The organism is Ornithinimicrobium sediminis (genome assembly GCF_021272345.1).
GTDB lineage: Bacteria > Actinomycetota > Actinomycetes > Actinomycetales > Dermatophilaceae > Ornithinicoccus > Ornithinicoccus sediminis_B.
Genome location: NZ_JAJSDQ010000001.1, coordinates 401,991 through 516,239, shown reverse-complemented (window position 1 = coordinate 516,239; position 114,249 = coordinate 401,991). Strand labels below are relative to the sequence as shown.

104 protein-coding genes and 3 tRNA genes (2 of these 107 running past the window's edge) are annotated in these 114,249 nt (G+C 72.0%); 68 read left to right on the top strand and 39 right to left on the bottom strand.

Annotated features, from left to right (window positions below; translation table 11 throughout):
• Positions 1–736, top strand: partial view of a PH domain-containing protein gene (locus LVO85_RS02310; RefSeq protein ID WP_232745779.1) — the final stretch only. 797 nt of this gene lie to the left of the window's left edge; only the last 736 of its 1,533 coding nucleotides appear in the window; its start codon lies off the left edge, out of view; the stop codon is at positions 734–736.
• 220 nt (positions 737–956) lie between these two features.
• On the top strand, positions 957–1,274 hold the full coding sequence (locus LVO85_RS02305) for a tetratricopeptide repeat protein (protein WP_232745778.1): 318 nt from the start codon (positions 957–959) through the stop codon (positions 1,272–1,274).
• A 252-nt stretch (positions 1,275–1,526) separates the two neighbouring features.
• On the opposite strand, the gene LVO85_RS02300 is transcribed toward LVO85_RS02305, so the two are convergent.
• Positions 1,527–3,128: a dolichyl-phosphate-mannose--protein mannosyltransferase gene (locus LVO85_RS02300; RefSeq protein WP_232745777.1), complete on the bottom strand. Its 1,602-nt coding sequence runs from the start codon at positions 3,126–3,128 to the stop codon at positions 1,527–1,529.
• Positions 3,129–3,180: 52 nt separating this feature from the next.
• On the opposite strand from LVO85_RS02300, the gene LVO85_RS02295 reads away from it, so the two are divergent.
• The 4 genes from LVO85_RS02295 (at position 3,181) to rsmI (ending at position 7,658) form a co-directional block, all read left to right on the top strand.
• Positions 3,181–3,876 carry a succinate dehydrogenase cytochrome b subunit gene (locus tag LVO85_RS02295; RefSeq protein WP_232745776.1) on the top strand — a complete coding sequence of 232 codons (696 nt, stop codon included), beginning with the start codon at positions 3,181–3,183 and terminating at the stop codon, positions 3,874–3,876.
• Positions 3,877–3,915: 39 nt separating this feature from the next.
• The gene (locus LVO85_RS02290) at positions 3,916–5,904 is read left to right on the top strand and encodes a fumarate reductase/succinate dehydrogenase flavoprotein subunit (RefSeq protein ID WP_232745775.1); all 1,989 of its coding nucleotides are present in this window, start codon (positions 3,916–3,918) and stop codon (positions 5,902–5,904) included.
• Positions 5,901–6,644 (top strand): succinate dehydrogenase/fumarate reductase iron-sulfur subunit, encoded by a 744-nt coding sequence (locus LVO85_RS02285; RefSeq protein WP_232745774.1) that lies wholly within the window; start codon positions 5,901–5,903, stop codon positions 6,642–6,644. The genes LVO85_RS02290 and LVO85_RS02285 overlap by 4 nt, the downstream gene beginning before the upstream one ends.
• A gap of 168 nt (positions 6,645–6,812) precedes the next feature.
• Entirely contained in the window at positions 6,813–7,658 is an 846-nt protein-coding gene (gene rsmI, locus LVO85_RS02280; protein WP_232745773.1) for a 16S rRNA (cytidine(1402)-2'-O)-methyltransferase, read from the top strand.
• An 89-nt stretch (positions 7,659–7,747) separates the two neighbouring features.
• Here rsmI and LVO85_RS02275 read toward each other — a convergent pair whose 3' ends face one another.
• A complete protein-coding gene (locus tag LVO85_RS02275) occupies positions 7,748–8,362 on the bottom strand; it encodes a DUF4126 domain-containing protein (RefSeq protein WP_232745772.1) in 615 nt (204 codons plus the stop codon).
• A 192-nt stretch (positions 8,363–8,554) separates the two neighbouring features.
• Here LVO85_RS02275 and LVO85_RS02270 point away from each other — a divergent pair, with 192 nt between their 5' ends.
• The 3 genes from LVO85_RS02270 to LVO85_RS02260 all read left to right on the top strand — a co-directional run bounded on the left by LVO85_RS02270 (position 8,555) and on the right by LVO85_RS02260 (position 11,536).
• Complete coding sequence (locus tag LVO85_RS02270) at positions 8,555–8,785, top strand: hypothetical protein (protein WP_232745771.1); 231 nt, start codon at positions 8,555–8,557, stop codon at positions 8,783–8,785.
• Between the two features lie 85 nt (positions 8,786–8,870).
• Positions 8,871–10,694 carry a methionine--tRNA ligase gene (gene metG, locus LVO85_RS02265; RefSeq protein ID WP_232745770.1) on the top strand — a complete coding sequence of 608 codons (1,824 nt, stop codon included), beginning with the start codon at positions 8,871–8,873 and terminating at the stop codon, positions 10,692–10,694.
• Positions 10,691–11,536, top strand: coding sequence for a TatD family hydrolase (locus LVO85_RS02260; protein WP_232745769.1), 846 nt, complete (start codon positions 10,691–10,693; stop codon positions 11,534–11,536). The genes metG and LVO85_RS02260 overlap by 4 nt, the downstream gene beginning before the upstream one ends.
• Here LVO85_RS02260 and LVO85_RS02255 read toward each other — a convergent pair whose 3' ends face one another.
• The 3 genes from LVO85_RS02255 to LVO85_RS02245 are packed head-to-tail and all read right to left on the bottom strand — an operon-like array spanning position 11,537 to position 14,735.
• Complete coding sequence (locus LVO85_RS02255; RefSeq protein WP_232745768.1) at positions 11,537–13,189, bottom strand: ABC transporter permease; 1,653 nt, start codon at positions 13,187–13,189, stop codon at positions 11,537–11,539.
• The gene (locus tag LVO85_RS02250) at positions 13,189–14,085 is read right to left on the bottom strand and encodes an ABC transporter ATP-binding protein (protein ID WP_232745767.1); all 897 of its coding nucleotides are present in this window, start codon (positions 14,083–14,085) and stop codon (positions 13,189–13,191) included. Before LVO85_RS02250 ends, LVO85_RS02255 begins: the two co-directional genes overlap by 1 nt.
• Entirely contained in the window at positions 14,082–14,735 is a 654-nt protein-coding gene (locus LVO85_RS02245; RefSeq protein ID WP_232745766.1) for a TetR/AcrR family transcriptional regulator, read from the bottom strand. Before LVO85_RS02245 ends, LVO85_RS02250 begins: the two co-directional genes overlap by 4 nt.
• Before the next feature lie 108 nt (positions 14,736–14,843).
• Between LVO85_RS02245 and rsmA the strand changes: the two genes are divergently transcribed.
• The 4 genes from rsmA to LVO85_RS02225 all read left to right on the top strand — a co-directional run bounded on the left by rsmA (position 14,844) and on the right by LVO85_RS02225 (position 19,736).
• The gene (gene rsmA / locus LVO85_RS02240; RefSeq protein WP_232745765.1) at positions 14,844–15,704 is read left to right on the top strand and encodes a 16S rRNA (adenine(1518)-N(6)/adenine(1519)-N(6))-dimethyltransferase RsmA; all 861 of its coding nucleotides are present in this window, start codon (positions 14,844–14,846) and stop codon (positions 15,702–15,704) included.
• 43 nt (positions 15,705–15,747) lie between these two features.
• Positions 15,748–16,713 carry a 4-(cytidine 5'-diphospho)-2-C-methyl-D-erythritol kinase gene (locus LVO85_RS02235; protein ID WP_232745764.1) on the top strand — a complete coding sequence of 322 codons (966 nt, stop codon included), beginning with the start codon at positions 15,748–15,750 and terminating at the stop codon, positions 16,711–16,713.
• Entirely contained in the window at positions 16,713–18,533 is a 1,821-nt protein-coding gene (locus LVO85_RS02230; RefSeq protein ID WP_232745763.1) for an ABC-F family ATP-binding cassette domain-containing protein, read from the top strand. The genes LVO85_RS02235 and LVO85_RS02230 overlap by 1 nt, the downstream gene beginning before the upstream one ends.
• 282 nt (positions 18,534–18,815) lie before the next feature.
• Positions 18,816–19,736: a hypothetical protein gene (locus tag LVO85_RS02225; protein WP_232745762.1), complete on the top strand. Its 921-nt coding sequence runs from the start codon at positions 18,816–18,818 to the stop codon at positions 19,734–19,736.
• Positions 19,737–19,742: 6 nt separating this feature from the next.
• Here LVO85_RS02225 and LVO85_RS02220 read toward each other — a convergent pair whose 3' ends face one another.
• Positions 19,743–20,264, bottom strand: a complete 522-nt coding sequence (locus LVO85_RS02220) for a MarR family winged helix-turn-helix transcriptional regulator (RefSeq protein ID WP_232745761.1) — start codon at positions 20,262–20,264, stop codon at positions 19,743–19,745.
• A 179-nt stretch (positions 20,265–20,443) separates the two neighbouring features.
• Positions 20,444–21,049: a TetR/AcrR family transcriptional regulator gene (locus LVO85_RS02215; RefSeq protein ID WP_232746176.1), complete on the bottom strand. Its 606-nt coding sequence runs from the start codon at positions 21,047–21,049 to the stop codon at positions 20,444–20,446.
• A 155-nt stretch (positions 21,050–21,204) separates the two neighbouring features.
• Here LVO85_RS02215 and LVO85_RS02210 point away from each other — a divergent pair.
• The 5 genes from LVO85_RS02210 to pth all read left to right on the top strand — a co-directional run bounded on the left by LVO85_RS02210 (position 21,205) and on the right by pth (position 25,428).
• Positions 21,205–21,283 (top strand) — tRNA-Gln (locus tag LVO85_RS02210).
• A 37-nt stretch (positions 21,284–21,320) separates the two neighbouring features.
• Positions 21,321–22,796, top strand: a complete 1,476-nt coding sequence (glmU, locus tag LVO85_RS02205; protein WP_332875397.1) for a bifunctional UDP-N-acetylglucosamine diphosphorylase/glucosamine-1-phosphate N-acetyltransferase GlmU — start codon at positions 21,321–21,323, stop codon at positions 22,794–22,796.
• Positions 22,793–23,776, top strand: coding sequence for a ribose-phosphate diphosphokinase (locus LVO85_RS02200; protein WP_232745760.1), 984 nt, complete (start codon positions 22,793–22,795; stop codon positions 23,774–23,776). Before glmU ends, LVO85_RS02200 begins: the two co-directional genes overlap by 4 nt.
• Positions 23,777–24,091: 315 nt before the next feature.
• Positions 24,092–24,769: a 50S ribosomal protein L25/general stress protein Ctc gene (locus LVO85_RS02195; protein ID WP_232745759.1), complete on the top strand. Its 678-nt coding sequence runs from the start codon at positions 24,092–24,094 to the stop codon at positions 24,767–24,769.
• A gap of 68 nt (positions 24,770–24,837) precedes the next feature.
• The gene (gene pth, locus LVO85_RS02190; protein ID WP_232745758.1) at positions 24,838–25,428 is read left to right on the top strand and encodes an aminoacyl-tRNA hydrolase; all 591 of its coding nucleotides are present in this window, start codon (positions 24,838–24,840) and stop codon (positions 25,426–25,428) included.
• Positions 25,429–25,619: 191 nt separating this feature from the next.
• Here the strand turns inward: pth and LVO85_RS02185 are convergent, their stop codons facing one another.
• Both LVO85_RS02185 and LVO85_RS02180 read right to left on the bottom strand, forming a co-directional pair.
• Positions 25,620–26,342: a PspA/IM30 family protein gene (locus LVO85_RS02185; RefSeq protein WP_232745757.1), complete on the bottom strand. Its 723-nt coding sequence runs from the start codon at positions 26,340–26,342 to the stop codon at positions 25,620–25,622.
• Positions 26,343–26,432: 90 nt separating this feature from the next.
• Positions 26,433–28,502, bottom strand: coding sequence for a TPM domain-containing protein (locus tag LVO85_RS02180; RefSeq protein WP_232745756.1), 2,070 nt, complete (start codon positions 28,500–28,502; stop codon positions 26,433–26,435).
• 109 nt (positions 28,503–28,611) lie between these two features.
• On the opposite strand from LVO85_RS02180, the gene mfd reads away from it, so the two are divergent.
• From mfd to LVO85_RS02135, 9 genes are all read left to right on the top strand, one after another.
• Positions 28,612–32,199, top strand: a complete 3,588-nt coding sequence (mfd, locus tag LVO85_RS02175; RefSeq protein WP_232745755.1) for a transcription-repair coupling factor — start codon at positions 28,612–28,614, stop codon at positions 32,197–32,199.
• A gap of 27 nt (positions 32,200–32,226) precedes the next feature.
• Positions 32,227–32,754, top strand: a complete 528-nt coding sequence (locus LVO85_RS02170; protein ID WP_232745754.1) for a hypothetical protein — start codon at positions 32,227–32,229, stop codon at positions 32,752–32,754.
• Complete coding sequence (locus LVO85_RS02165) at positions 32,733–33,734, top strand: MazG family protein (RefSeq protein WP_232745753.1); 1,002 nt, start codon at positions 32,733–32,735, stop codon at positions 33,732–33,734. The genes LVO85_RS02170 and LVO85_RS02165 overlap by 22 nt, the downstream gene beginning before the upstream one ends.
• A gap of 96 nt (positions 33,735–33,830) precedes the next feature.
• Positions 33,831–35,111: a phosphopyruvate hydratase gene (gene eno, locus LVO85_RS02160; protein WP_232745752.1), complete on the top strand. Its 1,281-nt coding sequence runs from the start codon at positions 33,831–33,833 to the stop codon at positions 35,109–35,111.
• A 28-nt stretch (positions 35,112–35,139) separates the two neighbouring features.
• On the top strand, positions 35,140–35,712 hold the full coding sequence (locus tag LVO85_RS02155; RefSeq protein ID WP_232745751.1) for an FtsB family cell division protein: 573 nt from the start codon (positions 35,140–35,142) through the stop codon (positions 35,710–35,712).
• The gene (locus tag LVO85_RS02150; RefSeq protein WP_232745750.1) at positions 35,699–36,226 is read left to right on the top strand and encodes a DUF501 domain-containing protein; all 528 of its coding nucleotides are present in this window, start codon (positions 35,699–35,701) and stop codon (positions 36,224–36,226) included. The genes LVO85_RS02155 and LVO85_RS02150 overlap by 14 nt, the downstream gene beginning before the upstream one ends.
• A complete protein-coding gene (locus LVO85_RS02145; RefSeq protein WP_232745749.1) occupies positions 36,223–37,179 on the top strand; it encodes a Ppx/GppA phosphatase family protein in 957 nt (318 codons plus the stop codon). The genes LVO85_RS02150 and LVO85_RS02145 overlap by 4 nt, the downstream gene beginning before the upstream one ends.
• A gap of 4 nt (positions 37,180–37,183) precedes the next feature.
• Positions 37,184–38,011, top strand: a complete 828-nt coding sequence (locus tag LVO85_RS02140) for a uracil-DNA glycosylase (RefSeq protein ID WP_332875396.1) — start codon at positions 37,184–37,186, stop codon at positions 38,009–38,011.
• A 45-nt stretch (positions 38,012–38,056) separates the two neighbouring features.
• Positions 38,057–38,130 (top strand) — tRNA-Leu (locus LVO85_RS02135).
• Positions 38,131–38,133: 3 nt separating this feature from the next.
• Here LVO85_RS02135 and LVO85_RS02130 read toward each other — a convergent pair.
• Both LVO85_RS02130 and LVO85_RS02125 read right to left on the bottom strand, forming a co-directional pair.
• The gene (locus LVO85_RS02130) at positions 38,134–39,534 is read right to left on the bottom strand and encodes a UTP--glucose-1-phosphate uridylyltransferase (RefSeq protein ID WP_232745748.1); all 1,401 of its coding nucleotides are present in this window, start codon (positions 39,532–39,534) and stop codon (positions 38,134–38,136) included.
• 37 nt (positions 39,535–39,571) lie between these two features.
• Positions 39,572–42,070, bottom strand: a complete 2,499-nt coding sequence (locus LVO85_RS02125) for a M14 family zinc carboxypeptidase (protein ID WP_232745747.1) — start codon at positions 42,068–42,070, stop codon at positions 39,572–39,574.
• Between the two features lie 213 nt (positions 42,071–42,283).
• On the opposite strand from LVO85_RS02125, the gene LVO85_RS02120 reads away from it, so the two are divergent.
• Positions 42,284–43,162 carry a Bax inhibitor-1/YccA family protein gene (locus LVO85_RS02120; protein ID WP_232746173.1) on the top strand — a complete coding sequence of 293 codons (879 nt, stop codon included), beginning with the start codon at positions 42,284–42,286 and terminating at the stop codon, positions 43,160–43,162.
• A 1-nt stretch (position 43,163) separates the two neighbouring features.
• Positions 43,164–43,487 carry a hypothetical protein gene (locus LVO85_RS02115; protein ID WP_232745746.1) on the top strand — a complete coding sequence of 108 codons (324 nt, stop codon included), beginning with the start codon at positions 43,164–43,166 and terminating at the stop codon, positions 43,485–43,487.
• Positions 43,488–43,704: 217 nt separating this feature from the next.
• On the opposite strand, the gene LVO85_RS02110 is transcribed toward LVO85_RS02115, so the two are convergent.
• On the bottom strand, positions 43,705–44,928 hold the full coding sequence (locus LVO85_RS02110; RefSeq protein ID WP_232745745.1) for an acetyl-CoA C-acetyltransferase: 1,224 nt from the start codon (positions 44,926–44,928) through the stop codon (positions 43,705–43,707).
• 136 nt (positions 44,929–45,064) lie between these two features.
• Between LVO85_RS02110 and ald the strand changes: the two genes are divergently transcribed.
• Positions 45,065–46,192, top strand: coding sequence for an alanine dehydrogenase (ald, locus tag LVO85_RS02105; RefSeq protein WP_232745744.1), 1,128 nt, complete (start codon positions 45,065–45,067; stop codon positions 46,190–46,192).
• Here the strand turns inward: ald and LVO85_RS02100 are convergent.
• From LVO85_RS02100 to LVO85_RS02085, 4 genes are read right to left on the bottom strand one after another with little or no spacing between them, the layout of a single operon-like run.
• The gene (locus LVO85_RS02100) at positions 46,183–47,238 is read right to left on the bottom strand and encodes an SGNH/GDSL hydrolase family protein (protein WP_232745743.1); all 1,056 of its coding nucleotides are present in this window, start codon (positions 47,236–47,238) and stop codon (positions 46,183–46,185) included. The genes ald and LVO85_RS02100 overlap by 10 nt on opposite strands.
• Positions 47,239–47,271: 33 nt before the next feature.
• Positions 47,272–48,267, bottom strand: a complete 996-nt coding sequence (locus LVO85_RS02095) for an NAD-dependent epimerase/dehydratase family protein (RefSeq protein ID WP_232745742.1) — start codon at positions 48,265–48,267, stop codon at positions 47,272–47,274.
• The gene (locus LVO85_RS02090) at positions 48,267–50,843 is read right to left on the bottom strand and encodes an alpha/beta fold hydrolase (protein ID WP_232745741.1); all 2,577 of its coding nucleotides are present in this window, start codon (positions 50,841–50,843) and stop codon (positions 48,267–48,269) included. The genes LVO85_RS02095 and LVO85_RS02090 overlap by 1 nt, the downstream gene beginning before the upstream one ends.
• Positions 50,840–51,862: a 3-oxoacyl-ACP synthase III gene (locus LVO85_RS02085; RefSeq protein ID WP_232745740.1), complete on the bottom strand. Its 1,023-nt coding sequence runs from the start codon at positions 51,860–51,862 to the stop codon at positions 50,840–50,842. Before LVO85_RS02085 ends, LVO85_RS02090 begins: the two co-directional genes overlap by 4 nt.
• Before the next feature lie 128 nt (positions 51,863–51,990).
• On the opposite strand from LVO85_RS02085, the gene LVO85_RS02080 reads away from it, so the two are divergent.
• Positions 51,991–52,833: a hypothetical protein gene (locus LVO85_RS02080; protein WP_232745739.1), complete on the top strand. Its 843-nt coding sequence runs from the start codon at positions 51,991–51,993 to the stop codon at positions 52,831–52,833.
• A gap of 82 nt (positions 52,834–52,915) precedes the next feature.
• Here LVO85_RS02080 and msrA read toward each other — a convergent pair whose 3' ends face one another.
• The gene (gene msrA, locus LVO85_RS02075; RefSeq protein ID WP_232745738.1) at positions 52,916–53,590 is read right to left on the bottom strand and encodes a peptide-methionine (S)-S-oxide reductase MsrA; all 675 of its coding nucleotides are present in this window, start codon (positions 53,588–53,590) and stop codon (positions 52,916–52,918) included.
• An 89-nt stretch (positions 53,591–53,679) separates the two neighbouring features.
• Between msrA and LVO85_RS02070 the strand changes: the two genes are divergently transcribed.
• From LVO85_RS02070 to ilvA, 3 genes are read left to right on the top strand one after another with little or no spacing between them, the layout of a single operon-like run.
• Positions 53,680–54,021, top strand: coding sequence for a hypothetical protein (locus LVO85_RS02070; RefSeq protein WP_232745737.1), 342 nt, complete (start codon positions 53,680–53,682; stop codon positions 54,019–54,021).
• Complete coding sequence (locus LVO85_RS02065; RefSeq protein ID WP_232745736.1) at positions 54,003–55,355, top strand: glutamate mutase L; 1,353 nt, start codon at positions 54,003–54,005, stop codon at positions 55,353–55,355. The genes LVO85_RS02070 and LVO85_RS02065 overlap by 19 nt, the downstream gene beginning before the upstream one ends.
• A gap of 49 nt (positions 55,356–55,404) precedes the next feature.
• Positions 55,405–56,625 (top strand): threonine ammonia-lyase, encoded by a 1,221-nt coding sequence (gene ilvA, locus LVO85_RS02060; RefSeq protein WP_232745735.1) that lies wholly within the window; start codon positions 55,405–55,407, stop codon positions 56,623–56,625.
• A 117-nt stretch (positions 56,626–56,742) separates the two neighbouring features.
• Here the strand turns inward: ilvA and greA are convergent, their stop codons facing one another.
• Positions 56,743–57,240, bottom strand: a complete 498-nt coding sequence (greA, locus tag LVO85_RS02055) for a transcription elongation factor GreA (RefSeq protein WP_232745734.1) — start codon at positions 57,238–57,240, stop codon at positions 56,743–56,745.
• A 209-nt stretch (positions 57,241–57,449) separates the two neighbouring features.
• Positions 57,450–57,833 (bottom strand): DUF4307 domain-containing protein, encoded by a 384-nt coding sequence (locus LVO85_RS02050; protein WP_232745733.1) that lies wholly within the window; start codon positions 57,831–57,833, stop codon positions 57,450–57,452.
• Between the two features lie 73 nt (positions 57,834–57,906).
• Here LVO85_RS02050 and mca point away from each other — a divergent pair, with 73 nt between their 5' ends.
• Entirely contained in the window at positions 57,907–58,959 is a 1,053-nt protein-coding gene (gene mca, locus LVO85_RS02045) for a mycothiol conjugate amidase Mca (protein ID WP_232745732.1), read from the top strand.
• Positions 58,956–59,210 carry a hypothetical protein gene (locus tag LVO85_RS02040; protein WP_232745731.1) on the top strand — a complete coding sequence of 85 codons (255 nt, stop codon included), beginning with the start codon at positions 58,956–58,958 and terminating at the stop codon, positions 59,208–59,210. The genes mca and LVO85_RS02040 overlap by 4 nt, the downstream gene beginning before the upstream one ends.
• On the opposite strand, the gene trhA is transcribed toward LVO85_RS02040, so the two are convergent.
• The gene (gene trhA, locus LVO85_RS02035) at positions 59,191–59,937 is read right to left on the bottom strand and encodes a PAQR family membrane homeostasis protein TrhA (protein WP_232745730.1); all 747 of its coding nucleotides are present in this window, start codon (positions 59,935–59,937) and stop codon (positions 59,191–59,193) included. The genes LVO85_RS02040 and trhA overlap by 20 nt on opposite strands.
• 113 nt (positions 59,938–60,050) lie before the next feature.
• Between trhA and LVO85_RS02030 the strand changes: the two genes are divergently transcribed.
• The 4 genes from LVO85_RS02030 (at position 60,051) to LVO85_RS02015 (ending at position 64,540) form a co-directional block, all read left to right on the top strand.
• A complete protein-coding gene (locus tag LVO85_RS02030) occupies positions 60,051–60,815 on the top strand; it encodes an isoprenyl transferase (RefSeq protein WP_232745729.1) in 765 nt (254 codons plus the stop codon).
• A gap of 282 nt (positions 60,816–61,097) precedes the next feature.
• Positions 61,098–62,501, top strand: coding sequence for a PhoH family protein (locus tag LVO85_RS02025; protein ID WP_408637661.1), 1,404 nt, complete (start codon positions 61,098–61,100; stop codon positions 62,499–62,501).
• 220 nt (positions 62,502–62,721) lie between these two features.
• Positions 62,722–63,660 carry an aggregation-promoting factor C-terminal-like domain-containing protein gene (locus tag LVO85_RS02020; protein WP_232745728.1) on the top strand — a complete coding sequence of 313 codons (939 nt, stop codon included), beginning with the start codon at positions 62,722–62,724 and terminating at the stop codon, positions 63,658–63,660.
• 70 nt (positions 63,661–63,730) lie between these two features.
• Positions 63,731–64,540 (top strand): DUF1206 domain-containing protein, encoded by an 810-nt coding sequence (locus tag LVO85_RS02015; protein ID WP_232745727.1) that lies wholly within the window; start codon positions 63,731–63,733, stop codon positions 64,538–64,540.
• 7 nt (positions 64,541–64,547) lie between these two features.
• Here LVO85_RS02015 and LVO85_RS02010 read toward each other — a convergent pair whose 3' ends face one another.
• Together LVO85_RS02010 and coaA are read right to left on the bottom strand one after the other, a co-directional pair.
• Positions 64,548–65,954: a class II fumarate hydratase gene (locus LVO85_RS02010; RefSeq protein ID WP_232745726.1), complete on the bottom strand. Its 1,407-nt coding sequence runs from the start codon at positions 65,952–65,954 to the stop codon at positions 64,548–64,550.
• A gap of 51 nt (positions 65,955–66,005) precedes the next feature.
• Entirely contained in the window at positions 66,006–66,959 is a 954-nt protein-coding gene (coaA, locus tag LVO85_RS02005) for a type I pantothenate kinase (protein ID WP_232745725.1), read from the bottom strand.
• A gap of 90 nt (positions 66,960–67,049) precedes the next feature.
• On the opposite strand from coaA, the gene glmS reads away from it, so the two are divergent.
• From glmS to LVO85_RS01990, 3 genes are read left to right on the top strand one after another with little or no spacing between them, the layout of a single operon-like run.
• Positions 67,050–68,909, top strand: a complete 1,860-nt coding sequence (gene glmS, locus LVO85_RS02000; protein ID WP_232745724.1) for a glutamine--fructose-6-phosphate transaminase (isomerizing) — start codon at positions 67,050–67,052, stop codon at positions 68,907–68,909.
• A gap of 28 nt (positions 68,910–68,937) precedes the next feature.
• Positions 68,938–69,288, top strand: coding sequence for a holo-ACP synthase (locus LVO85_RS01995; protein WP_232745723.1), 351 nt, complete (start codon positions 68,938–68,940; stop codon positions 69,286–69,288).
• 7 nt (positions 69,289–69,295) lie between these two features.
• On the top strand, positions 69,296–70,771 hold the full coding sequence (locus LVO85_RS01990) for a bifunctional ADP-dependent NAD(P)H-hydrate dehydratase/NAD(P)H-hydrate epimerase (RefSeq protein ID WP_232745722.1): 1,476 nt from the start codon (positions 69,296–69,298) through the stop codon (positions 70,769–70,771).
• A 51-nt stretch (positions 70,772–70,822) separates the two neighbouring features.
• Here the strand turns inward: LVO85_RS01990 and LVO85_RS01985 are convergent, their stop codons facing one another.
• Together LVO85_RS01985 and leuA are read right to left on the bottom strand one after the other, a co-directional pair.
• On the bottom strand, positions 70,823–71,875 hold the full coding sequence (locus LVO85_RS01985; RefSeq protein WP_232745721.1) for a TerC family protein: 1,053 nt from the start codon (positions 71,873–71,875) through the stop codon (positions 70,823–70,825).
• A gap of 174 nt (positions 71,876–72,049) precedes the next feature.
• Entirely contained in the window at positions 72,050–73,723 is a 1,674-nt protein-coding gene (leuA, locus tag LVO85_RS01980) for a 2-isopropylmalate synthase (protein ID WP_232746171.1), read from the bottom strand.
• Positions 73,724–74,032: 309 nt separating this feature from the next.
• On the opposite strand from leuA, the gene LVO85_RS01975 reads away from it, so the two are divergent.
• Complete coding sequence (locus tag LVO85_RS01975; protein WP_232745720.1) at positions 74,033–74,962, top strand: DUF559 domain-containing protein; 930 nt, start codon at positions 74,033–74,035, stop codon at positions 74,960–74,962.
• Positions 74,963–75,014: 52 nt separating this feature from the next.
• Here LVO85_RS01975 and leuD read toward each other — a convergent pair whose 3' ends face one another.
• Both leuD and leuC read right to left on the bottom strand, forming a co-directional pair.
• Positions 75,015–75,608, bottom strand: a complete 594-nt coding sequence (gene leuD / locus LVO85_RS01970; protein ID WP_232745719.1) for a 3-isopropylmalate dehydratase small subunit — start codon at positions 75,606–75,608, stop codon at positions 75,015–75,017.
• Positions 75,608–77,029 (bottom strand): 3-isopropylmalate dehydratase large subunit, encoded by a 1,422-nt coding sequence (gene leuC / locus LVO85_RS01965; RefSeq protein ID WP_232745718.1) that lies wholly within the window; start codon positions 77,027–77,029, stop codon positions 75,608–75,610. Before leuC ends, leuD begins: the two co-directional genes overlap by 1 nt.
• An 82-nt stretch (positions 77,030–77,111) precedes the next feature.
• Between leuC and LVO85_RS01960 the strand changes: the two genes are divergently transcribed.
• From LVO85_RS01960 to LVO85_RS01940, 5 genes are read left to right on the top strand one after another with little or no spacing between them, the layout of a single operon-like run.
• Positions 77,112–78,248, top strand: a complete 1,137-nt coding sequence (locus LVO85_RS01960) for a 3-isopropylmalate dehydrogenase (RefSeq protein WP_232745717.1) — start codon at positions 77,112–77,114, stop codon at positions 78,246–78,248.
• Positions 78,241–79,428 carry an alanine racemase gene (gene alr / locus LVO85_RS01955; RefSeq protein WP_232745716.1) on the top strand — a complete coding sequence of 396 codons (1,188 nt, stop codon included), beginning with the start codon at positions 78,241–78,243 and terminating at the stop codon, positions 79,426–79,428. The genes LVO85_RS01960 and alr overlap by 8 nt, the downstream gene beginning before the upstream one ends.
• A 12-nt stretch (positions 79,429–79,440) precedes the next feature.
• A complete protein-coding gene (locus LVO85_RS01950) occupies positions 79,441–80,469 on the top strand; it encodes an alpha/beta fold hydrolase (protein WP_232745715.1) in 1,029 nt (342 codons plus the stop codon).
• Positions 80,470–80,474: 5 nt separating this feature from the next.
• Positions 80,475–80,942 carry a tRNA (adenosine(37)-N6)-threonylcarbamoyltransferase complex ATPase subunit type 1 TsaE gene (gene tsaE / locus LVO85_RS01945; protein ID WP_232746170.1) on the top strand — a complete coding sequence of 156 codons (468 nt, stop codon included), beginning with the start codon at positions 80,475–80,477 and terminating at the stop codon, positions 80,940–80,942.
• 25 nt (positions 80,943–80,967) lie between these two features.
• Positions 80,968–81,588 carry an arsenate reductase/protein-tyrosine-phosphatase family protein gene (locus tag LVO85_RS01940; RefSeq protein ID WP_232745714.1) on the top strand — a complete coding sequence of 207 codons (621 nt, stop codon included), beginning with the start codon at positions 80,968–80,970 and terminating at the stop codon, positions 81,586–81,588.
• Here LVO85_RS01940 and LVO85_RS01935 read toward each other — a convergent pair.
• Genes LVO85_RS01935 through LVO85_RS01920 form a run of 4 tightly spaced genes read right to left on the bottom strand, consistent with a single transcriptional unit; the run spans position 81,530 to position 84,631 of the window.
• The gene (locus tag LVO85_RS01935) at positions 81,530–81,889 is read right to left on the bottom strand and encodes a S24/S26 family peptidase (protein ID WP_332875394.1); all 360 of its coding nucleotides are present in this window, start codon (positions 81,887–81,889) and stop codon (positions 81,530–81,532) included. The genes LVO85_RS01940 and LVO85_RS01935 overlap by 59 nt on opposite strands.
• A gap of 50 nt (positions 81,890–81,939) precedes the next feature.
• Positions 81,940–82,752, bottom strand: coding sequence for an amino acid ABC transporter ATP-binding protein (locus tag LVO85_RS01930; protein WP_332875393.1), 813 nt, complete (start codon positions 82,750–82,752; stop codon positions 81,940–81,942).
• A complete protein-coding gene (locus LVO85_RS01925) occupies positions 82,749–83,711 on the bottom strand; it encodes an amino acid ABC transporter permease (protein WP_232745712.1) in 963 nt (320 codons plus the stop codon). Before LVO85_RS01925 ends, LVO85_RS01930 begins: the two co-directional genes overlap by 4 nt.
• Entirely contained in the window at positions 83,708–84,631 is a 924-nt protein-coding gene (locus tag LVO85_RS01920; RefSeq protein WP_232745711.1) for an ABC transporter substrate-binding protein, read from the bottom strand. Before LVO85_RS01920 ends, LVO85_RS01925 begins: the two co-directional genes overlap by 4 nt.
• A gap of 171 nt (positions 84,632–84,802) precedes the next feature.
• On the opposite strand from LVO85_RS01920, the gene LVO85_RS01915 reads away from it, so the two are divergent.
• Together LVO85_RS01915 and pheA are read left to right on the top strand one after the other, a co-directional pair.
• Positions 84,803–86,296: a sugar transferase gene (locus tag LVO85_RS01915; protein ID WP_232745710.1), complete on the top strand. Its 1,494-nt coding sequence runs from the start codon at positions 84,803–84,805 to the stop codon at positions 86,294–86,296.
• A 35-nt stretch (positions 86,297–86,331) separates the two neighbouring features.
• Entirely contained in the window at positions 86,332–87,264 is a 933-nt protein-coding gene (pheA, locus tag LVO85_RS01910; protein WP_232745709.1) for a prephenate dehydratase, read from the top strand.
• A 1-nt stretch (position 87,265) separates the two neighbouring features.
• On the opposite strand, the gene LVO85_RS01905 is transcribed toward pheA, so the two are convergent.
• From LVO85_RS01905 to LVO85_RS01870, 8 genes are all read right to left on the bottom strand, one after another.
• On the bottom strand, positions 87,266–87,898 hold the full coding sequence (locus tag LVO85_RS01905) for a GDSL-type esterase/lipase family protein (protein WP_232746168.1): 633 nt from the start codon (positions 87,896–87,898) through the stop codon (positions 87,266–87,268).
• A 55-nt stretch (positions 87,899–87,953) separates the two neighbouring features.
• Complete coding sequence (locus tag LVO85_RS01900) at positions 87,954–88,124, bottom strand: DUF6104 family protein (RefSeq protein ID WP_232745708.1); 171 nt, start codon at positions 88,122–88,124, stop codon at positions 87,954–87,956.
• Between the two features lie 38 nt (positions 88,125–88,162).
• Positions 88,163–89,209 carry a GNAT family N-acetyltransferase gene (locus tag LVO85_RS01895; RefSeq protein WP_232745707.1) on the bottom strand — a complete coding sequence of 349 codons (1,047 nt, stop codon included), beginning with the start codon at positions 89,207–89,209 and terminating at the stop codon, positions 88,163–88,165.
• A 9-nt stretch (positions 89,210–89,218) separates the two neighbouring features.
• On the bottom strand, positions 89,219–93,040 hold the full coding sequence (locus tag LVO85_RS01890; protein ID WP_232745706.1) for a multifunctional oxoglutarate decarboxylase/oxoglutarate dehydrogenase thiamine pyrophosphate-binding subunit/dihydrolipoyllysine-residue succinyltransferase subunit: 3,822 nt from the start codon (positions 93,038–93,040) through the stop codon (positions 89,219–89,221).
• Between the two features lie 92 nt (positions 93,041–93,132).
• Positions 93,133–93,960 (bottom strand): ABC transporter permease, encoded by an 828-nt coding sequence (locus LVO85_RS01885; protein ID WP_232745705.1) that lies wholly within the window; start codon positions 93,958–93,960, stop codon positions 93,133–93,135.
• Positions 93,957–94,937 (bottom strand): ABC transporter ATP-binding protein, encoded by a 981-nt coding sequence (locus LVO85_RS01880; RefSeq protein ID WP_232745704.1) that lies wholly within the window; start codon positions 94,935–94,937, stop codon positions 93,957–93,959. Before LVO85_RS01880 ends, LVO85_RS01885 begins: the two co-directional genes overlap by 4 nt.
• A 106-nt stretch (positions 94,938–95,043) precedes the next feature.
• On the bottom strand, positions 95,044–95,562 hold the full coding sequence (locus tag LVO85_RS01875; protein ID WP_232745703.1) for a hypothetical protein: 519 nt from the start codon (positions 95,560–95,562) through the stop codon (positions 95,044–95,046).
• Between the two features lie 84 nt (positions 95,563–95,646).
• Positions 95,647–95,718, bottom strand: a tRNA-Arg gene (locus tag LVO85_RS01870).
• 79 nt (positions 95,719–95,797) lie between these two features.
• Here LVO85_RS01870 and LVO85_RS01865 point away from each other — a divergent pair.
• The 7 genes from LVO85_RS01865 to prmC all read left to right on the top strand — a co-directional run bounded on the left by LVO85_RS01865 (position 95,798) and on the right by prmC (position 104,815).
• The gene (locus LVO85_RS01865; protein ID WP_232745702.1) at positions 95,798–97,444 is read left to right on the top strand and encodes an arginine--tRNA ligase; all 1,647 of its coding nucleotides are present in this window, start codon (positions 95,798–95,800) and stop codon (positions 97,442–97,444) included.
• Positions 97,445–97,470: 26 nt separating this feature from the next.
• Complete coding sequence (locus LVO85_RS01860; RefSeq protein ID WP_232745701.1) at positions 97,471–98,463, top strand: homoserine dehydrogenase; 993 nt, start codon at positions 97,471–97,473, stop codon at positions 98,461–98,463.
• Between the two features lie 299 nt (positions 98,464–98,762).
• The gene (gene rho / locus LVO85_RS01855; protein WP_332875392.1) at positions 98,763–100,748 is read left to right on the top strand and encodes a transcription termination factor Rho; all 1,986 of its coding nucleotides are present in this window, start codon (positions 98,763–98,765) and stop codon (positions 100,746–100,748) included.
• A 173-nt stretch (positions 100,749–100,921) separates the two neighbouring features.
• Positions 100,922–102,427 (top strand): CoA-acylating methylmalonate-semialdehyde dehydrogenase, encoded by a 1,506-nt coding sequence (locus LVO85_RS01850; protein WP_232745700.1) that lies wholly within the window; start codon positions 100,922–100,924, stop codon positions 102,425–102,427.
• 118 nt (positions 102,428–102,545) lie between these two features.
• Positions 102,546–102,761: a 50S ribosomal protein L31 gene (gene rpmE, locus LVO85_RS01845; RefSeq protein WP_232745699.1), complete on the top strand. Its 216-nt coding sequence runs from the start codon at positions 102,546–102,548 to the stop codon at positions 102,759–102,761.
• A 93-nt stretch (positions 102,762–102,854) separates the two neighbouring features.
• A complete protein-coding gene (gene prfA, locus LVO85_RS01840) occupies positions 102,855–103,940 on the top strand; it encodes a peptide chain release factor 1 (protein ID WP_232745698.1) in 1,086 nt (361 codons plus the stop codon).
• A gap of 20 nt (positions 103,941–103,960) precedes the next feature.
• Positions 103,961–104,815 carry a peptide chain release factor N(5)-glutamine methyltransferase gene (prmC, locus tag LVO85_RS01835; protein WP_232745697.1) on the top strand — a complete coding sequence of 285 codons (855 nt, stop codon included), beginning with the start codon at positions 103,961–103,963 and terminating at the stop codon, positions 104,813–104,815.
• Positions 104,816–105,096: 281 nt separating this feature from the next.
• Here the strand turns inward: prmC and LVO85_RS01830 are convergent, their stop codons facing one another.
• Complete coding sequence (locus LVO85_RS01830; protein ID WP_232745696.1) at positions 105,097–105,786, bottom strand: pentapeptide repeat-containing protein; 690 nt, start codon at positions 105,784–105,786, stop codon at positions 105,097–105,099.
• A 46-nt stretch (positions 105,787–105,832) separates the two neighbouring features.
• Between LVO85_RS01830 and LVO85_RS01825 the strand changes: the two genes are divergently transcribed.
• The 10 genes from LVO85_RS01825 to atpA form a co-directional block, all read left to right on the top strand.
• Entirely contained in the window at positions 105,833–106,627 is a 795-nt protein-coding gene (locus tag LVO85_RS01825) for an L-threonylcarbamoyladenylate synthase (RefSeq protein WP_232745695.1), read from the top strand.
• An 84-nt stretch (positions 106,628–106,711) separates the two neighbouring features.
• Entirely contained in the window at positions 106,712–108,004 is a 1,293-nt protein-coding gene (locus LVO85_RS01820; protein WP_232745694.1) for a serine hydroxymethyltransferase, read from the top strand.
• A 33-nt stretch (positions 108,005–108,037) separates the two neighbouring features.
• Positions 108,038–109,144 (top strand): glycosyltransferase family 4 protein, encoded by a 1,107-nt coding sequence (locus tag LVO85_RS01815; protein WP_232745693.1) that lies wholly within the window; start codon positions 108,038–108,040, stop codon positions 109,142–109,144.
• A gap of 133 nt (positions 109,145–109,277) precedes the next feature.
• Positions 109,278–109,658, top strand: a complete 381-nt coding sequence (locus tag LVO85_RS01810; protein WP_232745692.1) for a hypothetical protein — start codon at positions 109,278–109,280, stop codon at positions 109,656–109,658.
• A gap of 19 nt (positions 109,659–109,677) precedes the next feature.
• On the top strand, positions 109,678–109,953 hold the full coding sequence (locus LVO85_RS01805) for an AtpZ/AtpI family protein (RefSeq protein ID WP_232745691.1): 276 nt from the start codon (positions 109,678–109,680) through the stop codon (positions 109,951–109,953).
• 69 nt (positions 109,954–110,022) lie between these two features.
• Positions 110,023–110,835: a F0F1 ATP synthase subunit A gene (gene atpB, locus LVO85_RS01800; RefSeq protein ID WP_232745690.1), complete on the top strand. Its 813-nt coding sequence runs from the start codon at positions 110,023–110,025 to the stop codon at positions 110,833–110,835.
• Between the two features lie 80 nt (positions 110,836–110,915).
• Positions 110,916–111,122 carry an ATP synthase F0 subunit C gene (locus LVO85_RS01795; RefSeq protein ID WP_232745689.1) on the top strand — a complete coding sequence of 69 codons (207 nt, stop codon included), beginning with the start codon at positions 110,916–110,918 and terminating at the stop codon, positions 111,120–111,122.
• Positions 111,123–111,177: 55 nt separating this feature from the next.
• Complete coding sequence (locus LVO85_RS01790; RefSeq protein ID WP_408637660.1) at positions 111,178–111,780, top strand: F0F1 ATP synthase subunit B; 603 nt, start codon at positions 111,178–111,180, stop codon at positions 111,778–111,780.
• Complete coding sequence (locus LVO85_RS01785; protein ID WP_232745688.1) at positions 111,780–112,589, top strand: F0F1 ATP synthase subunit delta; 810 nt, start codon at positions 111,780–111,782, stop codon at positions 112,587–112,589. The genes LVO85_RS01790 and LVO85_RS01785 overlap by 1 nt, the downstream gene beginning before the upstream one ends.
• Positions 112,590–112,659: 70 nt before the next feature.
• Positions 112,660–114,249, top strand: the 5' portion of a protein-coding gene (gene atpA, locus LVO85_RS01780) for a F0F1 ATP synthase subunit alpha (protein ID WP_232745687.1). The gene runs 48 nt beyond the window's last position; 1,590 of the gene's 1,638 nt are visible here — the first part of the coding sequence; the start codon lies at positions 112,660–112,662; its stop codon lies beyond the right edge, outside the window.

The window sequence follows — 114,249 nt, the reverse complement described above, 5'->3', positions numbered from 1 at the left end:
CGTCGTGCAGTGGTGGAACCTGCGGTTGACCCGGATGCCCGAAGGGGCACTGCGGCTGCAGCGGGGGCTGTTCACCACGAGGTCGACGACCATCGAGGAGGCCAAGGTGCGCGGCGTCGCGATGCGCGAGACCTTCCTGCTGCGGCTCGTCGGGGGAGCCGAGCTGATGACACTGTCGACCGGGGTCGGTGCCGACGGCACCACCAAGGTGCTCCCGCCCTCCCCGCGCCAGGTGGTCGTGGACGTGGGCCACACCGTCCTGACGGAGGACGGCCCGCTCACCATGCCGATGACGTCGCACGGGCACTACGCCTGGCTGCGGTTGCAGTACCGCGCCCAGATCCTGCCCGCGCTCCTCGCAGCCGGGACCGCCGCCGCCGTGGCCTGGCTGGACTGGGCGTGGTGGCTGCTGCCCGTGGTGTGGGCCGGGGCGGCGCTGCTGGGTGTGCTCGTGGCCCGGGAGGCGTACCGCAACCTCGGGCACGGGCTCACCGAGGCGCACCTGGTGAGCCAGCACGGAGCCCTGCTGCGGGACCGTGAGGTGCTGGAGCGGGCCGGCATCATCGGCTGGGTGGTGCGGCAGACCCTGCTGCAGCGCCGTCGAGGCCTCGCGACGCTGGTGGCGACGACCGCCGCAGGCCCGGAGTCGGTGCGCATCCACGACGTGCCGTATGCCGATGCGCTCACCCTGGCCGGTCGGGCCACCCCCGAGGTCTTCGTCGACGTGCGCGGCTGAGCACCACGGCACACCGCCGTCTCAGGGCTGCAGGTCGGGGCGGACGTCGGCATGGCCCACGGCCTGCTGCTGCCAGGCCTGCCCGACCTCCCTGAGCGGGAGCACACGGTGCGCCACCCGGCTGCTGTGAACCGCAGGCGACGTGAGCGTCGAGTGGGCGCTGTGGCAGTCGCGGCCCACCGGGAAGTCCGTGCCGACCCTGCGGGTTGACACTGGGGTGATGGACCACGACGACGACGCCGACCGCTACGACAGGGCCACCCTCGCCTTCGAGACGAAGGACTACCGCCTGGCCGCGCAGCTGCTGGAGCCGCTGGCACGCGAGCTGCCCCACCACGCCGAGGTGCAGCTGCTCCTGGCGCGCTCCTACTACCACTCCGCCCAGCTGGGACGTGCCGAGACGCTGCTGCGGGTCATCGTCGACCGCTGGCCGGACGACGCCTACGCACACCTGGTGCTCGCCCGCACGCTGCAGCGGGCCGGCCGCGCGGAGGAGGGACGGACCCACCTGATGCTCGCCGAGGCGATGGGCCTCTAGCGTTGCGAGGGAGTTTCCACCCCCGCGGAACGCGTTGCGAGGGAGTCTGCACGCGCGGTAGGCCACGGCGACAGCGACCCGGGTGCCGATGCTGCTCCGGGCCCGGGTAGGTGCAACCCCTGGCAACGCTCTGCGCGGTGTGCCACACTCCCTGGCAACGGGTGGTGAGGGGCGCAAAACCCCTGGCAACGCTCCTTGCAGCGTGGAAACTCCCTGGCAACGCGTGCTGCCACACCCCTGGCGACGTGGCGGTCAGGTCCAGAAGTCGAACCAGAGACGCCAGGTCCACTCCTCACGCGGGATGACCTGGGCGGTGTGCACGGGGTAGTACCAGAAGAACATCAGCACCGCGGCGACCGTGTAGGCCACGACCGCCACGGCCCCCCATCGGCGACGGCGGGGAGAGGCGTCCGGGGCGCCCAGCACCAGCGCCATGCAGGTCACCACCACCAGCACCAGCCACGGCACGAACGCGACGGCGTAGAAGGAGTAGATGGTGCGGGTCTGGTAGAGGAACCAGGGCAGCCACCCGGCGACGATGCCGGTCAGCGCCGCCCCCGCGCGCCAGTCGCGGCCGAAGAGCCAGAGGAACAGCACGACCACCAGCCCGGCGGTCGCCCCCCACCAGACGAAGAGGTTGCCCAGGGAGGCGATGTAGCTCACGCAGGCCTCGGCCTCGCATCCCTGCTCACCGCGCTCGGGCCACTGGGAGTAGAACAGCGTCGGCCGCCCCTGCACCGTCCAGGACCAGGGGCTGGAGGACCAGGCGTGCTCGTTCTGCAGGCCGGTGTGGAAGCTCAGCACCTCCTGGTGGTAGCTCCACAGCGAGCGCAGGCTGTCCGGCACGAGCCCGCCCGGCCCGGTCGCCGGGTTGTCCTGCGCCCACTGCCGCTTGTAGCCGCCGTCGGTGACGAACCACCCGGTCCAGGACGCGAGGTAGGTCACCAGGGCCACCGGCACCATCAGCAGGAACGCCGGTATGCCGTCGCGCACCAGGGTGCCGACCCACCAGCGCCGCACGCCGGCGGCGCGGCGGGCCCCCAGGTCCCACAGCACCGTCATGAGCCCGAAGACGGCGAGGAAGAACAGGCCCGACCACTTCGTGCCGACGGCCAGGCCCAGGCTGACCCCGGCCGCCAGGCGCCACCACCGCAGGCCCAGCGGCGGGCCGAGCGGCATACGGTCCCGTTGCGCCGCTGACAGCCGGCCCCAGCGGTGCGCGAGACGGCGCCGACCGTCCTGCCGGTCGCGGACCAGGGCCCAGAAGGCGACCAGCACCCACCACATGACGAAGATGTCGAGCAGGCCTGTGCGCGAGTGCACGAAGTGGTGGCCGTCGACGGCGAGCAGGGTGGCCGCGGCGGTGGCCAGCGCGGCGTTGTGCCAGAGGTGCCAGGCGACGCGGCCCAGCAGCAGGATGGACAGCGTGCCGACGACGGCTGCCGCGACCCGCCACCCGAAGGAGGACTCGAGCCCGAACACCCACTCGCCGGCCCCGATCATCCACTTGCCGACCGGGGGATGGACGACCAGGTCCGGGTCGGGCCCCCAGATGTCGCCGGTGCCGTTGGTGAAGAGCTCGTTGGGCTCCTCGAGGTCGTCCCGCACCTCCCGCTCGTGCCCGTAGAGGACGAGCGACCAGCCCTGCTTGACGTAGTAGGTCTCGTCGAAGACCAGGGTGTCGGGGTGCCCCAGCCGGTAGAACCGCAGCGCTCCGCCGACGACCATGGCCACCAGGGGCCCCCACCATGCCCACCGTGCCTGGCGCGGGTCCGGGGCCGCCCCGAGCAGCCGCGCCGCCAGCGAGGGCTCGGCCCGAGGGGGGCGGGTCGCGGTCGTGGTCACCCGGGACATGCTAGGCAACCTGTCTGCTCGGCAGCCGAACCCCGCCTGTACCATCGGGAACGTGGCCACTTCAACTATCTCCACGGGGGAGCGCAGAGGTGCGAGCAGCATCCTGCTGAAGTCGGTGATGGCGATCACCGGCCTGATCTTCGTCGGGTTCATCCTCGCGCACATGTACGGCAACCTGATGATCTTCGCCGGTGAGGAGGCGTTCGACGAGTACGCCGAGCACCTGCGTGAGCTCCTGACCCCGATGCTGCCCTACGGCGGTGCGCTGTGGATCCTGCGCATCGTGCTGCTGGCCAGCCTCGTCGGGCACGCCTACGCCGCCTTCGCCCTCTGGTCGCGGGCGGGCAAGGCCCGCAAGAGCAGGTATGCCGTCTCGGGCGTCGCGAAGTCGCTGTTCGTGTCCAAGGCGATGCGATGGGGCGGGGTGGCCCTGCTGCTCTTCCTGGTCTTCCACATCCTGCACTTCACGACGAACACCATCCAGATCAACGGGGACTTCGACAGCCCCGCAGCGCGTCTGGTCTCCAGCTTCGAGGTCTGGTGGGCGGTCGGCATCTACACCCTCGCGGTGCTCGCCCTCGGCATGCACCTGCTGCACGGCGTCTGGGGGGCGGGCATGACGCTGGGGCTGAACACGAGCATCGCCGCCGCCGAACGTCTGCGGATCGCTGCGGTGCTCATCGCCGTGGTCACGGTGGTCGGCTTCCTGCTGCCGCCCTTCGCGATCCTCTTCGGCATCATCCCCTGACCTGACGACCCTGCCGCACGAGCCCTGGGAGAACACGCGATGACCGAGACCCTGCCCGCCACCGAGGCGCCTGCCGACGGCCTGATCAACGGGCTCTACCGCGAGGGCATGCCGATCGCCGACAGCGTGGCGCCGTCCGGGCCGATCGCCGACCGCTGGGCGCTGCGCCAGTTCGAGGCCAAGCTCGTCAACCCGGCCAACCGGCGCAAGCTCAGCGTGATCATCGTCGGCACCGGGCTGGCCGGGGCCGCGGCGGGGGCGACCCTGGGTGAGGCGGGCTACCAGGTGAAGTCCTTCTGCTACCAGGACAGCCCGCGACGGGCGCACTCGATCGCCGCGCAGGGCGGCATCAACGCCGCCAAGAACTACAAGGGTGACGGCGACTCGGCATACCGGCTGTTCTACGACACGGTCAAGGGCGGCGACTACCGCTCCCGCGAGTCCAACGTCTACCGCCTGGCCGAGGTCAGCACCTCGATCATCGACCAGTGCGTCGCCCAGGGGGTGCCCTTCGCCCGCGAGTACGGAGGCATGCTCGACAACCGCTCGTTCGGCGGCGTGCAGGTCTCGCGAACCTTCTACGCCCGCGGACAGACCGGCCAGCAGCTGCTGATCGGCGCCTACCAGGCGCTGGAGCGGCAGATCGCGGCCGGCAGCGTGCAGATGTACTCCCGCCACGAGATGCTCGAGCTGGTGATGGTGGAGGGCGTGGCGCGCGGCATCATCGCCCGCGACATGGTGACCGGCGAGATCGAGACGCACCTGGCCGACGCGGTCGTGCTGGCCACCGGTGGCTACGGCAACGTGTTCTACCTGTCCACCAACGCGATGGGCTGCAACGTCACCGCCAACTGGCGGGCGCACCGCAAGGGCGCCTACTTCGCCAACCCCTGCTACACGCAGATCCACCCGACGTGCATCCCGGTGTCGGGGGAGTACCAGTCCAAGCTCACCCTGATGAGCGAGTCGCTGCGCAACGACGGACGCATCTGGGTGCCCAAGCGTGCCGAGGACGGCAGCAAGGACCCCCGGGAGATCCCCGAGGAGGACCGCGACTACTACCTGGAGCGGATCTACCCGGCCTTCGGCAACCTGGTGCCCCGCGACATCGCCTCGCGCGCCGCCAAGAACGTCTGCGACGAGGGCCGCGGCGTCGGTCCCGGCGGGCTGGGGGTCTACCTCGACTTCGCCGACTCCATCGAGCGCCTGGGCAAGTCGGCGGTCGAGAGCAAGTACGGCAACCTGTTCGACATGTACCAGCGGATCACGGGGGAGAACCCGTACGAGCTGCCGATGCGCATCTACCCTGCGGTGCACTACACGATGGGCGGCCTGTGGGTCGACTACGACCTGCAGTCCAACATCCCCGGGCTCTTCGTGGCCGGCGAGGCCAACTTCTCCGACCACGGGGCCAACCGGCTGGGTGCCTCCGCCCTCATGCAGGGCCTGGCCGACGGCTACTTCGTGCTGCCCAACACCATCCGCAACTACCTCGCCGAAGGGCCCTACCCCAAGATCGAGGAGAACGACCCCGCGGTCGTCGAGGCCCGCGAGCAGGTGCAGCAGCGCATCGACCACTTCCTGTCGGTCAACGGCACCCGCAGCGTGGACAGCTACCACAAGGCGCTCGGCAAGATCATGTGGGACAAGTGCGGCATGGAGCGCAGCGAGGAGGGCCTCAAGGAGGCCATCGCCGAGATCCGGGAGCTGCGCGCCGACTTCTGGCAGAACGTCCGGGTGCTCGGCTCCGCCGACACCATCAACCAGTCGCTGGAGAAGGCCGGCCGGGTGGCCGACTTCATCGAGCTCGGTGAGCTGATGTGCGTGGACGCCCTGCACCGCCGCGAGTCGTGCGGAGGCCACTTCCGGGTGGAGTCGCAGACCGAGGACGGCGAGGCCCTGCGCAAGGACGACGAGTTCGCGTATGTCGCGGCCTGGGAGTCCGGTGGTGAGGACGGTGCGCCCATCCTGCACAAGGAAGACCTCGTGTACGAGTTCGTCGAGATGAAGCAACGGAGTTACAAGTGAAGCTCACGCTCAAGATCTGGCGCCAGGGCGGTCCGTCCGCCGACGGCGAGATGGTCACCTACCCCATCGAGGGCGTGTCCGAGGACATGTCCTTCCTCGAGATGCTCGACGTACTCAACGAGGAGCTCATCGCCAAGGGCGAGGAGCCGGTCGCGTTCGACAGCGACTGCCGTGAGGGCATCTGCGGGATGTGCGGGCTGGTCATCAACGGCCAGGCCCACGGCCCGGAGGTGACCACCACCTGCCAGCTGCACATGCGCTCGTTCTCCGACGGCGACGAGATCAGCATCGAGCCGTGGCGCGCCGAGGCCTTCCCGGTGCTCAAGGACCTGTGTGTCGACCGCACCTCCTTCGACCGCATCATCCAGGCCGGCGGCTACATCTCCGCCAACACCGGAGCCGCCCCCGATGCCGCCGCGACCCTGGTGCCCAAGGACGACGCCGACCGGGCGTTCATGGGTGCGGAGTGCATCGGCTGCGGTGCGTGCGTCGCGGCCTGTCCCAACGCCTCCGGCATGCTCTTCATGGGCGCCAAGGTCACCCACCTGGGCGAGCTGCCGCAGGGCCAGCCGGAGCGCTACGCACGCGTGGTGTCGATGGTCGACCAGCACGACGCCGAGGGCTTCGGTGGCTGCACCAACCTCGGTGAGTGCTCGCGGGCCTGCCCCAAGGGCATCCCGCTCAACGTCATCTCGCAGATGAACCGGGACCTGCAGCGCGCCAAGCTCGGCAAGCACTGACCCGTTGCCAGGGGTTCTCCGGCCCGAGCATCGCGTTGCCAGGGGTTTTCCCGCCCACGCATCGCGTTGCCAGGGGTTCTCCGGCCACCGGCCCCCGGTTGCCAGGGAGATCGCGACCGCGGTGACCGGGACTGCCGGACCCAGGGCCGCTCGACGAGAGGTGCACCCGTGACCACGGACAGCGCACGGCTGGTGCTCGCGGCCACCCCCATCGGTGACGTCCGCGACGCCTCGCCGCGGCTCCTCGAGGCGCTCCGGTCGGCACCGGTCGTCGCGGCCGAGGACACCCGTCGCCTGCGCGGGCTCTGCGACCGCCTCGGCATCGCCACGACCGGACGTGTCGTCAGCTACCACGAGCACAACGAGGCCACCCGCACCACCGACCTCCTCGCCGAGCTCACCGACGGCCAGGACGTCCTGCTGGTCACCGACGCCGGCATGCCCTCGGTCTCCGACCCCGGCTACCGGCTGGTGACCGAGGCCGTGCGCCACGGCATACGCGTCACGTGCGTGCCGGGGCCGAGCGCGGTGCTCATGGCGCTGGCCGTCTCCGGCCTGCCGGTCGACCGCTTCTGCTTCGAGGGCTTCCTGCCGCGCAAGGCGGGCGAGCGCGAGCGGGCCGTGGCGGCGCTGGCGGCCGAGCCGCGCACGATGGTCTTCTTCGAGGCCCCGCACCGGCTGGCCGCGATGCTGCAGGCGCTCGGCAAGGGCCTGGGGGCGGACAGGCCCGCCGCCGTATGCCGTGAGCTCACCAAGACCTACGAGGAGGTCCGGCGCGGTGGGCTGGCCGAGCTGGCCGAGTGGGCCTCCGGAGGCGTGCGCGGTGAGGTCACCGTCGTGGTCTCCGGCGCGGTGCCGACCACGGCCGGCGACGTCGACCTGGCGGCTGCCGTGCGCGGCATCCAGCAGCGGGTGACCGACGGTGAGCGGCTCAAGGACGTGTGCCGCGAGGTCTCCGCGGCCACCGGCCTGTCCACCAAGCAGCTCTACGACGCGGTGCTGGCCGCGCGCTGAGTCGACCGGGGCGTTTACCGTCACTCACAGGGGTGCGGATGTGGTCACCCGTGACCAGAGCTGCACACCCGTCGAGAGGTGCGTCGCAGCTAGGAGTAGTACCCCGACTGGAACATGGCGGTGTCCCGTGTCTGCTTGCGTCTGCGGGCGTTGCGCCATAGGACGAAGGCCATCCACACCAGGAAGAGCAGCACGAAGACGACCAGGACCGGCAGGAAGATGGCGACCAGGCTCAGGCCCACCGAGGCGGTGTCCTCCGCGGCCGAGACCACCGGTGCGCCCAGGCCCATGGTGGTGCCGTTGACGAGAGGCCGGGCCACCGCCTTGCCGGTGTGCACGATGCCGGCGGTCACGATGCCGAGCACCACGCCCACCCACGGGTTCTCCTGGAAGAACGTCGAGCCCTGCTCGAGGTCCTCCGCAGCCTGGGTGGCGGCGAAGATGAGGCCGCCGGTGGCCGGCCGGATGAACGTGCCCACGGCGTCGTTGATGTGGTCGATCACCGCGATCTTGTCGAGCACCACCTCGCTGACCAGCAGCACCGAGGCGACACCGATCGCCCACGGCGACTCGATCCAGGCGAACTGCTCCGGCAGCGCGACGTAGTCGGTGTAGCGGGCCAGCAGCGCCACGATGAGGAACGGGATGTAGGCGTTGAGCCCGGCGGCGGCGGACAGGCCGGCACCGGTCAGAGCAGCGAGCATGCGTCCCGACCTCCCTTCCTCACACGCGTGACACCCGGGCAGGCACCCGACAACAAGTGAACCACGCACACCCTCGGACGCAGGAGGCCCCACGGAGGTTCCGCCCGCGGGGCCGCGGCACCCGTGGCCGTCATGGTGCAGAGTGGTCCGTGTCGTCGGCGACCGGCGCCGAGGGTGAGAGGGGATGTGTCCATGGCACGCATGCACCGCACGGACGCCGAGGACGACGCCCCGCGACCCCGCCCGCGACATGACCCGAGCCGGAACAAGTCACACCTCATGTCGCTGGCCGACCAGGTGGACCGCACCGGCGGACCGCCGTTCCCTCGGATGCTGCGCACCCCCCTCGGCGCCCTGCTCGCGTTCGTCCTGGTCGTGGTCGTCGTGGCGCTGGTCTTCGCGCTCGCCGGCGGTCCCGTCTGAGCGTGGCCCGAGCCCGCGCCCACGGCATACGGCTACGGCCGCCGGCGGCACGGCGGCGCCCGCGCCGCAACTAGACTGCGGCCTCATGACCCATGTCCTGTCTGCTGTCGCCTGGCCGTATGCCAACGGCCCGCGCCACCTCGGCCATGTGGCCGGGTTCGGTGTGCCCTCCGACGTGTTCAGCAGGTACATGCGGATGGCCGGGCACGACGTCCTCATGGTCTCCGGCACCGACGAGCACGGCACGCCGATCCTGGTCGCCGCCGACAAGGAGGGCGTCAGCGCCCGCGAGCTCGCCGACACCAACAACCGGATGATCGTGCAGGACCTGGTCGACCTCGGGGTCTCCTACGACCTGTTCACCCGCACCACGACGGCCAACCACTACGAGGTCGTCCAGCAGATGTTCCTGGCCGTCCACGCCAACGGCTACATGGTCGAGCAGACCACGCCGGCCGCGATCAGCCCCTCGACGGGCCGCACGCTGCCGGACCGCTACATCGAGGGCACCTGCCCCATCTGCGGGTACGCCGAGGCGCGCGGTGACCAGTGCGACCACTGCGGCAACCAGCTCGACCCGACCGAGCTGAAGGACCCGCGCAGCCGCATCAACGGCGAGACCCCCGACTTCGTGCAGACCCAGCACTTCTTCCTCGACCTGCCGGCCCTGGCGCAGGCGCTGGGGGAGTGGCTGGACGACCGCGAGGCCTCGGGCCTGTGGCGGCCCAACGTCATCCGCTTCTCCAAGAACATCCTCGACGACATCAAGCCGCGCGCCATGAGCCGTGACATCGACTGGGGCATCCCGGTGCCGCTCGAGGGCTGGCGCGACCAGCCGACCAAGCGGCTCTACGTGTGGTTCGACGCCGTCATCGGCTACCTCTCGGCCTCGGTCGAGTGGGCCCGGCGACAGGGTGAGCCCGACCGCTGGCGCGAGTGGTGGAACGACCCGCAGGCCCTGACCTACTACTTCATGGGCAAGGACAACATCACCTTCCACTCCCAGATCTGGCCCGCCGAGCTGCTCGCGCACAACGGGCAGGGCGAGCGCGGCGGTGAGCCGGGTCCGTTCGGTGAGCTCAACCTGCCGACCGAGGTCGTGTCCTCGGAGTTCCTCACCATGGAGGGCAGGCAGTTCTCCTCCAGCCGTGGGGTCGTGATCTTCGTGCACGACGTGCTGGAGCGCTACCAGGTGGACGCGCTGCGCTACTTCCTCTCGGCAGCGGCCCCGGAGCAGGCCGACTCCGACTTCTCCTGGCCGGAGTTCGTCAAGCGCACCAACACCGAGCTCGTCGCGGGCTGGGGCAACCTGGTCAACCGCACGGCCTCAATGATCGCCAGGAACTTCGGGGAGGTGCCGGCCGCCGCAGCGCTCGCACCGGTCGACGAGGCACTGCTGACGCAGGTCCGGGAGGGCTTCGACACCGTTGGCGGCCTCATCGCCCGGCACCGGCAGAAGGCGGCGCTCGCCGAGGCCATGCGGCTGGTCGGCGAGGCCAACGCCTACGTCTCGACGACGGAGCCGTTCAAGCTGAAAGGGGAGCAGCAGCGCGAGCGCCTCGGCACGGTGCTGCACGTGCTGGCCCAGACGGTCGTCGACCTCAACACCCTGCTGTCGCCCTTCCTGCCGCACTCCTCCAACGCGGTGCATGCCGCGCTCGGCGGCGAGGGCACCTTCATGCCGATGCCGCACGTGGAGGAGGTCAGCGACCTCGACGAGCCGCAGCGGGCGACCTACCCGGTCATCACCGGTGACTACTCCGCGATGCCGCGCTGGGAGCACCGCCCGGTCACCGTGGGAGCACCGGTCGCCAAGCCGACGCCGATCTTCACCAAGCTGGACCCCTCGGTGGTCGACGAGGAGCGCCGCCGGCTGGGGCTGCCCGTGGAGGAGACCACGACCGTATGACGCAGGCCCGGTCCCCGCAGCGGCCGCCGGCTCCCGACCGGCTGCCCATCGCCGTGGTCGACAACCACTGCCACCTGGACATCGGCCGGGAGGGGGCGCCCGCGCCCTCGGTGCAGGAGGCGCTCACGCTGGCGGCCGCCGTCGGGGTGGACCGTCTGGTGCAGATCGGGTGCGACCGGACCAGCGCGGCCTGGACCGTGGGCGTCGTGCGCGAGCACTCCCGGGTGCTCGGTGGCGTGGCCGTGCACCCCAACGAGGCACCCCGGCACGCAGCGGCCGGGGAGCTGGAGCAGGTCTGGGCCGAGATCGAGCAGCACGCCGCGGAGCCGCGCATCCGGGTCATCGGAGAGACCGGGCTCGACTACTACCGGACGGGCCCGGAGGGCGTGGGGGCCCAGCAGGAGTCCTTCCGCTGGCACATCGACCTGGCCAAGCGCACCGGCAAGGCGCTGCAGATCCACGACCGCGACGCCCACGAGGACGTCATGCGCATCCTCGCCGAGGAGGGGGCGCCGGAGCGGGTCGTCATGCACTGCTACTCCGGCGACATGCAGATGGCCCGGGAGTGCGTGCGCCGCGGCTACTACCTCTCCTTCGCCGGCACCGTGACCTTCAAGAACGCCCGTGAGCTGCGCAACGCGCTCGCGGTCACCCCGCTGGAGCACCTGCTCGTCGAGACCGACGCTCCCTACCTCACGCCCTCGCCGCATCGCGGCCGGGTCAACGCCCCCTACCTGGTGCCGCTCACAGTGCGGGCGATGGCCGACACGCTCAACGTCTCGGTGCCGGCGCTGTGCCGGGCACTGTCCGACAACAGCGAGCGGGTCTACGGCCCCTGGTGATCAGCCGCGCAGGCCCCGGCGCTCGAACGCCGGCACCGCCAGCGCGACGAGCGCGAGGAAGATCGCGAGCAGCACGGCCGCGTCGCCCCAGGCCATCCCCGAGCCGAGCGGGTCGCTGCCCAGGAAGTAGTGGAAGGGCGAGAGGGCGGCCCAGTCGGCATACGACTCCGCCAGCGGCAGGAACGACTGCAGCATGTAGGCCACCAGCGCGACCCCCACGGCCGTGCTGACCGCCCAGCGCACCCGGCCGGTGGCGGCACTGACCAGCAGCGCAACCGCGCCGAAGACCAGGCCCAGGAGCGTGGCCAGCAACGAGATCGCGGCCAGGTTGACCAGGGACACGTCGAGCCCGGCCAGCACGATGCCGGCTGCGGTGCCCAGGAAGGTCAGCAGGCCCACGACGGCGGCCAGGGCGACCATGGCGGCGGCCTTGCCGAGCACGATGCTGCTGCGGCGCACCGGGCTGGCCAGCAGCAGCTCCATCGTGCCGGCCTCCTCCTCCCCGGCCAGGGCCTTGGCCCCGACCGTGCCGGTCACCGCGATGAGGGCGATGGGCATCATGATCGAGAAGACCTCGCCCTGCAGGAAGCCGGCCGGGGTCGACATGTCCACGCCGCCGATCATGGCGATCAGCGCGTCGGGGAGCTGCTCGAAGAGCTCGCTCATGCCGTCGGGCAGCAGGGTGAACAGCAGCGCCTCGAGCAGCCCCAGGCCCGCGATCGAGGCGCCGACCACGAGGGTGAGCCCCTGGTGGTCCGATGCCGTCTTGACCGGGATCGAGGAGACCCGGGCCTGCCCGCCGATGCGGTCGGCCAGGGCCGCGGTCCGGGGGTTGTCCCGCAGCCGGTCGAGCAGCGTCACGGACGTGACGGTGCTGCGCAGGTCGCGGCGGTTGACCCCGACGACGGAGGCGACGGCCAGGGCGACGGTCAGCCCGAGCAGCACCGCCAGGTGCCCGGCGTCGACCCCGTTGACCTCCGGTGCCGAGGAGCTGAAGTACCACCACGGGAAGAGCTGCGCGACGGCCCGGCCGCCGTCGATCATCGGCAGGAACGACGTGGCCAGCCACGACAGCGCCATGAACCCCCCGGCGCCTCCGGCTGCGACCGACGGTCGACCGGTCCAGGCGCCGAGGGCGACGGCGAGCATGCCCCAGAAGAGCGAGTTGGCCCACAGGTGCACGACGAGCGCGCCCACCTGCACCCCGGTGACGTCGATGTCCAGAGCCGTCGGCACGATGAGCCCGGCGACCCACAGCAGCAGCGCCCCCACCGTGGTGAGCACCACCAGAGCGGCCATCTTGGAGAGCAGCACCTGGGTGCGGCTGCGCGGGTTGGCCAGCAGCAGCCCGATGGTGCCGTCACGCTCCTCGCCGGCGATCGACGCCGAGCCGGCAGCGATCGCCAGGCCCCCGATGGTCAGGGCCCCCATGAGGTTGTACATCGCACCGTAGGCGATGCCCCCGACGCCCGTGCCGAGCTGGGAGATGCCGGCGGCGTCCAGGATCGCCTCGGGCAGCTCGTAGTAGAAGGACAGGTCGATCTCGGCATACACCGCCATCGCCAGCGCCAGCATCAGGCCGAGCGCCACGGCCGCGACCAGCATGCCCACGATGCGGTCGCGCACCGTGAAGGTGAAGACCGACAGTCCCATCACACACCTGCCTCGCGGTAGTAGGCCAGGAAGATCTCCTCCAGGTCGGCCTCCTCGCTGGAGATGTCGACGAGGTGGTGGCGCGTGGTGGCGATGGCCAGCAGCTCGTCCATGTTGCCGTCGAAGCTGAGGTGCACGGCGTTGTCGAAGGCCTCGACGTCGCGGGCCCCCCGCAGGTGCGAGAACTCCTCGGCCGGGACCGGCGTGTCGAAGACGAGCTCGATGCGGCGGATGGCCTTTGAGCGCAGGTCGTGCACCCGCTCCACGTCGATGAGGCGGCCGGCGCGGATGATGCCCACCCGGTCGGCCACACGCTGCACCTCCGACAGGGTGTGGCTGGACAGGAAGACGGTCCGGCCCTCCTGCGCGACCTCGCGGACCATGGCCTGGAACTCCTGCTGCACGAGGGGGTCGATGCCGGTGGACGGCTCGTCCATGATGATGACCTGCGGGCGGTTCATGAACGCCTGGATGATGCCGATCTTCTGCCGGTTGCCGCTGGAGTAGTCGCTGACCTTCTTCGACAGGTCGGCGTCGAGACGCTGCGCCAGCTGGTCGACGTAGCCCCAGTCGACCCCGCCGCGCAGGTTGGCGAAGTAGGTGAGCGTGTCCTTGCCGGTGAGCCGGGGGTACATCGCCAGGTCGCCGGGCAGGTAGCCGATGTGGCGCCGGATCTCGACGGCGTCGCGGTGGCTGTCCAGGCCGACGACGGTCGCGCTGCCGCGGGTCGGCCTGATGAGGTCGAGCACGGTGCGGATCATGGTGGTCTTGCCGGCTCCGTTGGGCCCCAGGAAGCCGAAGACCTCCCCGGCATGGACCTCCAGGTCGAGGTCGACGAGCGCCTCGACGTCGCCGAAGCTCTTGCTGAGGCCGGAGGTGGTGATGGCTGCGGTCATGGCTGCGTTCCTTCGGACGGGGACGCGGTGGAGAACGCGTCGCGGATGCGGCTGTCGGTGAACAGCCCGTCGGTGTAGAGGTCGAGCAGGGGTGGGCCGATGGCGAGCATCGCCTCGACCTGGTCGTCCATCCCCAGCACCCGCTCCAGGTGGTGACGGAGCAGGGTCTGCGCCAGCCCCGCGTTGAGCAGTGCGGCGGCGCGCGCCTCAGGGTGCCCGGTGGGACGGATCAGCCCGGCGTCCTCTCCGGCCTGCAGGTAGACCAGGGCGTCCTGGTACAGCCGGTCGTAGAGGTGCCGACCGACCTCCGCGTCCTCGGTGAGCGCCCGGGCGAGGTAGGACATGGCCGGGGCGAACTCCTCGGCGTTGGCCCGCATGCTCAGCTCGTCGGGGGTGAGCTGCCCGGTCATGGTGGCGAACTTGCCCTCGCGGATCTGGGTGACGAGGTGCTCCTCGACCGACTGGCGCAGCCCCTCCTTGGAGCCGAAGTGGTGCAGCACCAGGGGTGCCGAGACCCCGGCCCGGTCGGCGATGGCGCGCACCGTGGTCGCCCGGAAGCCGACCTCACCGAACAGATGCAGGGCGGCGTCGCGGATCCGGGCCCGGGCCGTGCGGTCCGGGGAGGGGTCGACGACCTGCGCTGAACTCATGTTCAACATGCTAAACGTGTGTTCAGTCCGGGCGCAAGGGGCTGTCGCGCACCTCACACCCCAGCAACCGGGACCGGGTGCGGCCCGGCATCTGGCAGGCTGGCGGCTGTGCCCGACCACACCGCCGACGCCCTGCTCGGACCTGCGGAGATCCGCGAGCTCGCCACCCGCCTCGGTCTCCGTCCCACCAAGCAGTGGGGGCAGAACTTCGTCATCGACGCCAACACCGTGCGCCGCATCGTGCGGGCCGCCGACGTCGGGCCTGACGACGTCGTGGTCGAGGTCGGGCCGGGGCTGGGCTCCCTCACGCTCGGCCTGCTGCAGGTCGCCCGGCACGTCACCGCACTGGAGATCGACCCCACGCTGGCGGCCGAGCTGCCCACGACGGTGCGCACCCACGCCCCGCAGGTCGCCGACCGCCTGAGCGTGCTGCATACCGACGCCCTGCGGCTGCAGGCGCTGCCCGACCCGCAGCCGACCGCCCTGGTGGCCAACCTGCCCTACAACGTCGCCGTGCCGGTCGTGCTGCACCTGCTCCAGCTGCTGCCCACCCTGGACACGGTGCTCGTCATGGTGCAGTGGGAGGTCGCCGAGCGGCTGGCCGCCGGGCCGGGGTCACGCACCTACGGCGTGCCCAGCGTCAAGGCCGCCTGGTATGCCGAGGTCTCCATGGCGGGCCGCATCGGCCGCACCGTCTTCTGGCCGGCACCCAACGTCGACTCCGGGCTCGTGCGCATGGTGCGGCGGGAGCCGCCGCCCACCGTCGCGACCCGGGAGGAGGTCTTCGCGGTGGTGGACGCCGCCTTCGCGCAGCGGCGCAAGACGCTCCGGGCGGCGCTGGCCGGGTGGGCCGGCGGCGCCCCGAGAGCCGAGGCTGTCCTCCGGGCGGCGGGGGTCGACCCCTCCCTGCGCGGCGAGCGCCTGCGGGTCGAGGACTTCGCCGCCATCGCGGCAGCCGCCCGGGACTGAGGTCGGTGAGACTCCGGGGCCAGGTCACCCTAGGGTTGGAGCCATGACAGCCGTTGATCCAGCCCTGCGGGTCACCGTCCGCGTGCCCGGCAAGATCAACCTGGAGCTGTCCGTGGGGCCGCGTCGCGAGGACGGCTACCACGAGCTGGTGACCGTCTTCCAGGCCGTGAGCGTCTACGACCGGGTGATGGTGCAGGCCGCCGACGAGTGGTCGGTGCGCGCCGTGGGGCCGTATGCCGACCGGGTGCCCGACACGGAGGACAACCTCGCCCTGCGGGCGGCCCGGCTGCTCGCCGACCGTGCCGTCGAGATGGCCGGTGCCGGCACCCGGCCGGGCCCGGTGGCCCTGACGGTCGAGAAGAAGATCCCCGTCGCGGCCGGCATGGCCGGCGGCAGCGCCGACGCGGCCGCCGCGCTGGTCGGGTGTGCCGAGCTGTGGGACCTCGGCGTGCTGCGCGACGACCTGGAGCCGCTGGCGGCCGAGCTCGGCGCCGACGTGCCCTTCCTGCTGCACGGCGGCACCGCGGTCGGCTCCGGCCGGGGCGACGACATCTCCCCCGTGCTCTCCCGTGGCGAGGTGCACTGGGTGCTGTGGGTGACCACGGGGGACGGGCTGGCCACGCCCGCCGTCTTCGCCGAGTTCGACCGGCTGCACGAGGGCCAGGAGCTCGACCTGCCCTCGCTGTCGCCGCAGCTGGTCTCTGCGCTGCGCCGGATGGACCCTGACGCCATCGGCACCGCCCTGCGCAACGACCTGCAGCCCGCCGCGCTGTCCCTGCGCCCCGACCTGCAGGAGGTGCTCGACGCCGGCCTCGACCTGGGGGCCCGCGGGGCACTGGTCTCCGGGTCAGGCCCGACCGTGGCCTTCCTCGTCGGCTCCCAGGCCGAGGCGCTCGACCTGTCCATGGGCCTGGCGGCCCGGGGCCCGGCCGGTGACATCCTGCGCGTCACCGGCCCTGTCGGCGGGGCCGCCGTCGTGGACAGCCGCGGCGCGCGGCTGAGGCTCTGATGGCCCCACTGGTCGCCCTGCACGGCGCCACCATCGTCGCCGGCACGCAGGTGCTGCTGGACGACGTCTCGGTCGGCATCTCCGGAGGGGAGCGCATCGGCGTGGTCGGCCGCAACGGCGGCGGCAAGTCCACCCTCCTGCGCGTGTTCGTCGGCACCCGGACCCTGGACTCCGGGCGGGTGGTGCGCACCGGTGGGGTGACGGTCGGCATGCTCGGGCAGACCGACGACCTCGACCCGGTCGCCACCGTCGGGCAGCTGGTGCTCGGCGACCTGGCCGAGCACGAGTGGGCCGGTGACGCGCGCGTGCGCGAGATCCTCGACGGCCTCCTGGGCGACCTGGACGCCTCGGCGCTGGGCGGCTGGGACGCCCCGGTCGGGCCGATGTCCGGCGGGGAGCGACGCCGCCTGGCGCTGGCTGCACTCCTGGTCGCCGACCCCGACCTGCTCCTGCTCGACGAGCCCACCAACCACCTGGACGTCGAGGGGGTGGCCTGGCTCGCCGCATACCTCGCCGACCGCAGGCCACGGCCCGACAACGGGCTGCTGGTGGTCACCCACGACCGGTGGTTCCTCGACGCCGTGAGCACCCGCACCTGGGAGGTCGAGGACGGCGACGTGCACACCTACGAGGGCGGCTACGCGGCCTACGTGCTGGCCAAGGCCGAGCGCAGCCGCATCTCGGCGGTCACCGAGGAGCGGCGCGCCAACCTGCTGCGCAAGGAGCTCGCGTGGCTGCGGCGCGGGCCGCCGGCGCGCACCAGCAAGCCGAAGTTCCGCATCGACGCCGCCAACGAGCTGATCGCCGGTGAGCCCCCGGCACGCGACCAGGTCGAGCTCGTGCGCTTCGCGACGACCCGGCTCGGCAAGGACGTGCTCGACCTGCTCGACGCCACCGTGCGGCTGGGGGAGCGGACCCTGCTCGACCGGGTCACCTGGCGGCTCGGGCCCGGTGACCGGTACGGCATCGTCGGTGTCAACGGTGCCGGCAAGTCCACCCTGCTGCGGGTGCTGCTCGGCCGCCTGCCGCTGGACGGCGGCACGCTCAGGACCGGCAAGACCGTGCGGATGGCCATGCTCAGCCAGGAGCTGCGCGAGCTCGACCGTGTGCAGGGCCGGACCGTCATCGACGCCATCACCGAGGTGCGCGCGTTCACGATGCTCGGCGGCAAGGAGGTGTCCGCCTCGCAGCTGGCGACCCGGCTCGGGTTCACCGGCGGCCGGCAGCAGTCGCGGGTGGGCGACCTCTCCGGCGGCGAGCGGCGGCGTCTGCAGTTCCTGCGTCTGCTCATGGACGAGCCGAACGTGCTGCTGCTCGACGAGCCGACCAACGACCTGGACATCGACACCCTGACCGCGATGGAGGACGTCCTCGACGGCTGGGCCGGCACCCTCCTCGTGGTCTCGCACGACCGCTACCTGCTGGAGCGCATGACCGACCGGCAGGTGGCCCTGCTCGGTGACGGGTCCCTGCGCGACCTGCCGGGTGGCGTGGAGCAGTACCTGCAGCTGCGGCGCGAGATCCGTGAGCGCTCCTCGGGTATGCCGTCCGCCCGCGCCGTGGCGAGCGCCGGTGCTGTGGGCGCACCGGCCGGGCCCTCGGCGGCCGAGCTGCGGGAGGCGCGCAAGACCGTGGCCAGGGTGGAGCGGTCGCTGGCCCGGCTCGCCGACCGCGAGGCGCGGCTGCACGACGACATGGTGGCCGCAGCCACCGACGCCGAGGCCATGGTGCGGCTCAGCAGGGAGCTGGAGGCGCTGCACGCCGAGCAGGAGGCATTGGAGGCCGAGTGGCTCGAGGCCGCCGAGCGGGCCGACGCCTGACCTCGCCCGAGGCCTGACCTCCCCCCGACGCCTGACCCCTCAGCCGACCAGGCTCCTCCCCTCGGGTTCGCCTCGCCAGCTCCCGCCCGCCGGGGTCCGGTGCCGCCTTGTCCGACCGGTGCTGCGCTGCAGGGCAGCACCGGTCAGACTGCACAGCACTGAACAGTGCTGAACAGTGCTGCTCAGGACCCCGCCGGTCCCCAGGCCCGGGGGCCGGCTCCGGCGGCTGCGGTTGTCCACAGGGGTGCCCCACGCCGTCCGACGGCGTGCCACGGTGAGCCGATGCGCCAGCAGCTCGCGAGCCTGACGGCAGGGTCCGGAGGCGTGTTCCTCCGCGCCGACGCCCTCGTCACCGACCACACCGACGACGACATCCGTGCCTGGGCCCGGTCGGGGGAGGTGCGTCGCCTGCGCCGGGGCGTCTTCGCCGTCGGCGCCGAGCCCGGTTTCGCAGCAGACCGGATGCTCGAGCAGGCCGCCGGCCTCGCCCGGCTGCACGGTGACGACATCGCCCTGAGCCACCACACTGCTCTCGTCCTGCAGGGCGTCGCTGTGCACGAGGTGCCGTTCTCCGAGGTCTGGTCTGTGCGGGTCGGCGGTGCTGTCCAGTCCGGGCCGGGACTCCGTGTGGTCCGTCCCCGCACGGCTCCCACCCTCGTGCGGGTCGGCGGCATCCAGGCGGTGACCTCTGCGCGGGCCGTGCTCCAGGTGGCGGGCAGCTTCGGCGCAGCCGCGGGCATCGTGTCCGCGGACTCGGCGGTGGACAAGGACCTGGTCACGGCCGATGACCTGGCGCAGGAGCTCGGCCGGCTCGGGCGCAGGCCGGGCGCTGCTGCGGCACGGGCCACGGTCGACCGGTGTCGTCGAGGCGCGCAGTCGCCGGGGGAGACCCTGTTGCGCCTCTTCGCCGAGGACCTCGGCCATGAGGTCGAGCTGCAGTTCCCGGTCGCGGAGCCGAGCCGGCAGCCCTTCGCCTTCACGGACCTGCGCATCGTGGGCACGCGCAGCCTCTGGGAGTTCGACGGGCTCAGGAAGTATGCCGGGGCGGCCGGGGCAGCGGCCCTGGCCGCCGAGAAGGTGCGCGAGGACCGCATCCGCCGGCTCGGCTGGGGCCTGGAGAGGGTGGTGTGGGTGGACTTCAGGCGTCCCGAGCAGCTGGCGGACCGCATCACGCAGGCCGCGCGGCGGCACCGCATACGGTGAGGCTGCCTACGGGGCGGGGTCCTCGAACGGCGCGACCAGGTGCCGCAGTGCTGTGACCAGTGCGGCGCGGTCTGCCTCGGAGATGGGGTCGAGGAAGGCGCGCTCGTGCTCGACGAGGCCCGCCAGCGCAGCGTCGACCAGGCCGCGGCCCTCGTCGGTCAGGCCCACCAGGACGGCCCGCCGGTCGGTGCTGGAGGCCGACCGGTCGACCAGGCCGCGGGCCGCCAGCCGGTCCACCCGGTTGGTCATCGTGCCGCTGGTCACCAACGTCTGGCGCAGCAGCTCACCCGGAGTGAGCCGGTAGGGCGGACCCGACCTGCGCAGCGCCGACAGGACGTCGAACTCCCAGGGCTCCAGCCCGTGTGCCGCGAAGGCGCTGCGTCGGGCACGGTCGAGATGCCGGGCCAGCCGGGTGACCCGGGAGAGCACCTCCAGCGGTGAGACGTCGAGGTCGGGCCGCTCGCGGCGCCACGCGGCGACGATGCGGTCGACCTCGTCCCCGGAGCCATGCTCGTGCGCCTGAGCCATGCCACCCAGCGTAGTCCCGTCAAGAATCTTGGCGTCAAGATGTCTCCCGTGGCGTGCTGTCTGACGGGTGCTGTCCTCTCTGAGGGATGCTGCCCTGCAGCGCAGCCCCCCTCAGACACGGCAGCACCGGACTGCGCACACCGTGGAGCGGACCGCTCAGGCAGCCGCCGAGGCGCCCCTCAGGGCTTGGGCACGGAGCGCAGGGTCGGCTTGGGCTCCATGCCGGCCAGGCCGTTCCACGCCAGGTTGACCAGGTGGGCGGCCACGTCGTTCTTCTTGAACTTGCGCGAGTCGAGCCACCAGCCGCCGGGGATGGCCACCATGCCGACCAGCATCTGGGCATACAGCGGAGCCATCTTCGGGTCGAGCTTGCGGCGCTTGAACTCCGCGGCCAGGATGTGCTCGACCTGCGTGGCGACGTCGCTGATAAGGCTGGCGAACGTGCCGGTCGACTGCCCGGGCGGGCTGTCCCGCACCAGGATCCGGAAACCGTCGGTGGAGGTCTCGATGTAGTCGAGCAGGGCCAGGGCAGCGCGCTCCAGCAGCGCCCGCGAGTGGCCGTCGCCGGTCAGTGCCGTGGTGACCGCGGACAGCAGGGCCTGGATCTCGCGGTCCACGACCACGGCATACAGCCCCTCCTTGCCCCCGAAGTGCTCGTAGATCACCGGCTTGGAGACACCTGCGGTCTGCGCGATCTCCTCCACGCTGGTGCCCTCGAAGCCGCGCTCGGCGAAGAGCCGCCGCCCCACGTCGATCAGCTGCTCCCGCCGCTGCGGTCCGGTCATCCGGGAGCGTGCGGCGCCGGCCTTGCTCGTTGGGGTGGTCACGCCCCCATCATGTCAACACCCTGGGCCGACGCCCCGCGCCGCCGTGGCGGGGTGCCTTGGGGTGCCGTGTCCGCTGGCCTACCCTGGGGAGGTTCCCGGCGCCGCCGGGGCGTTCCCCGGTTGCTCTGCTGGCAGGGGCCGCCTGACTTTGAATCAGGATTAGCGACGTAGGTTCGATTCCTACCCGGGGAGCCGGCGGCGCTCGTCGGGCGCGTTAGAGTCGTGACCCGTGAGCACTCCCGCTGCAGTCATCGTCCTCGCCGCGGGCGAGGGCACCCGGATGAAGTCGGCCACCCCCAAGGTGTTGCACCGCATCGGCGGCCGCTCCCTGGTGGGACACGCCCTGTATGCCGCGCGCCAGGCGGAGCCCCAGCACCTCGCCGTCGTCGTGCGTCACCAGCGCGAGCTGGTCGCGGCCCACGTCGCCGAGTGCGACCCCGGCGCGGCCATCGCCGACCAGGACGAGGTCAAGGGCACCGGCCGTGCCTGCGAGTGCGGTCTCGACGCGCTGCCGGCCGACCTGACCGGCACGGTGCTGGTCACCATGGGTGACGTGCCGCTGCTGTCGGGGGAGACCCTCGCCGAGCTGACCCGGCACCACGAGCAGACAGGCGCCGCGGTCACGGTCATCACCGCCGAGCTGCCTGACCCGACCGGCTACGGGCGCATCCTGCGCGACGAGGCCGGCGACGTGGTGCGCATCATGGAGCACAAGGACGCCCTGGCCGAGCGTGAGGCCGGCGGGCCGTGGGCCCACGCGCTCGACGTGGCCGAGATCAACTCCGGCATCTATGCCTTCGACGCCGCGCTGCTGCGCCGGGCGCTGCGGGAGGTCGGCACCGACAACGCCCAGGGCGAGAAGTACCTCACCGACGTGCTCGGCATCGCCCGTCGCGCGGGGCTGCGGGTCACCGCCCACCTCATCGACGACCTGTGGCAGACCGAGGGGGTCAACGACCGCGTGCAGCTGGCGAGGCTGGGCGCCGAGCTCAACCGCCGGGTGATCGAGGGCCACATGCGCGCCGGGGTCACCGTGGTCGACCCGGCGACCACCTGGGTGGACGCCGACGTGAGCATCGGCCAGGACACGGTGGTGCGGCCCGGCACCCAGCTGCTCGGGGCGACCTCGGTCGGCTCGGACGTCACGGTCGGGCCGGACACCACGCTCACCGACGTGGAGGTCGGTGACGGGGCGTCGGTCGTGCGCACCCAGGGGGAGCTGGCGGTCATCGGCGCGGGAGCCACGGTGGGCCCGTTCGCCTACCTGCGCCCCGGCACCGTGCTCGGGGTCGAGGGCAAGATCGGTGGTTTCGTGGAGACCAAGAACGCCACGATCGGTGACCACGCCAAGGTGCCGCACCTGTCCTACGTCGGTGACGCCACGATCGGGGAGCACACCAACATCGGGGCCGCGAGCGTCTTCGTCAACTACGACGGGGTCGACAAGCACCACACCACCATCGGCAGCCACTGCCGGATGGGCAGCGACACCATGTATGTCGCACCCGTGACCGTCGGTGACGGAGCGGGCAGCGGTGCCGGCACGGTCATCCGCAGGGATGTGCCCCCGGGTGCCATGGCCATCAACGTGGCCCCGCAACGCAACATCGAGGGCTGGGCGGTCTCCAAGCGCCCGGGCACCCCGCAGGCCGAGGCAGCCGCGCGGGCCACCGCACCGCAGACCCAGGAGGGGCCGCAGGCATGACCGGCATCCATCTCACGACCAAGAAGAACCTCATGGTCTTCAGCGGCCGGGCCCATCAGGAGCTGGCCGAGGCCGTGGTCGACGCCCTGGGCACCGAGCTGGTCCCCGCGGACTCCTACGAGTTCGCCAACAGCGAGATCTACGTCCGGTTCAACGAGTCGGTGCGCGGGTGCGACGCCTTCGTCATCCAGAGCCACACCGCGCCGATCAACAAGTGGATCATGGAGCACCTCATCATGGTCGACGCGCTCAAGCGCGCCTCGGCCAAGCGGATCACGGTGGTGCTCCCGTTCTACGGCTACGCCCGCCAGGACAAGAAGCACCGGGGGCGGGAGCCGATCTCGGCACGCCTGGTGGCGGACATGTTCAAGACGGCCGGGGCCGACCGGCTCATGGCGGTCGACCTGCACACCGCGCAGATCCAGGGCTTCTTCGACGGGCCCGTCGACCACCTGATGGCACTGCCGATCCTGGCCGACTACGTGCGGGAGAAGTACGGCCGCGAGGAGCTCGCCGTCGTCTCGCCCGACGCCGGCCGGATCAAGGTGGCCGAACAGTGGTCACACCGTCTCGGCGGTGCGCCCCTGGCCTTCATCCACAAGACGAGGGACATCAGCCGCCCCAACCAGTCGGTCGCCAACCGCGTGGTGGGCGAGGTCGCCGGCCGCACCTGCATCCTCGTCGACGACATGATCGACTCCGGCGGCACCATCTGCCAGGCGGCCGACGCGCTCATGGCCGAGGGCGCCGGCTCCGTGGTCATCGCCGCCACGCATGCCATCTTCTCCGACCCGGCCGTGCAGCGGCTCTCGGCGTCGGTGGCCCGCGAGGTGGTCGTCACCAACACGCTGCCGCTGAGCGAGGAGGCCCGCGCGCTGCCCAAGATCACCGAGCTGTCGATCGCCCCGCTGGTCAGCCAGGCGATCCGCGCGGTCTTCGAGGACGGCTCGGTCACGAGCATGTTCGACGGGCAGGCCTGACGACCTACGACCCACGGCCCGGGCAGGCCGCACCGCGTCACGGTGGGCTCACGGCATACCGTGACCAGCAGCGGGGTATGCCGTCCGCCTGGTTTCGGTTGCACCAGCCGGTCGCGTAGACTGTCGGACTGTTGCCTCGGCGAGGGACGCCACACGGTCGACAAGCGACCTGCGGTTTCCGTGATTCGACGCGGCGGTGCTCGACATCTCGTCGTCCCCGTCCGGTCGACCGCGCCCGTCCGCCCGCGTCGTGTCCCGCGTCGAGGCCCAGCACCGTCGCTGATCCCCTGATCCCGCAGTAGTGAAAGAGGCCTCATGTCCGACCAGATCCGTATCTCCGCCGAGAAGCGCACCCAGTTCGGCAAGGGCGCTGCCCGTCGCATCCGCCGCGCCGACAAGGTGCCCGCCGTGCTCTACGGCCACGGCAACGACCCGCTGCACCTCACCCTGCCGGGCCACGACACCATGATGGCGATGAAGCTCAGCAACGCCGTCCTGACGCTGGACGTCGACGGCGAGGAGCACCTGGCCCTGGCCAAGGACGTGCAGCGCGACCCGATCAAGCGCTTCATCGAGCACGTCGACCTCGTCACCGTGATCAAGGGCGAGAAGGTCGAGGTCGACGTCTACGTGCACGTCGAGGGCGAGGCCGCACCGGAGACCCTGGTCAACCTCGACCACTCCGAGCTGACCATCGAGGCCGAGGCCACGCGCATCCCCGAGTCGATCACCGTCTCGGTCGAGGGCCTCGAGGCCGGCACCCAGATCCACGCCGGCGAGCTCACCCTCCCCGACGGCGTCACCCTGGTCACCGACCCCGACGCGCTGGTCGTCAACGTCACCCAGGCCAAGTCCGAGGAGGCGCTGGAGTCCGAGCTCGCCGAGGTCGAGGCCGAGCTGGGCATCGAGAAGGACGAGTCGGAGGAGTCCGCCGAGGGCGAGACCTCCGAGGAGTCCGCGGAGGGCGAGACCTCCGAGGCCGAGCAGTCCTGACGATCGTCTGAGCGGCACGGGCGTCGAGGTCTCCTCGGCGCCCGTGCCCCGTTCCGGGAGGCACACTGATGGACCCGTGGCTGGTCGTCGGGCTCGGCAACCCCGGCCCGAAGTACGCCGGCAACCGGCACAACATCGGCGCGATGGTCCTGGCCGAGCTCGCGCACCAGGCCGGGGCCACACCCCGGCAGCACAAGGCCCGCGCGTGGGTCAGCGAGGTGCGGCTCGGCACCCTGCCCGGCGGTCTGCCGGGACCTCGGGTGGTCCTGGCGCAGCCGATGACCTACATGAACCTCTCCGGCGGGCCGGTCGCGGCAGTCGCGAGGTTCTACTCCGTGCCGCTGGACCGCATCGTGGTGCTGCACGACGAGCTCGACATCGACTTCGGGACCGTCCGGCTCAAGCGAGGTGGGGGAGAGGGCGGCCACAACGGCCTGCGCTCGGTCAGCCAGTCCCTGGGCACCAAGGACTACCTGCGGGTCCGGCTCGGGGTCGGTCGGCCCCCCGGACGACAGGACCCTGCCGACTTCGTGCTCTCCGACTGGCCGGTGCGGGACCGGGTGGACGTCGAGCTGCTCATCGGGGACGGCGCCGACGCGGTCCATGACCTGGTGCACCTCGGGCTGGAGGCGGCGCAGCAGCGCTTCCACTCGCGCTGAGCCACGCCGCTGCACGACGGCTGAGGCAGGACACGAGCGGGCCCGGCACCTCGGCGAGGTGCGGGCCCGCTCGGTCACTACCCCTGGCAACGTGGTGGGGAAGGGTGCGAAACCCCTAGCAACGTGGTGGGGAAGGGTGCGAAACCCCTAGCAACGTGGTGGGGAAGGGTGCGAAACCCCTGGCAACGCGGTCAGGAGGACTGGCCACCCTTGAGCTGCTGCATCCGCGCCTCGATCTCACGGTCGTGCGTGTGGTCCTCGAGCTCGGCGAACTGGTCCTCCAGCCTCGTCGCCTGCGCCTCCGCCCGACCCTGCACCATCGCCTCCTGGCGACGGATCCGGTCCTCGAAGCGGGACAGCTCGCTGTTGGGGTCCATGACGTCGATCGAGGAGATCGCGTCGTGCACCTTGCTCTGTGCCTCCGCCGTGCGGGCCCGGGCGACCAGGGTGCCGCGGCGGGACTTGAGGTCCTCGAGCTTGGTCTTCATCGAGACCAGGCCCTGCTTGAGCTGCTCGACCGTGGCGTTCTGCTGCTCGATGGCGGGACGTGCCGAGGCCACGTCGTCCTCGTGCTGGATCTGGCGACCCAGGGCCATCCGGGTGAGGTTGTCGAACTTCTCGGCGCCGGCGACGTCACCGGAGGACCGCATCTCCTCGGCCTTGCGCGAGGCGGCGGACGCCTTGCGACCCCACTCCTCGGCCGCCTCCTCGTCGGCCTTGAGGTCGGCCTCGGCCATGCGCACGTTGGCGATGGTGACCGCCACGGCCTCCTCGGCCTCGGAGATCGAGTTGGTGTAGTCGCGAACCAGCTGGTCCAGCATCTTCTCCGGGTCCTCGGCGTTGTCGAGCAGCGCGTTGATGTTGGCCCGCGCGAGCTGGGAGATGCGACCGAGGATGGTCTGCTTCTGCGTCATGCTGGTCTTCCTTTCGTGTACGTCCAGGTCCCCTCATCGGGTGCGGAGACCCCTGGTATGCCGTGATGCGGGTGTGGTCGTGGGCCCGGGCTAGAACCTCCCGCCGCTGCCGAAGCTGCCGCCCCCGCCGAAGCCGCCACCTCCCCCGAAACTACCCCGACCGCCACCGAACCCGCCTGCGCTGCCGCCCCACGAGGAGCCACCGCCCCGGCCACCGCCGAGCAGGATGCCGCCCAGCACGAGGGAGCCGATGTCGATGCCCTGGTTGCCCCGTCGGTGCGGGCCAGGCCCGGACCAGCGGTCGACGTCGTCGTCGGCCTGGGCCAGGGCCTGCTCGCCGAGCTGCTCGGCGCGGTTCAGCAGGCCGGCCGCCTGCGTGATGTCCTGGTCGGCCGCAGCCTGGGCCTGGTCGAAGAGGCGCAGCGCCTCGGAGATGCGGGTGCGGGCTCCGCTGTCGACGGCCCCGCGCCGGGTGGCGATCGTCTCGTCGATGCTGCGCAGCCGGGCCCCCACGCGGGCCACCCGCTGGTCGAAGTCGCGCCGCATCTTGCTCTGGTGCTCCTCGGACTCGCGCATCGGCTCGAGGACGGTGTCCAGGTCGTGCTCGGCACTGTCGAGCGCTGCGAGCGCAGCGAGGGGGTCACCGCCACGGCCGGCCTCCTGGCCGCGCTGCACGGCCTCGCGTGCTCGGTCCACGGCCTGCCGCACCGTCGGGTCCTGGGGTGCGAGCCGGCCGGCGTCCTGGATGTCCGCGGTGATGGAGCTGATGGCCTCCGAGAGCGACTGCACGGAGTTGGCCAGGTCGTCGCCGGCCCGGTCGATCTGGTCGAGCAGGCGCACGGCCTGCCCGAGGGCGGCCTCGGCCGACCGGGCCGCTGCCACGGCGGACGCGCGGTCGTCGCCGGCCAGGGCCCGGCGGCCCTCCTCGACGAACCCCTCGACGCTGCCGAGGAGCCGTGCGGCCTGCTCGCGATGCCGATGCACGGTCACCAGCGACTGCGCGGGGTAGCGCGCCTCGAGCCCCCGGACGACCTGCTCGGCCGTGGGGAGCCGGCGGGAGACCTCCTGCCGGCCACGGTCGAGGTCGTCGAGGAGCTCGGGCGCCCGGTCCTGCAGCGAGCGCAGCTCGGCGAACTCCTGGGTGCCGGCCTCGAGGTTCCCGGTGGCGGCGCGCGACAGGTCGATGATCTGGCCGAGCATGGTCCGCTCGACGGGCTCCGCCTCGCGGTCGGCGTCGTCGAGCTCCTGGCGGATGCGGAAGGCCTCGCGGGCCTGCGCCTTGGCCTGGGCCAGCACCGCGCCGAACTGGGCGGTGCGCTGCTGGCCGAACTGGGCCTCGGCGAAGGCCAGCTCCTCCTCGGCGGAGCGGACGGCGTTGTCCAGGCCCACGAGCGACTCGGCGGCCAGGCGCTGCAGCTCCAGGGTCGGCATGCCCTGCGCCGAGGCGGGCTCCGCCGGGTCGCCGGCGGTGCGTCCGCCTCCGCGTCGGGCCGCCTTGTTGCCGAGGCGGCTGACCACGGCCACACCCCCGACCGCGACCAGCGGGGCGAAGACGAGCCACGGCAGGCCGAACGCGCTGTCCGTGCCCAGGCCCCCCTCACCTCCGGGGTAGGTCTGTGTGCCACCGTCCAGGTCGCCGCCGGCCCACGCGACGTACCCGTCCGCGGCGGCCTCGACGGCGCCGACCCAGTCGTCCTCACGCAGCGCCGGGACGATGAAGTCGGTCTCGACGGCGGCGACGGACTCGGGGGTCAGCCCGCTCGCGGTGTCGGCGGCGGAGCCGTAGGCGCGCTCCTCGACCGCGACCGCCAGCAGGACGTTGTTGCCGCCCATGCCCGAGGTGTCGTAGGTGGCCTGAGCCCACTCGGCGCCGCTGTTGCCCCCGGCGCCCTCGAAGCGGTCGACGTAGGCCACGTAGAGGATCAGCCCGGTCTCCTCCTCCAGGCGCTCCAGGGCGGCCTCGACCCGGTCCTCCTCGCCCGAGAGCGCCCCTGCCGGGTCGTAGACCTGCCCCGGCAGGTCGACCGGCTCCTCGGCATACGCCGCACCCAGCAGCGTGGACGGGACGCCGAGCAGGACCCAGGCCGCCAGGAGCAGCGCCGCGGCCGCTCGGGCGGCACGGCGCCTCGACGCCTGGTGGACAGCTCCGGTGTCGTGCACGTGGACGATCCTCCCCTCGGGCCACGCGAGTGCGCAACCGAGCCTTAGACTTGCACCTTCCACCGACGGTTCCCCCTCTGGGGGTCCCTGTCCCGCGCCGAAGGACTCCATGCCCCTCACCGCCGCCCTGGATCTGATCCGCACCGATCCCGGCGTCCGCGCCGTCACGGCTGCCGCCGACGACGTCCGCGGCACCGCCGACGTCGTCGCCGGTCGCGGCATGCACCCGCCGCTGGCAGCCCTGCTCGCCGAGCACTCGACGGTGCTCGCGGTCACCGCCACCGGGCGCGAGGCGGACGACCTGGCGACGGCGCTGGCCGACTACGTCCCGGCCGACAGCGTGGCGACCTTCCCCAGCTGGGAGACCCTGCCGCACGAGCGGCTGAGCCCGCGTAGCGACACCGTGGGACGCCGGCTCGCGGTGCTGCGTCGTCTCACCCACCCCGACCCCGACGACGCGGTCTACGGACCGCTGCGCGTCGTCGTGGCATCCGTCCGGGCGGTCCTGCAGCCGGTGGTGCGGGGCCTCGGCGAGCTCGAGCCGGTGCAGCTGCGCCCCGGCGACGAGCGGGCCCTGGAGGACGTGGTCGAGGCCCTCGTGGGGGCCGCCTACACGCGCACCGACCTGGTCGAGCGCCGCGGGGAGTTCGCGGTGCGCGGGGGTCTGCTCGACGTCTTCCCGCCCACCGAGGAGCACCCGCTGCGGGTCGAGTTCTGGGGGGACACGGTCGAGGAGGTGCGCTGGTTCAAGGTCGCCGACCAGCGCTCGCTCGAGATCGCCCAGCACGGGCTCTGGGCGCCTCCGTGCCGCGAGGTCCTGCTCACCGACGAGGTCCGGGCCCGTGCCGCGGAGCTGGGGGCGCAGCTGCCCGGCGTCGCCGACCTGTGCGCCAAGCTGGCCGAGGGCATCGCCGTGGAGGGCATGGAGTCGCTGGCCCCCGCCCTGGTGGACGGGATGGAGACGCTCGTCGACGTGCTGCCGGAGCAGGCGCGCGTGCTGGTGCTGGACCCGGAGCGGGTGCGCACACGGGCACACGACCTGGTGGCCACGAGCGAGGAGTTCCTGCAGGCCAGCTGGGCCAACGCGGCAGCGGGCAATGTCGTGCCGGTGGACCTGCAGCAGGTGCTGGGCACCGCCTCCTACCTCGGCCTCGGGGAGGCGCGGGAGCACACGCTGGGCACCGGGCGCTCCTGGTGGACGGTCACGCCGTTCGCCTCCGACGAGGGCCTGGCCTGGTTCGCCGACCCGCAGGACGGTCCGGGCCTCGACGCCCAGCTGCGCGTCGAGGCCACCCCGGTCGAGGCCTACCGGGGAGACATCGAGGCAGTCGTCGGTGACCTGCGCCGCTGGCTGGAGGAGGGCCGGCGCGTGGTGGTCGCCCTGGAGGGCGCAGGGCTGGCCAAGCGGGTCGCCGAGCTGCTCGGGGAGCACGACGTCGCACACCGCCTCGACACCCCGCTGCGCGACCTGGCCCCGGACATGGTGCACGTCACCACGGCGACGGTCACCGGCGGCTTCGACCTGCCCGGTGCCCGGCTGGTGCTGGTGGGGGAGACCGACCTGACCGGCCAGCCGGGCACCGGTGGGTCGACCAAGGACATGCGCCGTATGCCGTCGCGCCGGCGGGGCCAGGTCGACCCCCTGCAGCTGCGCCCGGGTGACTTCGTGGTGCACGAGCAGCACGGTGTGGGCCGCTTCGTGGAGATGGCGCAGCGCACCGTGCAGGGGGCCACACGGGAGTACCTGGTGCTCGAGTACTCCGCGTCCAAGAAGGGACAGCCCGGGGACCGGCTGTACGTCCCCACCGACCAGCTCGACCAGGTCACCCGCTACGTCGGTGGCGAGTCCCCGACGCTGAACCGCCTGGGCGGCTCGGACTGGCAGAAGACCAAGTCCCGCGCCCGGCGGCACGTGCGCCAGATCGCCGGTGAGCTGATCCGGCTCTACAGCGCACGGATGGCCACTGTCGGTCACGCGTTCTCCCCGGACACCCCCTGGCAGCGTGAGCTCGAGGACGCCTTCGCGTTCACCGAGACCCCCGACCAGCTCTCGAGCATCGAGGAGGTCAAGGCGGACATGGAGCAGTCGGTCCCCATGGACCGGCTGATCTGCGGTGACGTCGGCTACGGCAAGACCGAGATCGCGGTCCGCGCCGCCTTCAAGGCGGCCCAGGACGGCAAGCAGGTCGCCGTGCTGGTGCCCACGACGCTGCTCGTGCAGCAGCACTTCCAGACCTTCTCCGAGCGCTACGCGCAGTTCCCGGTCACGGTGCGGGCCCTGTCCCGCTTCCAGAGCGACAAGGAGGCGCGGGAGACCGTCGCCGGCCTGGCCGACGGGTCGGTCGACCTGGTGATCGGCACGCACCGGCTGCTCTCGAGCTCGGTGCGCTTCAAGGACCTCGGGCTGGTCGTCATCGACGAGGAGCAGCGCTTCGGGGTGGAGCACAAGGAGCAGCTCAAGGCGCTGCGCACGAACGTCGACGTGCTCGCCATGTCGGCGACCCCGATCCCGCGCACGCTGGAGATGGCGGTCACCGGCATCCGCGAGATGTCGACCCTGGCGACGCCGCCGGAGGAGCGCCACCCCGTGCTGACCTTCGTCGGTGGCTACGACGAGAAGCAGATCAGCGCCGCCATCCGGCGCGAGCTGCTGCGGGACGGCCAGGTGTTCTACGTGCACAACAAGGTCAGCTCCATCGAGCGTGCCGCAGCCCGCCTGCGCGACCTGGTGCCCGAGGCCAGGGTCGCCGTGGCGCACGGGCAGATGGGCGAGCACAAGCTCGAGGAGGTCGTCGTCGACTTCTGGGAGCGTCGCTCCGACGTGCTCGTGTGCACCACCATCGTCGAGACCGGCCTGGACATCTCCAACGCCAACACCCTCATCCTGGAGCGGGCCGACCAGATGGGCCTGTCCCAGCTGCACCAGCTGCGCGGCAGGGTCGGGCGCGGCCGTGACCGTGCCTACGCCTACTTCCTCTACCCTCCGGAGAAGCCGCTCACCGAGACGGCCGTCGACCGGCTGCAGACGATCGCCGGGCACACCGACCTCGGTGCCGGCATGGCCGTGGCGATGAAGGACCTGGAGATCCGCGGCGCCGGCAACCTGCTCGGCGGCGAGCAGTCGGGCCACATCGCCGGTGTCGGCTTCGACCTTTACGTGCGCCTGGTCGGCGAGGCCGTCGCGGAGTTCAAGGGCGAGGAGGAGCAGGGGCCGGTCGAGGTCAGGATCGAGCTGCCGGTGGACGCCCACCTCCCGCACGACTACGTGCCGGGGGAGCGGCTGCGTCTGGAGGCCTACCGCAAGCTGGCCCAGGTCAAGGACGAGCAGGAGCTGGCCGCCATCCACGAGGAGCTCCTCGACCGCTACGGCGCCCCGCCCGAGCCGGTCGAGACGCTGCTGGAGGTCGCCCGGCTGCGCACGGTGGCCCGGGCCGCCGGCATCAGCGACATCGCTGTGCAGGGCCAGAGCATCCGGTTCGCGCCGGTCGAGGGGCTGCGTGAGAGCCAGCAGCTGCGGCTCAACCGTCTCTACCCGGGCACCATCGTCAAGCCGACGACCCGCACCATCCTGGTGCCGGCCCCGAAGACGGCCCGGGTGGGCGGCAGGCCGCTGCGCGACCGTGCCGTGCTCGACTGGGCCTCGCGGCTCGTCCGGGCCGTCCTGCTCGACGACATCGCGGCGGCGGCGACACGCTGACCGATGCCGGGTGACATGATGGGCCGCGTGACGCGATCGACCCTGACTGCTACGACCCTCGCCGCCGCACTGCTCCTGAGCGCGTGCTCCGGACTCTCCGCCGACGAGGCCGCGACCATCAGCGGCCGCACCATCGGCACCGCCGAGCTGCAGGAGACGACCGGCCAGCTCAACTCCATCGCAGCCGCCCCGACCGAGCCGGCGAACGTGCTCAACGAGCTGACCCGCACCGACATCCTGGACCGGGTGATGGCCGGCACCGCCCTCGAGATCACCGACGGCGAGGTCACCGACCTGCTGCGGGAGAGCGGCCTGTCCGAGCCGACCGACCTCACGGTCGACGTCGCACGCACCCGTCAGTACCTCGCGCTCCTGCAGGACCCCACGACCCTGCAGAACCCGGAGGCCGAGGACGTCCTGGAGCGGCTCAACGAGGTCACCGAGGCCGACTTCGAGGAGCTGGGGGTCGAGGTCAACCCGCGCTACGGCACCTGGGACCCCGCGCAGGCGGTCGTCGTCGACGAGGCTCCGGAGTGGATCGCACCCGTCGAGTGATCCTGCTGCTGACCTCCCCGCGGGTGGCCCCCGGGCTGCTGTCGCGCCAGGCGTGGCGGGCCCTCGAGGGGGCCGGAGCGGTGCTCGCCCGCGATGCCGGCCAGCCTCTCGTCGAGGCGCTGCAGCACGCGGGCGTCACGGTGGAGGTGCTGGGCGCGGCGGCCCCGGACGAGCTCGCCCGCCGGCTGCTCGACCGGTCCGCCGACCAGGAGGTCGTCTGGGTCGGCTCGGCCGACGCCGACCCGGGGCTGGCCGAGGCGCTCGCAGCCGAGCTCACCCGCCGCGAGGAGGCCCCCGAGCTCGAGGTGCTCGTCGGGTCCTGGGACGTGCCGGGCGCCCGGCTGCTCGACGCCGTCGCCGTGATGGACCGGCTGCGCTCGCCGGGTGGGTGCCCGTGGGACGCCGAGCAGACCCACACCTCCCTCACCCCCTACCTCGTCGAGGAGGCCTACGAGGCCGTCGAGTCGCTGGAGTCGGGGGACCGTGAGCACATGGCCGAGGAGCTCGGCGACGTGCTGCTGCAGGTGCTCTTCCACGCCCGGGTGGCGCTGGAGCACGACGAGGACCCCTTCGACATCGACGACGTCGCGGCCGCCCTGGTCGCCAAGCTGGTGCGCCGGCACCCGCACGTGTTCGCCAGGGGCGAGCGCTCTGCCACGACCCCGCAGGCCGTCGAGGCCTCCTGGGAGCAGCTCAAGGCGGCCGAGAAGCCGCACCGCGAGCACGTGCTCGACGGGATCCCGGTCGGTATGCCGGAGCTCGCCCGGGCCGCGAAGGTCGCCTCCCGCCTGGAGCGGGCCGGACGGGGCGGCTGGCTGCGCGGGCGGCTGGACGAGCGCGCGCACGAGGCGGGAGCCGGCGCCACGGCATACGGCGCGGCAGTCATGGACCTCGTGCTGCGAGCCCGGGCGGAGGACGTCGACCTGCCTGCCGCGCTGCGGGCGCTGCTGCGCGACCTGGCCGCCGAGCTGGAGGCGTGAGGGGGCGCGGGTCGGTCCGCGCGAGGGCACCCCGGGGCCGATAGGCTCGACACCAACGTGCACGTGCCCGACCACTCACCACCTGTAGGAGTGCCCATGGCAGTCATCGACGCCATCATTGCCCGCGAGATCCTGGACTCCCGCGGCAACCCGACCGTCGAGGTCGAGGTCGGCCTGGACGACGGCACGGTCGCCCGCGCCGCCGTGCCCTCCGGTGCCTCGACCGGTGCCTTCGAGGCCGTGGAGCGACGGGACGGTGACGAGAGCCGCTACCTCGGCAAGGGTGTCGAGCAGGCCGTCGCCGCCGTGATGGACGACCTCGAGCCGCGGCTGCTGGGCTTCGACGCCAGCGAGCAGCGGCTCGTGGACAACGAGATGATCGCCATCGACGGCAGCGACAACAAGGGTGAGATCGGCGCCAACGCCATCCTCGGTGTCTCCCTGGCCGTCGCCAAGGCAGCAGCCGAGTCTGCCGGCCTGCCGCTGTTCCGCTACCTCGGTGGGCCCAACGCCCACGTCCTGCCGGTGCCGATGATGAACATCCTCAACGGTGGCTCCCACGCCGACTCCAACGTCGACATCCAGGAGTTCATGATCGCCCCGGTCGGTGCGGGCTCCTTCCGTGAGGCGCTGCGCTGGGGCGCTGAGGTCTACCACGCGCTCAAGGGCGTGCTGAAGAGCCGCGGGCTGGCCACCGGGCTGGGCGACGAGGGCGGCTTCGCGCCCGACCTGGAGTCCAACCGCGCGGCGCTCGACCTCATCCTGGAGGCCATCGAGAAGGCGGGCTACACCCCCGGCACCGACATCGCGCTGGCCCTCGACGTGGCTGCCAGCGAGTTCTTCGACGACGGCTCCTACGCCTTCGAGGGCGGCACCAGGTCGGCCGAGGAGATGACCGACTACTACGCGCAGCTGGTCGAGGACTACCCGCTGGTGTCCATCGAGGACCCCCTGCACGAGGACGACTGGGCCGGGTGGACCGCCCTGTGCGGGCGCCTCGGCGACCGGGTGCAGATCGTGGGTGACGACCTCTTCGTCACCAACCCGACCCGTCTGCAGCGGGGCATCGACGAGGCCGCGGCCAACGCCCTGCTCGTCAAGGTGAACCAGATCGGCTCGCTCACCGAGACCCTCGACGCGGTCACCCTGGCGCAGACCAGCGGCTTCCGCTGCATGATGAGCCACCGCTCGGGCGAGACCGAGGACGTCACCATCGCCGACCTGGCGGTGGCGACCAACTGCGGCCAGATCAAGACCGGGGCCCCGGCGCGCTCGGAGCGCGTGGCCAAGTACAACCAGCTCCTGCGCATCGAGGAGGAGCTCGACGAGGCCTCCGTCTACGCCGGCGCCGGGGCGTTCCCGCGCTTCCAGGCCTGAGACGACCGGGCAGAGGCACGGCACACCGATGGCCAGCAGCGGGCAGTCCCGACGACCCGGCCGGGCGAGCAGCACCCGGCGGCCGGGGTCGACGACCAGGCCCGGGGCGCGCAACACCCGCCCCGGGCAGCCCGTGGACCGCGGTGACCGGGACGTCGCGCCGCCGGCCCGCCGCCCGGGCCCCGGCGCACCCCAGGTGTGGAAGCTCGCCGGCGTCGCCCTGGTCGTCGTGCTGCTGAGCGTCTTCCTGTTCCCGACGGTGTCCGGCTACCTGCAGCAGCGCCAGGAGATCAGCGCGCTGGAGCAGGACATCGAGACCCGCCAGCAGGAGATCACGGCGCTCGAGGGCCAGGTGGCCCGGTGGGACGACCCCGACTTCGTCGAGCACCAGGCCCGCGAGCGGCTGCGCTTCGTGCGACCGGGGGAGACCGCGTTCACGGTTCTCGACGACACCGGTGAGCAGCTGACCGAGGCGGTGCCCGGCATGGCGCCGGTGACCGCGGACATCCACGAGCTGCGCCCGTGGTACGGCGAGGTCTGGGAGTCCGTCAAGGTCGCCAACGAGGCCCTGCCCGAGATCGAGTCCCGTGACCGGCGTTGAGCATCGCCCCGCGGCAGCGGCGGAGGACCTCGCTGCCGTGGAGCGACAGCTGGGCCGCCCGCCGCGCGGGGTGGTGGAGGTCGCGCACCGGTGCCCGTGCGGGTGCCCGACGGTGGTGCGCACCGAGCCCCGGCTGCCCGACGGCACCCCGTTCCCGACCACGTTCTACGCCACCTGCCCACGGTTGACCGGCGCCGTGTCGACCCTCGAGAGCGAGGGGCTGATGCGGGAGATGACCGAGCGGCTGGCCGTCGACGAGGAGCTCGCGGTCGCATATGCCGAGGCACACGAGGACTACCTGCGCCGCCGTGCCGAGCTCGGGGAGGTGCCCGAGATCGCCGGGGTCTCCGCCGGCGGGATGCCGACGAGGGTCAAGTGCCTGCACGTCCTCGTGGCGCACGCGCTCGCGGTCGGGCCGGGTGTGAACCCACTGGGCGACGAGGCGCTGGCCGCGCTGCCCCGGTGGTGGGAGGGCGGCTGCTGTGCCGCCGAGGACGACGGGGAGGACTCATGACCGGCACACGGGTCGGCGCCATCGACTGCGGCACCAACTCCATCCGCCTGCTCATCGCCGACGTCGACGCCGAGGGCGGGCTGCGCGAGGTCACCCGGCAGATGCGCGTCGTGCGGCTGGGCGAGGGCCTGGACGCCACCGGACGGATCTCCGAGGAGGCCATGGAGCGCACCCTCATCGTGGCCCGTCAGTATGCCGCCACCTGCGGGGAGGCCGGGTGCGCCTCGGTGCGCTTCGTCGCGACCTCCGCCACCCGCGACGCCGCCAACGCCGACGACTTCGTGGCCGGGGTCGAGCACGGCTTCGAGTACTTCGGCACCACCCCCGAGGTCGTGACCGGGCGCGAGGAGGCCGAGCTCGCCTTCACCGGAGCCACGACCGACCTGCGGTCCGCCTCCGTGCCCGCGCCCTACCTCGTGGTCGACATCGGTGGCGGGTCGACCGAGTTCGTCCTCGGAGAGGCGGGGGTCGAGCAGGCCAGCTCGGTCGACATCGGGTGCGTGCGGATGACCGAGCGCCACCTGCGCGGCGACCCGCCCACCGAGGACGAGGTGTGGGCGGCCCTGGCCGACATCACCCGGGCCATCGACCGTGTCGCGGAGGACGTCGACCTCACGCGGGTGCACACGCTCGTGGGCCTGGCCGGCTCGGTGACGACGGTGACGGCGCACGCGCTGGGGCTCACGGCATACGACCCGCACCGCATCCACGGTGCCGAGCTGGCCGTCGAGGACGTGGTCAACGCCGCGACCGACCTGGTCCGCCTCACCCGCGAGCAGCGCGCCGCGCTGGGCTTCATGCACCCCGGCAGGGTCGACGTGATCGGCGCCGGCGCCCTGGTGTGGCGCACGGTGGTGCAGCGTCTGCAGCGCGACGCGCGCCTGGAGACGGTGCGGGCCTCCGAGCACGACATCCTCGACGGCATCGCGCTGTCGCAGGTCCTCGACCGTTAGCGCCGTGCCGGTCAGGGACCCGCACCCGGTGACCGGTGAGCTCTTCGGCTCCCCGGTGCCACCGGGCACGGGGTGGCCCGGCGACCCGGCCGACGCGAGCACCCCGGTGGCCCGCACCGCGGCAGGTGTGCGGCGGCTGGCTCGCTCGGCACCGGACGTCCCGACGCTGGACGCCCGCGTCTCGGTCTGCTGTGCCTGTCCACGCCTGGTCGCCTGGCGGGAGTCGGTGGCGACCTCCGGGCGCCGCGCGTCCTTCGCCGACCAGCCGTACTGGGGCCGGCCCGGGGCCGGCTTCGGCGACCCGCAGGCCCCCGTGCTGGTGGTGGGGCTGGCCCCGGCGGCGAACGGCACCAACCGCACCGGCCGCATGTTCACCGGTGACCGCAGCGGCGACTGGATCTACGCAGCCCTGCACCGCGCGGGGTATGCCGTGCAGCCGACCAGCGAGCACAGCGGTGACGGCCAGGCGCTGGTCGGCGTCCGTATCGTGGCGGCCGTGCGGTGCGCACCTCCGGACAACCGGCCGAGCACCGAGGAGAAGGCGACCTGCCGACCCTGGCTGCTGCGGGACCTACAGCTGGCCGAGCCGCACCTGCGCTCGATGCTGGCCCTGGGGTCCATCGGCTGGGACGCGGCCCTGGCGGCGGCCCGTGAGCTGGGGTGGCAGGTGCCTCGGCCCAAGCCCCGCTTCGGGCACGGCGCCCAGGCCGACCTGGTGACCACCTCCGGCCGGTCGGTGCGGCTGCTCGGGAGCTACCACGTGAGCCAGCAGAACACCTTCACCGGCAGGCTGACCGAGCAGATGCTCGACGCGGTGGTCGCCCGGCTCTGAGTGGGCCTCACCCTGGGTGGGTGTCAGGCTGGGTAGCCTGGCCCTGCCCTCGTAGCCCAACCGGCAGAGGCAGCCCACTTAAAATGGGTCCAGTGCGGGTTCGAGTCCCGTCGGGGGCACCCTCAGCCGTCGGCCCCGCGATGCCCCTCCAGCACGTCACCGTCGTCGATGCGCTCGGCGCTGCCGGTGTCGGCCAGGTGCACCTCGCCGCGCACCTCGACCCCCTGGCCGAAGGTCCAGTCGCCCTCGACCGTGAGCGAGGTGGCCTGCCGCAGGGAGGGCGCGCCGTGGGGGAAACGCTGCTCGAAGTCGCGGATGGCCGCGTAGTCGTCACCGAGCGTGACGAGCGGCAGCGGGTCGACGACAGGGTCGAGGGTGCCGTCCTCGAAGAGCTCGAAGGCGTCGGAGCGCAGCAGGAGCAGGTCCTCCGTGGTCTTCACGGGCCGGAACCGGGACCGCGGCACCTCGATCGCGGTCGCGTCGTCGAAGACCTCGATGGCGGCGCCCATGGCGCTCTCGATCTGCACGACCGGCGTGGAGGAGGGGTCGGTCGGGTCGACCGTCTTGTCGTTGCGGATCATCGGCAGCCCGAGCACGCCGTCGCGGGCAGCCAGGGCGTCGCGCACCTGCTGCAGGTCCAGCCACAGGTTGTTGGTGTTGAAGTAGCGGTGCCGTCCGATGTCGGCGAAGGCCGCGCTGTCCTGCTCGGCGACCTGGGCCTTCTCGCGGAGCACCAGCCGCTGGTCGCTGCGGCGCACCGCGAGGTGCCCGCCCTTGCGGTCGGCGGCAGTGCGGCGGCACACCTCCAGCGCCATGGGCGCCCCGGAGCCGGCGAACCAGGCGGCGATCGCCGCCGAGGGGGACGCCCCGACGTTGTCGCTGTTTGAGACGAACGCGTAGCGGAAGCCTGCGTCGACGAGGTCGTCCAGCACCCCGGAGGTGAGCAGGGAGACGTAGAGGTCCCCGTGCCCGGGCGGGCACCACTCCAGGCTGGGGTCCGGTGGCCACTCCACGGGGCGCAGGTCATCGGCGCGCAGCTTGGGCTCCTGGCTCTGGAGGAAGTCAGGCGGGATGCCGTCGACCGGCAGGTCCGGGTGCGCCCCCAGCGCCTCGAGGCAGTCGTCCCGGGTGCTGAAGCTGTGCATGAGCACCAGGGGGAGCCGGGCACCCGTCATCTCCCGAGCGTGCCGGACCTGCCGGGCGATGAGGTCGAGGAAGCTCTGGTCCTCGCGCACGGGCAAGAGGGACTTGGCGCGGTCCATGCCCATCGACGTGCCGAGACCGCCGTTGAGCTTGACGACGGCGGTGTGGGCGAGCGCCTCGGTGTCGGCGTCCGGGTCGAGGTCCTCGAGCGCGTCGAGGGTCTCCACGGGGTCGATCTCGTCCTCGCCGATCGTGCCGGTCACCCCCTCGCACAGCTGCTGCCAGTAACGCGCGAAGACGTCGACGGCGGGGGGTGCGACCCCGACGGACCGCATCTTGGTCAGGGCCTCGTCCAGGCCCGTGCCGGCATGCTCACTCATGCGCGCCATGCTGGCACGGACCACCGACGGCCTCGACTCAGCCGTCCAGACCCGTCCACACCAGGGCCCTGGCCACCAGGCCGTACTGGCCCTTGGGGTGGGCGCGGTAGAGGGGCTCGCTGCCGAAGAGAGCGACCCTGGCTCCGGCCGTGTCGCCCTCGGAGTCGACCCCGTGCACCATCACGGCCTGGCCGGCCGCCGAGCCCGGTCCGCCCGCACCGCTCCCCGTGGGGCGCCAGTGCCCGCTGACCACGAGGTCGTCGGCGGCAAAGCGCTGGGCCACCTCGACGTCCTCGCCCAGGCCGGTGAACCAGCGCGGTGCCGAGACGAAGGTGTGCGGGGTGGCGGTGGCGGTCAGCGGACCGTCGGTGCTGTCCACCCGCACGACGCCGTTGGCGTCGTTGCGTCCGGCCACGGTGGTCACCTCGAGGGCGTCGAGCGCGGAGTTGACCGAGGCCCCGGTCGCTCCGCGGCCCACGAGACCACCGCCCTCGGCGAGGAAGGCGGTCAGGTCTGCGCGTGCCTGCGCGTTCAGGCCTCCCCAGCTGACACCGGACGAGGCGTAGAAGGTGTCCACACCGGACCAGTCGAAGCCGGCGTTGAGGGCGGCGTTGCTCACCGGTGTGACGGAGAAGCCCATCTCGCCGAGCGCCCAGACCTCCGCGGACGTGGCGGCCACAGCGACCTCGAGGGACTCGACGGTCTCGCCGGCGGCCGCGGTGCCGGGGCTCAGGACCACCCCGTGCTCCGCCACGACCGCTGCTGCCTCGGTGGCCGCCTCGGCGGGCACCACGACATCGCCCTCGTCGGTCCAGGTGAGGGCGACACCGGCGGCGAGCAGGTCGTTGAACGCGGCGGCGTCGGAGACGTCCGCGAGCTGCAGGAGCCACGGGCCGCTGCCCTGGAGCCCTCCCGTCTGCGTCGCCTCGGTCACGGCGGGGCCGGTGGCCCGCAGCCTGCTGTCGGCCGGCACGGTCACGACGTCGGCACCCCAGAGCAGGGCGTGGCTCCACCCGGAGATGTCGTACATCCGGTCGACCCGGGTCGAGATGTCGGTGCCGGGGCCGAGGATGACGCCGGCGATGCCGCGCTTGGCCTGCTGCATGTCGACGACGTAGGAGCCGGCCGGGTAGGTGCTGCCCTCGACGGCCACCGGCCTGCTGGCACGGGTCACCTCGACGCCGTTGGCCACCAGGTGGTCCACGAGCCGGGCGGCAGCAGGGGCCGAGCGCTGGCCCTCGCCCACCGGGATGACGTAGCCGCGCGGGTACTCCGTGAGGTAGACGTCCTCGGGGCCGGCGCCGGGAAGGCCGGTCTCGGTGACCGGCACCTGGGTCGCGCCGGTGACACCGCGGCGGTACCACTCGACCTGGTCGGCGACGAGCTCGGCACGGTGCGCCACGGCATACTCCAGCGTCGCGGTGATCGAGGCGTGCGCGATGTCGGTGTTGATCTCCGCCCGGCGTGCCAGCTCCGCCGCGGGGGAGCCGTAGGCGTTGTTGTTGATGCGCAGCGGGAACTCGATCGTCGCTGCGGCGGCACCGTGCAGCGCGGCGTACTGCGGGGTGAAGATCGGCGGCCAGCCGTCCCAGCCCTCGTCCCAGTCGCGGAACGGGATCTGCGGTGCCCGCACCCCGTCGCGCTCGAAGGTGTAGCCCAGGTCGAGGATGGCGTGCTCGATGCCGAGGCCGTTCGGCAGGGCATGCGTGAGCATGAGGTCGAACTCGAGGTTCTCGGCGTGGGGTGGGGTCGTGGGTTCGACGAGGGTGCCGTTGACATAGCCGTGCAGGTCGATGAGCATCATCGGCTGGATCCGGACGATCGCGTCGCGCACGACCCGGGTCTCCGGCTGGGCGGCGGTGATGAAGTCCCGGTTGAGGTCGAAGCCGGCGGCGTTGGACCGTGCGTTGCCCACGCGGCCGTCGGGGTTCATCGACACCACGAGCGAGATCCGGGTGGAGGCCAGCGTCTCCAGCACCTGCGGGTCCGTCGACGTGGCGTACTCCTCGACGAGCCGCAGTGCGGCGTCCGTGCCCTCCCACTCGTTGCCGTGGATGTTGGCGTTGACGAAGACCGGCACCTTGTAGTCACGGGCGATGGTGCGGTTGCGCTGTGCCTGCTCGGGCTGCTCGAGGATGCGGCGCCGCATCTGCTCCTGCCGCTGCGCCTCCCCGGTGGTCTCCGGCGCCGTGAGCGTCACCAGGTAGATCTCCCGGCCGTTCGTCGAGGTGCCGATGACCTCGACACTGACCCGGTCCGAGACGGTCTGCAGCTCGTTGAGCATCGGCGCGATCTCGTGGTATGCCGTGAGACCCGGCTTGAGGGCCGCGTCGGACTCGTCGACCGCGGGCTCGGTGAGCACGGTCTGGCGAGGGTAGCCCTGCGGGGTCTCCGCGCGCTGGGTGGAGACGCTCGCGGCCAGGTGCGCCGCCTGGGCCGGGTGCGTCGTGCTGACGGCTGCAGGTGCGGTGGTGAGCCCCAGCATGAGCACGGCGAGGCCGCCTACCAGGCGGCGGTGAGGACGTGGAGCGTGCACGGCATACCTTGCTTCCGTCGGTCGTCGAGGCCCTGTGCGCACCTGCGTGCGACCAGAGGACGGAAGACTAGCGGCACCCGCTCAGATGTGACAGTGCCCCCCTGTGGGCGACCGGCTGTGTCACACGTGTTGACGGGAACAACGGAGTTCAGCCGGACGCTCTATCCTGTGACGACGCACGTGTGCGTCCAGACCAACGACCATGGAGGGCAGATGGCCACCAACCCGGTGTTCGACCGGATCAACAAGGAGACCAGCGGGTATGCCGGTTTCGGCGCCCCGCAGCAGCACAGCGCTCCGCAGGGCTCCGCGCAGGGGCAGCAGGGGGCTCCGATGGGCTACCCCGGCCCGTCCCAGAGCATGTCGCCCGAGCAGCTGGAGCAGATGTACCAGCAGCCTCCGGCCGGTCCGGCCCAGACCGGGCGGCTGACCCTGGACGACGTCATCATGAAGTCCCTGGGGATCTTCACGGTCGTGCTGGCCGTCGCCGGCGCGACGTGGTTCTTCGTGGGGGCCCAGCCCGGCCTGGCCATGCCGATCTGGCTGCTGGGCATGTTCGGCTCGCTGGCGCTCAGCTTCGTGATCGCCCGCGCCAAGACGGTCAACGTCCCGGTCATCATGGTCCACGCCGTGCTGCAGGGTGCCTTCCTCGGCGCCGTGAGCGTCACCTTCGAGGCGATGTACCCCGGTGTGGTGAGCACCGCGGTCGTGGCCACGCTGGGCACCTTCGCCGGCATGTTCCTGGCCTGGAAGGTCGGCTTCATCAAGGTCACCAGCAAGTCGCGCCGCGTCTTCGGCATGATGGCCATGGGCTACCTGGTCTTCCTGCTGATCAACATCGGCGCCGGCTTCCTCGGCTTCGGTGACGGCTGGGGCATCTACGGCGGCCCGCTGGGCATCATCGTCTCGCTCTTCGGTGTCGGGATGGCCTCCTACTCCCTGGCCATCGACTTCGACTCGATCGACCGCGGTGTGAAGGCCGGCGCGCCGGAGCAGTACTCCTGGCTGATGGGTCACGGGCTCGTCGCCAGCCTGGTGTGGCTCTACATCGAGTTCCTGCGTCTGTTCGCGATCCTCGCCAACAACGACTGAGGTGTCAGCCACCGGCAGCGCTGACGCGCGGGCCACGGTGGCAGCAGAGCTGGAGCGCGTGGTCCGGCGGTGGCATCAGCTGCCGCTGGACCACGCGCTCTCTGCTGTCCCGGCGGTGCGTGAGCTCGTCCAGGACCTGGCCGACGAGGTGGCCGCCCGTGAGCACCTGCCGCCGCAGCCGGTGCCCGACCTCGGGCCGGCGGTGCTGATGGACCAGCTGCGGGTCGTGGTGTTCGACCACGCCCGCGTGGGGCTCGCCGACGACGCACGCTCGCTGGGGGTGCTGGCGACCCGGCTCACGGACCTGCGCCGCGCCCTGCCCTGATACCACCCTCCCGCGTTGCCAGGGAGATTCCGGCCCTGGATCCGTGTTGCCAGGGAGATTCCGGCCCTGGATCCGTGGTGCCAGGGGTTCTGTGCGGTTCACCGTGACGAGCGGGGGTCACGCAGGCCTGGACCTCCTTGGCCTCGGTCAGGGGTGCAGTCTCCCTGGCAACGTGTCGGTCAGGGGTGCAAACTCCCGAGCAACGCGGGGGGAGGGGTCAGGACAGGCGCTCGAGGACGACAGCCATCCCCTGGCCCCCTCCGACGCACATGGTCTCCAGACCGAACTGGCCGTCGGTGCGCTGCAGCGCGTTGATGAGGGTCGTGGAGATGCGCGCCCCCGTGGAGCCGAAGGGGTGGCCCAGGGCGATGGCGCCACCGTGCACGTTGAGCCGGTCGAGGTCCATGCCGAGGTCGTCGGCGCTCGGCAGCACCTGCGCGGCGAAGGCCTCGTTGATCTCGTAGAGGTCCATGTCCCCGATCGTCATCCCCGCCCTGGCCAGCGCCTGCCGCGAGGCCTCCACCGGGCCCAGGCCCATGACCTCGGGGGAGAGGGCGCTGATGCCGGTCGAGACGATGCGCGCCAGGGGCGTCAGGCCGAGCTCGGCTGCCCGGGTCTCGCTCATGACGACGAGGGCGGCAGCCCCGTCGTTGAGCGGGCAGCAGTTGCCGGCGGTGACGGTGCCGTCGGGGCGGAACACCGGCTGCAAGGTCGAGACCTTCTCGTAGGTCACGCCCGCCCGCGGGCCGTCGTCCCTGGTCACGACGGTGCCGTCGGACAGCGTGACCGGCGAGATCTCGGTGTCGAAGATGCCGGCGGCGATCGCGGCCTCCGCGCGGTTCTGGCTGCTCACGCCCCACTCGTCCTGGCGCTGCCGGCTGACACCACGCGCGGTCGCGACGTTCTCCGCCGTCTGGCCCATGGCCAGGTAGATGTCGGGCAGCAGCCCGTCCTCCCGCGGGTCGGTCCAGGTGCGGTTGGTCTCTGCGGTCTCCCGCGACCGGGCCTGTGCGTCGGCGAAGGCCGGGTTCTGCCAGTCGGCCTTGGAGCCCCCCGCCCCCGCGAAGTCGACGTAGCGCGAGACGCACTCGACTCCGGCGCTGACGAAGACGTCACCCTCACCGGCCTTGATGGCGTGGAAGGCCATGCGGGTGGTCTGCACCGAGGAGGCGCAGAAGCGGTTCACGGTCGCGCCGGGCAGGCCGTCCTGGCCGAGGAGCACCGAGACGACGCGGGCCATGTTGGACCCGTGCTCGCCCCACGGCTCGGCGCACCCGAGGTAGAGGTCGTCGATCGTGCTCAGGTCGAGCGCGGGCACCTCGTCGAGGGCGGCGCGGATGACGCCGACGGCGAGGTCGTCGGGGCGCACGCTCGTGAGCGACCCCTTGAAGGCGCGCCCGATCGGGGTGCGCTTGGCGGCGACGATGACGGCCTCGGGCATGCTTCCTCCAGGGTGGTTGCGGGGTTACCGGTGAGTGTAGGACGGTCCGGCGCGGCCCCCGGCGTGCGGGGGCCACACGGGTGCTGCCACGATGGCCGCGTCAGCAGTCCGCTCACAACGAAGTGAGGTGCCAGCCGTGCGTATCGGTGTGCCCAAGGAAGTCAAGAACCACGAGTACCGCGTCGCCCTCACGCCGGCCGGCGTGCACGAGCTGGTGCAGCACGGGCACGAGGTCGTCATCGAGCACGACGCCGGCCTCGGGTCGTCCATCACGGACGAGGAGTTCACCTCCGCCGGTGCCGCCATCGCGCCGGACGCGGACGAGACCTGGGGCAGCGCCGAGATGGTCCTGAAGGTCAAGGAGCCCGTCGAGGAGGAGTACCACCGTCTCCGTTCGGACCTGACCTTGTTCACCTACCTGCACCTGGCCGCCTCCCGGCCCTGCACCGACGCCCTGCTCGAGGCCGGCACCACCTCGATCGCCTACGAGACGGTGCAGCTGCCGAACGGCGCGCTGCCGCTGCTCTACCCGATGAGCGAGGTCGCCGGGTGTCTGGCACCCCAGGCCGGCGCGCACGCGATGATGCGTGCCAACGGCGGCCGCGGCCTGCTCATGGGCGGGGTCTCCGGGGTCGACCCGGCCAAGGTGGTGGTGCTGGGCGGTGGTGTCTCGGGCTCCCACTCCGCCACCATGGCGATGGGCCTGTGGGCCGACGTCACCGTGCTGGACAAGGACGTCGAGAAGCTGCGCGTGCTCGACCGCCGCTGGAACGGGCGGCTCAAGACGGTGACCTCCAACCAGTTCGAGCTCGAGCGACACGTCCTGGAGGCCGACATGGTCATCGGTGCGGTGCTCGTGCCGGGACGCAAGGCGCCCCGTCTGGTCACCAACGAGATGGTCAGCCGGATGAAGCCGGGCAGCGTGCTCGTCGACATCGCGATCGACCAGGGGGGCTGCTTCGAGGACTCTCACGCGACGACGCACGCCGACCCGACCTACACCGTGCACGACTCGGTCTTCTACTGCGTGGCCAACATGCCCGGGGCCGTGCCGCGCACCTCCACCTTCGCGCTGACCAACGTGACCCTGCCGTATGCCGTGGCGCTCGCGGACAAGGGGTGGCAGCAGGCGCTGCGGGACGACCCCGTGCTCGCGCCGGGCCTCAACACGGTGGACGGACAGGTGACCAACGAGGGGGTCAGCGAGGCGCACGACCTGCCGCTGCTGCGCCTCGAGGACGCCCTGGACCGCGACTACGCCTGAGCCTCCGGCTGGGCGGCCGGCCCGGTCTGCGACGTCTCCGTCGCGGCGGGCGGCTCCCCGACGACCGCACCCGGCGCCGGGCGCTGGCGGCGCAGCAGCTGGGCCCAGCGACCACGGGCGCTGCGGGTGTGCCCGTCGACCTCGGCCTGGCTGACCTCGCTGCCCGGCTCGTCCACGGCGTCCTGGGCGGCAGCGGCCAGCGGCTGGACCGACTCCCCGCGCCGGTAGTCGGGGGCACGGCCGGAGTCGGCGGTGACCAGCCCGAGCGCGTCCAGGATGCTGGGCAGCACGACGGCCGCCGCCCGGGCGTAGCCCGCCGAGGAGGGGTGGAAGCGGTCGGAGCTGAACAGCTCCTCGTGCAGCGTGTGGAAGTCGGGGCCGAGCAGGTCACCCAGGGACACGGTGCGACCGCCCGCCTCGACCACGGCGACGGTCTGGGCGGCAGCCAGGTCGCGGCTCCAGCGCTGGGCCAGCCAGCGCAGCGGCTGCGGGACCGGCCGGATGGTGCCCAGGTCGGGGCAGGTGCCGACGACGACCTCCACCCCGGCGGCGCGCAGCGTCGTGACGGCCTCGGCCAGGCAGCGCACCGACTCGGCCTCGTCGAGGCGGTCCTTGACGTCGTTGGTGCCGATCATGACGAGCGCGGCCTGCGCGTCGGGCAGCAGCTCCAGGCCGCGCTCGACCTGCGCGGGCAGTGACACGGAGGTGGAGCCGCTGCGGCTGGCGTTGCGCAGGTGCACCGGGCGTCCCGTGAGTGCGGCGATGCCGGTGGCGACCGTGGCGCCGATGGTGTCGCGCGGGCTGTCCGCCCCCACGCCCGAGGCGGTGCTGTCACCCAGCACGAGCAGGCGGAACGGCTCTCCGACGCCCGCCCCGTAGGTGCCGTTGTCGTCCTGGGAGGCTCCTGGCCCGTCGCCGATGAGGCGCCGGGCGATCTGGACCTCCGCCTTGATGACCGCGACCCCCGCCAGCCCGGCAGCGGCCAGCCCGCCTCCCCCGTATGCGGCGCGTGCGGCGATGTCGCGGGCCCGCCCGGCTCTGCTCATCGTTCCTCCACCCCACGGGTCACGGTCGGCCGCTCAGACGCTACGCGCCCTCCCTGCATGCAGACTGAGGGCGTGGAGCCCCTCGGCGATGCTCACCCGCGGTGCCCACCTCAGGGTATGCCGTGTCTGGCGCTGGTCGAACCAGTGCGCGGTGCTCAGCTGCTCCACCAGGAAGCGGGTGAGGGGCGGCTCGGTGATCTCCGGAAGCTGCGGGACGCGCCGCGACGCCACCATGGCGGCCTCGACCAGCGCGCCCACGCCGTAGGCCACCGGCACCGGCACGTGCAGGCGCGGGGCCGGTGCACCGGCGGCTCGGCAGATGTCGCCGATGAGCTCGCCGACGGGCCTGGGCTCGCCGTTGGTCACCACCAGGGCCTGTCCCCGGGCGTGCTCGATGCGGTCCAGCGCAGCGACCAGCGCCTCGGCGGCGTTGTCGACGAAGGTCGTGTCCACCAAGGCGGTGCCGGGGCCCACGACGGGCAGCCGCCCGGTGCGGGCGCGGGCCACGAGTCGCCCGACGAGCTGGGTGTCGCCCGGGCCCCAGACCAGGTGCGGTCGCACCGCGGTCACGCGCATCCGGTCCGAGTCGGCGCCCAGTGCCAGCACCTCCGCGGCAGCCTTGCTGCGGGCGTAGTGGCCGCGGGCCCGGGCCGGGTCGGCGGGTCCGGCGGACTCACCGGTGAGGGAGCGACCCGCGTGGGCCACGGCGGGGGAGGAGACGTGGACCAGCCGGTCCACCCCGGCAGCCGCGGCCGCGTCGACGACGGTGCGCGTGCCACCGATGTTGGTGCGCTCGTAGTCGGGCCAGGGGCCGACGACGTCGACCTTCGCCGCCAGGTGTACCACGGCGTCCTGGCCGGCCACGGCGGCACGCACCGCCGCAGCGTCGGTGATGTCTCCCAGGCGCTCCCGATGCCGTCCCCCGGCGCTGCGCCGCTGCATCACCGTGACCTCGTCACCACGGGCGGCCAGCAGGTCGGCGACGGCACCGCCGAGCATGCCGCTCGCACCCGTGACCAGGACCCGCATCACCGGCTCCTGGTGCTCGGTGCGCCACCCAGGCGAGCCACGGCCCCGCGGGCCTGGCTCAGGCTCCCGCCGGGGTGCAGCTGCTGCTCGGCCCACCGGGCCAGCGCGGTGCGGTCGACCTTGGAGGCGTGCCGGATGTCCACGGGCAGCCAGTCGCGCACGAGCACCGCAGCCACCGGCACCCCGGCGCGCTCGCGCACCGCGGCGGCCAGGTCGGTGCCGGCCAGCACGGCGGCACGCCGGCCGAGCCGCCGCTGCGGCACGACGACCACGATGACCTGCTGGGTGCCACGTGGGCCCACCCCCACCACCGCGACGTCCGCGACGCCGGGCAGCCGGGCGACGCGGTGCTCCACGGCATACGGCGCCAGTGGGCCCGCGGGCGTGGTGAGCAGGTGCACCCAGCGGCCACCGACCCACAGGCGCCCCTCGGTGTCCAGGTGGCCGACGTCGCCGGTCCGGTGCCATCCCGGCGGTCGGGCGCTGGCCTGCTGGGCGGCCCAGCGGCGGTCGTAGCGCTCCTTGACGTGCGGGCCGCGCACGACGATCTCGCCCAGCACCCCGGGGGTGTGGGCGAGCGTCTCGGCGGGTGTGCCGTCCTCGGACAGCGGGGCGATGCCGACCTCGACACCGGGCACGGGGGCCCCGACACAGACGCCCTCGTCGGTGGCCTGCACGGTGGTGGGGTCGACCGTGGCCACCGGCAGGGCCTCGGTCATGCCGTAGGGGGTGTGGGTGGCCGCCGACGGCAGGACCTGCCGCACCTGCTCCAGCAGCGACGTGGGCACCGGGGCGCCCGCCGACAGGACCAGCCGCGGCCCCGCCATCACCCGGCGCTGGGCGGGCGTCAGCGCGTCCGCCGTCGCGACCACGTTGCGCAGGGCCGCGGGGGAGGCGAAGACCACCGTGGCGTCCACCGCCGCGACGGCCTCGGCCAGCGCGGACGCCGTGAGGGTGTGCGGCGCCGTCACGTCCATGTCCGGCACCGCGGAGGTCAGCCCCAGCGCCGGGCCGTAGAGCGCGAACGGGGCGAAGGCCGCCACGAAGCGCTCGCCCGCGTGCAGGGCGAAGGTGTCGCGCAGCAGGGCCACCTGGGCGCCGAGCTGGGCACGGGTGTACGCCACGCCCTTGGGAGGGCCGGTGGCACCCGAGGTGAACAGGATGGCTCCGTCCGCGTCCGGGTCCTCCGGCCACAGCGGGGGCGCCGGGTGCGCGGCAGCACCGGCGATGAGCTCGTGCATCTGCTCGGGCTCGGCGCCGATGCGGGTGCCGGGCACCCGGGTCGCCCGGGCCAGGGCCAGGGCCTTGCGGATGCCGACGACGTGGTCGGGCCCGGCCCCTCGCAGCGCCGCCCCCAGGCGACGCAGGCCGAGCCCCGCGTCGGCGACGACCACCACGGCGCCCAGGCGCCACACGGCGTACACGACGGTCGACAGGTCGATGCCGGGAGGCACGAGGACGGCGACCCGGTCACCGGGTCGCACCCCCCGCAGGTGCAGTGCGGTCGCGACGGACTCGACCCGGGCGGCGAGGTCGCCGCGCGAGATCCGACCTCCGCGTCCGCCGAGCTCGACGACGGCCGTGGCGTCGGGGTCCTGCGTCGAGACCGCCACCGGCACCCGTGGTGCCTCGACCGCGGGCCTGGGCGGCACCGGTGCGCCCACGCGCTCCCGGACCCACTGCCAGATCGTCGCGACCCCCTCCGGGTGGTCCTCGAGCACCAGGTGCGAGGCGGAGGGGTAGACCTGGATGTCGGCGTGCGGCAGCCGCTCGGACAGGTCCTCCAGGTAGCGCTGCGAGAAGACCGGGTCGCTCGTGCCCCACACCAGCAGCGCCGGGACCTGCAGCGTCCGCACGCCCTCGGCGACCCGGGTGAGCGTCGGGTGGCTCGGGTGGTCCTCCTCGAAGGGGATGTCCGCGACGAAGTCGGCGACCCCCTGCCGGCGTGCCGGCGTGGCGTAGGGGGCGGCGAAGGCGTCACGCACGGGCCGGGGGAGGGGCGGCAGGCAGGTCGCGGTGGTGGCCCGGACGAAGGCCGGGGTGCGCCGGCAGACCAGGTCCAGCAGCGGTGCCGACCGGGCCAGCCGGATGGCGGTGGGCCGCGGCTGTGCGGCGGGCTGGTGCACCGCCGTGTTGGTCAGGACGACGGCGGCGAGCTGCTCCGGGTGCGCCAGCGCCCAGCCCAGGCTGATCGGCCCGCCCCAGTCGTGGGCGAGCGTGACGACCGGCCCGGTGACGCCCAGGGCCGCGGTGAGGTCGCCGAGGTCGGCGACCCGCCGCGAGAGCTCGCGCGGGCCGGGGGTGCGCTCGGACCAGCCCATGCCGAGCTGGTCGACGGCGACCACCCGCCAGCCGGCGGGAGCCTGGGCGAGCACGCGCCGCCACAGGTAGGACCAGGTCGGGTTGCCGTGGACGCAGAGCACGGTGCCGACGACGTCCTCACCACGCTCGGCGAGCTGCGGACCGTTGTCGAGGACGTGCCAGGCGTATGCGGTGCCGTCGCCCGCGGTGCTGTCGGTGACCCGGACGCGGCGGGACCAGGACGGGTCGACCCCGGGGAGGTCGGCGCCGTTCACCAGGTGAGCTCCAGGCAGGTCATGTTGAGGCCGGAGCCGATGCCCATCATGAGCACGCGGTCCCCGGTCTCGAGCTGCTCGACCTCCTTGGCCAGCGTGATCGCCACGGCGGCCGGGCCGACGTTGCCCAGGGTCGGGAAGGTCAGCGGGATGCGGTCCAGCGGCAGGCCGAGCGCCTCGGCGGTCTTGCGGGTGTGCACCTGCGAGACCTGGTGCACGACGTAGCGGTCCATGTCGGACCAGTCGAACTCGGCCGCGGCGTCACGCCAGAGGTCCCCGGCCAGCTCGAGCCCGGCCACCAGCAGCCCGGTGGTGTCGGTGCGCATCTGCTCGAAGTCGCCCACGCACAGCTCGTGGTGCCACGTCGCCGCACGCGAGACCCCGCCGACGACGCGGTGGGCGCCGGGGTGCTCGCTGGCGCGGCCCAGCACCATCGCCGCCGCGCCGGAGCCCAGGGTGAGGGTGGCGAACTCGCGCTGCAGGTCGTCGGCCGTCGCCTCGGGGGAGGACAGCCGGGCCAGGGTGTTCTCCTGGGGGGTGCGTGAGCCCTCGCCGTCGACCACGAGGGCGTAGTCGATCTGGCCGCCGTCGATCATCGTGGCCGCCAGCTGCATGCCGTTGACGAAGCCGAGACAGGCGTTGGTGATGTCGAAGTTCAGCGAGCTCGACGGCATCCCGAGCTCGTGGTGGATGCGCACGGCGACCGAGGGCTCCAGATGCTCGCGGCTGACCGAGGTGTTGACGACCATGCCGATGCGGGCCGGGTCGACGCCGGACTCGGCGATCGCCTTGGCGCCTGCCTCGATGGCACCGTCGACGAAGCTGGTGCCCTGCGGCCACCAGCGGCGCTCCTGGATGCCGGCGAGCTTGGAGAGCATGCCTGGGCGCAGGCCGTTGCGCGCGTAGGAGTCGCCGATGATCCGGTCGAACTCCGCCGACGTCATGACCACCGGGGCGTCCACAGCGGTGACGGACAACACCGAGGTGTCGTGGTGACGGAAGGTGATGTTGCCGCTCAATGGAACCTCGGTGGATGCGAAGACGTCAATCAGGGTGGGACTATGACACCACAGGCAGGGCAGGTATCAGGAACCGAATGACCCGCTCTGCACCTGCGGTGCAGCCACCGAAGCGACAGGAGACCGCGATGCGCACGAGGAAGACGACACGTTGGGGGGCAGCGCTGGCGACCGGTGCGCTCGCCGTGGGGCTGGCCAGCTGTGGCACCGCGGCCCCTGAGACCGAGGCGGCCGATGCGACCGCCGGGGTCACCGAGGAGGCCGCCGAGGACGTCGCCCCCGCCGTGCAGTCCGGCGACCAGGTGAGCGTCGAGGAGCTGCTCGAGCGCCTCATGTCACCCGGGGAGGAGACGCTGAGCTCCTTCGAGATCTCCATGGACCTCGTCGACGCGGGGGACGAGGTCAGCCTCCAGGGTGCGGTCGACGCGAGCGGTGACACCCCGCGGATGGACCTGTCGGTGGACGCGGGCGAGATGGGTGAGATCGAGCTCGTCGTGGTCGAGGAGGGGATCTTCATCTCCGTGCCCGGGCTCAGCGGGGACGGCATGTACTTCCAGGTGCCCGAGAGCGAGCTCGACGAGCTCGGCGGCGCCGACCTGACCGAGAGCCTGGACATGAAGTCGACCTGGGACGGGTGGGACGTGGGGGCCCAGTCCGTGACCTACCTGGGCACCGACGACCTCGACGGCACCGAGACGGACCGCTACCAGGTGGTCGTCGACCTCGACGCGGTGGCGGCCGCAGTGGAGGACACCCTCGGCCAGACCGCATCCGCCGACCACGAGGTCGGCGACATGACCTACGACCTGTGGGTGGACGAGGACGACCTCATGCGCCGGATGACCTTCACGGTGGACGGCGAGACGGTGCGCCTCGACCTGGACAGCTGGGGCTCCACGCCGCAGATCGAGGCCCCGGACCCGGCCGACGTCGTGCAGATGCCGTCGTTCGACACCGGGTCGGAGGGCTGACCCGCACCTCGCAGACCACAGGAGGCCCCGCCGGCGGACGGCGGGGCCTCCTGTGCTGCCTCGGGCAGGTCAGCAGCTCGGGTCAGTGCGGGGGCGCGACGTCCTGCTGCGCGGGCAGCTGGTCCTGGCGCAGGACACCCACCGGGCAGGTGAGCCCGTTGGGGCCGTGGTTGCAGTAGCCCCCGGGGTTCTTGTGGAGGTACTGCTGGTGGTAGCCCTCCGCGTAGTAGAACGGTCCGGCCTCCTGTGCGGGGCGCAGCTCGGTGCTCACCGTGCCCAGGCCGTGGTCGCGGAGCACCTGCTGGAAGGCCTGCGCCGTGGCGCGGGCCGCCTCCTCCTGGCCCGGCGTGGTCCAGTAGACCGCGGATCGGTACTGCGTGCCGACGTCGTTGCCCTGACGGTTGGCCGTGGTCGGGTCGTGGTTCTCCCAGAAGACCTTGAGCAGCTGCTCCGGCCCGACCCGGGACGGGTCGTACACGACCTGCACGGCCTCCGTGTGCCCGGTGCGCCCGGTGCAGGTCTCGTGGTAGGTGGGGTGGGGTGTCTGTCCCCCCATGTAGCCGACCGCCGTGCTGACGACACCCGGCACCGTCCAGTAGAGCCGTTCGGCACCCCAGAAGCAGCCCATCGCGACGTAGAGGGTCTCGGTGCCCTCGTCCCACGGGCCCTGCAGCGGGGTGCCGAGCACCTCGTGGGTGGCGGGGATGTCGGGCAGCGGCTGGGAGCGGCCGGAGGGCGGGGTCGAGGAGAAGAGCATCACGCAGGGTCCAACGGTGCCGCGACGTGTGATGTTCCACCGCGGCGGGGCGCTGGCGGGGTGACGGGTGGGTGTGGCACGGTGCTCGCATGACGGCCGAGCCCCTGATCATCGCCGCTGCCACGTCCGGATGGACCGGCAGCGACCTGGCCCTGCGGCTGGGGGTGCCCGTCGTCCTGGTCGTGGTCGGGCTGCTCGTCTTCGTGTGGGGCCGGACCCTGCGCGCGCAGGTCCTCGAGCAGGGCGTGCAGCGCGGTGGCTTCGGCGGGCCGCCGGGCACGACCGACGTGGGCAGTGCCGAGGGCTTCGGGGTCGAGGAGGCCCGGGCCACCCTGGAGTCGGCCAGCCGCCGGGTGCTGGCCGGCCTGGGCCTGATGCTGCTGGGGTCGCTGTCCGTCCTGGGGGTCATCGCGTGGAGGCTGCTCTCCTGAACGTCCTGTGCGTCGACGTCGGGTCGACCTTCACCAAGGCCGCGCTGGTCGATCCGGACGCGGGGGTGCTGCTCGCCCGCGCGGCGGTGCCGACCACGGTGCGCACGGACGTCCTGGACGGCGTCCGGGCCGCGCGGGCGCTGATGGCGGACGGGGGACACGCCCTGCCGGAGGTCGAGGACCGCGAGCACACCCTGCTGTGCTCGAGCGCGGGAGGCGGCCTGCGGCTGTCGGTCGTGGGCTACCAGCCCACGGTCACCGCCGAGGCGGGCCACCGGGTGGGGCTCAGCGCCGGCGCCAAGGTGGTCCACGTCGCCGGGGGCGAGCTGCGGCGGGTCGGCGTGACGGCGCTGCGTGCCTCGCGGCCCGACGTCGTCCTGCTCGTGGGCGGCACCGACGGTGGCAACGCGGACGTGCTGCTGCACAACGCCCGGCGCCTGGCTGCCGCGCGGCTCCCCGCGCCGGTCGTGGTCGCCGGCAACGTGCAGGCGCGCGACGAGGTGATGCAGACCCTGCACGACGCCGGTCGCACGGTGGTCGCGGCCGACAACGTGCTGCCCCGGATCGGGGTGGTCGAGCCGGGCTCGGCCCGCGCCGCCATCCGTGAGGTCTTCCTGCACCACGTCATCGGTGGCAAGGGACTGTCCCGGGGACCGCTCTTCGAGTCGCTGGTCAGGGCCGCCACCCCCGATGCCGTGCTGGCCGGGGTGGAGGAGCTGGGGCGTGCGCTCGGCGAGGACGTCATGGTCGTCGACATCGGAGGGGCGACCACCGACGTCTACTCCGTGCTCACCCCCGAGGGTGAGGACGCGACCCTGCGCAAGCACGTGGTGGCCACGCTGTGGCACGCCCGCACCGTCGAGGGCGACCTCGGTATGCGGTGGAGTGCGGCCACCGTGCTGCAGGCGGCGCGCGCAGAGCACCTGCCGGGCGCCGACGAGCCCGACCTGCACGCCTGGGTGACCCTGGTCGTCGCCGAGCCGGCCCGGGTGCCGCAGAGCCCCGAGGAGCAGCGGCTCGACCTCGAGCTGGCCCGGCTCGCCGGTCTGCTCGCGGTCCGGCGGCATGGCCGGCCTGCCTCACCCGGCGAGGCCCCGCGGCCGCTGACCAACGTCGCTCACCTCGTCGGCTCGGGCGGGGTCCTGCGGCACGCCGAGCCCGCGGCGGCCCGCCGGGTGCTCGCCGGCGTGCTCGCCGACCACGGGGGCGGCTGGCGTCCGCCGGACGGGGCCCGGCCTGCCGTCGACACGGCATACCTGCTGTGTGCGGTCGGGCTGCTGGCGCCGGAGCACCCGCGGGCCGCGGCGGCGCTGGCCCACCAGGTCGTCGGCTGAGGGCCGGGACGCTCGACCACGGCCCCCCGCCTCGGCATAGGGTGCGAGGGTGGCGACTGCACAGAGCGTGACCCTGTCCGACATCGAGGCGGCCCGCGAGCTGCTCACCGGGGTGATCCAGCCGACGGCGATGGAGTACAGCCAGGCGCTCACCGACCGGGTGGGCGCGCCGGTCCACCTGAAGTGCGAGAACCTCCAGCGCGCCGGCTCGTTCAAGATCCGCGGGGCCTACACCCGCATCGCGGGCCTGTCCCCGCAGGAGCAGGCCAACGGCGTCGTCGCCGCCAGTGCCGGCAACCACGCGCAGGGTGTTGCGCTGGCGGCCCGGCTGCTCGGGCTGGAGGCCACGGTCTACATGCCCACCGGCGCCTCCATGCCCAAGCTGCAGGCCACGCGCGGCTACGGAGCGACGGTGCACCAGGTGGGCACCACGATCGACGAGTGCATCGTGGCCGCGAAGGAGGACAGCGCCCGCACCGGTGCCGTGTTCATCCCGCCCTTCGACCACCCCGACATCGTCGCTGGGCAGGGCACCTGCGGCCTGGAGATCCTGGAACAGGTGCCCGACGTGCGCACCATCGTCGTGTGCACCGGTGGTGGCGGGCTGCTCGCCGGCATCGCCACCGCGGTCAAGGCGCGGCGTCCGGACGTGCGGGTGGTGGGTGTGCAGGCGGCTCAGGCCGCGGCGTGGCCCGCGTCGCTGCAGGCCGGCCACCCGGTGCCGCTGACCACGATGTCGACCATGGCCGACGGCATCGCTGTCGGATGCCCCGGGGAGGTGCCGTTCCCCCTGGTGGAGGAGCTGGTCGACGGCATCGAGGTGGTGGGTGAGGACGACCTGGCGCGCGCCATGCTCTTCCTGCTCGAACGGGCCCGGCTCGTGGTGGAGCCCGCCGGTGCCGCTGCCGTGGCCCACCTGCTCTCCCGGCAGGAGGGAGCCCTCGAGGGGCCGGTCGTGGCGGTGCTCTCCGGCGGCAACATCGACCCGCTCCTGCTGCTGCGCATCATCCGCACCGGCCTGACGGTGGCGGGGCGCTACCTGCAGTTCGCGGTGCGGGTGCCCGACGCCCCCGGGTCGCTGGCGCGGCTGCTCGGGCTGCTCGCCGACCTGCGCACCAACGTGCTGGAGGTGCAGCACGGGCGCACGATCGCCTCGCTCGGGGTCCACGAGGTGCAGATCGCGCTGACCCTCGAGACCGAGGGCCCCGAGCACTCTGCGCGGGTGCAGCACACGCTGCAGGAGCGGGGGTACGTGCTGCGGCCGGTGTGACCGTGGTGCCCCCACCCCGGCGATGCCGACGCCTGAGCCGGGTCGCGCTGCCCGGACACAGGTCGACGGGCCGGCCCCCGGGGGGGGCCGGCCCGTCGACCGGTCAGGGGTGGTGGCTCAGCCGCGGTAGGGCGTGGCCTCCACGACCGTCACGTCGATCTGCTTGCCGTTGGGCGCCTCGTAGGTGAGGGTGTCGCCCGCCTTCTTGCCGACGATGGCGGCGCCCAGCGGTGAGCGCTCGCTGTAGACGTCCAGGTCCTCGCCGTCGCCGAGGATCTCCCGGCTGCCGAGCAGGAAGGTCTCGCGGTCACCGAACATCTCGACGGTGACGACCATGCCCGGCTCCACGACCCCGTCGTCCGGGGGTGCCTCGCCGACGGTCGCGTTGTCGAGCAGGTGCTCGAGCTGGCGGATGCGGGCCTCCATCTTGCCCTGCTCCTCCTTGGCGGCGTGGTAGCCACCGTTCTCCTTGAGGTCGCCCTCCTCTCGGGCAGCCTCGATGCGCTTGGCGATCTCATGGCGCCCCGGCCCGGAGAGCTGCTTCAGCTCGGCGTGGAGGCGGTCGTAGGCCTCCTGGGTGAGGTAACTCGATGATGCCTTGGCAGTCTCGGTCACTGGTGGTCACTCCTTGGTCTGTGCAGAAGGTGGTCCGGCCTGGCGGCACGGGGTCTGGTCGCCTGGTACGTGCGGGACCACACACAAAGTCCGGGACGTTGACCTCCGCGTGCGGTGGTCGACGGCCCCGGACCGTTGCTGGAAAGCATAATTCTACCTGCCGCTACCCCCATGTCCAGCGAAGAGGGCCGCCCCAGGTCACGATGTGGTCACGGCGAGGCGTCGAGGTAGCGGCACGAGTCGACGTAGCCGGTGACCGCGGGACCCGCCGTCCGGACCGTCGCGACGTGCCGGCTGGGGGAGACCTGCGCGGGCTCGACCGTGGTCTCGGTGCGGCCCACGACACCGTGCCGCTCGTCCTGCGCCTCGATGGTGCAGACGACGCTGCGCGAGGGGTCGCGCCGCAGGTCGAACCGCACGTCCACCTGGTCGGGGCCGGCCACGACGAACCCGGTGTTGACCCAGTGCACCCGTCCCGAGGTGGCCGAGAGCGCGAACCACACGGCGACGGCGCTCATGACCAGCACGCCGACGACGCCGACGACCCACCAGGTGCGCCGGCTCGTCTCCGGGGTGGCCGTGGGGCTGCTCATCGCGTGGTCTCCGTCCAGGGGGTGAGAGGATAGGTCCTATTGTCCTTCACCGAACGACCTGCGAGGAGCAAGGGTGTCCCAGGGCCTGCGACTGATGGCGGTGCACGCTCACCCCGACGACGAGTCGTCCAAGGGTGCGGCGACCACGGCGATGTACGTCGACCGTGGCGTAGAGGTCATGGTGGTCTCCTGCACCGGCGGCGAGCGCGGCGACGTGCTCAACCCCCGGCTGGTGCACGACCCGGTGATCGAGCGCGACCTGACGCAGGTGCGGCGCGACGAGATGGCGGAGGCGGCCGCGATCCTCGGGGTCAGCCACACGTGGCTCGGGTTCGTCGACTCCGGCCTGCCCGAGGGCGACCCGCTGCCGCCACTGCCGCAAGGGTGCTTCGCGCTCGAGCCGGTCGAGGTGACGACCGAGGCGCTGGTGCGGGTGATCCGCGAGTTCCGCCCGCATGTGCTGACCACCTACGACGAGAACGGCGGCTACCCCCACCCCGACCACGTCATGACCCACGTGGTGACGATGTCCGCGTTCCGTGCCGCGGGCGACCCCACGGCATACCCGCATGCGGGTGAGCCCTGGCAGCCGCAGAAGGTCTACTACTCCGCCTGGTCTCCGGACCGGCTGCGCAACCTGCACCAGGCGATGCTCGACGAGGGGGTCGAGTCGCCCTTCGCCGAGTGGATCGAGCGCATGGGCGACCGCCCGGAGCGGGCCATCTCGACCCATGTGCCCTGTGCCGACTTCTTCGAGGTCCGCGACGACGCCCTGCGCGCCCACGCCACCCAGGTCGACCCCGAGGGACACTGGTTCGCCGTGCCCATGGAGCTGCAGCGCCGGGTCCATCCCACGGAGGACTTCGAGCTCGCCGTCTCGCTCGTGCCGGTGGATATGCCCGAGGACGACCTCTTCGCAGGCCTGCCGCCGCTCGCCGAGCTGGAGGAGGTGTGCCGGCAGGACTGCCCACGGGACGCCGCCGGTGAGCCGGTGGTCGCCTACCGGGCGCCCGTGCCGGAGCCGGCCCAGGCGGTCGCGGCGTCGGCGCGTGACGACGAGGGTGACGACGAGCTCCGGGGCAGTGAGGGCCACCGCGACGACCACCGCGAGGAGCAGGCCTCGTGAACACCACCAGTGTGGAGGTCACCGCCGGGCTCGGGGGCTTCCTGGTCCTGTTCGGTCTGGCGCTCATGGTCTGGTTCCTCGGACGCGACCTCAGCCGGCGGTTGCGACGGATGCGTCAGGCGGAGTCGCTGCGCCGCGAGCAGGTCGAGCGGGCCGCCGCGCCGCGCGCGGACGGTGCGGCGTCCTCGCCGCCGGCCGGGGACGAGGCGTCGGGGCCCCCGACTGACCCGGTCAGACCCCCGCAGGCGTAGCGCCGTAGACCACCAGGGACACCGCGACGTAGTGGACGGTGAAGGCGGCGACGGTGAAGGCGTGGAAGACCTCGTGGAAGCCGAACCACAGTGCTGAGGGGTTGGGCCTCTTGAGCGCGTACACGACCGCGCCGAGGGTGTAGAGCAGCCCACCCGCGGCCAGCAGGACGACGACGGCCAGGCCGCCGGCGCGGTAGAAGTCGACGAGGTAGAAGACCGCCACCCAGCCGAGGGCCACGTAGACGGGCGTGTAGAGCCAGCGGGGCGCGCCGACCCAGAAGACCCGGAAGAGCACACCGGCGACGGCGCCTGTCCACACGATCCACAGCAGGGTGGAGCGCTGGGCGTCCGGCAGCAGCATCACCGCGAAGGGCGTGTAGCTGCCCGCGATGATCAGGAAGATGTTGGCGTGGTCCATGCGCTTGAGCAGCGCGTTCGTGCGGTCGCTCCAGCGGCCGCGATGGTAGGTCGCCGATGTCGCGAAGAGCATCACGGCCGTCGTCCCGAAGACCGCCGCGGAGAGCCGGCCGGGGGTGGTGGGGGCGAGGACGACCAGCACGACGGCTGCCGCGAGCGAGAGAGGGACCATGCCCAGGTGCAGCCAGCCGCGGAGCCGGGGCTTGACGGCTGAAGCGACGTCGTGGACGGTCTGCGAGAGCTCGTCGCCCAGCTCGTGGGCCTTCTCGGCCACCCCGGAGGTGCGGCCGGTCTCAGGGGTACCAGTCATATGTTCGAGGGTAACCTACGGCACCGTAAGTTACTAGTTCGTAGGTGGAGGTCCCCGGGACTTCACAGGGCGTACACGACCGGGGCCCAGGTCAGGGCGAGTAGGTTGGCGCCATGCGGACTGCGCGCGATCTGGTCTACCGGGTGTACAACCGGTCCCTGACCAAGCAACTGCCCGCCGAGCGCCTGCCCCGCCACGTCGGCGTGATGCTGGACGGCAACCGCCGGTGGGCCCGGCTGCGCGGGGAGTCCACCGCAGAGGGCCACCGCGCGGGTGCCGACAACATCAAGCCGTTCCTCGGATGGTGCGAGGAGGCAGGTGTCGAGGTGGTCACGCTGTGGCTGCTGTCGACCGAGAACCTCAACCGGGCCGAGGTCGAGCTCGAGCCGCTGCTGCGCATCATCGAGGACGTCGTGGCCGACCTCGCGGAGACGGGTCGCTGGCGCCTGCACGTCGTCGGGGCCCGCGACCTGCTGCCCGAGCGCACGCGCGCGTCGTTGGAGTCGTCGGCCGCCGCCACCGCCGACGTCGACGCGATGCTCGTCAACGTCGCGATCGGCTACGGCGGGCGGCAGGAGATCGCCGACGCCGTGCGCTCGCTGCTGGCCGAGCACGCCTCGCTCGGCACACCGCTGGAGGAGCTGGCCCGGACCCTGGAGATCGAGCACATCGCCGAGCACCTCTACACCAAGGGCCAGCCCGACCCCGACCTGGTCATCCGCACCAGCGGCGAGCAGCGGCTGGGGGGCTTCCTGCTGTGGCAGAGCGCCCACAGCGAGTTCTACTTCTGCGAGGCCTACTGGCCCGACTTCCGCAAGGTCGACTTCCTGCGGGCGCTGCGCGCGTACGCCGAGCGCGAGCGCCGGTTCGGCAGCTGACACCGCTGCCGGCCCCCCTGGGACGCGCCCGGGGAGCGGGGCGTGAACATCGTTCGAACAGCGCGCAACGCCGGGGCCGAAATCCCGCTGCCGACCGCGCTGACCGCATACCGTCGGACGTGACGCAGGGCACCCGTCCGGCGTCTCGGGAGGCTCACCAGATGGAGCGCATGCTCTGGGCGGGGGGCCGGCACCGGCACTCCGCCGACCGACGGCGAGCCTGGTCCCGGTCACCTCATCGCCACGACGCGTAGCCGCTAGCGCGCGTCCCAGGGAGTCGACATGGCCAGCACCGTCACCGCCACCACCGTCCCGACCTCTCCGGCCCGCGCCGCCACCCCGACGCCGCTGCCCCTGGCGGGCGACGACCCGGACGCACGCGTCGACATGGCCGCCAAGACCTACGTCGTCGACACCTCGGTGCTGCTCTCCGACCCGCACGCCGTGCTGCGGTTCGCTGAGCACGAGGTCGTGCTGCCGGTCGTGGTCATCACGGAGCTGGAGGGCAAGCGACACCACCCCGAGCTCGGGTACTTCGCCCGGCAGGCGCTGCGGCTCCTGGACGACCTGCGTGTCCAGCACGGCACGCTGAGCGAGCCGGTGCCGGTGGGGGAGCGCGGTGGCACGGTGCGGGTGGAGCTCAACCACACCGACGCCGGCTCGCTGCCCTCGGGCTTCCGGCTGGGCGACAACGACACCCGCATCCTGGCCGTGGCGGCCAACCTGGCCGCCGAGGGCGACGACGTCACCGTGGTGAGCAAGGACCTGCCGATGCGGGTCAAGGCGTCCGCGGTCGGGCTGGACGCCCAGGAGTACCGCGCGGAGCTGGCCGTCGACACCGGGTGGACCGGCATGGCCCAGCTCGACGTCGACGACCAGGAGATGTCCTCGCTCTACGAGACGGGCCGGCTCGAGCACCCGGCCGCACTCGACCTGCCCTGCCACACCGGCCTCACCGTCTTCGGCCCGTCCGGCAGCGCGCTGGGCAGGGTCACCGCCGACGGCTCGGTCGCACTGGTGCGGGGCGACCGGGACGCCTTCGGCCTGCACGGCCGGTCGGCCGAGCAGCGCATCGCGCTGGACCTGCTGCTCGACCCGGACGTCGGCATCGTCAGCCTCGGGGGACGGGCCGGCACCGGGAAGAGCGCCCTGGCCCTGTGCGCCGGCCTGGAGTCGGTGATGGAGCGCCGCCAGCACCGCAAGGTCATCGTGTTCCGGCCGCTGTACGCCGTGGGCGGCCAGGAGCTCGGCTACCTGCCCGGCAGCGAGAACGACAAGATGGGCCCCTGGGCGCAGGCGGTCTTCGACACGCTCGGCGCGGTCGTGAGCAAGGAGGTCGTCGAGGAGATCCTCGACCGCGACATGCTCGAGGTGCTGCCGTTGACCCACATCCGTGGGCGGTCCCTGCACGACGCGTTCGTCATCGTCGACGAGGCCCAGTCGCTCGAGCGCAACGTGCTCCTGACCGTGCTCTCCCGGATCGGACAGTCCTCACGCGTCGTCCTGACCCACGACGTGGCCCAGCGGGACAACCTCCGGGTAGGTCGCCACGACGGCATCGCGGCCGTGATCGAGGCGCTCAAGGGCAACCCGCTGTTCGCGCACATGACGCTGCACCGCAGCGAGCGCAGCCCGATCGCGGCTCTGGTCACCGAGCTGCTGGAGGGTCCGCACACCGGTGCCTAGGGGCCTGTCGGGCAGCGCCGGCAGCAGCACGTCCGGAGGCCGTCCGTTGTGCCGGCCCCCGGGACCGGCGTGTGTGAGGTTGCCCACGATGGGCCTTCATGGTTTGCCTGCGTCGCCGTGACCATGGCACGTTGGATCTCGAAGGTCACGATTTGATAACGCTCAGCACCGCCGCTGCGTCCCCTGATCGCCCGGTGCTCGGGCTCCCCCTGGAGGTTCCATGACTCGCTCAACCCTGCCCGGCTCCGTCGAGCCCGACACGACCACGCTCGACCGCGCCGAGTCCGGCCGGCACCGCCACGGCGTCCGCCGTCACCCCGCCACGATGGTCACCGCCGCCATCGCCGTCGGCTCCGTGGCGCTGGCTGGGTTCGCGGCCACCGGGGCCACCGCAGACTCCGACGCGGGTCGTGTGCAGGCCAGCCTCAACGGCACCGCCCCCGCCGTCGCCGACAGCGCTGTGTCGGCGGTGAAGGACTCGGCGCGGCGCCAGGCGGCTGACCGTGGCTCGCTGCGCATCGACCGGATCTCCGACCAGTACGCCGCGCTCAACGCCTCGCGGACCGCTGCGTCCGAGAGTGCACGTGCGGCGAACGAGGCCGCCGAGGCCATCGCGCAGGAGCGCAAGGCGGAGAAGGAGGCCGCCGAGCGCGCCGCCGCCGAGGAGGCCGCTGCCGAGCGCGCCGCCGCCGAGGAGGCCGCTGCCGAGCGCGCTGCCGCCGAGGAGGCCGCTGCCGAGCAGGCTGCCGCCGCGCGCGAGACCGAGCAGGCCGCTGCCGAGCCGCAGGAGCAGGCCGCCTCCCGGTCGGCCGAGCGTGAGCCGGCCCCCAGCGAGCCGGCCCCCGCCCCGGCACCGTCGGGCGACCCGCGCTCGATCGCACGCTCCATGCTCTCCAGCTACGGCTGGGGTCAGGACCAGTTCGGCTGCCTCGACTCCCTGTGGATCAAGGAGAGCGGCTGGAACCACACGGCCCAGAACCCCTCCTCCGGGGCCTACGGCATCCCGCAGTCGCTGCCGGGCAGCAAGATGGCCAGCGCCGGCGCCGACTGGCAGACCAACCCCGCGACGCAGATCCGCTGGGGCCTGGGCTACATCGACGGCCGCTACGGCAGCCCCTGCGCGGCCTGGTCGCACTCGCAGGCACACAACTGGTACTGAGCGGACACCGACCTTCACACGAAGGGCCTCGCTGTTGCGGGGCCCTTCGTCGTGCCCGGAGACTGTGCCCATGACGCACACGGCGAGCAGTGCAGCTCGCGAAGCCAGCGCCCATCCCGCCCTCGAGACCCTGGCCCGCGCGGGCTACGCCGTCAACGGCTTCCTGCACCTGGTGATCGCCTGGATCACCCTCCGCATCGCGATCGGCTGGGGTGGCAGCGCCGACCAGTCCGGCGCACTGGAGGCCGTCCGGGACGCACCCCTGGGGGGCGTGCTCCTCTGGGTGGGCGTCGCGGGCTACGCCGGGCTGGCCCTGTGGCGGGTGCTCGACGCCGTCGTCGGTTACCACCCCGGCGCCTCGGCCGAGGGCCAGGCCGAGGGGGCCAAGGACCTCGGCAAGGGGCTCGTCTACACCGCGCTGGCGTGGACCACCTGGCAGTTCGCCAGTGGCGGCAGCACCGACAGCGGCGAGTCCACCGCCGACTTCACGAAGACCCTCATGGGGATGCCGTGGGGCCAGGCGCTGGTGTTCGTGGTCGGGCTCGCGGTCGTGGGGGTGGGTGGCTACCACGTCTGGAAGGGCGCCACCCAGAGGTTCCTCGAGGACCTGGCAGGCAACGCCGGAGGCGACCTGGGCAAGGTGGTCGTGCTCGCCGGCACCGTGGGCTACGCCGCCAAGGGGGCCGCCCTGGGGGTGGTGGGTCTGCTGTTCTGCTATGCGGCGTGGACGACCGACCCCGAGGAGGCCACCGGGCTGGACGGCGCGCTCAAGGCGCTCTCCGGCACTGCCGCCGGCACGGTGCTCCTGCTCGTCATCGCCGCGGGCTTCGTGGCCTACGGCCTCTACTCCTTCGCCCGCGCCAGGTACGCCCGCCTCTGACCCCCGGCTACGCATGCGGGCGGGCCATGCCCAGCACGTCGAGGGCCTGGTCCAGCTGCTCCTCGGTGAGCTCGCCCCGCTCCACATGGCCCCGCTCGAGGACGACCTCGCGGATGGTGCGCCGGGTGGCCAGGGACTGCTTGGCCACGGCCGCTGCCGCCTCGTAGCCGATGTACCGGTTCAGGGGTGTGACGATCGAGCTGCTGCTCTCCGCCAGCTCCCGGCACCGGGCCTCGTCGGCCTCGATGCCGCGCACCGTCGCCTCCGCCAGGTGGGCGGTGCTGCGTCCGAGCAGGGTGAGCGTCTCCACCAGACAGGAGCCCATGACCGGCAGCATCACGTTGAGCTCGAAGGCGCCCGAGGCTCCCGCGACGGTCATCGTGGTGTCGTTGCCGATGACCCGGGCACACACCATGAGCGTGGCCTCCGGCAGCACCGGGTTGACCTTGCCGGGCATGATGCTGGAGCCGGGCTGCAGGTCCGGCAGCCGGATCTCGCCCAGGCCGGCGCGCGGGCCGGACCCCATCCAGCGCAGGTCGTTGCAGATCTTGGTCAGGGAGACCGCGACCACCCGGGCCGCCCCGGACAGGGCGACCAGGGCGTCCTGGGCCGACTGGGCCTCGAAGTGGTCCTCCGCCTCCCGCAGCTCCAGCCCGAGCTCCTCGGACAGCGCGGCGATGACCCGCGGGGCGAACTCGGGGTGGGCGTTGATGCCGGTGCCGGCCGCGGTGCCGCCCAGCGGCAGCTCGGCGGCACCCGCGACGGCCTCGGCCACCCGCCGCCGGCCGAGAGCGACCTGGCGGGCGTAGCCGGCGAGCTCCTGGCCCAGCGTCACCGGCACGGCGTCCATGAGGTGGGTGCGGCCGGCCTTGACGACGTCGGCGAGCTCCTCGGCCTTGGCCAGCAGCGCCTCCTCGAGAGCGGCCAGCCCCGGGTCCAGGACGGTGCGGGCGAGGTCCACGGCGACGATGCGCAGCGCGGTGGGGAAGGTGTCGTTGCTGGACTGGCCGGCGTTGACGTGGTCGTTGGGGTGCACCGTCAGGCCGCCCCTGGAGGCCAGGCGGGCGACGACCTCGTTGACGTTCATGTTGGTGGAGGTGCCCGACCCGGTCTGGTAGACGTCGACCGGGAAGTGCTCGTCGTGCAGCCCACGGGCGACCTCGTCGGCCGCGTCGGCGATCGCCGACGCGAGGTCGGCGTCCAGCACGCCGAGGTCGGCGTTGACGGTGGCGGCACACTGCTTCACCCGGGCCAGGGCGTGCACGACCTCCGTGGGCACCCGTTGTCCGGAGATCGGGAAGTTGAGCACCGCGCGTGCCGTCTGCGCGCCGTAGAGGGCGTCGACGGGCACCTCGATCTCTCCCATGGAGTCGTGCTCGGTGCGGGTCCGCTGGTCCTGGTCTGACGTCGTCATGGACCCAGTGTGGCCCTCGACCGGTCAGATGTCAGAGGTGGCTGCCCCGTCTCAGAGCCGGCGCAGCCGCACGCGGCGCACCGAGTGGTCCTGGCCCTTGGAGAGCACCAGGGTGGCCCGCCCCCGCGTCGGCTGGATGTTCTCCCGCAGGTTGGGGGCGTTGATCGCCTCCCAGATGTTGTCCGCGATGTCGACGGCCGCCTCGTCGGAGAGGCTGGCGTACCGGTGGAAGTGGGACTCGGGCTGGGCGAACGCCGTCTCGCGCAGCCGCAGGAAGCGCTCGATGTACCACTGCTTGATGTCGTCGACGTGCGCGTCCACGTAGACCGAGAAGTCGAAGAAGTCGCTCACCGCCAGGCCGGTCCGCCCGTCGTGGTGCTGCCGCGGGGGCTGCAGCACGTTGAGACCCTCGACGACGAGCACGTCGGGGCGCCGGACGACCGTCTCCTCCCCGGGGACGATGTCGTAGGTGAGGTGGGAGTAGACCGGAGCGCGGACCTCCTCCTTGCCGGCCTTGACCTCGGCGACGAACCGCTGCAGCGCCCGTCGGTCGTAGGACTCCGGGTATCCCTTGCGTGCCATGAGGTTGCGGGCCTCCAGCACGCGGTTGGGCAGCAGGAACCCGTCGGTCGTCACGAGCTCGACCTGCGGGGCGGAGTCCCAGCGGGAGATCAGCTCGGTGAGGATGCGCGCCGTCGTGGACTTGCCGACGGCCACCGAGCCGGCGACGCCGATGACGAAGGGGGTGCGCTGCCGCTTCTCGCCCAGGAAGTCGCTGGTGACCTGGTGCAGCCCCTCGGTCGCCTCCTCGTAGAAGGACAGCAGACGGGACAGCGGCAGGTAGACCTGCTCGACCTCGGCGAGGTCCAGCCGGTCGCCGAGACCCTGCAGACGCTGCACGTCGGCGGCGTCCAGCCGCATGGGGGTCTGCTCGCGCAGACGGGCCCACGCCGCGCGGTCGAGCTCGACGTAGGGGGAGGGCAGGCACTGGCCGGCTGACGGCATACCGGCCATTGTGCACGGTGACCGGCGGGGACGCGGGAGCGGCGCGGTGCCCTCGCCACGCACCGCCGGCGGACGGTTAGTCTTGCCCGCATGTGCGGAATCGTGGGATACGTGGGCCCGGAGGCGTCGGAGAAGGCGATCGACGTCGTGATGGACGGGCTGGGGAGGCTGGAGTACCGCGGCTACGACTCGGCAGGGGTCGCCCTGGTGACCGACGGCACCGTCGTCACCGAGAAGCGCGCAGGCAAGCTCACCAACCTGCGCTCCGCCCTCGCAGCGCACCCGCCGGCCGACAGCGCCACGGCGATCGGCCACACCCGCTGGGCCACGCACGGGGGCCCGACCGACGCCAACGCCCACCCCCACCGCGGCGGTGCGGACGGCAAGCTGGCCCTGGTGCACAACGGCATCATCGAGAACTTCCACGCGCTCAAGGCGGCGCTGCTCGCAGACGGCGCGGTCTTCACCTCCGAGACCGACACCGAGGTCGTGGCACACCTGCTCGACCGCGCCTACTGCCGCACCGGCGACCTGACCGACGCCATGCGCGAGGTCGTCGAACGGCTGCACGGCGCGTTCACCCTGCTCGCCGTGCACGCCGACTCCCCGCACACGGTCGTCGGCGCCCGGCGCAACTCCCCGCTCGTCGTCGGGCTCGGGGAGGGGGAGAACTTCCTGGGCTCCGACGTGGCCGCCTTCATCGGGTACACCCGGCACGCGATGGAGCTGGGGCAGGACCAGATCGTCACCATCACCCCCGACACCTGCTCCGTGATCGACTTCGACGGCACACCCAGCGACGGCAAGGCCTACGAGGTCACCTGGGACGCCGCGGCAGCCGAGAAGGGCGGCTACGCCACCTTCATGGAGAAGGAGATCCACGACCAGCCGCACGCCGTCCGCGACACCCTGTTCGGTCGCACCGACGAGACCGGGCGCCTCGTCCTGGACGAGATGAGCATCACCGAGGACGAGCTGCGGTCGGTCACCAAGATCGTCATCGTCGCCTGCGGCACGGCCGCGTATGCCGGGATGGTCGCCAAGTACGCCATCGAGCGGTGGACGCGGCTGCCGGTCGAGGTCGAGCTGGCCCACGAGTTCCGCTACCGCGACCCGGTCATCGACCACCAGACGCTGGTGGTGTCGATCTCCCAGTCCGGCGAGACCATGGACACACTCATGGCGGTGCGGCACGCGACCCACCTGGGCGCCCGGACCGTGTCGATCTGCAACACCCACGGGTCGACGATCCCGCGCGAGTCCGACGCCGTGCTCTACACGCACGCCGGCCCGGAGATCGCCGTGGCGTCCACCAAGGCGTTCCTCGCCCAGATCACCGCGAGCTACATCCTGGGCCTCTACCTCGCCCAGCTCCGGGGCGGGGAGTACGGCAAGGTCGCGGCCGAGGTGCTCACCGAGCTGCACGGCATCCCGGACAAGATCGAGGCCCTCCTCGGCAGCATGGACCGGGTCGAGGAGATCGCCTACTTCATGTCCGACACGCGCTCGGTGCTCTTCCTGGGCCGCCACGTGGGCTTCCCGGTCGCGATGGAAGGTGCGCTGAAGCTCAAGGAGCTCGCCTACATCCACGCCGAGGGCTTCGCCGCGGGCGAGCTCAAGCACGGCCCGATCGCGCTCATCGAGCCGGGCCAGCCGGTCTTCATCGTGGTGCCGTCCCCGAGCTCGGAGCACGGTCTGCACGGCAAGGTGGTCTCCAACATCCAGGAGATCCGCGCCCGGGGCGCCCGCACCCTGGTCATCGCCGAGGAGGGCGACGAGGACGTCGTGCCCTTCGCCGACGAGGTCATCCGGGTGCCCCACACCTCCCCGCTGCTGGCCCCGCTGCTCACCGTGGTGCCACTGCAGGTCTTCGCCCTGCACCTGTCGACCGCCAAGGGCCTGGACGTCGACCAGCCCCGCAACCTCGCCAAGTCCGTCACGGTCGAGTGAGCCAGGCGCGGCGACCGCGGAGGCCGCGGTGATCATCGGCGTCGGCATCGACGTCGTCGACATCGCCCGCTTCGGCCAGCGTATCGCCGCCAACCCGCGGCTGGCCGAGCGGCTCTTCACCGAGTCCGAGCGCGCGCTGCGCACCGAGTCGATGGCGGCCCGCTTCGCCGCCAAGGAGGCGCTGGCCAAGGCCCTCGGTGCCCCGGTGGGGCTGCGCTGGACCGATGCCACCGTGGTGCGGGAGGCCGACGGCCGCCCGCACCTGGAGGTCGTCGGCACCGTCGCCGTCCGCGCCGCGGAGCTGGGCGTCAGCACCTTCCACGTGTCCCTGTCCCATGACGCCGGGGTCGCCTCGGCCGTCGTCGTCGCCGAGGGGTGATCCGGTCATGATCCAGGCCTATTCCGTCGAGCAGGTCCGCGAGGCCGAGGAGGCCCTGCTCGCGCAGACGCCCGAGGGTGAGCTCATGCGCCGTGCCTCCACCGGGCTGGCCGAGGTGCTGCGCGCCCGGGCCGAGCAGCTGGACGCGCGCCGTCTGGTCGTGCTCGTGGGGCCCGGCAACAACGGTGGGGACGCGCTGCACGCCGCGGCGATGGTGAGCGACGGGCTGGCGGTCGTCGTCGTGCAGGTGGCGAGCCGGCCGCACCCGGGTGGTGCGCGGGCGGTCGCGGACGCGGGCGTGCCGGTGCACGTCCTGGACCGCGACGCGACCGAGGTGCCCGAGGACGTGCGCACCGCGCTGGCCGAGGCGGACCTCGTCGTCGACGGGCTGCTCGGCATCGGGGGCACCCCGGGGCTGCGTGGCGCCATGGCCGCGGTCGTCGACGCCATCGGGGAGCACGCCTACGTGGTGGCGGTCGACCTGCCCAGCGGTGCCGACCCGGCCGGACGCACGCGGCTGGAGGACGCGGTGTTCGCCGACGAGACCGTGACCTTCGGCGTGCCCAAGCCGGTGCACCTGCTCCCCGCCACCGAGCCCGCCGTGGGCCGTCTGACGGTGGTCGACATCGGGCTGACGCTCGACGTGCCACCCGCGGTCGAGCGGCTGGACTTCGACGACGTCAGGGCGCTGTGGCCGGTGCCCGGCGCCGACGACGACAAGTACTCCCGCGGCGTCCTCGGGGTCGTCGCCGGTGGTGAGACCTTCCCGGGAGCCGCCGTGCTGTGCACGGTCTCGGCCGTCGAGGCGGGGGTGGGGATGGTGCGCTACCTCGGTCCGCCCACTCCGACGGGGCTGGTGCTGCGCGCTGTCCCCGAGGCGGTGACCAGGCCGGGGCGGGTGCAGGCCTGGGTGCTCGGCCCGGGCCTGGACCCCGAGGACACCAGCGTCCGGGGGCGGGTGCAGGTCCGCACGGCGCGCAGGGCGCTGGAGTCCCACGACCCGTGTGTGGTCGACGCCGGTGCGCTGGACCTGCTCTCCGGCCGCCGCGCCGCGCCCACGCTGCTCACACCCCACGCCGGGGAGCTCGCCCGGCTGCTGAGCCGTCTGGTCGGAGGTCCGGAGGTCGAGCGTGCCACCGTCCAGGCCGACCCGGTGCGCCACGCCCGCATCGCGGCCGAGGTCACCGGGGCCGTCGTGCTGCTCAAGGGGGCCACCACGGTCGTCGTCGGGCCAGGGGCGCATGACCCGGTGCGGGTGCAGGCCGACGCCCCGGCGTGGCTCGCGACCGCCGGCTCCGGCGACGTGCTCGCGGGGCTCACCGGCGCCCTCCTGGCCTCGGGGCTGGACCCGCTGGACGCGGCGCCGCTGGCGGCCCTGGTGCACGGCGTCGCCGGGGACCGGGCCAACCCGGGCGGTCCGGTGCGCGCGCTCGCGGTGGCGCACGCCTTGCCCGGCACCGTGGCCTACCTGCTCCACCGGTGACCGTGGTCCGGCGCGCTGCCCTGCCGGGGCCGGGGTGCTGACGGGTAGACCTCAGGGCTTGGGCAGGTTCTCTCCCCGCTCCTTCACGGTCGCGTCGTCCTCGACCTCGATCAGGCGGGCCGTGCGCCGGCGGTCCGCGGCCAGGCTCGTGACGGTGACGGTCGTCAGGATGCCGACGATGACCAGCAGCGAGGCGATCGTGGGGACCGTGGGCACGCCCTCCCAGACCGTGTGCGCCCAGTGCAGGCCGAGCTTGACGCCGATGAAGGCGAGGATGACGGCCAGGCCGTAGCCGAGGTGGGTGAGCTTGTCGAGCGCCCCGGCGAGCACGAAGTAGAGCGCGCGCAGGCCGAGCAGGGCGAAGGCGTTGGTCGCGAAGACCAGGTAGGGGTCGCCGGTGATGCCGTAGACGGCGGGCACGGAGTCGACGGCGAAGACGACGTCGGTGCCGAGGATCGCGATGACGACCAGGGCGAGCGGGGTGATCATCCGGCGGCCCTGCTCGCGCACGGTCATGTGCGTGCCGCGGTAGTCGTCGGTGACCGGCCAGATCCGCCGGGCCAGCCTGACCACGCGCAGCTCGTCGACGTTGACCTGGTCGGCCCCGGTGATCGTGTCGCGCAGCACCTTGACCGCCGTCGCCACCAGGACCAGACCGAAGACGAGGAACATCCAGTCGAAGGCGGACAGCAGGGTCGCGCCGAGGGCGATGAAGATGCCGCGCAGCACCAGGGCGCCGGCGATGCCGAAGAGGAGCACGCGCTGCTGGAGTGCCCGGGGCACGCTGAACGACCCCAGGATGAGGATGAACACGAAGAGGTTGTCCACCGACAGGCTCTTCTCCACGATGTAGCCCGTGTAGTACTGCAGCCCGATCTGGTGGCCGTGCGTGCTCCATACCCACACCCCGAAGGCCACCGGGAGGGCGATGTAGAAGGCGGTCCAGTACAGCGCCTCGCGCATCCCGACCTCGTGCGGACGGTGCGTGATCACGAAGTCCATCACCAGCAGGCCGACGACGACCGCGAGCGTGACGGCCCACAGCCCCGGCGTCGCGATGGTGGTCGTCGTGTCGATGGGGGACTGGGCGATGACGTTGAGCACGGGTCTCCTCACAACGCTGTCGGTCGTGAGGTCTCCTTCACCCCGCGGTCACCCGCACGGGCGCACACCGAGAGGTCCGTGGGGGCCTCGTACTGACCGATGTGACTTCGGGAAGTACTCCCCTCATCTCCCTCGAGAGTAGGCCACCTGCGCCCGTGCCGGAAACCTTGCGGGTCAGCGCCCCCGGTTGAGCGCGCTCGTCACCGCCCGCAGGGACGCAGTGACGATGTTGGGGTCGATCGCCACACCCCAGCGCACCTCGCCGTCGATCGCGCACTCGACGTAGGCCGCCGCGACCGCGTCGTCGCCGGAGGACAGGGCGTGCTCGGAGTAGTCGAGCACCCGCACGTCGTGGCCCAGGGTCGACAGCGCCTTCACGAAGGCGGCGATCGGGCCGTTGCCCGAGCCCTCGACGACCTGCTCGGCGCCGTCGGCGACCACGGTGGCGGAGATGCGGTCGCTGCCGTCGGGCGCGGTGTGCGTGTCGACCGCCCGCAGCAGCACGGGCGTGGTCGGCACCAGGTACTCCGCCTCGAAGGCCGCCCAGATGGCCGCCGGGGACATCTCGCCGCCCTCTCCGTCGGTGTGCTGCTGCACGACCCGGCTGAACTCGATCTGCAGCCGGCGCGGCAGGTCGAGCTTGTGCTCGGTGCGCATGATGTAGGCGACCCCGCCCTTGCCGGACTGGCTGTTGACCCGGATCACGGCCTCGTAGGAGCGGCCGACGTCCTTGGGGTCGATGGGCAGGTAGGGCACCTCCCAGGCGTGCTCGTCGATCGGCACGCCCGCCGCGTCGGCATCGCGCTGCAGGGCGTCCAGACCCTTCTTGATCGCGTCCTGGTGCGAGCCGGAGAAGGCGGTGAAGACCAGGTCGCCGCCGTAGGGGTGGCGCTCGGGGACCCTCAGCTGGTTGCAGTGCTCGACGGTGCGCCGGATCTCGTCGATGTCGGAGAAGTCGACCTGCGGGTCGATGCCCTGGCTGAACAGGTTCATGCCCAGGGTGACCAGGCACACGTTGCCGGTGCGCTCGCCGTTGCCGAACAGGCAGCCCTCGATGCGGTCGGCGCCGGCGAGGTAGCCCAGCTCGGCGGCCGCCACGGCGGTGCCCCGGTCGTTGTGCGGGTGCAGCGACAGGACGACGTGCTCGCGGTGGTCCAGGTGCCGGTTCATCCACTCGATCGAGTCGGCGTAGACGTTGGGCGTGGCCATCTCCACGGTCGCCGGCAGGTTGATGATCACCGGCTTCGCGGCGGTGGGGGTGAGGATCTCCATCACCTTGTTGCAGACCGTGACGGCGAAGTCGAGCTCGGTGCCGGTGTAGGACTCGGGGGAGTACTCGTAGAACACCTCTGTGTCGTGCTCGAGCTGCTCCTCGAACTTCTTGCACAGCCGGGCGCCGCTGGTGGCGATGTCGATGATGCCGTCCATGTCGGTGTCGAAGACGACACGGCGCTGCAGGGTCGAGGTGGAGTTGTAGAGGTGGATGATGGCCTGCTTGGCGCCGTCGATCGACTCGTAGGTGCGCTGGATCAGGTGCTCACGGGCCTGGGTGAGGACCTGGATGACGACATCGTCCGGGATGAGGTCCTCCTCGATCAGCATCCGCACGAAGTCGAAGTCGGTCTGGCTGGCCGAGGGGAAGCCGACCTCGATCTCCTTGTAGCCCATCCGCACCAGCAGCTCGAACATGCGGCGCTTGCGGTCGGGGGTCATCGGGTCGATGAGGGCCTGGTTGCCGTCACGCAGGTCGACCGCGCACCAGCGCGGGGCCTGCGTCATGGTGCGGGAGGGCCAGGTGCGGTCGGGCAGGTCGACGGGGGGGAAGGGGGAGTAGCGGCCGAACGGCATACCGCTGGTCTGCTGGGGGTTCTGCTGGGCGGCCACGACGGGTTCCTCGCTGCTGGTGGGGTGAGTCCGGGGACAGCACAGACTCCGCAGCGAGGGGCCGGACCTAGGAGGTCTCGCTGCGGCAGCCGAGGAGGAGCAGTCGTGAAGCCATCGGAGTGAGCCTAGCCCATCGTGACGTTGCGTCAACCACGTGCCCGTTGTGCGCTCCCGTGTCGGCGTCGAGACGTGCACCCGCACGCACATCGGGCACCCGGAGCGGCCTGTGGACAGCCGGCGGGCACCAGGGGCTGCACGGACGAGAGTGGGTGCATGGCCCTCGACCCTGTCATCGCCGGGAGGCTGGGCGCCCAGGGCGGCGTGAGCTCGGTGACCGAGCTCGTCGACCTCGGCATCTCGCGTCACGTGGTGAGCCGCGCCGTCGCTCGCGGAGACCTCGTCCGCCTGCGGCGCGACGTCGTCGTGGACGCGGAGGTATGGCGTGCCGCCGCGCCTTGGGAGCGGCACGCGCTGCGGGCGCGGGGTACGGCGCGGGCGTGGCGCCGGGCCCCCTTCGCTCTCAGCCACCACAGCGCCCTGGCGCTCCTCGGTCTGCCCGTCCACGGTGTCGACGACCGGGTGCACCTGGCGCGGCTCGACGGGGTCCGCCGCGGTGGCAGTGCCACCCGCATCCACGACCCCGTCCCGGAGGCGTTCCTGACCAGGGTCGACGACATCTGCGTGGTCGACGGACCGCTGGCCGCCCTGCAGGTCGCGGACCTGTTCGGGGTGGAGGCCGGGCTGGTGAGCGCGGATGCCGTCGTCCGTCAGCAGGGGCGGGCCCGGCTCACCGAGGCGCTCGCGGGCGCGCCCCGCGGCAACGGCGCCGGCCGCGCGGCCCTGGTGGCGAGGCTGGCCGACGGCACGTCGGAGTCTGCCGGGGAGTCGCGGACGAGGTGGCTGCTGCACGTCGTGGGGCTGCCGGTCCCTGAGCCGCAGGCGTGGATCTCGGGAGAGGGCGGGTTCAGCGCCCGGGTCGACTTTCTGTTCCGCGCCGAGCGGGTGGTGGTGGAGTTCGACGGACTGCTGAAGTACGGCACGGTGCGTGACGTCACGGCCGAGAAGCTGCGCGAGGACGCGCTGCGCCGGCTCGGCTACGAGGTGGTGCGCCTCACCTGGGCGGACCTGGCACACCCGGAGCGGGTGCACGCACGGGTGCTGGCCGCCTTCGCCCGCTCCGCGGCCCGTGGCCGCGCCTCGTGACCGATGCGCGCTCCGGTGTCGCGGTCGAGAGGTGCGCGGGAGCGCACATCGGTCACGGGGCGACGATGGAGGGCTTGTATGCCGGGCGCCGGGCCTCGTAGGCCGTGATGTCGTCCGCGTGCTGCAGCGTGAGCGAGATGTCGTCCAGGCCGTTGAGCAGCCGCCAGGCCGTGTAGTCGTCGACCTGGAACGTGCAGACGATGTCGCCGGCCGTGACCTGCCGGTGCTCGAGGTCGACGGTCACCGTGCCGCCGGGGGTGCTCTCCAGGTACTTCCAGATGAGCTCGACGTCGTCCTGGGCCGCCTGCGCGCACAGCAGGCCCTGCTTGCCGGAGTTGCCACGGAAGATGTCGCCGAAGCGGGAGGCGATGACGACGTGGAAGCCGTACTGCATCAACGCCCACACCGCGTGCTCACGAGAGGAGCCGGTGCCGAAGTCGGGGCCGGCGACGAGCACCGAGCCTCCGGCGTACGAGGTGTCGTTCAGCACGAACGAGGGGTCCTCGCGCCACCGGGCGAACAGGCCGTCCTCGAAGCCGGTGCGGCTGACCCGCTTGAGGTAGGACGCCGGGATGATCTGGTCGGTGTCGATGTTGCTGCGGCGCAGCGGCACGCCGATGCCGGTGTGGGTGCTGAACGCCTCCATCAACGGACCTCCTCCAGGACCGGTGCCGCCGCCAGGTCCGCCGGGCTCGACAGCGTGCCACGCACGGCGGTGGCGGCGGCGACCGCGGGTGAGACCAGATGGGTGCGGGAGCGTGCGCCCTGGCGGCCCTCGAAGTTGCGGTTCGAGGTGGAGGCGCAGCGCTCCTGGGGAGAGAGGCTGTCGGGGTTCATGCCCAGGCACATCGAGCAGCCGGCCAGCCGCCACTCGGCTCCGGCGTCGAGGAACATCCGGTCCAGGCCCTCCTCCTCGGCCTGCAGCCGCACGGCATGGGAGCCGGGCACCACGAGCATCCGCAGGCCCTCGGCGATACGGCGGCCGCGCAGCAGGTCGGCGGCGACCCGCAGGTCCTCGATGCGCCCGTTGGTGCAGGACCCCAGGAAGACCGCGTCGACCGCGACCTCCCGCATCGGGGTGCCGGGCTGCAGGTCCATGTACTCCAGCGCGCGCTGGGCAGCGCCCTTGTCGCCCTCGTCGCCGAAGTCCTCCGGGTCGGGCACCGAGCCGCCCAGCGGCACCGACTGGCCGGGGTTGGTGCCCCAGGTGACGAACGGGGTGAGGGTGTCGGCGTCGATGAAGACCTCGGCGTCGAAGACCGCGTCGTCGTCGGTGCGCAGCTCGCGCCAGGCGGCGACCGCCTCGTCCCACTGCTCCCCCTGCGGGGCGTAGGGCCGCCCCTGGACGTACGCGAAGGTGGTCTCGTCGGGGGCCACCATGCCGGCGCGGGCACCGGCCTCGATCGACATGTTGCAGATCGTCATCCGGCCCTCCATCGACAGCGACCTGATGGCGCTGCCGCGGTACTCGAGGACGTAGCCCTGTCCACCGCCGGTGCCGATCCGGTTGATCACCGCCAGGATGATGTCCTTGGGGGAGACGCCGGGCTGCAGGGTGCCCTCGACCGTGACCGCCATCGTCCGGAAGGGTGCCAGCGGCAGGGTCTGGGTGGCCAGCACGTGCTCGACCTCGCTGGTCCCGATGCCCATCCCCAGCGAGCCGAAGGCACCGTGGGTCGAGGTGTGCGAGTCGCCGCACACGATGGTCATGCCGGGCTGCGTGAGCCCGAGCTCGGGGCCGATGACGTGCACGATGCCCTGGCCCAGGGTGCCGCGCTCGTGGTGCACGATGCCGTGCTCAGCGCAGTTGGCCTTGAGGGCCTCCAGCTGGGTCCTGCTGACCGGGTCGAGGACCGGGCCCAGCGTGGTGGGCACGTTGTGGTCCTCCGTGGCCAGCGTCAGGTCGGGCCGGCGCACGGGACGACCCGCGACCTTGAGGCCCTCGAAGGCCTGCGGGCTGGTCACCTCGTGCACGAGGTGGAGGTCGATGTAGAGCAGGTCCGGCTCGCCCTCGACCTGCCGCACGACGTGGGACCGCCACAACTTCTCTGCCAGGGTGCTACCCATCGACCTCTCCTGCGCGACCTGCGACCATGTGCGCCACACTGTAGACCCCCAACGTTGACGTCACGTCAGGAGTGCTGCCCGCATGAACACCCACCGGCTGGCCGTGATTCCCGGGGACGGGGTCGGCCCCGAGGTCACCGCGTCCGCGCTCACCGTCCTCGACGCCGTGGAGGAGCGCTACGGCTTCACCACGGAGCGCACCGAGGTGCTGCTCGGCGCCGACCGCTACCTCGACACCGGTGAGCTGCTGACCGAGCAGGACGTCACGACCCTGAGCGGGCACGACGCGATCCTGTTCGGCGCGATCGGCAGCCCGCGGGTGACGCCGGGGGTGCTCGAGCGCGGCATCATCCTGGCCCTGCGCGGCGCGATGCGGCAGTCCGTCAACCTGCGTCCGGTGCGGCTCTACCCCGGGGTGCCGACCCCCATCGCCGGGCTGACTCCGGAGCGCTGCGACCTCGTGGTCGTCCGCGAGAACACCGAGGGTGCCTATGTGGGCACGGGGAGCACCGTGCACCGTGGCACGCCGGCCGCCGTCGCGGTGCAGGAGTCGATCAACACCTGGTATGCCGTGGAGCGTGCCGTCGACTTCGCCTTCCGCCTCGCCGAGGAGCGGCGTCGTAAGGTCACCCTCTGTCACAAGACCAACGTGCTGGTCGAGGCCGGGGCGCTCTGGCTGGAGGCGATGGAGGTCGTCGGCCGGCGACACCCGGACGTCGAGACGGACTACGTGCACGTCGACGCCATGTGCATGCACCTGCCGGTCAGCCCCGAGCGCTTCGACGTGGTCGTCACGGACAACCTCTTCGGTGACATCGTCACCGACCTCGGCGCCGTGGTGCAGGGAGGCCTGGGGGTGGCGGCCAGCGGCAACCTCAACCTCGAGGGCAGCGCCCCGAGCATGTTCGAGCCCATCCACGGGTCCGCCCCGGACATCGCCGGTCGCGGCTGGGCCAACCCCGCGGGGGCCGTGCTGTCGATGGCCCTGTGCCTGTCGACCCTCGGGGAGGGCGCCGCGGCTGCCGCAGTCGAGCGGGCCACCGCCTCGGTGCTCGCCGACCTGCCCGGGCTGGCCGGCGAGGCCATGGGGGCGTCCACCGACGAGGTCGCACAGCGCATCGTCGGGTGCCTGGACACGATGGACGAGACCGTGCTCTCCGCCCCGTCGCTGATGGAGCAGCTGGCCGTCGTCCGGGCCGGGATGCGGGACCGTGCCTGACGAGCCGGCCCAGCGTGCCTACGACCCCCGCGTGCACCCGGCATACGCCCGCATCGACCTGGCGGCCATCCGGCACAACGTGGGTGTGCTGCGCGGGCTCGCCGGGAGTGCGGCGCTCATGGCGGTCGTCAAGGCCGACGCCTACGGCCACGGGCTGGTGCCCGGCGCGCGGGCCGCGGTCGCCGGGGGCGCGGACTGGCTGGGCACGGCGCAGCTCGGCGAGGCGCTCGAGCTGCGCGCGGCCGGCCTCGACGTGCCCTTGCTCAGCTGGCTGCACGCCCCGGGAGCCGACTACGTGCCCGCCGTGCAGGCCGACGTCGACCTGGGTGTGTCGGCGCCCTGGGCGCTGGCCGAGGTGCTCCGGGCGGTGGAGGTGACCGGTCGTCCGGCCCGGGTGCACCTCAAGGTGGACACCGGCCTCGCCCGCAACGGCGCCTACGCACTGGGCGCAGGCCGCACCGACTACGCCGACCTCGTCGAGCGTGCCCGCGCGGCCGAGGCCGAGGGGGCCCTGCGGGTGGTGGGGGTCTTCACGCACTTCGCCTACGCCGACGCCCCGGACCATCCCACCGTGCGCGCGCAGCAGGAGGCGTTCGCCGACGCGGTGGCGCTCGCCGAGCGGGCCGGGCTGCGCCCCGACGTGCGGCACATGTCCAACTCCGCCGCCACCCTGACCACCCCGGAGGCCGCCTGGGACATGGTGCGACCCGGCCTGGCCGTCTACGGGCTGTCCCCGGTGCCCGACCTCGGCAGCAGTGCCGACTACGGTCTGGTGCCCGCGATGACAGCCGTCGCCCGGGTCGCCACCGTCAAGCGTGTCCCCGCAGGGCAGGGGGTGTCCTACGGGCACACCTTCACCACCCGGCGTCCCACCACGCTGGCAGACGTGCCGGTGGGCTATGCCGACGGCGTCCCGCGGCACGCCTCCAACACCGGCGAGGTGCTGCTGGGCGGGCACCGTCGCCCGGTGGCCGGTCGGGTCTGCATGGACCAGATCGTCGTCGACGCGGGAGACCTGCCGGTGGCCTGCGGTGACGAGGTGGTGCTCTTCGGCCCCGGCACCGACGGGGAGCCGACCGCCGAGGACTGGGCCCAGGCCTCGGGCACCATCAGCTACGAGATCGTCAGCCGCTACGGACCCCGGATGCCCCGTGTCTACACCGGGGGGGACGAGGCGTGAGGGGCGGTCGCCGTGGATGAGGAGCTGCGCGAGCTGCTGGCCCGACGTCCCGACCGGACGCTGGCCGTGCGGGCGACCGACGGCGTGCTGCTTCACGTCGAGGTCGACGAGCCCGCCGGAGGAGGTGCCCCGGAGGTGACGGTGGTGCTCAGCCACGGCTACACCTTGGACCTGCGCTCGTGGGTCTACCAGCGGCACGCGCTCACGGCCGCGGGATACCGCGTGGTGCTGTGGGACCAGCGGGGCCACGGCCGGTCCGGCCACGGCGACCCGGCCGGCAACACCATCGAGCAGCTGGGGGAGGACCTGCACCGCGTGCTCGACGCCGTCGTGCCGAGCGGGGCGGTCGCGCTCGTCGGCCACTCGATGGGGGGCATGACCGTCATGTCGTATGCCGCCGACCACCCTGAGCAGGTGCGCGAGCGGGTCGTCGCGGTGGCGCTGGTGAGCACCAGCGCCGGGGGGATGGACCGGGTGCGCTGGGGGCTGGGTCGGCTCGGTGCGCTGGTCAACGAGATCGGGCCGACGGTCACGGCTCGTCTGGCTCCCCGACAGACGCTGCTCCAGCGAGTGCGCCGACGCACCCCCTACCTCGACGAGGTGCCGGTCGCGGTCTCCTCGTTCGGCTCCAGCGTGCCCCGGGACGTGCGCCGCCTGACGGCCGACATGATCCTGGACACCGACCTGGCCGTGATGTCGGCCTTCGCCCCCGCCCTGAAGGCCCACGACAAGCGCGAGGCCCTGGCCCACCTCGCCGACGTGCCCCTGCTGGCGATGGTCGGTGACCGCGACGTGCTCACCGAGCCGCTGCACACGGCCGAGATCGTGGACGCGCTCCCGCACGCCGACCACGTGGTGGTGCAGCGTGCAGGCCACGTCATCATGCTCGAGCACCCCGAGGTGGTCAGCGAGCACCTGCTCGACCACCTGGCGCACGCCACCGGCCCCCACAGCGAGGAGCGCTCGGTGCAGCGGCACACCGTGGTCGACCTGCGACGTGGCCGCGGCCGCCGGACCCTCACCCTGGGAAGGGCACGGTGACGGCCCTGACCCGGGTGCTGGTGACCGCCGAGGACACCAGGGCGTTCGGTGCCGCACTCGGCCGGCTCCTGCGTGCCGGTGACGTGGTGGTGCTGACCGGTGAGCTCGGGGCCGGCAAGACCACGCTCGCCCAGGGGCTGGCCGAGGGTCTGGGGGTCCGTGGCCCCGTCACGTCGCCGACCTTCGTCATCGCCCGGGAGCACCCCTCGCTGGTCGGCGGGCCCTCGCTGGTGCACGTGGACGCCTACCGGCTCGGAGGTGAGGCCGAGCTGGACGACCTCGACCTCGACACCACCCTCGACGAGGCCGTCGCCGTCGTCGAGTGGGGGGAGGGGCTGGCCGAGCACCTCAGCCCGAGCCACCTGCACGTCGTGCTCTCACGTCCCCAGGACGACGAGACCGACCAGGCCCGCACGGTGCGGGTGGAGGGGCACGGGTCGCGCTGGGCCGGAGCCGTGACGTCCCTGCCCTGACGGGCACACCGTTAGGCTCGCCGACGTGGACGCGCAGACAGCAGACATCCTCGTGGTGTGCACCGGCAACATCTGCCGGTCCCCCTACATCGAGCACGTGCTCCGGGCCGAGCTCGACCGGGCCTGGGGCCCCGGCGCGGTCCGGGTGCGCAGTGCAGGGACACGGGCTGAGGACGGCCGCCCGGCGAGCCCGCCGACGGACGTGCGCCTCAGGGCCCGCGGGCTGGACGCCACGGCCTTCGGCAGCCGCCGCGTGAGCGCCGACGACGTCCGCGGCGCCGACCTCGTGCTCACCGCGACCAAGGCCCACCGCGGGGAGGTGGTCCAGCTGCACCCGGGGGCCCTGCGGCGGGTCTTCACCTTCCGTGAGCTCGGCCTGCTCGCCGCCGAGCTGCCGGAGGCGAGCCTGCCCGCCACCCAGCAGGCCGGCCAGTGGGTCCGCGAGGTGACCTCGACCCTGGCGGCCCTGCGCGGGCAGGTGCCGTCCACCGACATCGACATCGTCGACCCCTACCGTCGTGAGGACGTGGTCTACGACCGTATGGAGCAGCAGGTGACCGACGTCCTGCCGTGGGTGCTGCGGGCTCTCACCGGCCGGGAGGCATCGGGCGGAGCGACCGCGGGCGGCCCGGTAGCCGCAGGATGACCCGTCCGAGGAGCCGGTCGGACGGCAGGGCGCCGACGGTCCACGAGTCGACACCGACGCCGGGAGCGTCCGACTCCACCCACAGCGCCCCGGAGGGTTCCACCCGCCGCAGCCGCTTGACGGCCCAGGGGCGCGGCCCCTGTGGCCCGTCCGGAAGGCGCACCACGACGAGGTCGCCTGCGCGTGGCCGCGCCCTGCCGCCGGCTGCGTCCGTGGGCCGCCGCTGAGCGGGGTCGACGAGGCGGACCAGCAGCCGGTCGCCGGTGCGCAGGGTCGGCTCCATGGAGCGCCCCCGGACCACGGCCAGCCGCCACCGCAGGCCAGCCCGCCGGGGGTGCTCTGGTGCCGGGCTCAGGGGGTGGACCCCCGAACGCCCTCGTCGTCGCCACGGTCGTCCTCGGAGGTGACCCGGCGCAGGAAGTCCTGCGTCCGGCGGTGCTGCGGGTTGACCAGCACCTCCGAGGGACGTCCCTCCTCGACCACCACCCCGGCGTCCATGAAGACGACGTGGTCGGCCACCTCCCGCGCGAACGACATCTCGTGGGTGACCACGATCATGGTCATCCCGCTCGAGGCCAGGTCGCGCATGGCCGCCAGCACGTCCCCGACGAGCTCGGGGTCCAGGGCCGAGGTGGGCTCGTCGAAGAGCATCAGCTTGGGGTGCATCGCCAGCGCCCGGGCGATGGCCACGCGCTGCTGCTGGCCACCGGAGAGCTCGTTGGGGTAGGCGTGCGGCTTGTCGCCGAGACCCACCCGCTCCAGGAGGGTCTGGGCCTCCGCCTCCACCTCCTTGCGGCGGCGTCCCTGGACGGTGCAGGGTGCCTCACAGACGTTCTCCAGCACGGTCATGTGCGGGAAGAGGTTGAAGCGCTGGAAGACCATGCCGATCTCCCGGCGCTGGGCGGCGATCTCCTTGTCCTTGAGGCGGTGCAGCCGCCCGCCCCGCTCGGCGTAGCCGATGAGCTCGCCGTCGACCCAGATCCGGCCGCCGTCGATGCTCTCCAGCTGGTTGATGCACCGTAGGAAGGTGGTCTTGCCCGAGCCCGAGGGGCCTAGGAGACAGACGACCTGCCCGGCACGGACCGAGAGGTCGATGCCCTTGAGCACCTCGTTGTTGCCGAACGACTTCGTCACGTTGACGGCCTGCACCAGGTGGCTGGTCACGGGGTCGCCTCCACGGGCTCGTTGGGCTGCAGCGGGTCGGCCGTCGGGGTCGCCCGGGCGCCGTAGCCCCGGTTGAAGCGCTTCTCCAGGAAGTGCTGGCCGACCATGAGGATGCTGCCGACGATGAGGTACCAGAGGGTCGCCGCCACCAGGACGGGGAAGACCTGGAAGGTCCGCGCACCGATCGCGTTGAGCTGGAAGAACAGCTCGGTGGACAGCGGCAGCCCGATGAGCAGTGAGGTGTCCTTGACCATGGAGATCAGCTCGTTGCCCGTCGGTGGGACGATCACCCGCATCGCCTGCGGCAGCACGATCCGCCGCATCGTCGTGCGACGGTCCATGCCCAGGGCCTCGGCCGCCTCACGTTGTCCGGTGTCGACCGAGGTGATGCCCGCGCGGGCGATCTCGGCCATGTAGGCGGCCTCGCTCAGGCCGAGGCCGATGGCGCCGCCGGTGACCCCGATGAAGATGGCGTTGGCGTCGAAGCTGAGGAAGCGCATGTCGCCGTCGATGCCGACGAGGTCCAGGATCTGCTGGTCGAAGGGCACCCCCAGGTCGAGACCCTCGCGGAAGACCAGGCCCAGGGTGCCCATGATCGTGAGCAGGACCAGACGTGGGATCGTGCGGAAGAACCAGATGAACGCGAAGGCGACGACCGACAGCACCGGGTTGGGGGACAGCCGCATCACCGCCAGGATGACGCCCATCCCCACGCCGATGACCATGGCCAGCACGGTCACCCACAGCGTGCCGAAGACCAGGCCGCGCAGCACCGACGGCTGGAACATCGACTCCACGACGAACGGCCAGTTGAAGACCGGGTTCGTCACCAGCATGTGGACGAACATCGCCACCAGCACGGTGATGACGGCGACCGCCACCCAGCGCCCGGGGTGGCGCACCGGGACGGCGTCGATCCGCCCCGGGCGCTCACCCTCGGTGTCGGTCGGGGAGGTCACGGGTTGACGGCGAAGTCGTCGATACCGCCCTCGACCTGGCCCCAGTCCTCGAGCACCGACTCGTAGGTGCCGTCCTCGGCGAGCGCCTCGAGCGCCGCCACGACCGCCTCGGCGAGGTCGGTGTCCTCGAGGGGGATGACGTAGCCGTAGGGCGCTGCGTCGTAGATCTCACCGACGGCCTCGATGTCTCCGCCGACCTGCTGCACGGCGTAGGACACGACCGGCGAGTCGGCGAGCACCGCGTCGGCACGCCCGGAGACCAGCGCGGCCGTCGCCTGGTCCTGGCCCTCGAACTGCAGGACGTCCATGGGGTTGCCGTCCGCCTCACATGCCTCGACCTTGGGCGGCAGGTCCTCGAGGTCCTGGACGGTGTTGGCCTGGACGGCCACGGTCAGCCCGCAGGGCGCGTCCGGGTCGACGTCCTCGGGGTTGCCGGAGGCGACGGCCCACTGGGTGCCCGCGTTGAAGTAGCTGACCATGTTGACCTCCTGCTTGCGCTCCTCGTTGATCGTGAAGCTGGAGACCCCGATGTCGTAGCGGCCGCCGTTGACGCCACCGATGATGGTGCCGAAGTCGGCGTTCTCCCACTGGGTCTCCAGGCCGAGCTCGGCCGCGACCGCGTCGAACAGGTCGACGTCCATGCCGATGATGGTCTCGCCGTCCTCGTCGAAGAACTCGCTCGGGGCGTAGGACGCGTCGGTGCCGACCGTCAGCGTGCCGGCCTCGCGGATGTCGTCCGGGAGCAGCGCGGCGGCGTCCGAGCCGCCCTCACCGGCGTCGCCGGTGGCGTCACCTGCAGCGTCACCGGCGGCGTCCGTGAGGTCGTCGGTCTCGGTGTCGTCGCTGCCGCAGGCGGCGAGGGCCACGGTGAGGGAGAGGACGGTCGCCAGGCCGAGACGGCGGGAGGAGAGGCGATGCATGAGGTGCTCCTTTGTTCTGCACGGGAAGTTGTCGCACGATGCGGCGTTCTCAGGGTAGACGGGGGGAGGGTGTTCACTTAGTCTGGCGAAGGTAAAGAGTTGGTCAAGAAGAGCACCTTAAGCGGGCTCACCTCAACCCACTCGTGTGCGCGACCTGCAGGGGAGCCCTTGATGACGCTGTTCGTCCACGCCGGTGGGTCGGCGCGCACCGGCCAGGACGCGGAAGACATCACCCACAGCCGCACCCGTGACTACCTCCGCCCCTACCTCCGCTGGTTGCAGGTGCTGGACCTCGTCGTCATCGCTCTGGCGGTCACCCTGGCCCAGCTGGCTCGCTTCGGCTGGGGCTCCCGGTCGCTGCCTCCCAGCGAGGCGATGGGCACCCTCTCGTACACCTCGGTGTCGGCCGCACTGGTCCTCGGCTGGCTGGTCATGCTGCACCTGCAGGACGCCTACGACGGACGCATCAGCGGGCACGGGGTGCAGGAGTACCGCCAGGTGCTCAACGCCTCGCTCTGGCTCTTCGGTGTCCTGGCGATCGTCGCCTTCGCCTTCAAGCTCGACTTCGCCCGGGGCTACGTGCTGCTCGCGTTCCCGCTGGGAACGATGCTCCTGCTGCTCGGTCGCTGGGCGTCCCGTCAGTGGCTGGTGCGCCAGCGCCGGGCCGGTGCACTCTCCGACCGTGTGCTGCTCGTCGGGGACCACACGCACGTGGGGTCGCTGGTCAAGGCTCTCAAGCGCTTCCCCGACGCCGGTTACGACGTCCTCGGGGCCTGCGTGGCCGACCCCCGCGGCGACACGGTGGCCGGTGTGCCGGTGGTGGGCACCGGCACCGACGTGGTCGCCCAGGCGCAGGCGCTGCGGGTCGACGTCGTCGCCGTGTCCTCCTCGGCAGGGCTGGGCGTCGAGGGGCTGCGCCGCCTGGGCTGGGCCCTGGAGGGCACCGCCATCGAGCTCGTGGTCGCACCGGACATCATGGACGTCGCCGGCCCGCGGGTGAAGACCCGCCCGGTGCAGGGACTGCCGCTGATCCACGTGGAGTCGCCACGGTTCGCCGGGCCGCAGCTGGCGGTCAAGAGCGTCATGGACAGGACCGTGGCGGTGCTGGCGCTCGTGCTCCTCTCACCGGTTCTCCTCGGGGTGGCCACCGCCATCTGGCTGGAGGACCGCGGCCCCTACGTCTTCCGCCAGGAGCGGGTCGGGCGGCAGGGTGAGCGCTTCCGGATGTTCAAGTTCCGCAGCATGGTCCCGGGTGCGGAGACCAGGCTGCCCGAGCTCCTGTCGAACAACGAGGCCGACGGTCCGCTGTTCAAGATGCATGCCGACCCGCGGGTCACCCGGGTGGGTGCCTTCATCCGGCGGTACAGCCTCGACGAGCTGCCGCAGCTCGTCAACGTGGCACGTGGGGAGATGAGCCTGGTCGGGCCACGACCGCCCCTGCCCCACGAGGTCGACGCCTACGGCGCCGACGTGCGGCGGCGGCTGCTGGTCAAGCCGGGCCTCACGGGCCTGTGGCAGATCAGCGGGCGCAGCGACCTGAAGTGGGACGAGGCTGTCCGCCTCGACCTCTACTACGTCGAGAACTGGACGCCCGTCCTCGACCTGATGATCCTGTGGCGGACGCTCCTGGTCGTCGTCCAGGCGAGCAGGGCCGGAGCCTACTGACGGCGTCGACCCTGCCCGGACGCTAAGGTGCGCGTGTGGCCGCCCCTGTCGACGTCGTCTACCTGGGTCCGAGCGGGACCTTCACCGAGCAGGCCGTCCGCCAGCTGGCGGACGGCGACGGAGCGACCACGCTGCCGGTGGCGACGGTCGAGGCGGCCCTGGCCGAGGTGCGCGAAGGTCGCGCAGCCAGCGCGGTGGTGCCCTTCGAGAACTCCGTGGAAGGGTCGGTGTCGGCCACCCTCGACGCGCTCATCCACGGGGAGCCGCTGAGGATCGTGCGCGAGGCGCACATCGCGGTCCGGTTCGCGCTGATGGCACGCCGTGGGCTGTCCCGCAGCGGGGTCCGGCGGCTCGCCACCCACCCGCACGCCGCGGCGCAGACCAGGCAGTGGGTCGCCGAGCACCTCCCGGCGGCGGAGGTGCTGCCGGAGTCGTCGACGGCACGCGCGGCAGAGCTCGTCGCCGCGGGGGTCTACGACGCAGCTGTCGCTGCCCCGCTGGCCGCCGCCCGGCACGACCTCGAGGTCCTGGCCGACGACATCGCCGACCGCGCGGGAGCGGTCACCCGGTTCGTCCAGCTCGCGCCACCGGGGCCGCCCCCGACGCCGACCGGCGCGGACACCACGACCCTGGTCGCCTTCATCCGGCACAACCACCCCGGCGCGCTGCTGGAGCTCCTCGAGCAGTTCGCGGTGCGGGGGGTGGACCTGTCCAGGCTGGAGTCGCGTCCGACAGGAGAGGGCCTGGGTCAGTACTGCTTCGCGATCGACGCCGATGCGCACATCGACGAGCCACGGATGGCGGAGGCGCTCAGCGGCCTGCACCGCACCTGTCTGCAAGTGCGCTACCTCGGCAGCTACCCCCGGGCCGACAGCCGCACCGGCACCGTGCCCCCCGAGGCCGCGGCCACCGCCTACCGGGACGCCGCGGACTGGCTGCGCTCGCTGCGCAGCGCGTCTGAGGGATGAGTCAGTCCCCGAGCTGCAGCCAGCGTTGCCACCCGTGGTGCAGGACCAGCCAGGCGATCAGTCCGTAGCCCGCCTGCGCCGGGTGCACACCGTCGCCGGCCGCGAGGTCGCTCTGCCACTGGTCGTGGTCGCGCAGCGGCAGGAAGCAGTCCACGAACGGGACGTTGCGGCGGGAGCAGACGTCGGCCTGTGCCTCCGCAAGCGCCTGCAGGCGGCCGTTCAGCTCCGGGTCCAGGGTCGGTGGCGGGCCCACGACGAACGTCGCGATGCCGCTGGTGGACGCCTCGTCGAGCACGTTGGCGAGGTTGAGGCGTGAGCGTGCGGTGCTGATGCCGTGGTCGAGGTCGTGGGCACCGACACCGACGACGAGCCGTCGCTCGCCGCGGCCCGCCCACCGCACGGGGCACTCCGCCCGCCACCGCTGCATGACCTCGGCGCTGGACTCACCGCGGACCCCCAGGTTGTAGGCCGTGAGGTCGGCATCGTGGGTGGGTGTGCGACCCACGACCCGGCTGACCCACCCCAGCGCCTTGGGGTCGCCGTACCCTGCGACGAAGCCGTCGCCGATGAAGCAGATGCCGATGTCACGGGGCCCCTCGGCCACCTGGAACTCAGCGCTCGGCGTGAACTCCATCGAGGGCTGGTCGGTGCCGGACGTCACAGGTGGTGCCTTTCTCGTCGGTGGTCGCTCACTCGTCGTCCTCCCTGGCCAGCCAGGTGGCCAGGCGCTCGACCGCTGTCTCGAGCTCAGGGTTGAGGTCGACGAAGGTGCGCAGCTGGTCCGCCAGCCACACCAGGGTGACCTCCTCCTGGCCACGGCGGGCGGCGAGCTCCTCGATGCCCCGGTCGGTGAAGTACACGCCCCGACCCTATCCCCGAGGCGCTCCGGATGCGGTCCTCACGTGGCCGGGATCGCGACATCCTTGTGCCAGGACTCCGTGACGTAGGCCGTACGCCACCCCATGGAGGTGTACAGACCGTGGGCCCCGGTAGGGGAGTCGGCGTCCACCTCCAGCCCCACCCGGTTGCGACCCCGTGCAGCGGCGTCGGCGATGACGGCCCGCAGCAGGGACTTGGCGACCCCGCGCCCCCGCGCCCGCTGGTGCACCCCGATGTAGTCGATGTAGGAGCCGTCGGGCTGCGGTCGGCCCTGGCTGTCGAGGCGCCCGGTCACCGTGGTCGCCACGACCGCACCGGCCGGCTCTCCGTCGACGGTCGCCAGCCACCAGTGGTCCCACCGGTGCCCCGGGTCCTCGCGCAGCCGCCCGACGAACTCCTCGAAGGTCTCACGGTAGGAGTTGAAGTGGTCGGCGAAGGACTCCTCGAGCACGAAGTGGATGTCGCGCAGGTCCTGCTCCTCGGGCATGCCGACATGGTCGTCGCGACGCACCCGACGCACGACGACGCCTTCCCGTGGCGGCGGGAACGCCTCGGGTGCGGCCTCGTCGGGGGAGACCGGACGGCTCATCTGCCACCAGTCCCGCACCTTCGTGAAGCCCGACTCCTCGAGCCACCGGTGCTGGCGGGCATCGTCCTGGAAGGCCCCCGAGTCCATGTGGAAGTCGTCGACGCCGCGGCGACGGCCGATCTCCAGCGAGAAGGCCTCGGCCGCGGCGAAGGCATAGGCCGCGACGACATCTGCCTCTGTCTCGGGTAGGTCAGGGTCGACGGTGACCCCGACCAGCACGCGGCCGGCTGCGCGGTCGTGGCAGCTCACCCAGGCTCTGGCCACCCCTGAGGAGTCGCGGACCAGCAGGTGGGTGCGGGTGCGGACCCCGCGTCCGGTGACATCGGCGGCGACGTTCTCGCTGTCGGCCCCGGGCCATCCCCTGGCCTGCTTCTCGTGCCGCCGCAGCAGTCGGACCAGGTCCTCCACGTCCCGCTCGGTCGGTGTGGTCGAGGTCCAGCCCTCGGGCAGGTCGGCCTGGACGGGTGTCGTGGTCATCGGCGGTCCTCAGCGGTCGAACGCACGGGCGAGCAGGGCTTCCTGCTCCACGGCATGCACCTTGGCAGACCCGGTCGCCGGTGATGCCGCGGCCGGCCGGGACACGACGCGCAGCGGACGCTGCTCATCGTGCTCCGCGAGGGAGGCCGGAAGGTTGAGTGCCATGAACGGCCACGACCCCTGGTTCTCCGGCTCGTTCTGCACCCAGACCAGCTCGGCATCGGGGTAGGCGGCCGTCAGCTCTGCCAGCTCCTTGCCGGGGGTCGGGTAGAGCTGCTCGACACGCAGGATCGCGGTCTGCTGGTCCTCGCGCTTGCGGCGCTCGTCCTCGAGGTCGTACACGAGCTTGCTCGAGGCCATCAGGACCCGGTCGACCGTGCCGGACATGCGCTCCCGGTCGGGCAGCACCGCGCGGAACCGTCCGGAGGTGAAGTCCGCAGTGGCACTGGAGGCCGACTTGAGCCGCAGCATCGCCTTCGGCGTGAAGACGACCAGAGGCTTGCGCGGCCGGGCGTAGGCCTGCTTGCGCAGCAGGTGGAAGTACGAGGCCGGGGTGGAGGGGTAGGCCACGGTCATGTTGTCCTCGGCACACATCTGGAGGAACCGCTCGATCCTGGCCGAGGAGTGGTCCGGGCCCTGCCCCTCGTAGCCGTGCGGCAGCAGCAGGACGACCGAGGAGCGCTGGTCCCACTTCTGCTGCGAGGACGAGATGAACTCGTCGACGATGATCTGGGCGCCGTTGACGAAGTCGCCGAACTGCGCCTCCCACATCACCAGGGCATCGGGTCGCTCGACGGAGTAGCCGTACTCGAAGCCCATGGCTGCGTACTCACTGAGCAACGAGTCGTAGATCCAGAACTTGGCCTGGTCCTCGGACAGGTGCGACAGCGGCCCCCACTCGCTGGCGGTGACCTTGTCGGTCAGGACGGCGTGACGCTGCACGAACGTGCCACGGCGGGAGTCCTGACCGGCCAGCCGTACAGGGGTGCCCTCCAGCAGGAGCGAGCCGACGGCGATCAGCTCGCCCATCGACCAGTCGATGCCACCCTCACGGGTCATCTCCTGACGCTTGGCCATGAGCTGCGCGAGCTTCTGGTGGACCGTGAAGCCCTCCGGCGTGCCGACGAACGCGTCGCCGATGCGGTGCAGCACGCTCTCGTCCACGGCACTGGCGACAGGCCGGTGGTAGGCGACGTCGTCCTGCTGCTGTGCCTGAGGCCGCTCAAGGCCGCCCTGCTCGTCGCCCTTCATCGCCGCCTTGGTCTCGGTGAAGACCTGCTCCAACTGACGCTGGTAGTCGCGCAGGGCGTCCTCGGCGTCCTCGACCGTGATGTCGCCACGGCCGATGAGGGACTCCGTGTAGAGCTTGCGGACGGAGCGCTTGGACTCGATGAGGTCGTACATCAGCGGCTGCGTCATCGAAGGGTCGTCGCCCTCGTTGTGACCCCGCCGGCGGTAGCAGACCAGGTCGATGACGACGTCCTTGTGGAACTCCTTGCGGAAGTCGTAGGCCAGCTGGGCCACCCGGACGCAGGCCTCGGGGTCGTCGCCGTTGACGTGGAAGATGGGCGCCTGGACCATGCGGGCCACGTCGGTGCAGTAGACCGAGGAACGCGACTGCATCGGGCTGGTGGTGAAGCCCACCTGGTTGTTGATGACGACGTGGACGGTGCCGCCGGTGCGGTAGCCGCGCAGCTGGGAGAGGTTGAGCGTCTCGGCGACCACACCCTGGCCCGCGAACGCGGCGTCGCCGTGCATGAGCACGGGCAGCACGGTGAAGGTGTCCCCGGGCTTGTTGAGGCGGTCCTGCTTGGCGCGCACCACGCCCTCGAGCACGGGGTTGACCGCCTCCAGGTGGGAGGGGTTCGCGGCGAGGTAGACGTCGGTGCTCTTGCCGTCCTCCGTGCGGAACTCGCCCTCGGTGCCGAGGTGGTACTTCACGTCGCCCGAGCCCTGCACCGACCTGGGGTCCTGCTTGCCCTCGAACTCCTTGAAGATCTGCCCGTAGGACTTGCCCGCGAGGTTGGCCAGCACGTTGAGCCGGCCCCGGTGCGGCATACCGATGCAGACCTCGTCCATGTCGTCCCGCGCGGAGGCGTCGAGGATCTGGTCCATCAGCGCGATGACCGACTCCCCGCCCTCCAGGCTGAACCGCTTCTGTCCGACGAACTTGGTCTGCAGGAAGGTCTCGAACGCCTCGGCCGCGTTCAGCCGGCGCAGGATGCGCAGCTGCTCCTGGGGGGAGGGCTTCTCGAAGGGGATCTCCACCCGCTGCTGGATCCACGCGCGCTGCTCCGGGTCCTGGATGTGCATGTACTCGATGCCGACGGTGCGGCAGTAGGAGTCACGCAGGATGCCCAGGATCTTGCGCAGCGGCAGCCGGGCCTGGCCGCCGAAGCCCCCGGTGGGGAAGGTGCGCTCGAGGTCCCAGAGCGTCAGGCCGTGGTTGGTGATGTCGAGGTCGTGGTGGCGGCGCTGACGGTACTCCAGGGGGTCGGTGTCGGCCATGAGATGGCCGCGCACACGGTAGGCATGGATGAGCTCCTGCACGCGGGACACCTTGGACACGTCGTCCATGTGCGAGGCCGACACGTCCGGCGCCCACCGGATGGGCTCGTAGGGGATGCGGAGCGAGGTGAAGATCTCGTCGTAGAACCCGTTGCCGCCGAGCAGCAGCTCGTGCATGACCTTGAGGAACTCGCCCGACTGGGCGCCCTGGATGATGCGGTGGTCGTAGGTCGAGGTGAGCGTGAGGATCTTGCTCACCGCGTTGTCCGTGATGCGCTCGTGGCTGGCGCCCTGCCACTCGGCCGGGTAGTCCAGCGAGCCCACGCCGATGATGGTGCCCTGGCCCTGCATGAGACGCGGCACGGAGTGCACGGTCCCGATGCCGCCGGGGTTGGTCAGCGAGATGGTCGTGCCCTGGAAGTCCTCGATCGTCAGCTTGCCCCCGCGGGCCTTGCGGATGAGCTCCTCGTAGGCACCCCAGAAGTTGTGGAAGTCCATGTCCTCGGCGCTCTTGATGCTGGGCACGAGGAGCTGGCGGGAGCCGTCGGGCTTGGCCACGTCGATGGCGATGCCGAGGTTGGTGTGCGCCGGGGCGACGAGGACGGGCTTGCCGTCCTGGACCGTGAAGCCGTTGTTCATCTCCGGCATCATCGTGACGGCCTTGACCATGGCGTAGCCGATGATGTGCGTGAAGGACACCTTGCCGCCACGGCTGCGGGAGAGGTGGTTGTTGATCACGGTGCGGTTGTCGATGAGCAGCTTGGCCGGCAGGGAGCGCACGCTGGTCGCGGTCGGCACGCTGAGGCTCGACTCCATGTTGGCGACGACCCGTGCCGTCGCCCCCCGCAGCGGTGTGCTGCGCGACTCCTCCTGAGGGCCGGCGGTCTTGCGTGCCGGGGCGTCACGCGGGGTCGGCGAGGGCTCGCCGGGCTTGGCTCCGCCCTGCGCAGGCTCCGCGTCCTTGCCCGTGTCCTTGCCCGTGTCCTTGTCTGCGGCGGACGCCTTGCCGGGCTGCGCCGAGGCCTTCTTGCGCGGCGCCTCGGTGGGCGACGCCTGCGGCTGCGTGTCGGCCTTCTCGGCCTTCTCGGGCGTGGCCTTGCGCGCCTTCGGCTCCGTGGTCGGCTCCTGCGTCGTGACGCCCCCCTGCCGGCCACCACCGTTGCTGTCGGCACCCTCGGGCTGGTAGGTGGCGAAGAACTTCTGCCACTGTGGAGACACGGACGACTTGTCCGAGAGGTACTGGTCGTACTGCTCCTCGACCAGCCACTCGTTGGCGCCGAAGTCGGCCAAGGGATTGTCGTTGCTGGGGGGCTGCGGTGCCACGGCGTGTGCGCCTCTTCCTCACATGGTTGACGAGACGATAGGTCTGCACTCGTCAGCCTAGCCCCAACAGCAGCGCTGGTCTCCCGACGGGGTCAGGCGATGTCGCGGGACCTCGTGAGGAGCCATCCGACGACGGTCATCACCGCTGCGTACCCGAGCAGCACCAGCGCAGCCGTCCACCACGCCAGCGGGTCCTCGGCTCCGCCCAGCGTGCGGGCGAACTCGGGGTCCACCCCCGTGAAGAGGTCCAGGGTGGCGGTCGTCGCCTGGCTGGGGAAGTACTTCGCCAGCCACTCCGCACCGTCGAGGAAGGTGAGACCGAACCCGAGCAGCGGCTCCACGATCCACGCCGCGGCCACCGCGATCGACAGGGCCGCCACCTGGTTGGGGATGAGCACGCCGACGCCGAAGCCGATGAGGGCCCAGAGCGCCAGGACGAGCAGGACCAGCAGGAGCGTCCGGCCGAGCTCGGCCGGCTCCGGGAAGACCGGCAGGTCGCTCAGCGCCAGCAGCACGCCTCCCCCGAGCAGGCACCCCAGCAGGTGCACGACCCCGTTGAGGGCGCCGACGACCACGAGGGCGACCACCTTGGCAGCGACGACGCGGCCGCGCCGGGGTGTGGCCAGGAAGGTGCCGGAGATGGTCTTGTGCCGGAACTCCTGCCCGATGCTCAGCACCCCGATGATGAGTGCCAGCAGGTAGGCCACCTGGATGCCCGCGGTGTAGACCAGCCTGGCCAGGACCAGGGGAGGGACCACCTCCGAGACCGGCGTCCCGTCGGGGGTCAGGCTGCCGTAGACGTACAGCGCCCCGAAACCACCGGAGAAGATCGCCCCCAGGAGGAACATGGCCAGGGCCATGCCCCAGGCCAGGCGGGTGGTGGCGTACTTGCGCAGCTCGGTGCGGATCAGGGCGGTCATGCCTGCTCCTCGGTGGAGGTCGAGGGGGTGGCGTCCCCGGTGAGGTTGCGGTTGCGGTGCGCGGGTGCCTCGGTCAGCTCGAGGAAGAGGCGCTCGAGGTCGGTGCGCAGCGGGCGCAGCTCGTGCACGGCCACGCCCGCCACCAGCGCGACGTCACCGATGCGCACCATGTCACCGGTCAGTGCCCGCAGGGCACCGGGACCGTGCTCCGTCGCCGGCTCGGCCGTGATGCCCTGCCCGTGCAGCGCCTCGGCGAGGTGTGCCGGGTCGGCGGCGCGCACCAGCGTGGCGGGGTCGCCGTGCAGCTGCTCGATGGTGCCCTGTCGGACGAGGTGACCGTTGGCGATGATGACCACGTCGTCCACGGTCTGCTCCACCTCACCCAGCAGGTGCGAGCTCACGAGGATGGTCCTGCCCTCCCCGGCGAGATGACGCAGCAGGCCGCGCAGCCAGCGGATGCCCTCCGGGTCCAGCCCGTTCGACGGCTCGTCGAGGATGAGCACGCGGGGGTCGCCCAGCAGGGCGGCGGCCAGGCCGAGCCGCTGACGCATGCCCATCGAGTAGCCCCCGGCTCGCTTGCGTGCGGCGGCCGGGATGCCGACGAGCTCCAGCATCGCGTCGACCCGGCTGTCCGGGATGCCGTGGGTCCCGGCGAGGACCCGCAGGTGGTCGCGGCCGCTGCGCCCCGGGTGGAAGTTGGTCGCCTCCAACGCTGCGCCGACGGTCGTCAGGGGGGCGGGGAGCTCGGCGTAACGCCGGCCACCGATGAGGCCCTGGCCGGCGGTGGGTCGGATCAGTCCCAGCAGCATGCGCAGCGTGGTGGTCTTACCGGAGCCGTTGGGTCCCAGGAACCCCGTGATCCGCCCGGGCTCGACCCGGAAGCTGAGGTCGTCCACGGCCAGGAAGCCCCCGAAGGACTTGGTGAGCCCGCGCACCTCGATGTCCGTGCTCGGCACGGTCGTCGGTGGAGTGGTCATGAGCCCATCCAAGCAACAAGGTGCCAGGCAGGACATCAGCCGGAGGTCGGAGGCGGGGTCACTCCTTCGGCCGACCGCGGTGGGCGGTGCCGACGGGCGGCGCCGGTCAGGGGTCGCGGCGAGGCGGAGCGCCGGCGAGGCGGCGCCAGCGGACGCCGTGGGCGTCGGTGTACGCGACCTCGAGGGAGGGCTGCATGCCGTGCGGCTCCACGGCCGCACCGGTGGCGTCGCGGAAGGTCGCCACCACCGTGTGTATCCCCCGTGGCTCGAGCGAGGCCAGGGTGTGTCCGGCCGTGAGGTCGTAGGTGTAGCCGTCCGGCACGTCTGACATCAGGAGATGAGCAGCGCGCACCTCGAGGTCGGTGAACGACGCCTCACTGTCGTTGCGGACCTCGACGGTGGCCAGCGCTCCACCGACCCTGGGGTGGAGGGTCAGCAGGCGGGCCTGGGCAGCCCCGTCGGCGTGCCCCTCCGACCGCCCTCGGGTGGCACGACGGGCGCGCTCCATGGAGGCCCGGGCCTGGCCCTGGGACACCGACCGGCCACGGAGCGTCCACACGACGGCGAGGGCCGCGACGGCCGCGGCCGTCGCCGTCACCAGGGGCGTGACCCGTGAGTCAGTCATGGGAGGCAGAGTACGAGAGAGTCCGTGCTGGAACACAACTGGCGTGCGTGAGAGCACGACACACCTGCTGCCGCGATGCGGTTGCGCCCCCGGCAGGATTCGAACCTGCGCTCCCGCCTCCGGAGGGCGGTGCTCTATCCCCTGAGCTACGGGGGCAACAGCGCGAAACTCTAGCAGTCACGGGCCGGTGACCACGACCACGGCGACCTGGCGGCACGACACTAGACTGCCGCGGGTGACTCCCGAGCAACTTGCCGCTGCCATCCGGACCGCCCTCGAGCAGGCCGTCACGGACGGTGACCTCGACGTCGCCGCCCCGGCCGAGATCCGTGTGGAGCGACCCCGCAGCCGCGAGCACGGGGACTGGTCGACCAACATCGCCCTGCAGCTCGCCAAGGCCGCCGGTATGCCGCCGCGCGAGGTCGCCGACCTTCTCGCCGAGCGGCTACGGGCCGTCGAGGGCGTGGCGGCCGTGGACGTGGCCGGCCCCGGCTTCCTCAACATCACCCTCGAGGCGGCCAGCGCCGGTGAGCTGGCGAGGTCGATCGTCGAGGCGGGCACGTCATACGGCTCCAACGACACCCTGGCCGGCGAGGTCGTCAACCTGGAGTTCGTGTCGGCCAACCCCACCGGGCCCCTGCACATCGGGCACACCCGGTGGGCCGCCCTGGGCGACGCCCTGCACCGCCTCCTGGCCGCCAGCGGGGCCGACGTCACGGCCGAGCACTACACCAACGACGCAGGCGCGCAGCTCGACCGGCTGGGCGCCTCGATCCTGGCCGCCGCCCGCGGTGAGGAGACGCCCGAGGGGGGATACGGCGGGGAGTACGTCGACGAGCTCGCCCGGCTGGTCCTCGCCGAGCACCCCGACCTTCTGCAGCTCTCATCGGACGAGGCGGTCGCGGTGGCGCGGGAGCGCGGGTGCGCGCTCCAGCTGCAGCAGAACAAGGACACCCTCGACGCCTTCAACGTGCACTTCGACGTGTGGTTCTCGGAGAGGTCGCTACACGACTCCGGTGCCGTGGCGGACGCGGTGGGCCGGCTCCGCGAACAGGGTCACGTCTTCGACGCCGATGGTGCGGTCTGGCTGCGCACCACCGACTTCGGTGACGACCGCGACCGGGTGCTCATCCGTGCCACCGGCGAGCCGACCTACTTCGCTGCCGACGCCGCCTACTACCTCAGCAAGAAGGACCGCGGCTTCCCCGCCAAGATCTACATGCTCGGGGCGGACCACCACGGCTATGTCAACCGGCTCAAGGCGATCGCCGCCTGTGCCGGGGACGACCCGGCTCGTCACATCGAGATCCTGATCGGTCAGCTCATCAACATCCGCGGTGAGCGGATGGGCCGCCGGCGTGGCAACGCGCTCTTCCTCTCCGAGCTGATCGAGTGGATCGGCTCCGACCCGGTGCGCTACTCGCTGGCCCGTTTCCCGGCCGACAGCCCGCTGGACCTCGACGGCGAGGAGCTGCGTCGGCGCAGCAACGACAACCCGGTGTTCTACGTGCAGTACGCCCACGCGCGCACCTGCAACGTCGCCCGGCTGGCGGCAGAGGACGGGGTCTCCCGGGACGACGGGTTCGACCCCTCCCTGCTCGGGCACGAGACCGAGTCCGCCCTGCTTGCCGTGCTCGGGGACTTCCCACGAGTCGTGGCCCAGGCGGCCACCCTCCGTGAGCCGCACCGGGTGGCGCGCTACCTGGAGGACCTCGCCGGTCGGTACCACAAGTGGTACGACGAGTGCCGCGTCCGGCCGGTGGAGGCCACGGAGGAGATCACCGACCTGCACCGCAGCCGTCTCTGGCTCAACGACGCCACCAGGCAGGTGCTCGCCAACGGGCTGCACCTGCTCGGTGTCGGTGCACCGGAGCGCATGTGACCACGACCCCGGACGAAGGACACCCGATGACCGACGCACCCATCACGGTCGCACTTCTCGGCTGCGGCACCGTCGGGGCCGCCGTGGCTCGGCGCGCCGTCGAGCGCGCCGAGCTCTTCGCGCAGCGCGCCGGACGGCCGCTCACCCTGACGGGCATCGCCGTGCGGGACGTGTCACGGGCACGCGACCTGCCCGGAGTGCCGAGCAGCCTTCTCACCGAGGACGCCGAGTCGGTCGTCGACGGTGCGGACGTCGTGGTCGAGCTGATGGGAGGTATGGAGCCGGCGCGCAGCCTCATCGAGCGCGCCATGGCCGGCGGCTCCCAGGTGGTCACGGCGAACAAGCAGCTCATCGCCCACCACGGCCTCGCCCTGCACCGGATGGCCGCCCAGCACGGTGTCGGCCTCGACTACGAGGCCGCGGTGGTCGCTGCGGTGCCCGTGCTGCGCGTGGTGCGGGAGGCGCTGGCCGGAGACCAGGTCACCTCGATCTCGGGCATCGTCAACGGGTCCACCAACTACATCCTCGACCTCGTGGCCCGACTCGGGGTCCCCTTCCAGGAGGCGCTGGAGCGGGCCGGCCGACTGGGCTACCTCGAGGCGGATCCCGCCGAGGACCTCGAGGGTCTGGACGCGGCGGCCAAGATCGTGATCCTGGCGCGCACCGCCTGGGGGGTCGACGTGACTCTCGAGGACGTGCAGCGTGAGGGGATCACCCGGCTCACGGACGCCGACTTCGAGCAGGCACGGGGGACCGGTCAGGTCATCAAGCTCATCGCGTCGGCCTGGTCGTCGGGACCGGCTGCGCAGCCGCGGGTGGAGCTGGCCGTCCGTCCGGTGATGCTGGCCGCCGACCATCCCTTCGCCCAGACCCGGGAGGGGCGCAACGCGGTGGTGATCGAGGCGGAGTCCGCCGGTGCGCTGCGCCTGCACGGTGCGGGCGCCGGTGGTGACGAGACCGCGTCAGCCGTGCTCGGGGACATTGTCCAGGCCGCCCGTCGGGTCGCGGCGCTGCACTGACGTCCCGGCGGTCCTGAGCCGCCACACGGGCCGGGCGTGTGCCACCGCCCACATCTGTGGGTGCTAGAGTGACTGTGCCTCGCGGGAGAGCCCACATCGGTGGAGTTTCGCCCCCGTCCTGAGTTGGGTCCGCAGGCAATGCCCATGGCTCCGACGTCGTCGGTCTGTGCTGTCACCCTCTGTGCTGTGCACGGGAGCGGCCAAGGACCTGGGCTATCCCACCAGCGCAACCGCGCTGATCCCGATGAGACCCCACCTACCGGTTCAGCCGGAGCAACACGCGGGGGAAGGAATCCTTAGTGACTGACACCACCAACGCCGAGGCCACGACCAGGACCGGCGCGCTGAGTGCCATGCGCCTGGCGGAGCTGCAGGACCTCGCCGGCACCATGGGGATCCCCGTGTCCCGGGGGATGCGGAAGGCCGACCTCGTGTCCGCCATCCGGCAGGCCAGGGGCGGGGCCGCAGCGGCACGCGCCCCCAAGCAGGCCGACACCACCACCTCTGCGCAGGCCGCGTCGGCCGCGCCCGAGGACGGCGGAGAGACCCAGCAGCAGACGCCGCGTCGCTCGCGCCGCGCCGGCGCCGCCCAGGGAGAGCCTCAGGGTGGGCAGGGCGAGCCGGCTCGGGCAGAGTCCGGCGAAGCCCGCAGCGGCCGCGAGAAGCAGCGTGACGGTGGCGAGAAGCAGCGTGACGGTGGCGAGAAGCAGCGTGACGGTGGCGAGAAGCAGCGTGACCGTGACGGTGGCCAGCAGCGTGACCGTGACGGTGGCCAGCAGCGTGACCGTGACGGTGGCGAGAAGCAGCGTGACCGTGACGGTGGCCAGCAGCGTGACCGTGACGGTGGCGAGAAGCAGCGTGACCGTGACAACGGCCAGCAGGGTGACGGTAGCCAGCAGCAGCGTGACCGTGACGGTGGACAGCAGCGTGACAGCGGCCCGAACCAGGGCGGCAACGCTCAGGGTGGCCAGTTCGACGACGACGAGCGGGGTGGACGGGGTCGCCGACGCAACCGTCAGCGCGGTCGGGACCGCAAGCGCGGTCGTTCCTCCGGGGGCGGCCAGGGGGGCCGCGGTGGCGAGGGCTACCAGGACGAGCAGCAGGAGACCTACACCGACGAGGACGTGCTCGTGCCGGTGGCCGGCGTCCTGGACGTGCTGGACAACTACGGGTTCATCCGCACGACCGGCTACCTGCCCGGCCCGACCGACATCTACGTCCCGATGGGCATGGTCCGCAAGAACAACATGCGCAAGGGCGACGCCGTCGTCGGTGCCATCAAGGCACCGAAGGACGGTGAGCCGCAGCAGACCGTGGGGCGCAACCGCGAGAAGTTCAACGCCCTGGTGCGTCTGGACTCCGTCAACGGCATGACCCCCGACCAGGCGCGGCAGCGGCCCGAGTTCGGCAAGCTCACCCCGCTGTACCCGCAGGACCGTCTTCGCCTGGAGACGGACCAGAAGAACCTGACGACACGGATCATCGACCTCGTCGCCCCGATCGGCAAGGGGCAGCGCGGCCTGATCGTCTCGCCCCCCAAGGCCGGCAAGACCCTGGTGCTGCAGTCGATCGCCAACGCGATCACGACCAACAACCCCGAGGTGCACCTCATGATCGTCCTGGTGGACGAGCGCCCGGAGGAGGTCACCGACATGCAGCGCACGGTGAAGGGCGAGGTCATCGCCTCCACCTTCGACCGTCCCGCAGAGGACCACACCACGGTGGCCGAGCTCGCCATCGAGCGTGCCAAGCGCCTCGTCGAGATGGGTGGCGACGTCGTGGTCCTGCTCGACTCGATCACCCGCCTGGGTCGTGCGTACAACCTGGCGGCACCCGCCAGCGGGCGGATCCTCTCCGGAGGTGTCGACTCCAGCGCGCTCTACCCGCCGAAGCGGTTCTTCGGCGCGGCGCGCAACATCGAGCACGGGGGCTCGCTGACCATCCTGGCCACGGCTCTGGTCGAGACGGGCTCGAAGATGGACGAGGTGATCTTCGAGGAGTTCAAGGGCACCGGCAACATGGAGCTGCGCCTGTCGCGCCAGCTGGCGGACCGTCGCATCTTCCCCGCCGTCGACCTCAACCCCTCCGGCACGCGCCGCGAGGAGATCCTGATGTCTGGCGAGGAGCTCAAGATCGTCTGGAAGCTGCGTAGGGTCCTCTCGGCACTGGACTCCCAGCAGGGGATCGAGCTGCTGCTCGACCGCCTCCGCAAGACCCGCAACAACTTCGAGTTCCTGACCCAGGTGCAGCAGACCTCGTCGATCAGACTCGACGACGAGGACTGACTCCTCACTGCCCTGACCTCAACGGATGGCGTCGCCCGGCTCTCGTCGGACGACGCCATCCGTCGTCTGTGGCGCACTTCGCCGAGGATCTCGTCGGCTAGGGTGACCTCAGGGGCACCTGGCGAGGAGCGCCCGCCGACGCCTGCCCACGTCATACCCGAGGAGACCAGCAGATGCCCAGCTCACCCGCCCGGATCACCCACCTCGTCGCAGGCTCGCCGTGGGAGGGACGGGCGGCGCGCACCAGCGAGGTCTTCAACCCCGCCACGGGTGAGGTCACCGGCCTGGTCGACCTGGCCTCGGCCGACCTCGTGGACGAGGTGGTCACCGGAGCCCGGGACGCCTGGCGCAGCTCCTGGGCGGACGTCTCGCTCTCACGGCGCAGCCAGGTCCTCTTCGCCTTCCGCGAGCTGCTGCACCGGGACAAGGAGCGCATCGCCGCCCTCATCACGGCAGAGCACGGCAAGGTCCTGTCCGACGCGGTGGGGGAGGTCACCCGCGGCCTGGAGGTGGCGGAGTTCGCCTGCGGCATCCCGCACCTGCTCAAGGGAGGGTTCTCCGAGAACGCCTCGACGGACGTCGACGTCTACTCGATCCGGCAGTCGCTCGGCGTCGTCGCCGTCATCAGCCCGTTCAACTTCCCGGCCATGGTCCCGCTGTGGTTCGTCCCCGTGGCGGTCGCGTGCGGCAACGCGGTCGTCGTCAAGCCCAGCGAGAAGGACCCCTCTGCGGTGCTGGCAGTGGCCGAGCTCTGGCGCGAGGCGGGCCTGCCCGACGGCATCATGAACGTCGTCCAGGGGGACAAGGAGGCGGTCGACGCGCTGCTGACCCACCCCGACGTCAAGGCGGTCTCCTTCGTCGGGTCGACCCCGGTCGCGCGTGATGTCTACGAGACGGGCACCGCACACGGCAAGCGGGTCCAGGCTCTCGGCGGCGCCAAGAACCACATGCTGGTCCTGCCCGACGCCGACCTCGACCTGGCCGCCGACGCTGCCGTCAACGCAGGCTTCGGGTCTGCCGGGGAGCGCTGTATGGCGATCTCGGCCCTGGTCGTCGTCGACGCCGTCGCGGACGAGCTGGTGGCGAAGGTCGCCGAGCGCATGCAGGGCCTGCGCACCGGGGACGGCACCCGGGGCTGCGACATGGGGCCGCTGGTCACCGGCGCGCACCGCGCCAAGGTCCTGTCCTACGTCGAGGCCGGGGTGCAGGACGGCGCCGAGCTGGTGGTGGACGGCAGGCAGGGTCACTACGACGCCGACGGCGCCGGGTTCTTCCTGGCGCCCACGCTCTTCGACCGGGTGACTCCCGAGATGTCGGTCTACACGGACGAGATCTTCGGCCCGGTCCTGTCCGTCGTCCGCGTGCACAGCTACGACGAGGGCCTGGAGCTCATCAACGCCAACCCCTACGGCAACGGCACCGCGATCTTCACCCACGACGGGGGAGCGGCCCGTCGTTTCCAGCACGAGGTCGAGGTCGGCATGGTCGGCATCAACGTGCCGATCCCCGTCCCCGTCTCCTACTACTCCTTCGGGGGGTGGAAGAACAGCCTGTTCGGCGACTCCCACGCCCACGGCACGGAGGGGGTGCACTTCTTCACCCGTGGGAAGGTCGTGACCGCCCGCTGGCCGGACCCCAGCCACGGCGGGCTCAACCTCGGGTTCCCGCAGAACGGCTGAGCCGGCCGACTTGGAGGAGAGCGCCACCGGCTGGCATCATGGTCCGTTGGCCCACCGGTTCACGGTCCACGGCGTCCGCCGACCGACCCGGGGGACACCCGCCACCCGAGGAGAACACGTGAAGAAGAACATCCACCCGGAGTACGTCGAGACCCAGGTGACCTGCAGCTGCGGTGCGACCTTCACCACCCGCAGCACCGCGACGAGCGGCAGGATCAACGCCGACGTCTGCTCCCAGTGCCACCCCTTCTACACCGGCAAGCAGAAGATCCTGGACACCGGTGGCCGCGTGGCCCGCTTCCAGGAGCGCTACGGCAAGAAGGCTGCGCAGTAGGACCTCGCACGCCGGCTCCAGCACCGTCCCCGGTGCCGGAGCCGGCGTCGCTGTCGGTCGCCCTCCACCACGATGCCCGCCCAGGAGCCACGCATGGACGACTCGGCCGCCGCCCTCGTCGCCGAGCTCACCGAGATCGAGGAACGGCTCGCCGACCCCGGCATCCACGACGACCCGGCGGCCTACCGCCGTCTCACGAAACGGTATGCCGCGCTCACCCCCACCGTGACGGCGTACCGGCAGTGGCAGGCAGCCGTCGCCGACCTGGGTGCCGCCCGTGAGCTGGCCCAGGAGGACCCCGCCTTCGCCGAGGAGCTGCCCGGGCTGGTGGCCGCCGAGGCCGACGCGGCCGACCGGCTGCGTCGCCTGCTGGTGCCGCGTGACCCCGACGACGACCGTGACGCGATCCTCGAGGTCAAGGCGGGGGAGGGGGGTGCCGAGTCGGCGCTGTTCGCGGCCGACCTGGTGCGGATGTACCTGCGCTACGCCGAGCGGCGCGGCTGGCGCGTGCAGGTGCTCGACGCCACCGCGTCGGACCTCGGCGGCTACAAGGACATCCGGATCGCCGTCCAGGCGTCCGGCGTGCCCGGCCCGGGGGAGGCCCCCTGGGCGCGGCTGAGGTACGAGGGGGGCGTGCACCGGGTGCAGCGGGTGCCGGTGACCGAGAGCCAGGGACGGATCCACACCTCGGCGGCGGGCGTGCTGGTGCTGCCCGAGGTCGAGGACCCAGAGGAGGTCCGGCTGCACCCTGCCGACCTCAGGATCGACGTCTTCCGCTCCAGCGGCCCGGGCGGGCAGTCGGTCAACACCACCGACTCGGCGGTGCGCATCACCCACCTCCCGACCGGCCTCGTGGTCTCCTGCCAGAACGAGAAGTCGCAGCTGCAGAACAAGGAGTCCGCGCTGCGCGTCCTGCGGGCCAGGCTGCACCAGCTCGCCGTCGACGAGGCCGACGCCCAGGCTTCGGAGCAACGGCGCAGCCAGATCCGCACGGTGGACCGCAGCGAGCGGATCCGCACCTACAACTACCCCGAGAACCGGGTGGCCGACCACCGCACCGGCTTCAAGGCCTACAACCTGGACCAGGTGCTCGACGGCGACCTCGACCCGGTGGTGCAGTCGGCGCTCGAGACCGACGAGGCGGCACGCCTGGCACTGCTGGCGGGAGAGGGCACCTGAGCGCCGACGAGGAGCGCACGGTGGAGCAGACCCTGCGGCAGGCGGCGGCACGGTTGCGCGACGCCGGGGTGGTGAGCGCCCGGGTGGACGCCGAGCTCCTGCTGGCCCATGCGGCGGGCACCAACCGTGCTGAGCTGCAGCGGCTGGCCCTGCTCGGCCGGCGGGTCCCGGACAGCGTGCTCGTGGCCTACGGACCGCTGGTCGACGAGCGCGCACGGCGGGTGCCGCTACAGCACCTCACGGGCACCGTGTCCTTCGCCGGTCTGGAGCTGGCCGTGGGTCCGGGCGTCTTCGTGCCGCGCCCCGAGACCGAGCTGCTGGTCACCCTGGGCGTGGAGGCACTGCGGGGGGCCGACGCCCCCGTCGTGGTCGACCTGTGCACCGGCTGCGGGGCCGTCGCCCTCGCGCTCAAGGCACGCGTGCCCGGGGCGGAGGTGCTCGCCGTCGAGCTGTCGGAGCACGCGCTCGCCTGGGCGGGCGAGAACGTGGCTCGCAGCGGGCTGGAGGTCGGCCTGCGCCAGGGCGACGCCCGGACCGCAGGGGACGACCTGCTCGGCACCGTCGACCTGGTGACCTGCAACCCGCCGTACATCCCGCTCGGAGCCGTGCCGGTGGACCCCGAGGTGCGTGACCACGACCCCGAGCTGGCGCTCTACGGCGGCAGCGCCGACGGTCTGGCGATCCCCCGGGCCGTCGCCGCACGCGCGGCCGTGCTGCTGCGCCCCGGAGGGGTCCTGCTCATGGAGCACGCGGAGGTGCAGCGGGAGGCGCTCACCCGCGCCCTGCGCTCGGCGGGGGTATGGCGTGAGGTCGCCGACCACGACGACCTCACGGGGCGTCCGCGGGTGGCCCGAGCCGTGCGCGCGGGCGGCTGAGGCCCACCGGACGCAGAGCTCCCCCCGAGCGGCGGTGCCTGCTCAGGGGGAGCCTGGTGTCGAGGGTGGGGTCAGAGTGCGCTGATGAGCCACACGACGAGGGCGATGATCAGCAGGACTCCGACGATGGTCCAGATGGTCGAGCTTCCGCGCATGGTGTTCTCCTTCGGTCAGGGAAAGACGCCGGGGTGGTGGTCCCGGCGTCGTGGTCGTCATCCATGGTAGTGGCTTGCCGGCCTCTCGCATCTTGGGACGACCTGGGTTGCGCCGGTGTGTCACCATCACCCGTCCGTCACCACCACCCCCACGAGGTCCTCGGCGATGGCCACCGCCTGGCTGGACGAGACGACGGCCCCGCGCCAGGCCGCGGCGCGTGCGGCGTCGACCGGCCCCAGGTCTGCGCCGCGCAGGTCGGTGCCGTCGAACCGGGCGTCCAACAGCTCCGTGTGCAGCAGGGTGCATCCCTGCATCACCGCCCCCCGCAGGTCGGCGCCGGAGAGGTTCGCCTCGGTGAACCGGGTGCGGCTCAGGTCCCTGCCGTGCAGCGACATGCCGGTGAGGTCGGCGCCGTAGGCGTTGCAGCCCACGAGCGACACCCCCAGCCCGCGGGTGCCGTCGGCCACCACGCCCACCAGGCGGCAGCCGCGCAGGACGGCGTCGGTCAGCAGTGCGCGGCGCAGCACCGCCTCGGCCAGGTCCACCCCCTCGAGGACGGCGTCTCCGAGGTCGGCGTCCTCGAGCAGCACGGCCCGGGCCGAGCCTCCCTCCCACCGGGACCCTGCCAGCCGGGCGCCACGGAGGTCGGCGTCGTCCAGGGTGCAGCCGACCAGCACGGCCGCGTCGAGGTCGACGCCCGCCGCACGCACTCCCGACAGGTCGCAGCGGGTCAGCACGAGGGGCTCGCCGGCGGGGCGGTCGGCCAGCGCGAGCACGTCCTCGGCGCGGAGCGTGAGGTCGGTCAGCGACGGCATACGGGCAGGGTCCCACCGAGGTCGCCGGAGTGCGAGACTGTGCGGCGTGATCGTTGCAGCGGGTGACCCGGAGAGCCGGGACGAGGCCGTCCAGAAGGCGGCAGAGGTCGTGCGCGGGGGGCGCATCGTCGTGCTCCCCACGGACACCGTCTACGGCGTGGGGGCCGACGCCTTCGACGAGGTGGCCGTGGCGATGGTCCTGGCGGCCAAGCACCGCGGCCGGGAGATGCCCCCGCCGGTGCTGGTGCCGAGCGCGCGCACGGTGGACGGGCTGGCGACCTCCGTGCCGATGTACGCCAGGATCCTCATGAGGCAGTTCTGGCCCGGCTCGCTGACCCTCGTGCTGAAGGCGCAGCCCTCGCTGGCCTGGGACCTGGGGGAGACCAACGGCACGGTGGCCCTGCGCATGCCGGACGACGAGGTCGCGCTCGCGCTGCTGGCCGAGGTGGGTCCGCTGGCGGTGACCAGTGCCAACGTCACCGGGCGGCCGGCCGCGACCACGGCGGTCGAGGCGCAGGAGCAGCTCGGCGGTGCGGTCGCGCTCTACCTCGACGGCGGTCCCCGCACCGCCGGGGCCGCTTCCACCATCGTGGACTGCACGGGCCCGGAGCCGGTCGTGCTGAGGCACGGAGCCCTGGCCGCCGACCGGATGCGCGAGGTGCTCGGCACCACCGTGCTGCACGACGCCCCGCCGACCTCCTCGGCCGAGGAGGAGACCGGCGACGAGCAGGGCGCCGTCGCGCCCGATGCCGTCGTGGGGCCGCGTCTGGTCGGCAGCGTGCAGGGCACCGGGGTCGCCGTGCCCCCGGGGAGCCTGCGCGACGTGCCGCCCCCGGCCTGAGCCGCGCCCCGTGCCGCGTTCCCACCGCATACAGTTGGACCGCACTGCCGGACGAGCTCCGGCCCCGCCGAGCAGGAGAGCCCAGTGAGCAACGAGGTCACGCCCGAGACGTACTACGGCCCGAGTTTCGCGGCGCTGGTGGACAGCGACCCGCAGGTCGCCGAGCTCCTGGTGAGCGAGCTGGACCGGCAGCGTGCCGGGCTGCAGCTCATCGCCAGCGAGAACCAGACCAGCCCGGCCGTCCTGGCGGCGCTGGGGTCGACGCTGTCCAACAAGTACGCCGAGGGCTACCCCGACAAGCGCTACTACGGAGGGTGCTCGGAGGTCGACAAGGTCGAGAAGCTCGCCATCGAGCGCGCCAAGGCACTGTTCGGGGCGGACCACGCCAACGTGCAGCCTCACTCCGGAGCCAGCGCCAACCAGGCGGTCTACGGAGCCTTCGCCGCACCGGGCGACACCATCATGGGCATGTCGCTGGACCACGGCGGCCACCTGACGCACGGCTTCAAGGTCTCCTTCTCGGGCAAGTGGTTCAACGCCGTGCACTACGGCGTGGACCCGGAGACCGAGGACATCGACTACGACCAGGTGCGCGACCTGGCGCTGGAGCACCGGCCCAAGCTCATCATCGCCGGGGGTTCGGCCATCCCGCGTCTCATCGACTTCGCGGCCTTCCGCGAGATCGCCGACGAGGCCGGCGCCGTCTTCTGGGTGGACGCCGCCCACTTCATCGGCCTCGTCGCCGGCCAGGCGATCCCCTCGCCCGTGCCGCACGCCGACGTCGTCAGCTTCACCACCCACAAGGTGCTGCGGGGCCCCCGCGGCGGAGCGATCGTGTGCAAGGCCGAGCACGCGGCCAAGGTCGACCGGGCCGTCTTCCCGATGATGCAGGGAGGGCCGCTCATGCACGGTGTGGCCGCCAAGGCGGTCAACTTCGCCGAGTGCGCCACGCCGGCCTACCAGGAGTACGCCCGCCAGGTCATCGCCAACGCCCGGTCCCTGGCGGCGGGCCTGGGGGAGCGGGACATCCGGCCGATCACCGGCGGCACCGACACCCACCTGTCGCTGCACGACCTGCGCGGCGTCGGGGTCACCGGCGCCGACGCGGAGCTGCGCTGCGAGGCCGCGGGCATCGTGCTCAACAAGAACGCCATCCCCTTCGACCCCGAGAAGCCCAACATCGCCTCCGGCATCCGGGTCGGCACGCCGTCGCTGACGACGCAGGGCATGGGCACCGACGACATGACCGTCGTGGCCGACCTCATCCACCGGGCGGTGACGACGACCGACGGGGACCCCGACCATGCAGGGGCCCGGGCGATCCGCGCCGAGGTGACCGACCTGCTCGCCTCCCACCCGGCCTACCCGCACCCCTGACGACACGTCCCGGGCGGCCGGGGGAGGTGAGCGATGCGCGAGTACCTGCTGATCCTGCTGACCGCAGCGGTCTTCACGTATGTCGCGACGACCATCGTCCGCCGCCTCGCGGTCGTCGTCGGCGCCGTCACACCGGTGCGCGCCCGCGACGTCCACGCCGTCCCGACGCCCCGCCTGGGCGGGGTGGCGATGCTGGTCGGCTTCGCGGTCGCGGTGCTCGTCGGCAGCCGCCTGCCCTACCTCGGTCAGCTGTTCGACACCCCGGAGCTGATGGGGGTGCTCCTCAGCGCGACGATCATCACGGTGCTCGGGGCGCTGGACGACGTGCGCGACCTCGACTGGCTCACCAAGCTCGCGGGGCAGGTCGTGGCCGGAGCGGTCCTCGCGTTCTTCGGGGTGCAGCTGCTGGGCCTGCCCATCTTCGGCGTGACGGTGCTGCCCGAGCCCGTCCTCGTGGCGCTGACCATCCTGATCGTGGTGGTCTCCTGCAACGCGGTGAACTTCGTCGACGGCCTCGACGGGCTCGCGGCCGGCGTGGTGTTCATCTCGGCCGGCACGTTCTTCGCCTGGACCTACCTCGTGAGCCGGGCCTTCGACCCTCCCAACGTCTTCTCGACGGCCACCTTCATCACCGCGGCACTGATGGGCTGCTGCATCGGCTTCCTTCCGCACAACTTCCACCCCGCCCGGCTGTTCATGGGCGACGCGGGGGCTCTGCTGCTGGGGCTGCTGCTCTCGGCGGCGACGATCTCGATGACGGGCAGCGTCGACCCCAACTCCAGCGTGGCGACCACGTCGACCCTGGCCGCCTTCATGCTGCCCCTGCTGCTGCCGGTCGCGATCATGGCTCTGCCCATCCTCGACATGGCGCTCGCCGTGGTCAGACGCACCCGACGCGGGGACTCCCCGTGGAAGCCCGACGCACACCACATCCACCACCAGATGCTCAAGATTGGACACAGCCACCGACGGGCCGTCGGACTGCTCTACCTGTGGTCGGCACTCATCGCCGTCGGCGCGGTGTCGATCGCCTACGTGCCGGTCTGGGTGACCGTCGTCGGGATGGTCCTGGCCCTGCTCCTTGCGGTCGCGCTGACCTGGCAGCCCTGGAGCCGCAAGGTCGGACCGACCCCCTTGTGAATTTTTTCACAAGGGGTCCTGGCGTCATGATCGGGGCTTGATGCCATCCCCTTCCCAGCGCTCAGGCCGTCCCCCCGCACAGCGTGGCGGCCGCGCTGCCCCCTCCCCACCCGTCCACCCCGTCGTCACTGCCATGCAGCGCTCCGCTCTGCGCTGGGCGCTCCCGGTCGCGCTGCTCTGCACCCTCGCCCTCGGCGTGCTGCGCGGGCCGGGGGCGGCCGGGTCGGCAGCGCTGGGGGCCGCCATCGCGCTGGCGGCCTTCCTCAGCGGGTCGTGGGCGATCGGGCTGCTGCTCGACCACCTCCCGGGCGCGGCGGTGGTCGGGGCGCTGACCGTGTACCTCATACAGCTGCTGCTGCTGGTCAGCGCTGTCCTGGTCGTCCGTGAGCTGCCGTGGGTCGACCCCCTCGCCGCGGCGGTCGGTCTGCTGGCCACCGCCCTGGCGCACCAGGTCGGTCAGGTCACCGGCTTCCTCCGCGCCCGCACCCTCTTCGTCGACCCACCCCTGCCCTGAGGCTGCGATGATGGGCCGCATGGACGACAGCACCCCGCGGCCCAAGGGTGACCCCCTGCCTCCGAGACCCAAGGGCGACCCCCTGCCTCCGAGACACGAGGTGACCGGCCACTCCAAGGAGACCGACGCGGCCACCACCGTCGTCTCCTACCTCATCGGCGGACCGGTCACCTTCGGCGGTCTGGGCTGGTTGCTGGACCGGTGGTGGGACACCGCCTTCCTGGTTGTCGTGGGTCTTCTGGTGGGGATGGCCCTGTCGCTCTACGTCGTCTGGCTCCGGTATGGTTCACCCTGACCTCCCCACCCGCGCGCTGTCGCGATCGGGGCGTGCCCACTCCGCAGCCCGTAGGACCAAGGAGAACCAGTGATCCTGACTTCGGCCCTCCCCGTGCCGATGGCCGACTTCCCGCCGTCTCCCTCGACGTTCTGGCAGCCGCTGGTGAACTTCGGGACGGTCGAGATCCTCGGCATGGAGATGACGCTGGCCATCACCCGGCCCATGGTCGTGATGGCGCTGTCCGTGGGGCTGCTCTCCTGGTGGCTCGTGGCCACGACCAAGCGCGCCGCCGTCGTTCCCAGCAAGGGCCAGTGGTTCACCGAGAAGGTCTACGACTTCGTGCGCAACGACGTCGCCCGCGACATGATCGGCAGCAAGGAGTTCATGCGCTTCGTGCCGCTGCTGTTCGCGATGTTCGTGCTGATCCTGGCCAACAACTGGGCCGGCATCATCCCGCCCATCCAGCTGCCGACCTTCGGTCGCATCGGCTTCCCGATCGCCCTCACGCTGGTCATCTACGTGGTCTACCACTGGATCGGTGTGCAGAAGCACGGAGTCGTGGGCTACTTCAAGTTCATGATCCCCCCGGGCCTGCCCGCCTGGATCGCGCCGGCCATCTTCGTGCTGGAGCTCATCACCTTCTTCATCACCCGCCCGCTCACCCTGGCGCTGCGACTGTTCGGCAACATGTTCGCCGGCCACATGCTGCTCCTGGTGTTCACGCTGGGCGCCTGGGAGCTCTTCACGCAGGGGGGCTTCCTCACTGCGGTGGCCATCCCGGCCTGGATCATGTCCTTCGCCATGGTGCTGTTCGAGGCACTGGTGCAGTTCCTGCAGGCCTACGTCTTCGTGCTCCTGGCCGCCTCCTACATCGGCGGAGCACTGGCGGACGAGCACTGACTCCGCCCCCGACCCACAACTGAATACCCTTGCCGCCGGCGGTCTTCGCCGCCGGGACAACACATAGAAAGAGAACTGACGTGACTGGTGACGTAACTCTGATCGGCTACGGCCTCGCCACGATCGGCCCCGCCATCGCCGTGGGCCTGATCTTCGCCGCCTACATCAACGGTGTGGCCCGCCAGCCCGAGGCCAGCAACCTGCTGCGCCCGATCGCCATCCTGGGCTTCGCCCTGGCCGAGGCGCTCGCGATCTTCGGCCTGGTCCTCTTCTTCATCCGACTCTGACTCACCCGGGACGCAGTCGCTGGTTCCGGCGTGGCGTCGAACATGAGGAGACACTGTGCAGCCCTTTGCTGACACCCTGACCACCGTGGCGGTGGTGACTGCCGCTGACGACCCCGAGGCGTCCGCACTCCCGATCCTGCCCTACCTGCCCGAGCTCTTCTTCGGGCTCGTCGCGTTCGCGATCCTGTACTTCGTCGTGAAGAGCAAGGTCGTGCCCAACCTGGAGAAGGCCTACGCGGACCGCACCGCAGCCATCGAGGGCGGCATGGAGCAGGCCGAGCAGGCGCAGGCCGAGGCAGAGGCGGCGCGACAGGAGTATGTCGCCCAGCTCGCGGGAGCCCGTGACGAAGCCGCTCGCATCCGCGAGGAGGCCAAGGAGCAGGGCGCCGCGATCGTGGCGGAGATGCGGCAGCAGGCGCAGGCCGAGGCTGCCCGGATCACCGAGACGGCCCACAAGCAGGTGGAGGCGGAGCGCCAGCAGGCCATGGTCTCGCTGCGCGGCGAGGTCGGCCAGATCTCCACCGACCTGGCCAGCCGCATCGTCGGCGAGTCGCTGCACGACCAGGCGCGACAGACCGGGGTCATCGACAGGTTCCTGGCCGAGCTCGAGGCCGGCGACGTGCAGCGCACCCAGGTCGGCACGGGGCAGGAGTCCTGATGCAGGGCCCCTCCCGCAACGCGATGGCGCTCTCACGAGCAGCCCTCGAGGAGGCGCTGACCAGCAGCGGTGACGCCGTGGCCCTGGCCGAGGACCTGCTGGCCGTGGCCGGCACCGTCAGCGGCTCCGGCACGCTGCGCCGAGCACTGGCCGACCCCTCGCGTGAGGGGCGGGAGCGCGCCGGGCTCGTCGACAGGCTCTTCGCGGGCCGCGTGGGCGACCCTGCCCAGCACGTCGCTCGTACCGTCGCAGCACAGCGGTGGAACGACTCCAGCGACCTCCCGGTGGCCCTCGAGGCGCTGTCGGTGGAGGCCTTCCTGGCCAACGCCCAGCGTGCGGGCCGGCTGGGGCGCGTCGAGGACGAGCTGTTCCGCTTCCAGCGGATCGTGGCGGGTGACGACCGCCTGCAGGCCGCTCTGACCGACCCGCGAGCGCCGGTCGCGTCCAAGAGCAACCTGGTCAGGCAGCTGCTGTCCGACAAGGCAGCACCGGAGACGGTGCGCCTGGCCTCGCACGCCGTGGCCACCCGCACCGAACGGTTCGGCCGCACCATCGAGTCCTACCTGGCGACTGCCGCTCGGCGGCAGCAGCAGGTGACGGCGGTCGTGACGAGCGCGGCGCCGCTGACCGAGGCCCAGGTGGACCGGCTGGTCGCGGCGCTGTCGCGGCAGTACGGGCGCCAGGTCCACGCCAACATCGTGATCGACCCCTCCGTCATCGGAGGGATCCGCGTCGAGATCGGTGACGAAGTGATCGAGGGCACGATCAGCAGTCGTCTGGACGACGCGCGACGTCGTCTCTCCAGCTGAGCCACCATCCACCACCCACGCACCTGACCTGCTCCGAGGACAAGATCGGGGCACCAATGAGGAGAAGACAATGACGGAGCTGACGATCCGTCCGGAGGAGATCCGCGACGCGCTGGACCATTTCGTCCAGTCCTACCAGCCGGGCGCCGCCTCTCGTGAGGAGGTCGGGCGCGTGGCCGATGCCAGTGACGGCATCGCCCATGTCGAGGGCCTGCCCTCGGTGATGACCAACGAGCTGCTGCAGTTCGAGGACGGCACCCTGGGCCTGGCCCTCAACCTCGACGTGCACCAGATCGGCGTCGTCGTGCTGGGCGAGTTCTCCGGCATCGACGAGGGCCAGGAGGTGCGGCGCACCGGGGAGGTCCTGTCCGTCCCGGTCGGCGACGGCTACCTCGGTCGCGTGGTCGACCCCCTGGGCAACCCCATCGACGGCCTCGGTGAGGTCCAGAGCGAGGGCCGACGTGCCCTGGAGCTCCAGGCGCCCTCGGTCATGCACCGCAAGTCGGTGCACGAGCCGCTGCAGACCGGCATCAAGGCCATCGACTCGATGATCCCGATCGGCCGTGGCCAGCGTCAGCTCATCATCGGCGACCGCCAGACCGGCAAGACCACGGTCGCGGTGGACACAATCCTCAACCAGCGCTCCAACTGGGAGTCGGGCGACCCCGAGAAGCAGGTGCGCTGCATCTATGTCGCCATCGGCCAGAAGGGCTCCACCATCGCCTCGGTGCGGGGGACCCTGGAGGAGGCCGGCGCGATGGACTACACCACCATCGTCGCCGCCCCGGCGTCGAACTCCGCCGGCTTCAAGTACCTCGCCCCGTACACCGGCTCGGCGATCGGCCAGCACTGGATGTACCAGGGAAAGCACGTCCTCATCGTCTTCGACGACCTGTCGAAGCAGGCCGAGGCCTACCGGGCCGTGTCGCTGCTGCTGCGCCGCCCGCCGGGCCGCGAGGCCTACCCGGGTGACGTCTTCTACCTGCACTCGCGCCTGCTCGAGCGCTGCGCGAAGCTCTCGGACGACCTGGGTGCGGGGTCGATGACGGGTCTGCCGATCATCGAGACCAAGGCGGGCGACGTGTCGGCCTACATCCCGACCAACGTCATCTCGATCACGGACGGCCAGATCTACCTGCAGTCCGACCTGTTCAACTCCAACGTCCGCCCCGCGATCGACGTCGGCATCTCGGTGTCCCGCGTCGGTGGTGCCGCCCAGATCAAGGCGATGAAGGAGGTCTCGGGTCGCCTCAAGGTCGACCTCGCGCAGTTCCGCGAGATGGAGGCCTTCGCGATGTTCGCCTCCGACCTGGACGCCGCCTCGCGGGCCCAGCTCGAGCGCGGGGCCCGCATGGTGGAGCTGCTCAAGCAGCCGCAGTCCTCGCCGATCGCGGTCGAGGAGCAGGTCGCGATCATCTGGGCGGGCACCCAGGGGCACCTGGACTCCGTCCCGGTCCCCGACGTGCGCCGTTTCGAGCGCGAGTTCGTGGAGATGCTGCGTCGTGAGCACGACGGCCTGCTCGCCGGCATCCGCGAGACGAAGAAGCTGGGCGACGACACCCGGGCGTCCCTGGAGGAGGCCATGGCCTCGTTCAAGGAGCAGTTCCGTCCGACCGAGGACGCGCCGGAGGCCCCGGCGGACGAGGACGTCGAGGCGCTC

Excerpts from the sequence above, each read along its gene's own strand:
- LVO85_RS02305 (WP_232745778.1), top strand. The coding sequence starts at position 957 with ATGGACCACGACGACGACGCCGACCGCTACGACAGGGCCACCCTCGCC.
- LVO85_RS02300 (WP_232745777.1), bottom strand. The coding sequence starts at position 3,128 with ATGTCCCGGGTGACCACGACCGCGACCCGCCCCCCTCGGGCCGAGCCC.
- LVO85_RS02290 (WP_232745775.1), top strand. The coding sequence starts at position 3,916 with ATGACCGAGACCCTGCCCGCCACCGAGGCGCCTGCCGACGGCCTGATC.
- LVO85_RS02275 (WP_232745772.1), bottom strand. The coding sequence starts at position 8,362 with ATGCTCGCTGCTCTGACCGGTGCCGGCCTGTCCGCCGCCGCCGGGCTC.
- LVO85_RS02270 (WP_232745771.1), top strand. The coding sequence starts at position 8,555 with ATGGCACGCATGCACCGCACGGACGCCGAGGACGACGCCCCGCGACCC.
- metG (WP_232745770.1), top strand. The coding sequence starts at position 8,871 with ATGACCCATGTCCTGTCTGCTGTCGCCTGGCCGTATGCCAACGGCCCG.
- LVO85_RS02260 (WP_232745769.1), top strand. The coding sequence starts at position 10,691 with ATGACGCAGGCCCGGTCCCCGCAGCGGCCGCCGGCTCCCGACCGGCTG.
- LVO85_RS02255 (WP_232745768.1), bottom strand. The coding sequence starts at position 13,189 with ATGGGACTGTCGGTCTTCACCTTCACGGTGCGCGACCGCATCGTGGGC.
- LVO85_RS02250 (WP_232745767.1), bottom strand. The coding sequence starts at position 14,085 with ATGACCGCAGCCATCACCACCTCCGGCCTCAGCAAGAGCTTCGGCGAC.
- LVO85_RS02245 (WP_232745766.1), bottom strand. The coding sequence starts at position 14,735 with ATGAGTTCAGCGCAGGTCGTCGACCCCTCCCCGGACCGCACGGCCCGG.
- LVO85_RS02235 (WP_232745764.1), top strand. The coding sequence starts at position 15,748 with ATGACAGCCGTTGATCCAGCCCTGCGGGTCACCGTCCGCGTGCCCGGC.
- LVO85_RS02230 (WP_232745763.1), top strand. The coding sequence starts at position 16,713 with ATGGCCCCACTGGTCGCCCTGCACGGCGCCACCATCGTCGCCGGCACG.
- LVO85_RS02225 (WP_232745762.1), top strand. The coding sequence starts at position 18,816 with ATGCGCCAGCAGCTCGCGAGCCTGACGGCAGGGTCCGGAGGCGTGTTC.
- LVO85_RS02220 (WP_232745761.1), bottom strand. The coding sequence starts at position 20,264 with ATGGCTCAGGCGCACGAGCATGGCTCCGGGGACGAGGTCGACCGCATC.
- LVO85_RS02215 (WP_232746176.1), bottom strand. The coding sequence starts at position 21,049 with ATGACCGGACCGCAGCGGCGGGAGCAGCTGATCGACGTGGGGCGGCGG.
- LVO85_RS02200 (WP_232745760.1), top strand. The coding sequence starts at position 22,793 with ATGACCGGCATCCATCTCACGACCAAGAAGAACCTCATGGTCTTCAGC.
- LVO85_RS02195 (WP_232745759.1), top strand. The coding sequence starts at position 24,092 with ATGTCCGACCAGATCCGTATCTCCGCCGAGAAGCGCACCCAGTTCGGC.
- pth (WP_232745758.1), top strand. The coding sequence starts at position 24,838 with ATGGACCCGTGGCTGGTCGTCGGGCTCGGCAACCCCGGCCCGAAGTAC.
- LVO85_RS02185 (WP_232745757.1), bottom strand. The coding sequence starts at position 26,342 with ATGACGCAGAAGCAGACCATCCTCGGTCGCATCTCCCAGCTCGCGCGG.
- mfd (WP_232745755.1), top strand. The coding sequence starts at position 28,612 with ATGCCCCTCACCGCCGCCCTGGATCTGATCCGCACCGATCCCGGCGTC.
- eno (WP_232745752.1), top strand. The coding sequence starts at position 33,831 with ATGGCAGTCATCGACGCCATCATTGCCCGCGAGATCCTGGACTCCCGC.
- LVO85_RS02155 (WP_232745751.1), top strand. The coding sequence starts at position 35,140 with ATGGCCAGCAGCGGGCAGTCCCGACGACCCGGCCGGGCGAGCAGCACC.
- LVO85_RS02145 (WP_232745749.1), top strand. The coding sequence starts at position 36,223 with ATGACCGGCACACGGGTCGGCGCCATCGACTGCGGCACCAACTCCATC.
- LVO85_RS02130 (WP_232745748.1), bottom strand. The coding sequence starts at position 39,534 with ATGAGTGAGCATGCCGGCACGGGCCTGGACGAGGCCCTGACCAAGATG.
- LVO85_RS02120 (WP_232746173.1), top strand. The coding sequence starts at position 42,284 with ATGGCCACCAACCCGGTGTTCGACCGGATCAACAAGGAGACCAGCGGG.
- LVO85_RS02110 (WP_232745745.1), bottom strand. The coding sequence starts at position 44,928 with ATGCCCGAGGCCGTCATCGTCGCCGCCAAGCGCACCCCGATCGGGCGC.
- LVO85_RS02100 (WP_232745743.1), bottom strand. The coding sequence starts at position 47,238 with ATGAGCAGAGCCGGGCGGGCCCGCGACATCGCCGCACGCGCCGCATAC.
- LVO85_RS02095 (WP_232745742.1), bottom strand. The coding sequence starts at position 48,267 with ATGCGGGTCCTGGTCACGGGTGCGAGCGGCATGCTCGGCGGTGCCGTC.
- LVO85_RS02080 (WP_232745739.1), top strand. The coding sequence starts at position 51,991 with ATGCGCACGAGGAAGACGACACGTTGGGGGGCAGCGCTGGCGACCGGT.
- msrA (WP_232745738.1), bottom strand. The coding sequence starts at position 53,590 with ATGCTCTTCTCCTCGACCCCGCCCTCCGGCCGCTCCCAGCCGCTGCCC.
- LVO85_RS02070 (WP_232745737.1), top strand. The coding sequence starts at position 53,680 with ATGACGGCCGAGCCCCTGATCATCGCCGCTGCCACGTCCGGATGGACC.
- LVO85_RS02050 (WP_232745733.1), bottom strand. The coding sequence starts at position 57,833 with ATGAGCAGCCCCACGGCCACCCCGGAGACGAGCCGGCGCACCTGGTGG.
- trhA (WP_232745730.1), bottom strand. The coding sequence starts at position 59,937 with ATGACTGGTACCCCTGAGACCGGCCGCACCTCCGGGGTGGCCGAGAAG.
- LVO85_RS02030 (WP_232745729.1), top strand. The coding sequence starts at position 60,051 with ATGCGGACTGCGCGCGATCTGGTCTACCGGGTGTACAACCGGTCCCTG.
- LVO85_RS02025 (WP_408637661.1), top strand. The coding sequence starts at position 61,098 with ATGGCCAGCACCGTCACCGCCACCACCGTCCCGACCTCTCCGGCCCGC.
- LVO85_RS02020 (WP_232745728.1), top strand. The coding sequence starts at position 62,722 with ATGACTCGCTCAACCCTGCCCGGCTCCGTCGAGCCCGACACGACCACG.
- LVO85_RS02015 (WP_232745727.1), top strand. The coding sequence starts at position 63,731 with ATGACGCACACGGCGAGCAGTGCAGCTCGCGAAGCCAGCGCCCATCCC.
- LVO85_RS02010 (WP_232745726.1), bottom strand. The coding sequence starts at position 65,954 with ATGACGACGTCAGACCAGGACCAGCGGACCCGCACCGAGCACGACTCC.
- coaA (WP_232745725.1), bottom strand. The coding sequence starts at position 66,959 with ATGCCGTCAGCCGGCCAGTGCCTGCCCTCCCCCTACGTCGAGCTCGAC.
- glmS (WP_232745724.1), top strand. The coding sequence starts at position 67,050 with ATGTGCGGAATCGTGGGATACGTGGGCCCGGAGGCGTCGGAGAAGGCG.
- LVO85_RS01990 (WP_232745722.1), top strand. The coding sequence starts at position 69,296 with ATGATCCAGGCCTATTCCGTCGAGCAGGTCCGCGAGGCCGAGGAGGCC.
- leuA (WP_232746171.1), bottom strand. The coding sequence starts at position 73,723 with ATGCCGTTCGGCCGCTACTCCCCCTTCCCCCCCGTCGACCTGCCCGAC.
- LVO85_RS01975 (WP_232745720.1), top strand. The coding sequence starts at position 74,033 with ATGGCCCTCGACCCTGTCATCGCCGGGAGGCTGGGCGCCCAGGGCGGC.
- leuD (WP_232745719.1), bottom strand. The coding sequence starts at position 75,608 with ATGGAGGCGTTCAGCACCCACACCGGCATCGGCGTGCCGCTGCGCCGC.
- leuC (WP_232745718.1), bottom strand. The coding sequence starts at position 77,029 with ATGGGTAGCACCCTGGCAGAGAAGTTGTGGCGGTCCCACGTCGTGCGG.
- LVO85_RS01960 (WP_232745717.1), top strand. The coding sequence starts at position 77,112 with ATGAACACCCACCGGCTGGCCGTGATTCCCGGGGACGGGGTCGGCCCC.
- LVO85_RS01920 (WP_232745711.1), bottom strand. The coding sequence starts at position 84,631 with ATGCATCGCCTCTCCTCCCGCCGTCTCGGCCTGGCGACCGTCCTCTCC.
- LVO85_RS01915 (WP_232745710.1), top strand. The coding sequence starts at position 84,803 with ATGACGCTGTTCGTCCACGCCGGTGGGTCGGCGCGCACCGGCCAGGAC.
- LVO85_RS01905 (WP_232746168.1), bottom strand. The coding sequence starts at position 87,898 with ATGGAGTTCACGCCGAGCGCTGAGTTCCAGGTGGCCGAGGGGCCCCGT.
- LVO85_RS01895 (WP_232745707.1), bottom strand. The coding sequence starts at position 89,209 with ATGACCACGACACCCGTCCAGGCCGACCTGCCCGAGGGCTGGACCTCG.
- LVO85_RS01885 (WP_232745705.1), bottom strand. The coding sequence starts at position 93,960 with ATGACCGCCCTGATCCGCACCGAGCTGCGCAAGTACGCCACCACCCGC.
- LVO85_RS01880 (WP_232745704.1), bottom strand. The coding sequence starts at position 94,937 with ATGACCACTCCACCGACGACCGTGCCGAGCACGGACATCGAGGTGCGC.
- LVO85_RS01875 (WP_232745703.1), bottom strand. The coding sequence starts at position 95,562 with ATGACTGACTCACGGGTCACGCCCCTGGTGACGGCGACGGCCGCGGCC.
- LVO85_RS01860 (WP_232745701.1), top strand. The coding sequence starts at position 97,471 with ATGACCGACGCACCCATCACGGTCGCACTTCTCGGCTGCGGCACCGTC.
- LVO85_RS01850 (WP_232745700.1), top strand. The coding sequence starts at position 100,922 with ATGCCCAGCTCACCCGCCCGGATCACCCACCTCGTCGCAGGCTCGCCG.
- prfA (WP_232745698.1), top strand. The coding sequence starts at position 102,855 with ATGGACGACTCGGCCGCCGCCCTCGTCGCCGAGCTCACCGAGATCGAG.
- LVO85_RS01830 (WP_232745696.1), bottom strand. The coding sequence starts at position 105,786 with ATGCCGTCGCTGACCGACCTCACGCTCCGCGCCGAGGACGTGCTCGCG.
- LVO85_RS01815 (WP_232745693.1), top strand. The coding sequence starts at position 108,038 with ATGCGCGAGTACCTGCTGATCCTGCTGACCGCAGCGGTCTTCACGTAT.
- LVO85_RS01810 (WP_232745692.1), top strand. The coding sequence starts at position 109,278 with ATGCAGCGCTCCGCTCTGCGCTGGGCGCTCCCGGTCGCGCTGCTCTGC.
- LVO85_RS01805 (WP_232745691.1), top strand. The coding sequence starts at position 109,678 with ATGGACGACAGCACCCCGCGGCCCAAGGGTGACCCCCTGCCTCCGAGA.
- LVO85_RS01785 (WP_232745688.1), top strand. The coding sequence starts at position 111,780 with ATGCAGGGCCCCTCCCGCAACGCGATGGCGCTCTCACGAGCAGCCCTC.